Genomic DNA, 111,815 nt, shown 5'->3' on the forward strand with positions numbered 1-111,815 from the left:
TCATGACCGTTCCTCCCGGCTACGGGCGGCACGACAGGCCCGCAGGGCCGGGGGTGCCGCCTCCGATGATCTGCCGCCGGATATTACTCGACGGTAAAGGGGCGGGTGCCCCCTTGCGGAGGATCGGCCGGGGCCACCGGCGCCGGGCAGTGGCGATCAGATCGCATCAGACCGCATCAGACCGCCACGATCAGGCAGTCGCCGTCCGGCCGTCCCCGCCGGGCGGTCGCGATCAGCCCTTCGCCGCGGGGGCATCCGCCCCCTGCTCCCACTCGTCCTCGACCGCGTGCGCGAGGAAGTCGTCGACCATGCGATGGAAGAGCGCGGCCAGCTGACGCAGCTCCTCGGGCTGCCAGTCGGCCAGGGCGAGCCGCATCCCGCGGGTGACGTAGCCCGCCCGCTGCAGCTGCTGCACGGTCCGTGTCGCATGGGAGGCCTCCACGCCCAGGCGCTGGGTCAGCTCCCCCGGCCTGAGCGGCTCACAGTCGGCGACCTGCCGCAGCAGCGCCACCGCAGCCCGGTCCAGCGGCACACCGGCCAGCGCCATCAGCCGGTCGTGCTGCCGGGCGCGGGTGCCGAGGTAGGTGACGCGAGTCAGGGCACGCTCGATCTCGATCCGCGACTTTACGCATATGGTTACGTAACCTAAGTAAATGAACGGACCCTCCCGGTCGAGGTCCGGACGGGCCGAGGCGGAGCGGCGCCGCCCGTCCCCGGGCACGTCCCCGGCGTCCCACGGGACGCCGGGACGGCATTGCGACAGTCCGTCACGGCAATGCTGGCTGGCGTGATCACTGCTCGTGGTCACGAGAACGACAGCCGGAGGTTTCCATGATCCTACGGACTCTCAAGAGCGGCCTGCTGGCCACGGTCGCGGTCCTCGCGTTCCTGCCGACGGCGGCCGGGGCCGCCCCGGCGAGCGCCGCCACGACCTCGCACCCGGCGCCCGTCGCCGCCGCCCAGTACCCGGTGCACCACCCCAAGCACCGCGCCCACCACCGCCGTCATCACGTCCGCCGCGTCCGTCACTTCGTCGCGCCGGGAATGGCGCACGCCATGTCGTACCGGCGGACCCTGCCCGTGTACGGTCGCGTCTCCACGCACGGCGCCCGGCTGAACGTCCGTTCCGGCCCGGGCACCTACTACCGGGTGATCGGGCACCGACACGCGTACCGGCTGCTGACGCTCACCTGCAAGACGTACGGGTCCCGGGTCTACGGCAACCACATCTGGTACCGGCTCCCCCACCACCGGGGCTATGTCTCGGCCCGCTACGTCCGCACCGGACACGCCGTCCCCTGGTGCTGACCACGGCCGGCCGCCGTACCGCCTGACCGCCGAAGACCCGTTCGGGAACTCCCCTTCCCCGAACGGGTCTTCGACTGTGCATGCTTCACCGTCCTCATACCTCACCAGGAGTTGCGGAGGCCGATCTCCAGGGAAGCCATTCCGGCAACAGGGGCGAAAGCGCCCATAGCGGAATGGGAGTCGAGGGACGCACGATGCGGCATCCCCAAGGATCGACCACACCGGACGAGCCGCTGGTGGTGAGACTGCGCGAACTGAGGGAACGTACGGGACTGAGCCTGGCGGCGCTTGCCGCGCGCACCCCGTACAGCAAGTCGGCCTGGCACCGCTATCTGACCGGCACCCAGCGGCCCCCGCGGCCGGCCGTGGTGGCGCTCACCCGGCTGGCGGGTGCCGATCCCGCCCCCGTAGTGGCCCTGTGGGAGGCGGCCGGTGATCCGCCCGCGCCGGCTCCGCCGGAGCAGCGGGGCAGGCCCCGCTCCCGCTGGCTTCCGCTGTCGGCGCTCGCCCTGCTCGGTACGGCCGCGGCGGTGGCCGCCGCCGTCACCGTGGCCGCGCGGCCGGGCACCCCCGTCCCCGCCGTGCAGACCCTGCTGACCGGGCCCCGCTGTCACGCGTACTCCTGCCAGGGCGAGTTGCCCGTAGCCTCGGTCTGCGCCCGGGACGCGCAGACCAAGAGCACCGTCACCGACTCCGGCTACGACGTGCGCCTGCGCTACTCGCCCGCCTGCGGCACGGCGTGGTCGGAGGTGCGTGTGCGCTCCCCGCGAGCCCGCGAGGTGTCGGTACGGGCGGGGCAGGACCGGCTGTCGGCGAGCTACGCGGCGGACGACTCCACCGGGTACTCCAGCCCGATGCTCGCCGTCCGGTCCCCCCGGGGCGTGGAGGCCTGTGCCGAGGTGGGCGGGCAGCTGGCATGCACCGGGCTGGACGTGGAAGAGGTGGACGAGGGATGAGACGGGCGGATGCCGCACCCGGTGTCCGGGTGCGGCGCACGGCCGGTCGGCGGGCGGCGATCAGCTCCTGCTCCGGGCCGCCGCGCATCACAGCATGCAGCGCACCTCCACCAGTCCCCTCACGCCCCGGCTCCGTCCCGGACGCAGGCCGCGTCCCGGACGTGGGCCGCGTCCCGGACGTGGGCCGCGTCCCGGACGTGGGCCGCGTATGACGCATACGTGAGGCCCAGCCGTGCGGGCTTCTCCCGCAACCCATAGCGGTCCAGGCCGAGTTGGCCTTCGAGGAAGGCGGCGCGGGAGGCGGCCTCCTTGGTCTCGCGGGCCTCGGCGGCCTCAGCGGCCTCGTGGGCTCGCTCGCGCGGGACGACCACCACGCCGTCGTCTTCGGCGAGGATCACGTCGCCGGGCCGGATCATCTGACCGCCCAAGGCCACGGGTACGTTGACCGAGCCGCCGGTCGCCTTCACGGTGCCCTGTGCCGAGACGGCCGCCGACCAGGCGGGGAAGCCGAGCCGACGCAGTTCCTCGGCGTCGCGGACGCCGGCGTCGATGACCGGACCGCGCACACCCCGCCGCCGGAGCGCGGTGGCGAACAGCTCGCCGAACATGCCGTCGGCGGAGGGCGAGATGGTGGTGACGACCAGGAGGTCACCCTCGCGCACTGCTCGACGGCCGCGTGGATCATGAGGTTGTCGCCGGGCCAGGACAGGACGGTGACCGCGGTGCCCGCGGCCCGGACGCCCCGCTGGGCCGGACGCGGGCGCACGGGAAGCAGGCCGGTGCGGCCCATGGCCTCGTGCACTGTGGCGACGCCGTACCCGGCGAGCGCCTCGACGTCCTTCGCCCGCGCCTCCGGCGGGCCGGTGACGATGACACCGCTCATGCCAGCTCCTTGGCGATCTGCGGGAACGGCCGCATGAACGCCTCGGCCATGGTGTCGTACGCCAGGCCGAGGTTGGGGCCCGCGTTGCGCTTGAGCTGGACGCCGCGGCGGACGGCGAGATCGGTGTAGTAGGCCCACAGATGCTGCTGGGCGGCGAGGCATTCCATGGCCTTGCGCTTGATGTCCCACACCTCGGTGATGTCGAGGAGGACTTCGGGCCTGAAGCCGCTCATCTCGGGCTGGTGCGGCTCGAAGTAGAAGACGGGCGGGGCGCCGATGATCTCGCCGGGTCCGGGGTAGCCGACGGCCTGGGCGAGGACACGGGCCTCCATGGCCATGCGGTTGGCGGCGGGGTGGTCGCCGTTGTACGGGTCCTCGGCCGGGTGGGTGAGGACGACATCGGGCTGTGTTTCGCGGTAGACGGCGACGAGTTGGTCGGTCAGCTCGGCGGTGGGCAGGAGCGGGTAGTCGCCGGCGTCGTAGAAGCGGACCTCGGCGCCGAGCGCGTCGGCGGCCCGCTCGGCCTCCTCGCGGCGTATCGCCTTGATCTCCTTGAGGGTCTTCCCCGCACGCCACGCCTGGGCGGACTCGCCGCGCTCGCCGAAGGTCAGACAGGCGATGGTGACCTTCTCGCCCCGGCACGCGGCCAGGGCGACGGCTCCGCCCGCGCGCCACACGAAGTCCCCGGCGTGCGCGGTGACGACGAGGGTGGAACGTGGCGGGGACGGTGGTCCGCCCGCGCGAGCGGGGCCGACGGAGGGGGAGGGCGCGTTGGCGTGCGTCATGGCGGGGGTCTCCCTTTCCGGCGTGGTCCACCGCGGGGGACGGCCGCTTCGGCCGCCTGCGGATTCCAGGCCCTGATCGCCTCGATCATCGCCAGGTGCTCGTGCAGGGATTGGTGCGGACGCCCCGGTCTGAGCGCCGGCTGGAAGCGGTGTCCGACCAGTTGGGCGTTCAGACGCTCCAGCAGCTCGACGGCGGTCCGCTGTCCGGAGATCTCCTGCAGGATCGCCTGCCGCAGCAGCGCGAGCGCATGCTGTTCGGCCTGCACTCCGGTGGCCGGACGGGCTTCCGTCGGCATTGTGCCCTCCCCGAGTGAGTGCCTGTCGAACGGAAATCCGGCCAAACAAGACTGTCAACAATTTTGTCGGCGACTTCGGCTTCCCGGGTGCTCAGCCCGCGCGGTACAGCTCCGTGAGGAGTTCCAGCACGGCCTGGTGGGCCGGGTGCGGATCGCCCCGCCACCAGGCGAGTCGGACGGCCACGGGCTCCGCGTCGCGCACCGGCCGGTAGACGATGCCGGGCCGCGGGTACTGGTTCGCGGTGGACTCGGCGGTCACACCGATACCGCGTCCGGCGGCGATGACGGTGAGCCAGTCGTCCACGTCGTGCGTCTCCTCCACGGCCGGCCGGCTGTCGGGCGGCCACAGTTCCGGCGTGGCGGTGCCGGTACGGCGGTCGATGAAGAGGGTGCGGTCCACCAGGTCGGCGAGCCGGACGGAGCGCCGTCTGGCCAGCGGATCATCCGCGGCCAGTGCGCACAGGCGCCGCTCCAGACCGACGATGGCCGTCTCGAAGCGCCGGTCGTCCAGCGGCCTGCGGACGACCGAGAGGTCGCAGGCGCCCTCGGCGAGGCCCGCGGACGGGGAGTTGACCCGCACCAGATGCAGATCGGTGTCGGGATGCGCGGCGGTCCAGCGCCGCTGGAAGGCCACCGTGTGGCGGCCGAGCGCCGACCAGGCGTACCCGATCCGCACCCGCTCGTGCCCCGAGGTGGCCTCCCGGACCAGCTCGGACACGTCCGCGAGCACCCGCCGGGCCTGCGCCACCACGCGCAGCCCGGTCGCGGTCGGGGTCACCTGGCGCGAGGTGCGCCGCAGCAGCCGTACGCCCAGGGCCCGTTCGAGGGAGGCGAGGGTGCGGGAGACGGCGGCCTGGGAGACCCCGAGGGCGATGGCCGCGTCGGTGAAGGTGCCCTCGTCCACGATCGCCACGAGGCAGCGAAGCTGTCGCAGGTCGATGTCGGCGTGATGTCGCATACGCTCAGCGTATAGATCGACGGCTCCATGCATTATGCGCAAGCATCCTGGTGACGCACCATCCCGTCATGCCTCAAGCTCTCGAAGGCCCCGCCGCCACGACCGCGTCCGCAGCGGCGTCCGGTACCCCGCCCCAGGCCCGCCGGTGGGCCGGAGTGGCCACCATGTTCGGCAGCGGCCTGTCCAACCAGACGGGCGCGGCCATCGGGGCGCTGGCCTTCCCCGTACTGGGGCCCCTCGGCGTGGTGGCGGTGCGGCAGTACGTCGCCGCGCTGGTCCTGCTGGCCGTCGGCAGGCCTCGGCTGCGGTCCTTCACCCGGCACCAGTGGTGGCCGGTGCTGCTGCTGGCCGCGGTCTTCGGCACGATGAACCTCAGCCTGTACAGCGCGGTCGACCGGATCGGTCTCGGACTCGCGGTGACACTGGAGTTCCTGGGTCCGCTCGCCATCGCGCTGGTCGCGTCCCGGCGCCGGCTGGACGCCGGGTGCGCGGTGCTGGCGTCTGCCGGGGTCGTCGTCCTGATGCGCCCGCAGCCCTCGACCGACTACGTGGGGATGGGCCTCGGCCTGGTGGCCGCCTGTTGCTGGGCGTCGTACATCCTGCTCAACCGGGTCGTCGGCCGCCGGATCCCGGGAACCCAGGGAGCGGGCGCCGCCGCGGGCGTGTCGGCGCTGGCCTTCCCGCCGGTCGGGATCGTCGTCGCCGTGGGCCATCCGCCCACGGCCTGGGCCGTACTGTGCGCCGTCGCCGCGGGGGTGCTCTCCTCGGCCGTGCCGTACCTCGTCGATCTGCTGACCCTGCGGACGGTGCCCGCGCAGACGTTCGGGCTGTTCATGAGCGTCAACCCGGTGCTCGCGGCCGTGGTCGGATGGATCGTCCTCGGCCAGGGGCTCGGCGGTCCGGAGTGGGCGGGTATCGGAGCGGTCGTCGCCGCGAACGCGCTCAGCATCGCGACCCAGCGCACCTGACGACCGCCCGGGCGCACGCCGGGCGACCAGCGCATCCGAAGACCGCTGCGGCACACCTCGCCCAACGTTCGGCGGCCCCGGCAACTTCGCGTCGGCCACCCCCAGTTGACACCGGAGGTCCCTCAACCGCCGTGCGGCGTCGGTCCGACGTCCGCCGCACCGAGGCCGGCGCCCTGCGGGCTCCTTCGCGATGGCGAGCCCTTCGACGGCGTCCGCTTCAACGGCGGTGGCAGGCGGGCGCGCCTCGCCGCCACGGGTGAGCATCTGGAGATCCCCGGGCGCGACCATCACCATCGCCCGGACGCTCGTCATCACCGAACGCTCGGTCAGCAAGCACATCGGCAACGTCTTCCTGAAGCCGGGACTGCCGCCCGGCGACAGCGGGCACCGCCGGGTGCCGGCCGTGCTCGGCCACCTGCGTCACGCGTGAGCGGCGCACCCGCGGAGCGGCGGACCCAACTCGTCGCGCCGGCCCGTCATTCGGGTCTCGTGGAGCCGCGCCCCCGGACGGCCGCCCGGCGCGACGGACCCGTTCAGGGGAACCGGTGCCGAAAGGAGCGTGAGGGCGCCTGGAGCGGTCGACACCTTCAGCCGTGAACGCTGTGACCCTGCCGCTGATCGCTCCGATGCTCGCCACCCCCGGCTCGCTCCCGCCCGCCGCCCAGGACCCGCGGTGGGCGTACGAGACCAAGCAGGACGGCCAGCGGGTGATGGTCTATCTTCCCGGCGACGGGGGCATGCTGCTGCGCGCACGCTCCGGCGAGGACATCACCGCCGCCTACCCCGAACTCAGGCCCCTCGGCGCCGCCCTGGGCGCCACACCCGCCGTCCTGGACGGCGAGGTGCTCGCCCTGGACGAACGGGGACGCGCCGACTTCCAGTTGCTGCAGAGCCGGATGGGCCTCGCGCACGCCCCCGTCCGCGCGGCACGCCGGGCCGCCCAGGTGCCGGTCCACCTGGTGTTCTTCGACGTTCCCTTCCTGGGGCGCCCGCTGCTGCGGCTTCCCTACGCGGACCGGCGGGCGCGGCTGACGGAGCTGGACCTGGCCGGGCCGTACTGGTCGACGCCGGGGGCCGTGACCGGGCACGGCGCCGAGGCGCTGCGGGCCACCCGGGAGCACGGCCTGGAGGGCCTGGTGTGCAAGCGGCTGGACTCGGTGTACGAGCCGGGGGTGCGCTCCCGCGCCTGGATCAAGATCCGGAACATGCGCAGCGAGGACGTGATCGTCGGGGGGTGGCTGCCCGGCAAGGGGCGGCTGACCGGGCTGCCGGGCGCGGTGCTGGTCGGCCAGCGAGCCGGCGGCCGGCTGCGGTACGTCGGCGGGGTGGGCACCGGCTGGAGCGAGGCGGAGCGCACGGAACTGGCAGGCCTTCTGCGGGCCTGCGCGAGCGACCGATGCCCCTTCGACCCGGCGCCCCGGATCGCGGACGCGCGCTGGGTGCTGCCCCGGCTGGTCGGCGAGGTCGGCTACAGCACGCGGACCCGGGCCGGGATGCTGCGCCAGCCGTCGTGGCTCCGGCTGCGCCCCGACCTCACCCCCGAGGAATCGGCGGCGGACCTGCCGGAGGGCTTCGGGTGAACGTGGCCGCGCGTCCGGCTCGGGGCGTCCCTACGGCCGCGACGTCGAACCCCCTTGCCCGGCACGGCCGTTCGTGAAAGATGCCGCCGGGGGTTCCCGTTCGTCGGGCGCCGCCGTCGCCGGGCGCCCTCGCCGTCACCGTGAGCCCCGGCCGGGGGGCGGATCCGTTCCCGTTCGGTCTGCGGCCGGACAGGCGACGGGGAGGAGGCAGGGCGTCCGAGGGTCTATCGTGTCCCCCATGTCCGTTCCGGAAGTGATCCGTATCGTCTCGCGCGACTCACCCATGGCGCTCGCCCAAGTCGAACGCGTGCGCGCCGAGTTGGGCGTGCTGTATCCGGGAGTGCGCACCGAGATCGTGCCCGTGAAGACCACGGGTGACAAGTGGCTCGGTGACCTCTCCGAGGTCGAGGGCAAGGGGGCGTTCACCAAAGAGGTGGACGCGGCCCTGCTGGCCGGGGAGGCGGACCTCGCGGTGCACTGCGTCAAGGACGTGCCCGCCGACCGGCCGCTGCCCGCCGGCACGGTGTTCGCCGCGTTCCTGAAGCGGGACGACATCCGTGACGCCCTGGTGCACCCGGGCGGGCTCACCCTGGACGAGCTGCCCGCCGGCACCCGGATCGGTACCTCCTCGGTGCGCCGGGTGGCCCAGCTGGCCGCGACCCACCCGCACCTGGAATGTGTGCCGTTCCGCGGCAACGCCAACCGCCGGCTGGAGAAGCTGGCCGCCGGGGAGGCGGACGCACTGCTGCTGGCGGTGTCCGGTCTGGAGCGGATCGGCCGCCGCGATGTGATCAGCGAGGTGCTGTCCCCGGAGACGATGATGCCGCCGATCGGCGCGGGCATCCTCGCTCTGCAGTGCCGGGAGGACGATGCCGAGCTGATCGACGCGGTCAGCGGGCTCGGCGACCCGGCCACGCACCGGGAGGCCACGGCCGAGCGGATGTTCCTGCATGTGCTCCAGGGGCACTGCAACAGCCCCATCTCCGGCTACGCGCGCGTGGACCCCAGCGGTGAACTGTCCCTGCGCGCCTGCGTGTTCACCCCCGACGGCAAGACCCGGCTGAACGCCCACGAATGGGCGGGCCGGCTCGACGCGGCCACGCTCGGCACCTCCGTCGCGGTGGCGCTGCTGCGGCAGGGGGCACGGGAGATCATCGACGGCATCCCGCACTGACCCGCGTCAGGCGCTGCCCGGCTCCGTCTGGTCCTTCAGGAAGGCGCTGACCTGGTGGGCCAGGCTGCCCTGGCCAGTGCCCGCCGGGGTGGCCACGGCGGCCGTCTCCACGACCCCGATGCCGCCCGTCCACAGCCGGCGGTCGGTCCACTCCTCCTCCACCCGCAGCTGGACCTGTACGTCCACGTGCGTCAGGGCGGCCTCCGGGGCGGCCGCGTAGAGCACGGCGGTGGCCCGGCGCAGCGGATAGACGTCGAAGCCCTCGATGAACTGGGAGTTGCGCCAGTCGATGAACGCGCCCTCCCCGTCCGAGCCGACCCTGACGTCGATCTGGCCGTCCTCCAGCTGGATGCCGTAGTGCCGTGCGCCCCGGTTCTCGACCGTGACCCGGACGCTGAAGTACGTCAGCCCGGCGGCGGCGTCATCTCGTCCGCGCGGGGGCTCGGCCGCCTCCAGACGGTGGACGCGGATCCGCAGACCGGCATGCTCGTCGTACTCCTGCCAGTCCCCGACCACGTTCGGCTCGTACACAGCGCCCCTCTCGACCTCAAGAGCTGCTGTCTATCTGTGCGCTCAGTGCACTGTCAAATGAGCAGAATGCGCTATGGCCAGGGGGTTCGCCCGGTTTGATCGGTGATCAAGCGCTGCCCAGCGACAATCGCGCCGAAGGCCTTCCGGCGGGGCACCGGTGCGTGCCGCACATCACGTCCGCGGCAAGATCACCGGGCCAGCCGGCCGAGCAGCGAGGAGGCCGCGGCGATGCCCAGGGCGGCGGCCGTCGCCAGGACGCCGAAGTCGGCGGCCAGGTGGGCGGGCGTGCCGAGCAGGAGGCCACGCAGGGCGTCGACCTCGTAGCTGAGCGGGTTGACCTTGCTGACGGCCTGGAGCCAGCCCGGCATCACCGAGAGGGGGTACAGGGCGTTGGAGCCGAAGAACAGCGGCATGGTGATCGCCTGCCCGAAGCCCATCAGCCGGTCGCGGCTGAGGACGATGCCGGCGATGGTCATCGACAGGCAGGAGAAGAACGCGGAGGCGAGGACCACGACCGCGCCCATGCCGAGCAGCTTCAGCGGGTTCCAGGTGAGGGCGACGCCGAGCAGAGCGGCGATGACGATGACGACGACGGCCTGGATCAGCGACTTCACTCCGGCCGCGAACGCCTTGCCGGTGATCAGGGCCGAACGCGGGGTGGGGGTGACCAGGAGCTTGTTCAGGATGCCCGCGTCCCGCTCCCAGATGATCTGGATGCCGTAGAAGATGGCGATGAACATCGCGGACTGGGCGATGATGCCGGGCGCCAGGTAGTCGATGTAGGGGATGCCGCCGGTGGGTATCGCCCGGATCCGGGTGAAGGTCTGACCGAAGATCAACAGCCACAGGGCCGGCTGGACCGCGCGGGTGTACAGCTCGGTGCGGTCGTGGCGCAGCTTCTGCAGTTCCACGGCACACATCGCGGCGACACGGGCGGGCAGCAGCCGCCAGCCGGTGCGGGGCCTGGGCGGGGTCAGCAGAAGGGCGGTCCCGTCAGCCGACGCGGTGCGCGGTGCGGCGGGTGCTTCGGACATCGCGGAAACCTCCTCCGGAGTCGAGGCCGCTGCCGGCGACGTCCCGGAAGACGTCCTCCAGCGTGGGCAGGGTGTCCGCGCCCCGGCTCTCGGCCAGGCCCCGGCGCAGCTCGGCCGGGGCGCCGAGGGCGCGGATGCGGCCGCGGTGCATCAGGCCGACCCGGTCGCAGTACTGGTCGGCCTCGTCCATGTAGTGGGTGGTGACCAGGACGGTCATGCCGGTGGCGGCTCGGACGACGTTGATGTGGTCCCAGACGCCCGTGCGGGCTATGGGGTCGAGACCGATGGTGGGCTCGTCCAGGATCAGCAGGCGGGGCGCGCTGACCAGGGCCTGGGCGAGTTCCAGGCGCCGGACCATGCCGCCGGAGTAGGTGCCGGCGAGCCGGTCGGCGGCGTCGGTGAGGCCGACGGCGGCCAGGGCCTGGGCGACGCGCTCGGCGCGCTCGCGGCGCGGCACGTCGAAGACGCGGGCGAACAGGGCGACGTTCTCCCGCCCCGTGAGCCCGCTGTCGGCGGACAGCTGCTGTGGGACGTAGCCGAGGAGACGGCGCACCGCCATGCGCTCCCTGGCGACGTCGTGCCCGTAGACCCGGACCATGCCTGCCGGTACGGGCAGGAGCGTGGTGATGCAGCGCAGGGCGGAGGTCTTGCCGGCGCCGTTGGGGCCGAGCAGTCCGAACACCTCGCCCTCGGCGACGGCCAGGTCGAGGCCGTCGACCGCTTTGGTGTCGCCGAAGGCGTAGGTGAGGCGGGCGCAGCCGACGGCTTCGGCGGGCGGGGCGGGGGTGTCGCTCGTCATAGGTCCTCGGCCTCCTCGTGCAGGGCGGCGGCGAGCTTGCGCAGTGCGGGCAGTGCCGCACGCAGCGCCGCGCGGTCGGCTTCGTCGAGCCCGGACAGATGCCGGCCGACCAGTTCGGCCCGGCGGCGCCGCCAGTCCTCCAGCCGCTTCTCGGCGGCCTCGGTGAGCTGCAGCCGGGCGGCCCGGCGGTCGGCGGGGTCGGTCTCCCGGGCCAGTCGGCCGTCCCGGACGAGCCCGTTGACCAGGGTCGACACGGAGTTGCCTGCCAGGTGCAGCGCCCGGGCGGCGTCCGAGATGCCGATACCGGGCCGGGCCTCGACCAGCCGCAGCAGCTCCACCTCGGCACCGCGCAGCCGCGGCTCGGTGAGCCCGCTGCGCAGCCGGCGCCGGATCAGCCGCTGGATCCGCACGAGCGCGTCGGCCAGCTCCTCGGAGAAATCCGCCTCCACGCTTCGGAGATTACCTCTGTTACAGAGGTAACGCCTCTCCACAGGAGGTCAAGAATGAGACCGATGTGCCCCGGTATCGCCTGAATTGTTTTGATGGATCCATCGAGGGGAATGCGAACGACAGTGCTTCGGACAGGAGGCACGTGCGTGGGAGCCGGCTCAGCCGGGTACCGCAGTGTCCCTGTCACGGTCCGAGCCCGCCTCCCACGGTGTCTGTCGATTCGGCACCTGCTGAAAGAGGTGCGCCCGATGCCTGTCACTGGCGGCACGAAGTCCCATCCCCACGACGACGCCCCCGACACGTCGGAGTCCTTCGAGCGGCTCGCGCGGCTGCCCGACGGTCCCGAGCGCCGGGCGCTCAGGGACGAGCTGGTCCGGCTCTGGCTGCCCATGGCCGAGCGGATCGCCGTACGGTTCCGCGGCCGCGGGGAGTCCCTGGAGGACCTGTACCAGGTGGCCGCACTCGGTCTGGTGAAGGCCGTCGACCACTACGAGCCCAGCCGCGGCCGCGCCTTCGAGGCGTACGCGGTCCCCACCGTCACCGGCGAGATCAAGCGCCACTTCCGCGATCACATGTGGACCCTGCACGTGCCGCGCCGGGTGCAAGACCTGCGCAACCGGGTCCGCGGCGCCCTCAAGGAGCTGGCACAGACCACGTCCGGCCGGGCACCCACCGTTGCGGAGATCGCCGCGCACGCCCGTCTCAGCGAGGCCGAGGTGCGCACCGGCATGGAGGCCCTGGAGTGCTTCTCCGCGCTGTCCCTGGACGCGGAGGTGACCGGGACGGAGGGGTACGCGCTCGGGGACTGCATGGGCGAGCCGGACCCCGGCTTCGACCTCGTGGTCGACCGTGCCGCGGTCAAGCCGTGCCTCCAGGCGCTGCCCGAACGTGAGCGCACCATCCTCTACCTGCGCTTCTTCGGCGGGATGACGCAGAGCCGGATCGCCCAGCAGTTGGGCATCTCGCAGATGCACGTCTCCCGGCTGCTCAGCGGCTGCTTCGACCGGCTGCGTGAGGAACTGTTCGCGGAGACCGGCTGAGCGTCACTCCGGTGAGCTGTCGGGGGTCTCCTCGGCGACGGCGGGGACCGGCTCGGCCGCTCCGGGGACCTGAGTGGGACCGTACCGGTCCAAGGTCGCCTCCAGCTCGGCGCGGACCTCGGTCGGGATGTCGCCCCGGCGCCCCCAGATGAGGATCAGATCCGCGATGGTGCGCAGCTTGATGTTGGTGTGCTGGGAGACCTCCTTCAGCACCTCCCACCCCTCGTCGGGGGTCACCCGGCCGAGGGCCACCACCATTCCGATGGCCTGGTCCACGACGGCGTGGGAGGCCACAGCCTCCTTCAACTGGTCCACTTCGGCCTGCAGCTCGGCGATCCGGTCGGCCTCCGTCTCTCCCATCCCTCCATCGTGCTCACCCGCCCGGACGCCCGCCACCGGGGTACTCGACAGGCACCGCGCGCGCTCCGGTTGGAGACTGGTGCCAGACCGGTTGGCCGCCGGACCCCGAGACCAGGACCCGACTGTGATGAACGATGAGAAGCCCGCCGGTGGTGGACCGAGGACGAGGGAGGTCATCTCCACGCACTCCGTCTTCGGCGCGCCGTGCTGGGTGAGCCTGACGAGCCGCGACCTGGAGGCCACTCAGGAGTTCTACTCCGCTCTGCTCGGCTGGCGGTGGCGCGGCGCCAAGCTCGGCGAGCACTTCCGGATCGCGCTGGCCGACGGTGTGCCCGTCGCCGGGATAGCGGCGGTCGCCGCGATGTGGCAGATGGCGGTCGCCTGGACCCCGTACTTCGCCGTGCCCGACGCGAACGAGGCGGCGTCACGGGCGCGGGAGCGCGGCGGTACGGCGGCCGTCGGGCCCCTGTCGTTCCCGCCGGGGCGGGCGGCGCTGCTCGCCGACCGGGACGGGGCCACCTTCGGGATCTGGGAGGGCGAGCTGGTCGGCAACTGGGAGGCCTGGCGGCGGGCGGCCCCGACCTTCATCCGGCTGCACACCCGCAACGCCTTCGACGCCGCGATCTTCTACGGCGAGACGCTCGGCTGGGCCACCGGGACGCCGGGCTGCTGCGAGGTCGAGTACGAGGGCGGCGAGGTGGTGCTGCGCAGCAGGGGTGATGTGGTGGCGCGCATCGACTCGGGCGCGGTGGAGGCGGCCCCGGACCCCGAGGTCCGGCCCCACTGGCAGATCCATTTCGCGGTGTCCGACGTGGTGGGCTGTGCCCGTACCGCGGAGAAGCACGGCGGCAGCGTCCTGCACGAGGAGGAGACGGAGGCGATCCTGCGGGACCCGGACGGGGCCCAGTTCACGGTGACGTCACGCCCCGAACGCTGACCTGCTTCCCGGACGGGGCTCCGCCGCGAGCGGCGTGACCTGTCCGGTCCGGGAACCGGGCTCCGGGGACGCGTCCCAGGTCACCTCGACGCCGACGCCGTGCAGGTCACGCGCGCAGGCCACCAGCATCGCGGCGGCCGCGGCCTGCGCCTCCTCGGCTGCCGCGCCGCTCGGCACCCCGGCGAGACGCCCGCAGACCATCCCGCCGTCAGCGGTGCGGACGGTGTGACGCCGGCCGTCCGGCATCGCCGTCAGCACGATGCCCACGGGCAGGCCGAAGGGCGGCCGTTTCGTCCCCCGCTGTCTCGCCATGCGGCCATCCGACACCACCGGCCGCCCGGTCTATCCGCCGCCGCGCGACGGCCGGGACAGCAGGACCAGGCTGCGGGAGTCCACGCGGAGCCGGGTGCCGGCCTTGCGTTCGCGTTCGTCGGGGACGCCGTCGGAGTCCGCGGTGTCGATCAGGGTCGTCCAGCGCTCGCCGTAGGACTCGTCGGGCAGGCGGAAGTCGACGGGTTCCCAGTAGCCGTTGAACAGCAGCAGGAACGAGTCGTCGACCACGCGGCCGCCGTAGGAGTCGCGTTCGGCGATGGCGTCACCGTTGAGGAACACACCGACCGAGTGCGCGTCACCGCGCTGCCAGTCCCGGCCGGCCATCTCGCGCGCGTCGGGCCGCAGCCACACCAGGTCGGGCAGCGGCTGGCGCGCGTTGGTCGCGGTCTCGCCGCGGAAGAAACGGCGCCTGCGCAGCACGGGATGCCCGGCGCGCAGGCCGATGACGTACCGGGTGAACCCGGCGAGGCCGCGCTGCTCGTCCGTCAGGTCCCAGTCCACCCAGGAGACCTCGTTGTCCTGGCAGTAGGCGTTGTTGTTGCCGCGCTGGGTGCGGCCGAATTCGTCGCCGTGGCCGAGCATCGGGATGCCCTGCGACAGCAGCAGCGTGGCCAGCAGGTTCCGCTGCTGGCGGGCGCGCAGTTCGAGCACGGCCGGATCGTCGCTCTCGCCCTCCGTGCCGCAGTTCCAGGACCGGTTGTGGCTCTCGCCGTCCTGGTTGTCCTCGCCGTTGGCCTCGTTGTGCTTGTCGTTGTAGGACACGAGGTCGCGCAGTGTGAAACCGTCGTGCGCGGTCACGAAGTTGACGCTGGCGCGCGGCCGGCGCCGGCTGTGCTGGTACAGGTCGGAGGATCCGGTCAGCCGCGAGGCAAACTCGCCCAGCGAGCCCGGTTCCGCCCGCCAGAAGTCGCGTACGGCGTCCCGGTAGCGGCCGTTCCACTCCGACCACAGCGGGGGGAAGTTGCCGACCTGGTAGCCGCCCTCCCCCACGTCCCAGGGCTCGGCGATGAGCTTGACGCGGCTGATCACCGGGTCCTGCTGGATCAGGTCGAAGAACGCCGAGAGCCGGTCCACCTCGTGGAACTGCCGGGCGAGCGTGGCCGCGAGGTCGAAGCGGAACCCGTCGACATGCATCTCGGTGACCCAGTACCGCAGCGAGTCCATGATCAGCTGCAGTACGAAAGGGTGGCGCATCAGCAGGCTGTTGCCGGTGCCCGTGGTGTCGTAGTAGTACGCCCAGTCGCCGTCGACCAGGCGGTAGTACGAGGCGTTGTCGATGCCCCGGAAGGACAGCGTGGGGCCCCGCTCGTTGCCCTCGGCGGTGTGGTTGTAGACCACGTCGAGGATCACTTCGAGGCCGGCCGCGTGCAGCGCCTTCACCATGGCCTTGAACTCGTCGACCTGCTGGCCCCGGCTGCCGAAGGCCGCATAGGCGTGGTGCGGGGCGAAGAAGCCGATGGTGTTGTAGCCCCAGTAGTTGGCCAGGCCCCGGTCCTGCAAGATGCCGTCCTGGACGAACTGGTGGACCGGCATCAGCTCCACGGCCGTGACGCCGAGCGTGGTCAGATGCTCGACGACCGCGGGGTGGGCGAGCCCGGCATAGGTGCCGCGCAGCCGCTCGGGGACGTCCGGGTGAGTGCGGGTCAGGCCGCGCACATGAGCCTCGTAGATGACGGATTCCGCGTACGGGCGCCGTGGCGGACGGTCGTCTCCCCAGTCGAAGTACGGGTCGGTGACCACGCCGAGCATCGAGTGCCCGGCGCTGTCGGCCGGGGACGGGCCGTCCGGCGCGCGCTCGTAGAGGGAGGCGTGGTTGTCGGTCTGCCCGTCCACCGCTCGCGCGTACGGGTCGAGCAGCAGCTTCGCCGGGTTGCACCGGTGCCCCAGGGAGGGCTGCCAGGGGCCGTGCACGCGGTAGCCGTAGCGCTGCCCGGGGCCGACGCCGGGCAGGTAGGCGTGCCACACGAACCCGTCGACCTCGTGCAGCGGGACGGGACGTCCGGTGCCGGCGTCGTCCACCAGGATCAGCTCGACGCGCTGGGCGACCTCGCTGAACAGCGCGAAGTTGGTGCCCTGTCCGTCGAAGGAGGCACCCAATGGGTAGGGGTGCCCGCTCCACACGGGCACCCCTTTGCGGGACGTACGAGCCGTCACCGGGCGCCCGCCAGGGCGTCCTCGTCGGCGGCCAGGACGGTCACCGGGAGGGCGCGGGGCACCTGGAGCCCCTGCCGCAGGTTCGGTGCCGGGGCCTTCGGGACCAGCGGGACGCGCTCGCCGGAGCGGGCGCGCTGCGAGAACCAGATGATCTTGCAGCCGGTTTCCGAGGCACAGCAGCCCCAGCCGTCGCTCATGGCGGCGATGTCCGCGAGGCACGCCCTGAGGTCCTGATCGGGACGCAGGTCGCGGTCTTCGCCCCCGACGGCGGTGATGAGGTGCTGACCGTTCCACCACATCTCGATCGAGGTGTGCTTGTCCGTGGCGTGCTGGTCGATCGCCCGCAACAGCAGTTCGACGCCGTGACGGACGGGGTCCACGAGGTTCTCCAGGTCCCAGTGGCGAAGGTGGGCGGCCAGGATGCGGCTGACCTGTCCCACCCGATCCGGGCTGACTTCCACGTCGAGGTGGTAGTAGCAGGGCACTGCGGTCTTCATCGTCGCTTGCTCCTCACCCGCGAGGCTCCCGCTCCCCTGGCCCGCTCCGGGAGGGATCCCGGACTCCTACTCGTCCGGGAGGGATCCCGGACACCTAGCGTGAGCGTTTATCGCATCTGAGTCACCTCCACAGTGAGGGCACTACGCCATTCGTGCAACACGAGCGCCACATACGCCCGTATGGTTGAAGATCCAACAGGACGTTGCGTGGCCGTACGTGCACCATGAGTGAAAGCCTCGATCGCCGTAACGGTGCCGTGCCCTCTTCCGCGCGGCCACCACCCGACCGTCGGGAACGCGCCCAGTCGAGAGCGTGGAAGGTGAAGAGGGTCATGCTGCTACCCGCCAAGGCCGAAGTGGCCCGGCAGTTGCGGCGTTACCGGGCATGGGAGCGCGTGATGCTCGCCTCGCCCCACGACCGCAGGGTCCGGGCCACTTTCGAGGACTCGGGCTACACCTTGTGCGTGCTGATGGGAAAGCGCTGCGCTCGGGAGGCGGCCGAAGCGGCCGAGCGCTATCTGCGCTCCACCCTGGCCGGCTACCTGCGCGAGCAGGACGGGCGCCCGCAGCCGGGCCGCACGGGGCGGCGGGCGCCGCCGCCCCCGGAGCGGCGTTCCACGGCGCCGAGGCGCTGACCTGGCACCGTACAGGGCGTTCCATCGGGGCGGCAGCAGCCGAACCGTTTCTCGGATCGCGAAGCCGGGCCCCGGGCCCGGCTTCGCGCACGGCGGAGGTGAAAGATGCGCAGGACCCCGGCCATCGGCCGCGTACCGGTACGTGACGTCCGGCCGGCCGTGGACTGCGGCAGACGCCCGGCGAAGGCGGTGACCGGGGAGACGTTCCAGATCACGGCCACCGTGTTCCGGGAGGGGCACGACGCGGTGGGCGCCAATGTCGTGCTGCGGGATCCGGCGGGCCGCCGCGGCCCGTGGACGCCGATGCGCGAACTCGCCCCGGGCACCGACCGCTGGGGGGCCGAGGTCACCCCGGACGTGACGGGCCGCTGGACCTTCCGCGTGGAGGCCTGGAGCCATCCGCTGGCCACCTGGCGGCGCACCGCCGGGGTCAAGGTGCCGGCGGGCATCGACACCGGGCTGGTCCTGGAGGAGGGCGCCGGCCTCTACGCGCGTGCGGCCGCCGGAGTGCCGAAGGGGCCGGAGCGGGACCTGGTCCGGGCCGCCGCGCGGGCTCTCGGCGACGACACGTTGTCCGTGCACCACCGTCTGAAGGCCGCGTTGTCCCCGGAGGTGGACGCGGTGCTCTCGCGCCACCCGCTGCGGGAGCTGGTCACCGCCTCCGACCCGCTGCCCCTGCTCGTCGAGCGCGAACGAGCCCTGTACGGCTCCTGGTACGAGTTCTTCCCCCGCTCCGAAGGCACACCCGAACAACCCCACGGCACCTTCCGCACCGCCGCCCGCCGGCTGCCGGCCATCGCCGACATGGGCTTCGACGTCGTCTACCTCCCACCCGTCCACCCCATCGGCACCACCCACCGCAAAGGCCGCAACAACACCCTCACCGCCACCGCCGAGGACGTCGGCGTGCCCTGGGCGATCGGCTCCCCCGAAGGCGGCCACGACGCCGTCCACCCCGACCTCGGCACCCTCGAGGACTTCGACCACTTCGTGACCCACGCCCGGGAACTGGGCCTGGAAGTCGCACTGGACTTCGCGCTGCAGTGCTCACCGGACCACCCCTGGGTCCACAAACACCCGGAGTGGTTCCACCACCGCCCCGACGGCACCATCGCCCACGCCGAGAACCCCCCGAAGAAGTACCAGGACATCCACCCCATCGCCTTCGACGCCGACCTCGACGGCCTGACCGCGGAGACCGTCAGGATCCTGCGGCACTGGATGGACCACGGGGTACGGATCTTCCGCGTCGACAACCCGCACACCAAACCGGTCATGTTCTGGGAACGCGTCATCGCCGAGATCAACCACCAGGACCCGGACGTGATCTTCCTGGCCGAGGCCTTCACCCGCCCCGCCATGATGCGCACCCTGGCCCAGATCGGCTTCCAGCAGTCCTACACCTACTTCACCTGGCGCAACGGCAAGCAGGAACTGACCGAATACCTGACCGAGCTGTCGGGCGAGACATCCTCCTACATGCGGCCGAACTTCTTCGCCAACACCCCCGACATCCTGCACGCCTACCTCCAGCACGGCCACCGGCCCGCCTTCGAGGTCCGCGCCGTCCTCGCCGCCACCCTCTCCCCCACCTGGGGCATCTACAGCGGCTACGAACTGTGCGAGAACACCCCCCTGCGCGAGGGCGGCGAGGAATACCTCGACTCCGAGAAGTACCAGCTCACATCCCGCGACTGGCAGGCCGCGGCCCGCGCGGGCCGCACCATCGCCCCCCTCATCACCACCCTCAACACCATCCGCCGGGAACACCCCGCACTGCGCCAACTGCGGAATCTCCACTTCCACCACGCCGACAACGACCACGTGCTGGCGTACAGCAAGACCACGGGACAGGACACCGTCATCGTGGTCGCCAACCTCGACCCGCACCACACCCAGGAGGCCACGGTCTCGTTGGACATGCCGCAACTCGGCCTGAACTGGCACGAGTCGGTGCCGGTGCGCGATCTGCTCACCGGCGAGACCTATCACTGGGGCAGGACCAACTACGTGCGCCTCACGCCCGGCCGGGCGCCCGCGCACGTGCTCCATGTCCGGCGATCGACGCCACAGATCGGAGGGCCCTCAGCGTCATGACTGTCAACGACCCCGTGCCGGACACGTTCGAGGACACCCCGGTCAAGGACCGGGACCCGGAGTGGTTCAAACGCGCCGTCTTCTACGAGGTACTCGTCCGCTCCTTCCAGGACAGCGACGGCGACGGCATCGGCGACCTGAAGGGTCTGACCGCCAAGCTCGACTACCTGCAATGGCTCGGCGTCGACTGCCTCTGGCTGCCGCCCTTCTTCAAGTCCCCCTTGCGTGACGGCGGTTACGACGTCTCCGACTACACCGCCGTGCTCCCCGAATTCGGTGACCTGGCCGACTTCGTGGAGTTCGTCGACGCCGCCCACCAGCGCGGCATGCGCGTCATCATCGACTTCGTCATGAACCACACCAGCGACCAGCACCCGTGGTTCCAGGAGTCCCGCAAGAACCCCGACGGCCCCTACGGCGACTACTACATGTGGGCCGACGACGACAAGCGCTACGAGGACGCACGTATCATCTTCGTCGACACCGAGGTCTCCAACTGGACCTTCGATCCCGTGCGCGGCCAGTACTACTTCCACCGCTTCTTCTCGCACCAGCCCGACCTCAACTACGAGAACCCGGCGGTGCAGGAGGAGATCCTCGCCGCCCTGAAGTTCTGGCTGGACCTCGGCATCGACGGCTACCGTCTGGACGCGGTTCCCTATCTCTTCGCGGAGGAGGGCACCAACTGCGAGAACCTGCCCGCCACGCACGCGTTCCTCCGGCGGGTCCGGCGCGAGATCGACGCGATGTACCCGGACACCGTGCTGCTGGCGGAGGCGAACCAGTGGCCGGAGGACGTGGTCGACTACTTCGGCGACTACGCCTGCGGCGGCGACGAGTGCCACATGGCGTTCCACTTCCCCGTCATGCCGCGCATCTTCATGGCCGTACGCCGCGAGTCCCGCTACCCCGTCTCCGAGATCCTGGCCAAGACCCCGGCCATCCCCTCGGGCTGCCAGTGGGGCATCTTCCTGCGCAACCACGACGAGCTGACCCTCGAAATGGTCACCGACGAGGAACGCGACTACATGTGGGCCGAATACGCCAAGGACCCGCGGATGCGCGCCAACATCGGCATCCGCCGCCGCCTCGCGCCCCTGCTCGACAACGACCGCAACCAGATCGAGCTGTTCACCGCCCTGCTGCTGTCCCTGCCCGGCTCGCCGATCCTCTACTACGGCGACGAGATCGGCATGGGCGACAACATCTGGCTCGGCGACCGCGACGCCGTCCGCACCCCCATGCAATGGACCCCCGACCGCAACGCGGGCTTCTCGTTCTGCGATCCGGGGCGCCTCTTCCTGCCCACCATCATGGACCCGGTCTACGGCTACCAGGTCACCAACGTCGAGGCCTCCATGTCCTCGCCGTCCAGCCTGCTGCACTGGACCCGCCGCATGATCGAGATCCGCAAGGAGAACCATGCCTTCGGGCTCGGCTCCTTCACGGAACTCCAGTCGTCCAACCCGGCGGTCCTCGCCTTCCTGCGCGAGTACGGCGACGACCTGGTCCTGTGCGTCAACAACTTCTCCCGGTTCGCCCAGCCGACCGAACTCGATCTGCGGGTCTACGACGGACGGCACCCGGTAGAGCTGATCGGCGGGGTGCGCTTCCCGGCCATCGGTGAACTTCCCTACCTGCTGACGCTCGCGGGCCACGGCTTCTACTGGTTCCGGCTCACCCGAGTCGCATCCCGCATCGGCCGCCGCCGCTGAGCACCCGGCGCCGAGGAAAGGACGCGTCACCATGCCGAAGACCATCACGCCCCGGCCGAGAACCGCGGCCGGCGCGGACCGGCCGCCGGCCTCGCTGGGCGGGCTGCTGCGCGACTGGCTGCCGCGGCAGCGCTGGTTCGCGGGCAAGGACCGGCCCGTCACCGATCTGACGGTGCTCTCCGTGACCGAGCTTTTCCCGGGGTGTCTGCACCTGCTCGTCCACGCCTCGCACGCACCGGTACCCGCACCCGGCGGCACCGCCCCGCCCGGCGACTGCTACCAGCTGCTGCTCGGTGTGCGCGAGCACCTCGCCCCGCGTCTGGAGCGGGCGTTCATCGGCCGCGTCGAGGAGGGCCCGCTGGCCGGTCTCGCGGTCTACGACGCGCTGCACGACCCGCGCTGCGCCCATCTGCTCCTGGAGCGGCTGCGGCAGTCCGGCCCTGCCGGTCCGCTCCGCTTCGAGGCGGACCCGGCGCTCCATCTGCCCGGCGGGCTCCCGCCCCGGCTGCTGGACGCCGAGCAGTCCAACTCGTCGATCGTCTACGGTGACGCGTACATCCTGAAGGTCTTCCGCCGCGTCCAGCCGGGCGTCAACCCGGACCTGGAGGTGCCGGGCGCGCTGGCGGCTCAGGGGTGCGACCGGGTGCCGGCGCCGGTCGCCTGGTTCAGTACGAACGCGCCGCGCCCGGCCACCCTGGGCGTCCTGCAGCCGTTCCTGCCCGACGCCACCGACGGCTGGACGCTGGCGCTGCGGGCGCTCGCCGCGGGCGACGACTTCACCGCCGAGGCCCGGGAGCTGGGCCGGGCCATGGCCGAGGTGCACCTGGCGCTGGCCCAGGCCTTCCCGCCGGCCGGGCCGGGCGAGAACGAGCTTATGGCTCAGGCGATGTGCGCGCGGCTGGAGGCCGCCACGCACGCCGTGCCCGCGCTGCGGCCCTTCGTCCCCGGTCTGCGCGCCGCGTTCGGCGCCCTGGCCACGTGCGACACCGGACCTCCCGCCCAGCGCATCCACGGCGACCTGCACCTCGGGCAGGTGCTGCGGGCCGGGCGCGACTGGTTCGTCATCGACTTCGAGGGCGAGCCGTCCCGGCCGCTCACCGAGCGGCGCGCCCCGCAGTCCCCGGTGCGGGACGTGGCCGGGATGCTGCGCTCCTTCGACTACGCGGCCCGGCAGCGCCGCCCCTGGCGGCCGGAGTGGGCCCGCCGGTGCCGGGAGGCGTTCTGCGCGGGCTACGCGGCCCACGCCGGATGGGACCCGCGCAAGAAGCACGCGCTGCTGCGCGCGCACGAGACGGACAGGGCGGTGTACGAGGTGCTGTACGAGGCGAGACACCGTCCGGACTGGCTGCCGGTTCCGATGGCCGCGATCAAGCGGCTCGCCGTGTGGGGAGACTGAGGTCATGGCACTGCGCGACACCGCACGTCCCGAGTCCGCGGGACCCGTTCCGGTCACGGCCGTCCCGCTCGACGCGGGCGACCGCGACCGGCTGCTGGGCGGCGCCCACCACGATCCGCACGCCCTGCTGGGCGCCCACCCGGTGGCGGGCGGCGTCCTGTTCCGGGCGCTGCGCCCGAACGCCCGCGCGGTGAGCGTCGTGGTGGACGGCAGGCGCGAGGCCCTGGCCTCCGAGGGCGGCGGACTCTTCGCCGCCGTGCTGCCGTACCCGCGGATCCCGTCGTACACGCTGCTGGTGGCCTACGACGATGCCGAGCAGGAGGTGGAGGACCCGTACCGCTTCCTGCCCGCCCTCGGCGAGCTGGACCTCCATCTGATCCGCGAGGGCCGGCACGAGCAGCTGTGGCGGGCACTCGGCGCCGAGCCCATGACCCACCAGGGCGTGACCGGCACCCGCTTCACCGTGTGGGCGCCGAACGCCCGGGGGGTGCGCGTCGCCGGTGACTTCACGTACTGGGACGGTACGCAGTACCCGATGCGCTCGCTCGGCGCGTGCGGTGTGTGGGAGCTGTTCCTGCCGGGCGTCGGCGAGGGCGCCCGGTACAAGTTCGAGATCACCTCCCGCTACGGCGGCCGGTTCCTGAAGGCGGACCCGATGGCCCGCCGCACGGAGGTTCCGCCCGCGACGGCCTCCGTCGTCTCGGTCTCCCGGTACGAGTGGGGCGACGCGGAGTGGATGGCCCACCGGGGCGACACCCCCGTGCACGAGGCGCCGTTCTCGGTGTACGAGGTCCATCTGCCCTCCTGGCGTCCGGGCCTGACCTACCGCCGGCTGGCCGACGAACTGCCCGCGTACGTCAAGGAGATGGGCTTCACGCATGTGGAGCTGATGCCGGTCGCCGGGCATCCCTTCAGCGGGTCCTGGGGCTATCAGGTCACCTCCTATTACGCGCCCACGCCTCGCCTCGGCTCGTCGGACGACTTCAAGTACCTGGTCGACGCGCTGCACCGGGCCGGCATCGGTGTGATCATGGACTGGGTGCCGGCCCACTTCCCCAAGGACGACTGGGCGCTGGCCCGGTTCGACGGGGACCCGCTGTACGAGCCCGGGGACGAGCGGCGGGCCGAGCATCCGGACTGGGGCACCTACGAGTTCGACTTCGGACGCATCGAGGTGCGCAACTTCCTCGTCGCCAACGCCGTGTACTGGTGCGAGGAGTTCCATATCGACGGTCTGCGCGTGGACGCCGTCGCCTCCATGCTCTACCTCGACTACTCACGGGACTCCGGGCAGTGGACGCCGAACGTCTTCGGCGGCCGGGAGGACCTGGACGCGGTGGCCTTCCTCCAGGAGATGAACGCCACCGTCTACCGGCGCTGCCCGGGCGTGGTGACCATCGCCGAGGAGTCCACCGCCTGGGACGGGGTGACCCGGCCGACGGACAGCGGCGGGCTCGGCTTCGGGCTGAAGTGGAACATGGGCTGGATGCACGACTCGCTGGAGTACATCCGGCACGAGCCGGTGCACCGCAAGTACCACCACAACGAGATGACCTTCTCGATGGTGTACGCCTACAGCGAGAACTACGTGCTGCCCATCTCCCACGACGAGGTGGTGCACGGCAAGCAGGCCCTGGTGTCGAAGATGCCGGGCGACTGGTGGCAGCGGCGGGCGAACCACCGCGCCTACCTCGGCTTCATGTGGGCCCACCCTGGCAAGCAACTGCTCTTCATGGGGCAGGAGTTCGCGCAGGGAGCGGAGTGGTCCGAGGCGCACGGTCCCGAGTGGTGGCTGCTGGACGCGGACTACTGTTCCGCGGGCGACCACCGGGGTGTACAGGACCTGGTCCGGGATCTGAACACGCTGTACCGGGCGACCCCGGCCCTGTGGCAGCGGGACTGCGATCCGGGCGGTTTCCAGTGGGTACTGTGTGACGCGGCGGACGACAACGTGTTCGCGTTTCTGCGGTTCGACGCCCAGGGCTCCCCGCTGCTGGCCGTGTCGAACTTCTCCCCCGTCGTCCGTCACGGCTATCGCCTGTGGGTGCCCGAGGGGATTCCCGCCTGGCAGGAGGCGCTGAACACGGACGACGCGCGTTACGGCGGCGGCGGTGTGGGCGTCGGCGCCCGGGGGGCGCTGGGGCCCGAGGCCGGGTTCCTGCGCCTGACGCTGCCTCCGCTCGCCACTGTCTGGTTGACGCCCGTGCGCTGAAGGCGCAGGTGTCGGCCGCCCTCTCCGAGGGGCAGTCAGGGTCGTACAGACCTACGACTGCTCCTCGTCACATGAACAGAAGGGCGGCCCACGTGCGCACTGTCGGAGTGGAGGAGGAACTGCTTCTGGTCGACCCGGACAGTGGGGAGCCGCGGGCCCAGCAGTCCGCCGTCCTCGCCCGAGCCGCCCAGGACGATCCCGGACAGGACGTGTTCCAGAAGGAGCTGTTCGGGCAGATGCTGGAGTTCGCCACGCATCCGCAGACGGACATGGCGGACCTCGGCGCCGAGATCGTGCACTGCCGCAAGGAGGCGGCCCGGCTCGCCGGGGAGATCGGCTGCGCGGTCGCCGCGCTCGCCACCTCCCCGCTGCCGGTCACCCCCACGATCGTCGCGCACGAACGCTACCGGTGGATGACCGGGCAGTACGGGATGACCGCCCAGGAGCAGCTCATCTGCGGCTGCCACGCGCATGTTTCGGTGGCGTCCGACGAGGAGGGCGTCGCCGTCCTCGACCGGATCCGGCCGTGGCTTCCGGTGCTGTGCGCGCTCAGCGCCAACTCACCCTTCTGGCACGGCCGGGACACCGGCTACGTCAGCTACCGCAGCCGGGTGCAGCGGCGCTGGCCGCAGACGGGGCCGAACGAGCTGTTCGGCTCGGCCGAGCGCTACCACCGGCTGGTGCGGGACATGTTGGCCAGCGGGGTCGTCCTGGACAGCGGGATGTTGTACTTCGACGCTCGCCTGTCCGCCAGATACCCGACCGTGGAACTCAGGGTGGCGGACGTGTGCCTGCGGGCAGAGACCACCGTCCTCGTCGCCACACTGGCCCGTGCCCTGGTGGAGACGGCCGCACGCGACTGGCGGGCCGGCCGGCCGCCGCTGGACCACAGCGTGAACCTGCTCAAACTGGCCGGCTGGCAGGCCGCCCGCTCCGGCCTGGGCCAGGATCTGCTCGACCCCGTGACCATGCTGCCCCGTCCCGCCGTGGAGGTGCTGGGCTCGCTGCTGGAGCACACGGGGGACGCGCTCGCCGACAGCGGTGACGCGGCCTTCGTCGCGGAGGCCGTCGCCGAACTGCTGCGCCGGGGCAATGGCGCCCATGAGCAGCGGCTGCTCATGGAGCGCACGGGCAGCCTTCGGCACGTCGTCACCGAGTGTGTGCGCCGCACCCAGGACTGAGGGGCCCTCCGGCCGGGTCGGGGGCCGTGTGGCGCGCGCTCCGAGGCTCTCCGGACACACGGAGATCATCAGCCGATCACGACTTGCCTTTTCCCGGCACGCAAGCCGGTTCCCTGGGCTACATTCGAGCACCGCCGGGCACTGAGCCGACCGGCGGAGTCACCTTCCGTACACTCCGGGAGCAGCGCATGCGCGACGTCGCCGTCGCTCCACCAGCCGTACCACCGCTGACCGGCGGGCTCGCCGACAGCGTCTTCGAGACCGCGGACCGGAATCCGGCTCTGCCCCTCCTCGCGCGCCGTACGGACGCGGCGCCCGGCAGCTGGGAGGAGGTGACGGCGGTCGAGGTGCGGGACGAAGTGGTCGATCTGGCCAAGGGGCTGATCGCCGCGGGGATATCGCCGGGCCACCGGGTGGCCGTGATGGCCCGTACCCGCTACGAGTGGACGGTCTTCGCCCACGCGCTGTGGACCGTCGGCGCGGAGGTCGTCCCGGTCCATCCGTCCTCGTCGCGGGACCAGGTGGAGTGGATCCTGCGGGACGCCGGCTGTGTGGCCGTGGTGGTGGAGGACGAGCAGGGCGTCATGACCGTGGGCACGGTGTGCGCGGGGCTGCCCCGGCTGCGGCACGTCTGGCAGCTGGACGCGGGCGCGCTGCCCCTGCTGGCCGAGCAGGGTGCGGTCGTCCCGCTGACCACGGTGGAGTCGCTGCGGCGGATCGTCCTGCCGGACTCGACGGCGGTCATCGCCTACACCTCGGGCACCTCGGACCGTCCGCTGGGCTGTGCGCTGAGCCACCGGAGCCTGGCCTACCCGTGCGACGTCCTGCTCGCCGGCTGGGGACACACCGGGGCGGCCCCGGGCGAACAGCCGTCCGTGCTGGCCTTCCTGCCCTTCTCCCATGTGTACGGGCTCATGATCCAGGTGCTGTGCCTGCGCGGCGGGGTGCTGATGGCCCATGAGCCGGAGATGACCGCGGCGGCCCTCGCCTCGGCGCTGCGCACCTTCCGGCCGACGTACCTGTACGGCGTGCCGTCGGTGTTCGAGAAGTTGTACAAGACGTTCTGGCGGACCGCCCGGGAGGCGGGCCGGGGCGTGTTGTTCGAGCGGGCGGCCGAGACCGCGCGGGACTTCGCCGAGGCCGAGGAGCGCCGGCGGCTGGGCCTCGGGCCCGGTCCCGGGTTCGATCTGCGGCTGCAGCACGCCCTGTACGAGCGGACGGTGTACCGCAGGCTGCGGGCCGCGCTCGGCGGGCGTGTCGTACGGGGCACCTCGGGCGGCTCTTCGCTCAGCCGGGAACTGTCCCTGTTCTACGAGGGCATCGGTCTGTACATCAACGACGGCTACGGCCTGACGGAGACCTCCGGCGGGATCACCATGCAGCCGCTGGGACGGCAGAAGTCCGGGACCGTGGGACTGCCGCTGCCGGGCACCCACGTCCAGGTGGCCGACGACGGGGAGATCCTGGTGCGCGGCCCGTCGGTGTTCCAGGGCTACATCAGCGACGAGGCGCGCACCCGGGCCGTGCTGCGTGGCGGCTGGCTGGCCACCGGGGACATCGGGAGGCTGGACGGCGAGGGCTATCTGACCATCACCGGCCGCAAGAAGGACGTCATCGTCACCAGCAGCGGCAAGAGCGTGGCCCCGGCCCCGCTGGAGCAGCGGCTGCGCATGCATCCGCTGGTGCACCAAGCGGTGGTCGTGGGCGACGACCGGCCCTGCGTGGGGGCGCTGATCACGCTGGACCCGGAGTTCCTCGCGCACTGGCGGGCCGCGCTGGCGTTGCAGGGCGAGTCACCGGGCCGGGAGGCCCGTGAGGAGAACGCGCTCAGGGAGGAGATCGCGCGGGCCGTCGCCTCGGCGAACAGCGCGGTCTCCCGCGCGGAGTCCATCAGGGTCTACCGTCTCCTGCACGAGCCGTTCGCCCCGGACAACGGACTGCTGACGCCGTCCATGAAGCTGCGCCGGGACGCGATCGCGCGGCACTACGCCACCGAGATCGACACGATGTACGAAGCCCGGTCCCTCGCGATGCGGCGGCCCGGCCCCCGGGAGCCGGCCGAATGGGAGGAACCGGACGACGTCTTCCGCCAGGAGATGCGCATACCGCGCCGGGAGTGACCGTACTCCCGGCGCGGGGAGCCGGCACTGCGCCCGGGACGCACGGATACCGGGCCCGGCTCTGGGAACCCGCATCAGTGGACTGATCAGCGACGACGACTGCCCTGGTCACGAGGGGCCGAGCCGGCCCCGGCCGGGCGGGGTCGGGAATGCGAGATGGCGACGGAGCCGCGTTGGGACGACACACCGCCCGCGGAGGAGAGGTACGAGCGTTCGTTCTCCTTCCCGGGTGAGCTGCGCAACGTGACGGGCGCCCGGCTCGCCGCGGAGGGCTTCCTGTGCGCCCTCGCCCGAAAGGCCCCGCCCGGCACACCGGAGTACTGGGACGACATCCTGCTGGTCGTCACGGAACTGGCCGCCAACGCCATCCAGTACGCTCCCGGTCCCTTCGCCCTGCGGCTGCGCCGCACCTTCGACGGGGTGCATGTGACCATGCACGACACCAGCACGACCCGGCCCGAGCCGCGGCCCTTCCGTCCGAGTGCGGGCGGCGGCGGCATCGGCTGGCATCTCGTGCACACGCTGTGCAGTCAGGTCAGCGTCGTCGTCGAAGAGCACGGCAAGGACATCCACGTCTTCCTGCCCTGGTGAGCGACGCCGGACGGATCCGGGCGAGACCGGGTTACTCCGGCCGCGGTGGGGGCATGCTGGTGCCCACGCGTTCGTCTGCCCGCCGCCCCCCGCTGGCGGAACGGCTCGGGGCACGGTGGGATCGGTGTGATGGTGGCAGCGGTCCGGGGCGAGCGAGCGCCGTCGAGTCGGCACCGCCTGGAGCCGCAGAAAGGGATGGACACCGTGATACGACCGAGGATCCTGGTGGTTGGCGCGGGCTTCGCAGGAGTCGAGTGCGTCCGCCGTCTGGAGCGGAAACTCGCCCCCGACGAGGCCGACGTCACCCTGGTGACGCCGTCCGCCTACCAGCTCTACCTCCCGCTGCTGCCCCAGGTCGCCTCCGGTGTGCTCACGCCGCAGTCGATCGCCGTCTCGCTGCGTCGCAGCAAGAAGTACCGCACCCGGATCATCCCGGGCGGCGTGATCGGGGTGGACCTGAAGTCCAAGGTCTGCGTCATCCGCACCATCACCGACAAGATCGTCGAAGAGCGCTACGACTACATCGTGCTGGCGCCGGGCAGCGTGACCCGCACCTTCGACATCCCCGGGCTCACCGAGCACGCCTACGGGTTGAAGACGCTCGCCGAGGCCGCCTACATCCGCGACCACGTCATCTCGCAGCTGGACCTCGCCGACGCCAGCGACGACCCCGCCGAGCGCGCCGCCCGGCTGCAGTTCGTGGTGGTCGGCGGCGGATACGCGGGCACCGAGACCGCGGCCTGTCTGCAACGGCTCACGCACGCGGCCGTCCAGCGCTATCCCCGCCTCGACCCGGGCCTGATCAAGTGGCATCTGATCGACATCGCGCCGAAGCTCATGCCGGAGCTCGGCGACAAGCTCGGCCGCAGCGCGCAGGAGATCCTGCGCCGGCGCGGCATCGAGGTCTCGCTGGGCGTGTCGATCGACAAGGCGGGCCCCGAGGAGGTCACCTTCACCGACGGCCGGGTGGTGCCGACCCACACCCTGATCTGGACGGCCGGCGTGGTCGCGAGCCCGCTGATCGCCACACTCGGCGCGGAGACCGTCCGGGGCCGGCTCGCGGTCACCGCCGAGATGACCCTGCCGGGTCACGACGGGGTGTTCGCGCTCGGCGACTCGGCGGCGGTGCCCGACAAGGCCAAGGGCGAGGAGGGCGCGATCTGCCCGCCCACGGCCCAGCACGCCATGCGCCAGGGCAAGAAGGTCGCGGACAACGTCATCGCGACGCTGCGCAACCAGCCTCTGCAGCCGTACATCCACACGGACCTCGGCCTCGTCGTCGACCTCGGCGGCAAGGACGCCGTCTCCAAGCCGCTGGGCATCGAACTGCGCGGTGTGCCGGCTCAGGCGGTGGCGCGCGGTTATCACTGGTCGGCGCTGCGCACCAATGTCGCCAAGACCCGGGTGATGACCAACTGGCTGCTCAACGCGGTCGCGGGCGACGATTTCGTGCGCACCGGCTTCCAGGCCCGCAAGCCCGCGCGGCTGAAGGACTTCGAGTTCACGGACTCCTATCTGACGCCGGAGCAGGTCCGCGCCCGCGTGGAGGGCGGGGCCGCCGGGCACTCCTGAGCACGGCGGGGGCACCGGCACGCCCACGCGCTCGTCGCGCACACGACGGCTGAGGACAAGTGGTCCCGGCCGTCGTGCCATGCTGGGTCGTAGATCAAGTTCTGGTACGGGAGAAAGCGCGGCGGCGTGAGGACAGCGGTTCGGTCGGGGTGGGCACGGATGTGGGACCGGCTGGCGGCGTCCGATCCCGGGCTGCTCAGGCTCACCGCGGGCCTGCGCACGGTGACCGCCATCGCGCTCACCCTGGCCGTGCTCGGCGTGCTGGGCGTCCCGGTGGCGCAGTTGGTCGCGGGGGCCATGGCGGCGATGGTCTCGACCTTCGCCATCCAGGAGAAGCAGCGCTCCCAGCAGGCCGTGACCCTCGCGCTGGGTCTGCCGGTGGCCCTCGCCTCGGTGTCGCTGGGCACGCTGCTGAGCCAGCGGGTGGTGGTGGGCGACCTGTTCTTCGTCGTCCTCATCTTCTGCGCCGTCTACGGACGCCGGTTCGGCGACCGCGGCACCGCGCTGGGCCTGATCGGCTTCCAGGTCTACTTCCTCTCCCTGTTCGTGCACGCGGTCCCGTCCGCGCTGCCCGCCCTGTACGGCGTGATCACCGCGGCGTTCGTGTGCAGCGCGGCCGCCCGATTCGTTCTGCTGCGGCAGACCCCGGCGGGCACCCTGGACCGGCTGCGCAGGGCCTTCCGGGCCCGGCTCGGGCAGCTCATCGCCGCCCAGATCGAGCTGCTGGACGCGGGGCGCGAGGACCCTGACGCCGCGGCGAAGGTCCTGGAGCATCTGCGCACCGGCACCGCGCGGCTGCACGAGTCGGCGCTGATGATCCAGGGCCGGCTGGAGGACGGCGCCGTGGACGAGGCGACGGCACGGCTGTTGCAGCGCCGCATCGCCGACGCCGAGATCGCCTCCGAGCGGCTCGGTCTGCTGCTGCTCACCGCGCGCAGCGCCGAGCGGACGGACACCCTCACCCTGCACCTGCCCGGCGCCTCTCTCCCGCCGGGCGGTGAACTGCCGATCGGGGACGAGGCGACCGCCGTGCTGCGCCGGGACCTGGAGGCGCTGCGGCTGCTCGTGCTGCGGCCGGTGGGCGAGGCCTCGGGGACCGCGCTGTCGCAGGTGCGCAACCGGCTGCTCGGCTACCGGGAGGAGGAGAACCTGCCGAAGGCCTCCCCCGCGGTGCAGGACGTCTTCCGGGGCCTCGGTGAGGCCGCGCGGGCCGTGCTCGGGCTGCGCATCGCCCTGGACGGGCCGCAGGACGAGTCCGACGACACTCCGGCGACGGCCCGCTCCCGCGAGGAGCTGGACGCCGAGGACGCGGCCATCGAGAGCAGCGAGGAGGACGAGGCCGAGGAGCCGGAGCCGGCCGGGCTCCAGCGGCCCACCACGCGGGCCGCCGTGCAGGTGGCGGTCGGCTCGTCGCTCGCCATCGCCGGTGGCGAGCTGCTGTCCAGCCAGCGCTGGTACTGGGCGGTGCTGACCTGCTGGATCGTGTTCATCAACACCGCCTCGACCGGCGAGATCCTGGTGAAGGGCTACCGGCGGCTGGTCGGCACGGTCCTCGGCGTGGTGGCCGGGATCGTCCTCGCCGGTCTGGTTGGGCAGCACACGTGGACGGCGTTCGCCCTGGTGCTGCTGTTCGTGTTCGCGATGTTCTACACCGCTCCCCTGTCCTACACGCTGATGTCGTTCTTCGTGACGGCGATGCTGGGGCTGCTGTACACGCTGCTGAACACCTACAGCGCGTCGGTGCTGGTGCTGCGTGTGGAGGAGACGGCCCTCGGCGCGGCCTGCGGTGTGATCGCGGCGGCGGTGGTGCTGCCGGTCCGCACCGACCGGCGCACCAACGACCTGCTCGTCGACGTCCTGGACAAACTGGCGGACGTCAGCCGGGGCGCCATGGACCAGCTGAGCGGCGGGCCGTCGGCCGATCTGGTGGACCGGGCGCGCGATCTCGACCAGGCGCTGGCCGATCTGCGCGCGGCCACACAGCCGCTCACCCACCCGATCAGCCCGCTGCGCTCGCGCCGGGACACCGCCCGGTACGTCGTGGCGCTGCTGGAGACCTGCGCCTACCACGCGCGTTCGCTCGCGGCCACGGCCGAACTGCTGGCCACGCACCCCTCGATCGCGGCGGACCCCCGGCTGCGCGGTGCGGGCCGGCGGATCGTGCACAACATCGAGGCGATCGCCGCGCACGTCACGGACCCCCGGTCCACGGAGAGGATCGAGTCCGGTCCGAGCATCGCGTCGATGCTCGAGCCCGGCACCCTGCGCACCCCGCGCTACGGCCGGGTGACCGACCGGGTGCTGCGGCATCTGCAGCGTCTGGACGAGGCGGTGTCGGGCCTGACCAGGCCGCTCGGGATCACGCGGGAGCCGTCGAGGAAGTGATGTCCCGGGTGCCGCGGCGATGGGGTCCGTCGCGGCTGCCCGGCCTTCGGCCCAGCGCCTCCTCGCGTACGCGGGCGCAGCTGCGGGTGATCAGCCGGGAGACGTGCATCTGGGAGATGCCGAGCCGGTCGGCGATGCGGCTTTGCGTCATGTCCTCGAAGAAGCGCATGTAGAGGATGGCCCGCTCCCGTTCGGGCAGCCGGCGCAGGCCGTCCTTGGCGGCCTCGCGGTCGACGACGACGTCGTACGAGGCGTCCGTCGCGCCGAGTGTGTCGGCGAGGCTCCAGCCGTCGTCGCCGGTGGCCGGCTCGGCGTCCAGCGAGAGGGTGCTGAAGCACTCCAGCGCCTCCAGGCCCGCGGTGACCTCCGCCGGGCTGAGGCCGGTGTGGGCGGCGATGTCGGCGGCGTCGGGCTCGGGGGTGCCGGGGTGCTGGGTGAGTTCGCGGCGGGCCACGCGTACGCGGTTGCGCAGTTCCTGGATCCGGCGGGGCACCCGCAGCGCCCACATCCGGTCCCGGAAGTGCCGCTTGACCTCGCCGGTGATGGTCGGTACGGCGTAGCTCTCGAAGGCTCCCCGTGCCGGGTCGAAGCGGTCGATGGCCTTGACCAGCCCGAGCGCGGCCACCTGGCGCAGGTCCTCCGCGGATTCCCCGCGGTCGCGGAAACGGCCGGCGATCCGGTGGGCCATGGGCAGCCAGGCGGTGACCAGCTCGTCGCGTACGGCGTCGCGCTCGGGGCCCTCCGGCAGCCGCGCCAGCCGGGCGAAGAGGATGGTGGTGTCGGGGGCGTCGTCGTGGTTCCTCCGCCAGGACGCGGCGGAGGCGGTGTCGTACCTGCCGGAAGGGCTTGTCGACATGTCGGTCGGCATGCGGAATCGCTCCTGAACGATGGTGTCGGGACACGGCCGGATCAGGGGTTCCCGGTCCTGGCCCGAACGGTGGTGTCAGGGTTCGCCGCGGGTGAGCCGCCGGCCCCGCCAGGAGAGGGCCTGCGGCAGCTGTACTGTTCCCGCTGGACGCGCGCCTGTGGTCCGAAGCACGAGTGTCCGCCTGCCCCTGGGCCCCGGCGGCAAACACCTCTTCCGGAACTTCGGCGCCGGGGGCGGCATGCCATGACCGGGCGCGTGCCGGGTACCCAGGCGGTATGAGAGACGCGGTGGACGCGGACGAGTTGCTGCGGCGCATCCGGCGGGCCAGGGACCGCGCCGCCGAGCAGGAGCGGGCCTGGCGGGAGCGGGCCGGGCGCCTGAGGGTGAGCGATCCGGACGAGGCGCGGGAGGCGTCCGTACGGGGGCTGGCGTACGAGGCGGTGTTGGGGGTGCTGCAGGAGGTCGTCGATCCCGGCGGACCGCCCCCGGCCGAGTGCGGAGTGAAACAGGTCACCTGACCCGGGCCTGAGTACGCGAAATCCCGCCAGATGGTTTACCGTTCACCTATACGTGGTGACGGGGTCGACCGGAGCCGTCCCCCTTCACCATCGCATACGGCCCTGGCCGGCCTCCCCCGTCCGGCCAGGGCTCTTTTCTGTCTCCGGACAGGGCTCGGCGCACCAATCCGCCTCCTTCGAGGTGCTCGGGACGGCGGCAGCGGCTGAAATGGGCTTGGGGAAAAACACCCGACCCGCTGCCGGCGAGGAGTCCCGCGCCATGACCAAAGCGATAAAACTGCTGACCGCTCTCCCGCAGGCACAGCGCGAGCGACTGATGGAACTGGCCGACGAGGTCTCCTTCCCGGAGGACACCCGGATCTTCGAGGCGGGCGGTACGGCCGACCGCTTCTGGGTGATCCGCTCCGGCGCGGTCCACCTGGACACACAGGTCACCAGCCGTCAGCGGGTCACCGTGGCCACGCTCGGCGCGGGCGACATGCTCGGCTGGTCCTGGCTGTTCCCTCCGTACCAGTGGGACTTCGGCGCGGTGGCCTTCAGCAACGTGCGGGCCTACGAGTTCGACGGGCCGTCGGTGCTCGCGCTGTCCGTGGAGGATCCGCTGCTCGGCCTCTCGCTGGTGCGGACGGTCGCCGAGATCCTCGCCAGCCGCCTGGAGACGACCCGCGGCAAGCTGATGGACCAGTACGCGATCCGGCGGCGCAGCGGGCCCCTCTAGACCGCCAGAGTCCCCGCGGGCCGTCAGATCCGGTAGCGGCGCAGCGCAGGCAGGGCCGCGGCCAGGGCCAGCATCGCCGCGACGACCAGTGCGCCCCCGCCCGCGACGGCGGCCCGGGGCCCGAAGGCCGAGCCGGCGGTGCCGTGCAGCACGTCGGCCAGCCGCGGGCCACCCACGACGACCACGGTGAACACGCCCTGCATCCGGCCGCGCATCTCGTCGGTCGCGGCGGAGAGCAGGATGGCCCCGCGGAACACCATGGAGATCATGTCGGCCACACCGGCGGCGGCCAGGAAGGCCAGGGACAGCCAGAGGTTGCCGCTCAGCCCGAACCCGGCGATGGCCACGCCCCAGCCGACCACCGAGCCGATGACCATCCAGCCGTGCCGCCGGGCCCGCGAGAAGACGCCGGAGAACAGGCCTCCGAGCACCGCGCCGACCGGGATCCCGGCGAACAGCACGCCGAGGGCGAGCCCTTCGCCGTAGGAGGCGTAGGTCTGGGCGGCCAGCTGCGGGAACAGGGCGCGGGGCATGCCGAGGACCATGGCGACGATGTCGGCCAGGAAGGACAGCAGCAGCACCTTGTGCCCGGATATGTAGCGGAATCCGGCGGCTATCTCACGCAGCCCGGCCCGGCGGGCCCGCCCCTCGCCCAGCGGTGGCAGCGCGGGCAGCCGGAACACCGCCCACACGGTGACGCACAGGGCCAGCGCGTCGATCAGGTACAGCTCGGGCAGCCCGATCACCGGGATCAGCACACCGGCCAGCAGCGGGCCCGCGACCAGGCCGGTCTGCATCACGGTCGAGCCGAGCGCGTTGGCGGCGGGCAGCTCCTCGGCCGGGACGAGGCGTGCGATGGAGGCGTTGCGGGCCGGGGAGTTGAGGCCGAAGAACGCCTGCTGCAGAGCGAGCAGCACCATCAGGACGACGACCGAGTCGAGGCCGGTGACGGCCTGCGCCCAGAAGAGCAGTGAGGTCACGGCGATACCGCTGTTGGTGACCAGCAGCAGCTTGCGCCGGTCCACCGTGTCGGCGACCGCCCCGCCCCACAGCGCGAACACCACCATGGGCACGAGACCGGCGAGGCTGGCGTAGCCGACCCAGGCCGAGGAGTGGGTGATGTCGTAGATCTGTTTGGGTACGGCGACGGCGGTGAGTTGGCTGCCGACGGCGGTGACGACGGTCGACGACCACAGCCGCCGGTAGGCGGGGATGCGCAGGGGCCGGGTGTCCATCGCCCAGCGGCGCCAGCCGCGCCGTGGCGGGGGCGCCGCGTCGGTCGCGGAGTCGGGTTCGGCGGTGCTGCTCTCGCTCGTGTCCACGGGTGTCCTGGTTGCTCGTTACATCTTTTCGCTTCGCGAGCCTAACCATCTCAGCGATCCGTGTACATGACGAAAGGTTTTCCTCAGGATCCGGCCACGAGCGTGGCCCCCAGCGCCAGCATGGTGACGGCGACCAGGCCGTCCAGGACCCGCCAGGCGGTGGGACTGGCGAGGAAGCGGCCGAGCAGCCGGGCGCCGAAGCCGAGGGCGGCGAACCAGCACAGGCTGGCGAGGACGGCGCCGAGCCCGAAGGTCCAGCGCAGCGGGCCGCGGTCGGCGGCCAGGGAACCGAGCAGGAACACCGTGTCCAGGTAGACGTGCGGGTTGAGCCAGGTCATCGCGAGACACGTCAGCACCGCCCGCCGCCGCGAACCCACCGCCTCGCCCTCCGTACGCAGGCCGGCGCCGGGCCTCAGCACCCGCCTGGCGGCGAGGGCTCCGTAGCAGAGCAGGAACGCGCCGCCGACGAGCCCGACCGCCCGCACCGCGCCCGGCCAGGCCACCACCACGGCACCGACCCCGCCGACGCCCAGCGCGATGAGCACCGCGTCGGACAGGGCGCAGATGCCGACCACGGCGAGGACGGCGTCGCGACGCACCCCCTGACGCAGGACGAAGGCGTTCTGGGCGCCGATGGCGACGATCAGGGACAGGCCGGTGCCGAATCCGGCGGCCGCGGCGGTCAGGGCGTGGTTCATGCCCTCGACGTTAGGCAGCCGATCACCGCAGGTACAGCTAAAGATTCTTACGTATCCTTAGCGCTCGTGATGACGGAGCTTCCCCTGGAACAGGTGCGGACGCTGCTGGCGGTGGTGGACGAGGGCACGTTCGACGCGGCGGCCGCGGCTCTGCACGTGACACCGTCAGCGGTCAGCCAGCGGGTCAAGGCGCTGGAGCAGCGCACGGGCCGAGTGCTGCTCCAGCGCACCAAACCGGTGCGCCCGACGGAGTCCGGCGCGGTGCTGGTGCGGTTCGCCCGGCAGTTGTCCCGGCTGGAGCGGGACGCGCGCGGCGAGCTGGGGCTGAGCGGGGCCGGGGAACCGACGCGGGTCTCGGTCGCGGTGAACGCGGACTCGCTGGCGACCTGGTTCCTCGGGGCGCTCACCCGGGTGCCGGGGCTCTGCTTCGAACTGCACCGGGAGGACGAGGACCACACGGCGGCGCTGCTGCGCGAAGGGCTCGTGATGGCGGCCGTGACCTCTTCCCCCGACCCGGTGCCGGGCTGCTCGGTCCGCGTGCTCGGCCGGATGCGCTATCTGCCGGTGGCCACGCCGGACTTCGCCGAGCTGCACCTGGACGGGCCCCTGCGGGATCTCCTGCCCGAGGCCCCCGTCGTCGTCTTCGACCGCAAGGACGACTTCCAGGACGTCTTCGTACGGCGCCTCGGCGGCACGTCGGCGGGGCTGCTGCGGCACTACGTGCCCACGTCGGAGGGCTTTCTCGACGCGGTCGCCGCGGGGCTCGGCTGGGGCATGGTCCCCGAGGCCCAGGCCCGCCCGCTGCTGCGCGAGGGCCGCCTCGGCCTGCTCGAGCCGGGCACATGGATGGACGTCAGGCTGCACTGGCAGCAGTGGAAACTCGACTCCCCAGCGCTGGAGGCCCTGGCCGAGGCGGTGGCGGCGACGGCGGCTCGGGCACTGCGCCCGTGACGGTCAGCGAGCCTGCGCGTCCAGCCGCCCGGCCGCGCTGTCCAGCAGCATCTCCAGAGCCGTCGGATAGGCGCTGGTGACCATGCGGGCGGCCAGCAGCGGGGCCGCTTCGGCGATGCGGGGATGGCCGGCGCGCGGCAGGCGGGCGTAGGTCGAGTGCCAGGTGGCCTCGTCGGCCCTCTGGGCCGCTATCGGCAGGGCCAGGGAAGCGGAGTCCAGGGCGGCGAAGGCCAGCGTCTGGTCGATGAAGGCGTGGTAGACGCGAACCGTCTCCTCGAGCGGGAATCCGGCCGTGCGCAGGACGTCCAGGACCGCCTCGTCGGCGGCCAGCTCGTGGGAACGGCCGGTGACCCGGTTGGCGGTCAGCAGCGCCGCCTGCGGGTGCGCGACGTACGCGGCGTGGATGCGCAGCCCGATCGCCCGGAGGTCCGCACGCCACTGTCCCGTCGGTTCCCAGCCCGTCAGCGCCCGACCGATGAGCGCGTCCCCGATGGCCAGGGTCAGGTCGTCCATGCCCCGGAAGTACCGGTACAGCGTGCTGGGGTCGCAGTCGAGGGCGAGGCCCAGGCGGCGCGCGCTGAGCCCGGCGCTGCCGTGCTCGCGCAGCAGCCGCAGCGCGGTCTCGACGATCAGCCGCTCGGACAGCACGGTGCCGCTGCGGGTCGGGCGGCGCCGGCGGCGCTTCTCCTCGGGCACCACGGGTTTGGGCACGGCGGCTCCTGTCGTCTCCGTGGCTTATGCCAACACCATTGACCTTATGCCATGCCCCGGCGTTGGATTCCGGCCAAGGCGCGCCTGCCACGTTCTCGTTCCGTTCCCTTCAGGCAGGGAGTAATTCCGTCATGCGTGTACTGCTCGTGGGTGCCGGCGGTGTCGGCACCGCTGTCACCCGGATCGCGGCCCGGCGTCCGTTCTTCGATCTGATGGTGGTCGCCGACTACGACCCCGCGCGGGCCGAGGCGGCCGTCGCGGCGCTCGGCGACGCCGGGGACCGGTTCCGTGCCGAACGCGTCGACGCGGGCGACGAGGCCGGTGTGGCCGGGCTGCTCGCCCGCCACGGCTGCGACGTCCTGCTCAACGCCACCGACCCGCGCTTCGTCATGCCCCTGTTCCGGGCCGCGCGCGCGGCCGGCGCGACCTATGTGGACATGGCGATGTCGCTGTCCCGGCCGCACCCCGAGCGGCCGTACGAGGAGTGCGGCACCAAGCTGGGCGACGAGCAGTTCGCGCTGGCCGGCGAGTGGGCCGAGGCGGGTGCGCTCGCCCTGGTCGGCATGGGTGTGGAGCCGGGGCTGTCGGACGTGTTCGCGCGCTACGCGGCCGACGAACTCTTCGACACCATCGAGGAGATCGGCATCCGCGACGGCGCGAACCTCACCGTCGACGGCCATGACTTCGCGCCGTCCTTCAACATCTGGACCACCATCGAGGAGTGTCTGAACCCGCCGGTCGTGTACGAGGAGGGGCGCGGCTGGTTCACCACACCTCCGTTCAGCGAGCCGGAGGTGTTCGACTTCCCGGAGGGCATCGGCCCGGTGGAGTGCGTGAACGTCGAGCACGAAGAGGTGCTGCTGGTGCCCCGCTGGGTCGGCGCGCGGCGCGTCACCTTCAAGTACGGTCTGGGCGGGGAGTTCATCGAGACGCTGAAGACGCTGCACCGGCTGGGCCTCGACCGCACCGAGCCGGTGACCGTGGCCGGCGCGGAGGGTCCGGTCGTGGTCTCGCCGCGGGACGTGGTCGCCGCGTGCCTGCCGGATCCGGCGACGCTGGGCGATCGGATGCACGGCAAGACGTGCGCGGGCACGTGGGTGCGGGGCACCAAGGACGGGGCGCCGCGCGAGGTGTACCTGTATCACGTGGTCGACAACCAGTGGTCCATGGCGGAGTACGGCTGTCAGGCGGTGGTGTGGCAGACGGCGGTCAATCCGGTCGTCGCCCTGGAACTCCTCGCCACCGGTGCCTGGTCGGGCGCGGGTGTCCTCGGCCCGGAGGCGTTTCCCGCCGGTCCGTTCCTCGAACTCCTGACCGCCTACGGCTCCCCGTGGGGCCTGCGCGAGCAGTGACCGGAAACCGGTGTTTGACGGCCGTCTCGACGGTGACCCGAACTCGCGTTACACAGGTGCAAGGGCGCGGACGACATCGATCGCAGGTGACTTCCATGGGCAACTGGCGAGACCTGGCCTCGTGCCGCCACACGGACCCCGACCTGTTCTTCCCGATCGGCACCACCGGGCCCGCGACGCTGCAGACGCAGCGGGCCAAGGCCGTGTGCGAGTGCTGCCGGGTCCGGGAGCAGTGTCTGAAGTGGGCGCTGGGAACGGGACAGCCGGTCGGCATCTGGGGCGGCACGACGGAGACGGAACGCCGAGCGTTGCGCCGGCGCGGGGGCGTGCGGCGCCCCTGATCCCGCGCGGGGGCCCGTTCCTCACCCTTCGGCAGGCGGTGCCACCGCGGGCAACCGCAGGGTGAACACCGCGCCTTGGCCGGGTTCGCTCGCCGCTTCGGCCGTGCCGCCGTGGGCCGCGACCAGGTGGCGGACGATGGGCAGGCCGAGACCGCTGCCGCCGGTGCGGCGGCTGCGGGACTTCTCGGCTCGCCAGAAGCGGTCGAAGACATGCGGCAGGTCCTCGGGCGCGATGCCCGTTCCGGTGTCCGCGACGGTGAGGACGACCTCCTCGCCGTCCCGGCGGGCGGTCAGCGTGACCATGCCGTCGGCGGGGGTGTGGCGCAGCGCGTTGGAGACCAGGTTCCCCAGCGCCTGCCGCATCCGTACCGGGTCGGCCTCCAGCCAGGCCGTGTCGTCGGCCTCGGCGCGCAGGGCGACTCCGGCGGCGTCGGCGGCCACCCGGTGGGCGGCGGTGACCTGCCCGAGCAGGTCACCGGCCGGGAGCGGTTCGCGGTGCAGGCGCAGGGTGCCCGCGTCGGCGGCCGCGAGGTCCTGCAGGTCGTCGATGATCCGCTGGAGCACCAGCGACTCCTCGTGCAGGGAGGCAAGCAGGGCGGGATCGGGGGCGACGACGCCGTCGCGCACGACCTCCAGCCAGCCGCGGATGTTGGTGAGCGGGCTGCGCAGTTCATGGGCGATGTCGCTGACCATCGCCTTGCGCTGGACCTCCAGGCGCTCGCGGCGCTCGGCGAGGCCGTTGAAGGCCTCGGCGAGGATGCCGGTCTCGTCCCGGGTCGTCACCGGCACCCGTACATGCAGTTCGGGCGGTTGCTGAGCGGCCGCGGTCAGCGCGCGCAGTGGCCGCACCAGCCGGACGGCGACGACGGCGGTCACGGCGAAGGTGACGGCGAGGACCAGCCCGGCCGCGCCGATCACCTTGGCCTTGTTGGCCGCGGACATGTCGAAGCGGGAGGGGTTCTGGTCCCCGATGCCGAGGAACAGCTCCGCCACCGGGGCGACATAGGGCTCCAGCTGAGTGCGGCGGGCGCTCAGCACACAGCGCTGCTCGGCCTGCGTGGCCGTCTTGACGGTGCGGGTCTTCGCATACTTCTTGAACAGATAGCCGGCGCCCAGGGGATCCTTTCCACTGGGATCCAAGGTGAGATACAGCGGACCGAGCTCGATGCCCGCCTTCTTCAGGCAGGGCCGGATCAGCGCCGCGAGATCGGTCATGGCCCGTTTCTCCGTCGGGGTGGTGATGTCCGGCTGCCAGTCCTCGCAACTCTGGTTGGCGTAGGAGATGTCGACGCCGTCCGGGCTGTCGAGCACGGGGCGTCCGCTCGGGGTCCGCACCACGGTGGCCTCGACGCCGAAACGCTCGTAGCACGCCCTGCGTTTGGCGGCGAGCGCGTCCAGCCGGTCCCGCTCCTCGGCGGTGACCCGGTAGGGGCCCACCGCCCGCGGGTCGATGCCGCTGAGCTGGGCCCCGGTCTCGGTGTAGGTGTCGGTGCGCAGCGGGTCGACGGTGGCGGCGGGCCGGGGCGGCAGCGGGGTGCCGCCCGGCGCGGAGTCGGCGACCAGGGAGCGGTCGGCGCTGGTGAGGGCGATCCGTCGGCCGGTCTGGTGGGCGAGGTCGCGGACGGTGCGCCGGACGTCCGACCAGTCGGGGTGGGTGGCCGCGTAACCGCTGAGCCGGGCCAGGATGCTGTTGTCGGCGGCGATGTCCTGGCCCTGTTCCTCCTTGAGGGCACTCGTGGTCGTGGTCACCGCGAGCCAGGCGGTGGCCGCCACCGAGCAGACGGCGATGAGCGCGGAGACGAACAGCAGCCGGACCAGGAGCCGTTTGCGCAGGGGTATCCGGCGCTTCACGGCCGCGCGCCGCTCAGCTTGTAGCCGACGCCGAACACGGTCACCAGACGGACCGGCCGCCGCGGGTCGGCCTCGATCTTCCGGCGCAGGTTCATGATGTGCACGTCGACGGCCCGCTCGGTGGAGGCACGGTCGAAGCCGCGGGTGCACTGCAGCAGTTGCCGCCGGGAGAAGACCCGGTCCGGCTCCGCGGCCATGGCGAGCAGGATCTGGAACTCGGCCGGCGTGCAGTCGACCGGCGTCCCGTCGCAGCGCACCTCGTGCCGGACCGGATCGACGCTGATCCCCGCGGCGCGTACGACGGGGTCGTCGTCCCGCAGGCCCGCACCGCGCCCGCCCCGCCTGAGGACCGTGCGGATGCGGGCCATCAGCTCGCGCGGGCTGTACGGCTTGGTCATGTAGTCGTCGGCACCCAGTTCCAGGCCGAGCAGCACGTCGTCCTCGGCGGCGCGGGCGGTGAGCATGACCACGGGGATGCCGGGGTCCTCGGCGTCCTTGCGCAGCACCCGGCACACGCCGAAGCCGTCGATCACCGGGAGCATCAGGTCGAGCACGAGGAGGTCGGGCCGCAGGCGCCGGGCCGCGTCGATCGCGGCCGCGCCGTCGTGGACCACCGTGGCGGTGTGTCCCTCGGCCAGCAGGGAGCGGCGGATGAGTTCGGCCTGCTTCTCGTCGTCCTCGGCGACCAGTACATGTGCGCACACGAGTTCGGATCCTAGGCTGTTCAGCGGGTGAGCCAGTCGGCGTACCCCATGACGACGACCGGGTGCCGGTGCGGGTCCAGGGTGCGCAGGAGGTCCTTCATGTGGGCCTTGGCGATGCTGACGCAGGCGTGGGTGGGGCCGCCGTGGTCGACGTGCAGCCAGATCCCGCCGCCGCGCTTCGGGCCGAGGGGGCGGCTCCAGTCCAGGGGCGAGGTGCCGGACGCGCGGTTGTAGTCGATGGCGACTACGTAGTCGAAGGATCCGGCGAGGGGTTCACCCTCGAAGCCGGTGCCGGGCGAGACGAATCCCGTCGAGTGGTGGTACGGCAGCCTGGTGCCCGGATCGGACAGCAGGCCGCCGGCGTCGCTGAGGGTGTAGACCCCGAGCGGGGAGCGCAGGTCTCCCGCCATGTGGTGGTCGCTCCAGCCGTGCAGGGCGTTGTGGGCGGGCCAGGCCGCGCCCGCCTCCCAGCCGGTGGCGGTGCGCTCGTGCACGACGACCGTGCAGAGCGGGGAGTCCTTGCCGCGCCCGGTGACCACGACGGCCTGCCGGCAGCGGGCGGGTATCGCGGCGCCCGTCTTCGGGCCGAGGCCGGGTATGCCCTCGGGCACCGCCTTGGCGTGGACTTCCGGTGCGGGGGTGGCCGTCGGCGCCGGGCGGCCGGCGGGGACGCGGCGCGCGGTCGCCTCGGCTCCGCCGCCGCAGCCGGTGAGCAGCGGCGGGGAGACGAGGAGGGCGACCGCGGTTCTGCGATGGATCATGGGTCGACCATGGCCGACAGTTGTTTGGAACTCGTCAGGGTTCAGGCGCTCTTCGGCTTGCCCTCGGCGTAGAGCCAGGTGTGGAAAAGCCCGTCCAGATCCTTCCCGGACTGGCGCTCCGCGATCCGCACGAACTGGGCCGTCGTACCGTGCCCGGCGCGGTGCGCGGCCGCCCAGGCGCGCAGGATCCGGAAGAAGTCCGGGTCGCCGACGGCCTTGCGCAGCTCGTGCAGCGCCATGGCGCCGCGGTCGTAGACGGGCGCGCCGAAGAGGTTCTTGCCGCTGCCCGGGTCGCCGGGCGGGTAGGCCCACAGGTCCGTGTCGGCCGGGCGGGCGTAGAGTCCGTCGAAGGTCTTCTGGGCGCTGTCGCCGCCGTGCTGCTCGCTGTAGAGCCACTCGGCGTAGGTCGCGAAGCCCTCGTTGAGCCAGATGTCCTTCCAGGAGGTCAGCGAGACGGAGTCGCCGAACCACTGGTGGGCGCTCTCGTGGACGAGGGTGCTCACGTCGGGCGCCGAGTCGTAGACGGGCCGGGTCTGGGTCTCCAGGGCGTAGCCGACGTCCGGGGCGTGGTCGACGATCGCGCCGGCGGCGCGGAAGGGGTAGGGCCCGAACAGCTTGCTCTCCCAGCCGAGGACGGAGGGCAGCTTCTTCAGCACCGGTGCGGACGCGTGCGCCTCGCGGGCGTCGACGGCGTTGTACACCGGGATGCCGTCGGGGGTGGTGTACTGCTCCACCTTGAACTTGCCTACGGTGGCGGTGGCCAGATAGGCGGCCATGGGCTCGGCCGCGTGCCAGCGGAAGGTGGTCAGGCCGTGCGCGGTGTGCTGCCCGCGCAGGACGCCGTTGGCGACGGCGGTGCGCCCTTCGGGGACCGTGATGGTGAAGTCGTACGACGCCTTGTCCTTGGGGTGGTTGTTGCCCGGGAACCAGGTCATCGTGCCCTGCGGCTCGCCCGCGACGAACGCCCCGTCGTCGGTGGGTATCCAGCCGTCGCTGGAGCCGTCCGGGTCGGTGACCGGCTTGGGGGTGCCGTGGTAGGTGACCGTGACGCGGAACGTCTGGTCCTTGCGCAGGGCGTGGCGCGGGGTGACGACGAGTTCCTGGCCGCTGCGGCGGAAGCCTGCGGCGCTGCGGTCGACGGTGACGCCGGTGACCTTCAGGCCCTTGAGATCGAGGTCGAAGCGGCTGAGCCGCTGGGTGGCGCGGGCGGTGAGGACCGCCTTGCCGTCGAGGTGCCGGGAGGCGGTGTCGTAACGGAGCGTCAGGTCGTAATGGCTCACGTGGTAGCCGCCGTTGCCGCTGAGCGGGAAGTAGGGGTCGCCGGCCCCGGCCGCGCCGGTCGTGCCGGACGGCGCCGGTCCGGCGGCCCCGAGCAGCGCCGCGACGGCGACGGGAACGGTGGCGAGGACCGCCTCTCGGCGGAGGACTGCGGTGCGTCGTCTTGCGGTCTGCCGGCGGGGGGTCGTCACATGCGCTCCTCGGGATGGCGGGTGATCGAGTGGCCCACAGACTAGGGGCGCGGGCGCGCCGGTTTCCCTCTCATTCTGGTCAAGTCACGCCGCGTCGGCACCTGGCGGGCCGGGCCCGCCGAAGTACGCTCGCGGGACCGTCCGCAACCCGAGAGGGGCCCCGACCGTGAGCGTGCGCGTACGCCGGATCTATGATCCGCCCGAGCCCGACGACGGCCTCAGGGTGCTGGTGGACCGGCTCTGGCCGCGCGGGGTGGCCAAGGACGCGGCGCACGTCGACAAGTGGCCCAAGGGCCTGACGCCGTCGACGGAGCTGCGGCGCTGGTTCCACAGCGACGAGGGCTCCTATGCGGAGTTCCGGGGCCGTTACGAGGCGGAGCTCGGGGCTCCCGAGGCCGCCGAGCTGCTCGACGGCCTCAGGGAGTCGGTCCGCAAGGGCCCGGTCACGCTGCTCACGGCGTCCAAGAAGCCGGAGCAGAGCCATGCCTCGGTGCTGGCGGAGTTGCTCGAAGGCTGAGGTCAGCCCGTCTGCTTCGCCGCCGCCCGGCCCGCCGCCCGGCCCGAGAACAGACAGCCGCCGAGGAAGGTGCCCTCCAGGGCGTTGTAGCCGTGGACGCCGCCGCCTCCGAAGCCGGCGACTTCTCCGGCCGCGTAAAGGCCGTCGACGGGCGTGCCGTCGGCACCGAGGGCGCGGGAGTCCAGGTCGGTCTGGATGCCGCCGAGGGTCTTGCGGGTCAGGACGTGCATCCGGACGCCGATCAGGGGGCCCGCGGCCGGGTCCAGGATGCGGTGCGGCGCGGCGACCCGGCCGAGCCGGTCGCCGATGTAGCGGCGGGCGTTGCGGATGCCCTGGACCTGGGAGTCCTTGCTGTACGGGTTGGCGATCTGCAGGTCGCGGGCCTCGATCTGGCGGCGCACCTCGGCCGCGTCCAGCAGGGGCTTCTCGGTGAGGCCGTTCATCTTCTCGACCAGCTGCTCCAGGGTGTGCGCGGTGACGAAGTCCGCGCCCTTGTCGAGGAAGGCCCGCACGGGAGCGGGAGCCCCCTTGCCGAGCAGCCGGTCGCGCAGAACAGCCTTGCGGTCCTTGGCGGTGATGTCGGGGTTCTGCTCGGAGCCGGAGAGCGCGAACTCCTTCTCGATGATCTTCCGGGTGAGGACGAACCAGGAGTGGTCGTGCCCGGCGATGTCCTCGGTGGTGCGCAGGTACTTGAGGGTGTTGAGGGTGTCGTAGCCGGGCAGACAGGGGTCGGGCAGCCGGCGGCCGAGGGCGTCGAGCCAGATGGAGGACGGGCCGGGCAGGATGCGGATGCCGTGGCCGGGCCACACGGGGTTCCAGTTCTGCAGGCCCTCGGTGTAGTGCCACATCCGGTCCCGGTTGACCAGGCGCACTCCGGCCTCCGCGCTGATGTCGAGCATGCGGCCGTCGACGTAGGCGGGGACTCCGGTGACCATCTCGGCGGGGGGCGTGCCGAGCCGCTCGGGCCAGTACCGGCGGACGATGTCGTGGTTCGCACCGATGCCGCCCGTGGTGACGATCACGGCCTGGGCGGTGAGCTCGAAGTCGCCGATGCGCTCGCGGTTGGAGGCGACGCCGCGCGGGGCGTCGTCGTCGGCGAGGACGGTGCCGCGCACTCCGCGCGCCGCCCCCTCCTCGATGACCAGCTCGTCCACCCGGTGGCGGTGGCAGAAGGTGAGCAGCCCGTCCCGGGCGGCCTGTCGGGCGTACCGGACGAAGGGTTCGACCACGCCCGTGCCGGTGCCCCAGGCGACGTGGAAGCGGGGTACGGAGTTGCCGTGACCGTCGGCGCGCAGGTCGCCGCGCTCGGCCCAGCCGACGGTCGGCAGCAGGGTGATGCCGTGCCCCTCCAGCCAGGAGCGCTTCTCACCGGCGGCGAACTCCACATAGGCACGGGCCCAGCGCACCGCCCAGGAGTCCTCGTCCTCCAGCCGGTCGAACCGGGCACTGCCCCGCCAGTCGTTCCAGGCGAGGGCGAAGGAGTCCTTGATGCCGAGGCGGCGCTGCTCGGGCGAGTCGACGAGGAAGAGCCCGCCGAAGGACCAGAACGCCTGGCCGCCCAGGTTGGCGGCGTTCTCCTGGTCGACCAGGGCGACGCGTCGGCCCCGGCTGGTGAGTTCGTGCGCCGCGACCAGGCCGGCGAGGCCCGCTCCGACGACGATGACGTCCGCGTGCATGGCGGCCATGGCGTCCGTGTCCTTCCCTGCGCGACTCATGCGTCTACGACTCGTTCGAGGTGCCGCTGCCGTCGGTCAGCAGGGCGGTGAGCAGTTGCCCCAGCCAGGCGCGGGCGGCGTCGCCGTCCTTGTCGAGCAGCAGCTGGGTGGTGACGCCGTCGTACGCCGCGACGACCGCGCGGGCGGCGCCGTCGACGTCGACGAGGACGGCGGGCAGTTCGGTGTGCCCCCGGGCCTTCAGGAGCCGGTCGGCGATGGCCTCCCGGAGCCGGGTGCGGTGGTCGAGGAGGGCCTGGGCGACGGCGGGGTCGCGCGCCGCGTGCACCAGGAAGTCGGTCTTCACCAGCAGCCAGTCCACGTCCAGCAGCAGGACCTCGGTGACCCGGTCCACGGAGGCGGGCACGTCGAGGCCGGGCCCGTCCTGGGCGAGCGCGTCGGCCACCTGGGCGGCGATGAGGTCGGCGCGCTCCTGGTACAGGGCGAAGAACAGCTCGTCCAGGGTGGCGAAGTTGGAGTAGAACGCTCCCCGGCTGTAGCCGGCGGCCTCGCAGACCTCCTCGATGGAGACCCGGCCGAATCCTTTGGCGGCGAAGACCGCGAAGGCGGCGTCGAGCAGGTTGGCCCGTGTCCTGGCCCGCCGCCTGGTGACCCTGCGGGCCGCGTCCTGCGCCGTCATCGCCGACACCTCCATTCGATACACGAACGTATCCGATACATCGATGTATCGAAAGAGGGGGCACCCTCGGGGTCCCAGTAGTACGCAACGCGAGTGTTCTCCGACGAGGAGTCGGAGGCCCTGCGATGTCCCGTCGGCTCCGCCGGCTGCGGTGGGGCGGCCGGCCCGGCGGCTCGGACTGCCGATGGAGGTGCTGGGCATTTGCGGGGTGTCTCGGGAGCAGACGCGTACGGACCATCTGCGGCAGGTGGCGAAGTGTCTGGGGTGGCGGCCGGCGAAGTCGTTGGAGCCGAAGGAGTTGGACGAGTTTCTGCCGGCCCGCGCGATGGAGCACGACTCCCCGTCGTTGCTGTTGCCGACGACAACATCACCGCCAACGCACTCATGCCCGGCGCCATCTACACGAACCTGCAACGCCACACCGGCGGCCGGGGCAGCGGCCGTGTCCCCGCCGAACTGATCAAGACCGTCGAGCAGGGCGCCGCGACCTCCGTCCTCCTTGCGACCTCACCGCTCCTGGGAGGTGTCGGGGGCCGCTACTTCGCCGACTGCAATGAGACCGAGGTCGTCGACCGCCGCTCCGGCACCCTGCACGGCGTCGCCCGCTACGCCGTCGACCCGGTGGGCGCACGCCGCTTGTGGGACCTCTCGCACGACCTGCTCGCACAAGCACGCTGACGCTGCTCCCTCACCGCTCCTGTCGTCACACCTTCGTTCGACGACAGGAGGGGGTGTCCGATGAACCCGGACATTCAGGGGCGCCAGGGCGCCGCCGATCCAACGCGAGCCGACCTACGACGAGCTACGGGCCTGGAAGGCCGGTCCATCGCCGTCCTCGCCCGCGAGCACGACGTCAGCCACGGGGCTGTCCGTACCGCTGTCGCCGACCTCCGGAAATGGGAACGTATTTTCGATTAAGGAAGTACGCTGGACCCATGTCCACGCACCTCCAGGGCTCCTTGTTCGACCAGACCGACGAGCTGCGGCTCGGCCCCCTCGACGGGCTGTGCCGGACCGGACTGGGCCTGGGCGCCTGGATCGATGTGCTGCCGGGCTGGCTGAGCGGCGCGGACGCCCTGTTCGAAGACCTGGCGGCCGAGGTCCCGTGGCGGGAGGAGCGCCGCAAGATGTACGACAACGTGGTGGCCGTACCGCGCCTGCTCGCCTCCTACGCGGCCCACGACCCGCTGCCGCACCCCGTCCTGGACGAGGCCCGCACGGCCCTGTCCGCGCACTACGCCGGGGAGCTGGGCGAGCCGTTCACCACCGCCGGACTGTGCTTCTATCGCGACGGCCGGGACAGCGTCGCCTGGCACGGCGACCGGATCGGCCGGGGGGCCCGTGAGGACACGATGGTGGCGATCCTCTCCGTCGGCGAGCCCCGGGACCTGCTGCTGCGGCCCGCGGGAGGCGGCGGTACGACGGTCCGGCGGCCGCTCGGACACGGCGACCTCATCGTGATGGGCGGCTCCTGCCAGCGCACCTGGGAACACTGCGTCCCCAAGACGGCGCGCGCGACGGGACCGCGTATCAGCGTCCAGTTCCGGCCGCACGGTGTGCGCTGACCCCTTCGGGCCGGTGTCCGGCGGGCCTTAGGGTTCGCCCATGGCCTTGCAGATCAGTGCCACGAACCCGGAGCACCCCGCGCTCCTGCTCGCCCTGCCCTGGGACGTGCCCCTGGAGGAGTGGCCCGAGGAGTACCTGGTCCCGCTCCCCCGCGGCATCTCCCGGCACGTCGTGCGCTACGCGCGCGCCGGCGACGAGGTGATCGCCGTCAAGGAGCTGGCCGAGCGGCCCGCGCTGCGCGAGTACGAGCTGCTGCGCGATCTGGACCGGCTCGGCATCCCCGCCGTCGACCCGCTCGCGGTGATCACCGGCCGCGCCGACCGCGAGGGCGCCCCGCTGGAGCCGGCCCTGGTCACCCGGCATCTGCGCGGCTCGCAGCCGTACCGCTCGATGTTCGAGACGACCATGCGCCCGGCGACGATGCACCGTCTGATGGACGCCCTCGCGGTGCTGCTGGTGCGGCTGCACCTGGCCGGCTTCGCCTGGGGCGACTGCTCGCTGTCCAACACGCTGTTCCGTCGGGACGCGGGCGCGTACGCCGCGTACCTGGTGGACGCCGAGACGGGCGACCTGCACCCCCGCCTCAGCCCCGGGCAGCGGGAGTACGACCTCGACCTGGCCCGGGTGAACATCAGCGGCGAGCTGCTGGACCTGGAGGCGTCGGGCGCGCTGCACCCGTCCGTCGACCCCGTCGAGTTCGGGCACGAGATCTGCACCCGCTACGGCGGTCTGTGGCGGGAGCTGACCCGCACCTCGGTGTACCCGGCGGGCGCGTACCACTACATAGAGCGCCGGATACGCCGCCTGAACGACCTCGGTTTCGACGTGGCCGAGATGCAGATCGAGCACTCCTCGGGCGGCGACACGGTCACCTTCGTGCCCAAGGTCGTCGATGCCGGCCACCACCAGCGCCAGCTGCTGCGGCTGACCGGCCTCGACACCGAGGAGAACCAGGCCCGGCGGCTGCTGAGCGACCTGGAGAGCTGGATGGCCACCCAGGACGACCACGCCCCGGGCGACCCCCTCGCCGCGCGCCCGGAGGTGCTCGCCCACCGCTGGGTGCGCGACGTCTTCCGGCCGACCGTGCGCGCGGTCCCGCCGGTCCTGCGCGGCTCGACGGACCCGGCCGAGATCTACCACGAACTGCTCGAACACCGCTGGTACCTGTCCGAACGGGCCGAGCACGACATCGGCCTGGACGTCGCCGTCGAGGACTACATCAGGAATGTGCTGCCGAAGACCCGCGCGAGCCTGGATCCCACGACACCCGGGTAGTCACGCGTGCGGGACGACCGCCACCGGGCACTCGGCGTGGTGCAGCATCCCGTGGGCGACCGAGCCGATCCAGGCCCCGACGGCGCTGCGGTGCGCCCGCCGGCCGACGACCGCCAGCTGGGCCCGTGCGGCCGCGGACAGCAGCACCTGCCCCGCGCTGCCCATCTCGACGTGCTCGGCCACGGGCACGTGCGGGAAGCGCTCCCGCCACGGCCGCAGCGCCTCGGTAAGGGCCTTCCTCTCGAACGGTTCGAGACCGCCCGCGTCGTCCAGGAGCTTGAGCGAGCCGGGGCTGTAGGCGAAGACCGGCGGCAGCGTCCAAGCCCGTACGGCCCGGACGGCGGCGCCGCGGGCGGCCGCCGTCTCGAACGCGAAGCGCAGGACCTCGGCGCTGTCCTCGGGGCCGCCGTGCTGGCCGACGACGACGTCCCGGCCGGCCGCCTCCGCCGCCGGCCGATCGCCGGCGCGCACCAGGACCACGGGCCGGGTCGTCTCGGCGATCACCTGCTGTGCGAGCGAGCCCAGCAGGAACCCGACCACCGCGCCGTGCCCGCGCGAGCCGAGCACCAGCATCTCGGACTCCGCCGCCGCGTCGGCCAGGATCACGGCGGGCCCGCCCTCCACCACGTCCATGCTCACGGCCAGCTCGGGGTGGCGCTCGGAGACGGTGCGCACGGCCTCCGTCACCCCGTCCGACACCCAGCCGTGCTGCGTGTCCCGGTCGGCGGTGGCGAGCGACGCGGTGTAGCGCCACGCGTGCAGCACGCGCAGCGGCAGTCCCCGGCGTACGGCCTCCCGGCTCGCCCAGTCCAGCGCGGCCAGGCTCTCCTCGCTGCCGTCCACCCCTGCCGTGATCGGGCGTGCCATCCGCCGGCCTCCTCGTCGTGCCGTATGTCCGTGGTCCTCGTGGTGCTGGTCCCCACTATCGGGCACCCTCGCGCACGGGCACGATGATCTCGTCGAGGAGCCACCGGGCGGCCCGCGGCGGATAGGGGCCGCGCAGGCTCAGCACGATGTGCGTGAAGCCCGCCTCGACGAGTTCCGCGACGGTCCTGCGGTCCGCGGCCGGGTCTTCGTAGGACACGATGTACTGCACCGAGCGGGTGATCGTCCTCGGGTCCCGGCCCACGGACACGCAGTGGGCGTCCAGCACGCGGGCGCGTTCGGCGACGCGTTCGAGGGCGTTGTGCGGTGGCCCGGGGATGTTCCAGATGTCGGCGTGCTCGGCGACCAGCCGCAGGGTCCTGTCGCCCCAGCCGCCGATCAGCAGGGGCGGGCCGGGGCGCTGCACCGGCTTGGGCTCGCTGCGGGTGCCGGTGAGCGTGTGGAAGCGCCCCTGGAAGTCGAAGACATCCTGCGTCCACATGCCTTTGAGGATGGCGATGGTCTCCGCCAGGCGGGCGATGCCCTCGGCGGGCGGCACCAGGGTGAGGCCGTGGGCGGCGTACTCGGCGACGGCGGGGTTCTCACCCGCGACGCCTCCCGCGCCGGGCGGCTGGTGGGTGCCGCCCACCCCCAGCCCCATGATCAGGCGGCCGCCCGAGATCACGTCCACCGTGGTGGCGATCTTGCCGAGGACTGCGGGCGGGCGGAACCGGTTGCTCGTGACCAGAAGTCCGAGCCTCAGCCGCCGCGTCCGTGCGGCCAGGGCGGCGAGCAGCGTCCAGCCCTCCAGGATCTGACCGTCCTTGGGACCCGCGATCGGCGCCAGGTGGTCCCACAGCCAGGCATCCGCGATGTCGGGCAGGTCGTCGGCCTCTTGCCACACACGCAGGATTTCGTCGTAGGTGACCCGCATCGGGGTCGTCTTGATGCCGAAGGTCACCGGGTGTCCTGTCCGACCGGTCATGTCGCCCATCCCCTCACCGTCTGTCTGCCGAGAACGTCAGCCAAGTAAATCATCAGCAGTCCTGACTATCAGTCCGGGGATACGATGCCGCCATGACGGGCGACGCATCCACCGCGGCTCTGACCTCGCGTCTCGGCTATCTGCTCAAGCACGTGCACCTGCGGTTCACCGAGGCCTCCGCGCAGGCACTGGCACCCTTCGGCGTCGACGGCCGCGAACTCGCCGTGCTCGCCGTGCTCGCGGCGGACCGGCCGCTGTCGCAGATGGAGGCGGCGGGCCGGATCGGCGTCGACCGGACCACGATGGTCGCCCTCGTCGATGCCCTGGAGGGCAAGGGGCTCGTGGCGCGCCGCCGCAGCACCGAGGACCGGCGCCGGAACACGGTGCAGCCCACCGCGAAGGGCCAGGAACTGCTCCGTGAGGCCGAACAAGCCCGCGCGGAGGCGGAGCGCCGGTTCCTCACCCCCCTCCCCGACGCGGACCGCGACGGCTTCCTGCGCGCGCTGCGGACCCTCGCCGTCGTCCCGGAGGACGAGCGCCCCGAGTCCGGTTGAGCACGGGCCACCGCGCCCCGAGTGCCGGGATCCCGGTCCCTTCCGTATCCCGGGGCGAACCCCGGCGATCGAACATACGATGGGCGGAAGCCGGTGCGGTGAGCCCAGCGGCGCCGTGCCGTTGATCCGACCGTTCGGGGTGGGAGAGGTGCAGGGTGGGAGGCGGGAGTGGCATGGCACAGGCCGCCGACGCAGCGCGGACCGTCATTCTGACCGTGGACGACGACCCGGGGGTCTCCCGCGCCGTCGCCCGTGACCTCAGGCGGCGCTACGGCGAGTCGTACCGGATCGTGCGCGCGGAGTCCGGCGAGTCCGCGCTGGAGGCCTTGCGCGAGCTGAAGCTGCGCGGCGATCTGGTGGCCGTGATCCTGGCCGACTACCGGATGCCGCAGATGAACGGCATCGAGTTCCTGGAGCAGGCCCTGGACGTGTATCCGGGGGCGCGGCGCGTGCTGCTCACGGCGTACGCGGACACCAACGCGGCGATCGACGCGATCAACGTCGTGGATCTGGACCACTATCTGCTCAAGCCGTGGGACCCGCCGGAGGAGAAGCTCTATCCGGTGCTGGACGACCTCCTGGAGGCGTGGCGCCACAGCGACTTCAAGTGCGTGCCCAGCACCAAGGTCGTCGGGCACCGGTGGTCGGCGCGTTCGTCGGACGTACGCGAGTTCCTGGCCCGCAATCAGGTGCCGTACCGCTGGTACTCGGTGGAGGAGCCGGAGGGACGGCGGCTGCTGGCCGCGGCCGGGCAGGACGGGCAGCGGCTGCCGCTGGTGATCACCCCGGACGGGTCGGTGCTGGTCGAGCCGGAGGCGCCGGAGCTGGCCGCGCGGGTGGGCCTTGCGACGACGCCGACGGCCGACTTCTACGACCTCGTCGTGATCGGCGGCGGGCCCGCCGGGCTCGGCGCGGCCGTGTACGGCGCCTCGGAGGGCCTGAGGACCGTCCTCGTGGAGCGGTCGGCGACCGGCGGGCAGGCCGGGCAGAGCTCCCGGATAGAGAATTACCTCGGCTTCCCCGACGGCGTCTCCGGTGCCCAGCTCACCGACCGGGCGCGGCGGCAGGCGGCCAAGTTCGGCGCCGAGATCCTGACCGCGCGCGAGGTGACGGGACTGGAGGTCAACGGGGCGGCGCGCGTCATCCGGTTCGCGGACGGCTCGGCGATCGCGGCGCACAGCGTCATCCTGGCGACGGGCGTGCAGTACCGGCAGCTGGAGGCCCAGGGCTGCACCGATCTGACCGGCTGCGGGGTGTTCTACGGCTCCGCGCTGACCGAGGCGACCGGCTGCCAGGGGCACGACGTGTACATCGTCGGCGGCGCCAACTCGGCGGGCCAGGCGGCGATGTACCTGTCCAGGTTCGCCAAGTCGGTGACGCTGCTGGTGCGCGGGGCCGATCTGTCGGCGTCGATGTCGTACTACCTGATCCAGCAGATCAACGAGGCCCCGAACATCTCGGTGCGCAGTCACACCGTCGTCGACGCGGCGCACGGCTCCGACCGCCTGGAGCGACTGACCCTGCGTCATGTGGTGAGCGGTGAGGACGAACAGGTCGACGCCCAGTGGATGTTCGTGTTCATCGGCGCGGCCCCGCTCACCGACTGGCTGGGTGACACGGTGCTGCGTGACGAGCGCGGCTTCATCCTGGCCGGGCCGGACCTGACCGCCGACGGGCGGCCGCCGGCCGGCTGGGAGCTGGACCGGCCGCCGTACCATCTGGAGACCAGCGTTCCCGGCGTGTTCGTGGCGGGCGACGCCCGCGCCGAGTCCGCCAAGCGTGTCGCGTCCGCCGTCGGAGAGGGAGCCATGGCCGTGATGCTCGTCCACCGGTATCTGGAGCAGTCATGAGCGGGCGGCCGATGCCGTGCAGCCCCCGGGAGATCGGCTCCCTGTTCCTCTTCGAGAAGCTGGCGCCCGAACAGCTGGGGCGGCTGTGCAGCGAGGGCCGGGTGGAGCTGTTCCAGCCCGGCCCGGTGTACACCGAGGGCGACCCCGCCACCTGCTTCTTCGTGATGATCGAGGGCACGGTCGTGCTCTCGCGGCGCGTCGCCGGGGACGACGTGGAGGTCATCCGCAGCTCGCAGCGCGGGGTGTACGCGGGTGCCATGCAGGCGTACATCGGGGACCGGGTGCGGCAGGTGTACAACAACTCGATGCGGGTGACGGAGCCGACGCGGTTCTTCGTGCTGCCGGCGGACACCTTCGCGGCCGTGATGAGCGAGTGGTTCCCGATGGCCGTGCATCTGCTGGAGGGCCTCTTCTTCGGCTCGAAGAGCATCCAGGCCGCCGTCGGGCAGCGGGAGCGGCTGCTGGCGCTCGGCTCGCTGTCCGCCGGGCTCACGCACGAGCTGAACAACCCGGCCGCGGCCGCGGTGCGGGCCACGTCGACGCTGCGCGAGCGGATCGCGAAGATGCGGCACAAGCTCGCGGTGATCGCCGAAGGCCCGTTCTCACGGGACCAGTTGGCGAGTCTGATCGACATCCAGGAGCGCACCGCCGAGCGGGTCGCCAAGGCGCCGGTGCTGAGCCCACTGGAGGCCACCGACCGGGAGGACATGCTCACGGACTGGCTGGAGGACCACGGCATCGACTACGGCTGGCAGCTCGCGCCCACCTTCGTGCAGGCGGGACTCGACGTCGACTGGCTGGAGCAGGTCGCGGCGGCCGTGGACGAGGAGATCCTGCCCGGGGCGATCGGCTGGCTCAACTACACCATCGAGACCGAGCTGCTGATGACCGAGATCGAGGACTCCACCAACCGCATCTCGCACCTCGTCGACGCCGCCAAGCAGTACTCGCAGCTGGACCGGGCGCCCTACCGGGTGGTGGACGTGCACGAACTCCTCGACAGCACGCTGCTGATGCTCTCGGCCAAGATCGGCCCGCGCATCAAGGTGGTCAAGGAGTACGACCGCACGCTCCCCCAGATCCCCGGCTATCCGGCGGAGCTGAACCAGGTGTGGACCAACCTCGTCGACAACGCGGTGTCCGCCATCGACAGCGCCGGCGGGGAAGGCACCTTGACCGTGCGGACCGCGCTGGACCACGAGCGGATGCTGGTCGAGTTCCGGGACACCGGGCCCGGGGTGCCGCCGGAGATCAGGGGCCGTATCTTCGACCCGTTCTTCACCACCAAGCCGGTCGGCGAGGGCACCGGTCTGGGCCTGGACATCTCGTGGCGGATCGTCGTCAACAAACACCACGGCACCCTGCAGGTCGAGTCGGTGCCCGGCGACACCCGCTTCCAGGTCCTGCTGCCGCTGACCGCCGAGACGCCGGAGGAGGCGTCCGCCCTGACGACCCCCGAGGAGGCAGTATGAGCGGCGAGTCCGCGATCGACCCGAGCATTGCGCCGAGCGGCACCGGGTGCGTGGAGTGCGACGAGGCCGGCGGCTGGTGGTTCCATCTGCGCCGCTGCGCCACCTGCGGGCACATCGGCTGTTGCGACGACTCCCCGGCCCAGCACGCCACCGCCCACTACCGGTCCACCGGGCACCCGGTGATCCGCAGCTTCGAGCCGGGCGAGGGCTGGTTCTGGAACTACGACACCGACGAACTGTCCGGCTCCGGTCCCGAGCTCGCGCCTCCGGTCAGCCATCCCGACGACCAGCCGGTGCCGGGTCCTGCGGGGCGGGTGCCGGCGAACTGGGCGGAGACGTTGCGCGGTTGAGCGCCTGGCGGACCGGGTGGTTCCGCATTGCGGGGTTGAGCGCCTGTCGGGTCGGGTGATGTTGCGACGGCGGCGGCCGCGGATGGTTCGTGGTCGATCGCGCCGGCACGGCGCGGCCGCACATCGACACGGCTCCGCGCCCCTTGAGGCAGGCCCGGTCCCCTTCGTCACCGAGGAGCTGTCGGTCCTGCGTGTCAGGATGGGGGCGTGTCGCAGAGCGCCTTCATCACATCGCCGTTGATCGGCCGGACCGGCGAACTGGCCCGGCTCACCGGCGTACTGGAGCGTGCCCGGGGCGGTGAGGCACGGGCCGTGCTGGTCGCCGGGGACGCGGGAGTCGGCAAGACACGGCTGCTGGACGAGGTCGCCGGGCAGGCGGCCCGGGCCGGGACGACCGTGGTCACCGGGCGCTGTGTGGACCTCGGTGAGGTGGGTCTGCCGTATCTGCCGTTCACCGAGATCCTCGGGGTGCTCGCCGCCGACGAGCGGTTCTCGGCCGTGCTGGCCGCGCACCCGGCGGCGGAGCGGCTGCTGGGCGCGGGAGCGGACCCGGCGCGCGACCCGGACGGGCGGCTCAGGCTCTTCGAGGGCGTCGCCGGGCTGTTCGCCGAACTGGCTGCCGTCGCGCCGCTGCTGCTGGTCCTGGAGGACCTGCACTGGGCCGACCAGTCCTCCCGCGACCTGCTGCGCTTCCTGCTCAGCCGAGGTGTGCCGCACCGGCCGGACCCCGGTGCCCCCGAGCGGCGGCTCGCCTTGCTCGCCTCCTACCGCGCCGACGATCTGCACCGCCGCCACCCCTTGCGCCCGCTGCTCGCCGAGCTGGTACGGCTGCCGGCCGTGGAGCGTCTGGAGCTGCGCCCGCTGCCCGACGCGGAGGTCGCCCGGCTGGTGCGGGCGCTGCGGGAGCGCCCGCTGCCCGAGGCCACCGTGCGCGGCATCGTCGCCCGGGCCGAGGGCAACGCCTTCTACGCGGAGGAGCTGGTCGCGGCGGCCGGCGCCGCTGCCGACGGGATGCCCAGCGGGCTGGCCGACCTGCTGCTGATCCGGGTCGAGCAACTGTCCGAGACGGCCCAGCAGGTGCTGCGGACGGCGGCGGTGGCAGGCCGCAGCGTCGGACACGAGCTGCTGCGCGAGGCCGCCGGGCTGCCCGAGGAGGAGCTGGAGTCGGCGCTGCGCGAGGCCGTCGGACGCCAGTTGCTCGTCCTCGGGGACGGCGGCACCTACGCCTTCCGGCACGCCCTCCTGCGCGAGGCGGTCTACACCGACCTGCTGCCCGGCGAGCGTTCCCGGCTGCACGGCTCCTACGCCCGGCTGCTCGCCGCCCGGGGACGCGGTGCGCAGACCGCGGCCGAGCGCGCCCACCACTACCGCGAGAGCCACGACCTGCCCGAGGCGCTGACCGCCTCCCTGGACGCCGCCGACCACGCCCAGCGGCTCGGCGCCCCCGCCGAGGAACTGCGGCATCTGGAAACCGTCCTGGACCTGTGGCCGTCGGTACCGCCGGACGCCCGGCCCGCCCTCGCCGGGGTCGGCCAGGACGCCGACTCCGCGCTCGCCGCCCGGATCCGCTACACCCTCGCAGGCAACCTGCTCTCCGTGGACCAGCTGGAGGCCGCCTTCCGCTACAGCAGCGAGGCGCTCGCGCTGATCCCGGCCGAACCACCGTCGCGGACCTGGGTGTGGGCCGCGGCCACGCACGTCATGGCGAGCAGTCACCTCGGCGAGGACGAAACGGCTCTGAGCATCGCCCACCGCGCCCTGGGCGTGGCCGAGCGGCTGGGCGCCGCCGACGCCCAGGCCGATCTGCTGATCTCCCTGGCCAATCTCCAGGACGGCGGCCGCACTTCCCCGGCGGGCCAGGAGCGGCTCGGGCGGGCCCGGGAGCTGGCCCGGTCGGCCGGGCACGGTCCGGTGGAGATGCGGGCGCTGTTCAACCAGGCCGTCAGCGCCTTCGAGGCCGGAGATCCCGAGGCCTGCCTGCCGTTGCTGGCCGAGGCGCTGGAGCGGGCCCGCCGGACCGGGCTGCTGTCCTCGATCTATCCGCTGGGGATGCGGTATCTCCAGCTGCTGGTGATGTACACGCTGGGCCGCTGGGACGCGTGCCTGAGCACGGCGGCCGAAGCCGAGACCGCGCTTCCCGCGACGGGCGCGTTCGCGACGGGGCCCGCGCTGTACGTGGCGGTGGCACGGGGCGACGGCACGGCCGCCGAGCGGGCCCAGGCGCTGATGGACGGCGCGTCCGACTGGATGGGCAGGCTTGTCGGGGGGATCGTCCTCACCGACGCCGCCGCGCTGCTCGGCGACCCGGAGGCGGCCGTCGAGCGGATGCGGGAGGCGCTCACGGCGCTCGGCGACGACTCGGGGCGGCGGCCCGACGTGACGGTGCGGCTCGCCGCGCTCTGTCTCGCGCCGGTCGCCGACCGGGCCGCCGAGCTGCGTGGCGGTGGTGACGAGCGGGAGCTGCGCCGCTGGACGGACACGGCGACCTGGCTGGTGGAGCAGGCGCGCGGCTCGGCCGAGGGTGACGAGGCGGGCCGTCCCCAGGGTCCGGAGGGGCAGGCGTGGCTGGCCCGCGCCGAGGCGGAGTGGACGACGGCCGTGTCGGGGCCGGACCCGGCGGCCTGGGAGAAGGCGGTCGCCGCGTTCGACTACGGCGACGCGTACGAACAGGCGCGGTGCCGACTGCGGTGTGCGCGGGCCCTGGCCGCGGCCGGCCGTCACGGGGAGGCGGTGGAGTGTGCCCGGCAGGCTCGGGAGACGGCGGCCGCGCTGGGCGCCGTACCGCTGCTGGAGCGCCTCGACGAGCTGATACGCGCGACGCCTTCACCCGGCGGGTGTCCTGTCTCCCCGCTGACCGCGCGGGAGCGGGACGTGCTGCGGCTGCTCGCGCGCGGGCGCAGCAACCGGCAGATCGGCGAGGAGCTGTTCATCACCGGCAAGACGGCCAGCGTGCACGTGTCCAACATCCTCGCCAAGCTGGGCGCCGCGAGCCGCACGGAGGCGGTGGCGATCGCCTACCGCCGGGGACTCATCGCGCCGGAGCCGGCCGGGTCCGGGTGACCCGGCCGGGACGGAGCGTCAGCGCGAGCAGTCGAGGCTGCCGAGGTCGACGGCGTCGGCCATGGCCTGCATCCCCTTGTCGTTGGGGTGCAGATGGTCGCCGTTGTCGAAGAAGGGCAGGATCCGCTCGGGGTCGTAGGGACTGCGCAGGACGCGGTCGAAGTCGGTGACCGCGTCGAACTCCCCGCTGTCGCGGATGAACCGGTTGACCTCCTGCCGTACGGCTTCGGCGGCCGGGTCGAATTCGGGCCAGCCCTTGAACGGGCCGACGGTCGCGCCGACCACACACGTGCCGGCCGCGTGCGCCCGCCGGACGATCTGCCGGTATCCGGCGATCAGATCGGCCGCGGTGACGCCGGTGTGGGCCTTGAGGTCGTTGACCCCCTCGAAGAGGAAGACGGTGCGCACGCCGGGCTGGGACAGCACGTCCCGGTCCAGCCGGTGCAGGGCGCTCTGCCCGGCGCCGTCCGTGAGGACCTTGTTGCCCGAGATGCCCTCGTCGGCCACGCCCTCGATGCCCGTACCGGCGGTGTTCAGGCGCCGGGCGAGGTAGTCGGGCCAGCGCCGGTCGAGGTCGGCGGTGGACTGCCAGCCGTCGGTGATGGAGTCGCCGAGCGCCACCACGGCGCCGGTACCGGGCCGCTGCGGGCGTACGGAGACGGCGTCGAGGTACCACCAGGAACCGGTCGTCGCCGTCCAGTCCGCGGCCGAGTCCTCGCCGGTGTGGTCGCCCTGGGCGAGGTACGACGTCTGCATCGCCATCCCGTGGCCGGTGGCCGGGCCCGCCGCGGTGGGGGTGTGGAGGCTGACGACCAGATCGACGCCGGCGGGGACCTTGCCGGGCAGCGGGTCGCTCCACACGACGGCGCCCGCCGGGACGGTGACGGTACGGGCCCCGCCGAAGGTCAGCCGCCGGTTGGTGCCCGGCTTCAGTGCGGCACCCCGGCTCCGCAGGCCCGCGTAGACGCTGTCCAGGGTCAGCGGGCGGTCGCCGAAGGCGTTGGACAGACGGACGCGCAGGTCGCTGCCGGCGACGCTGGTGTGCACGACGAGCCGGTAGCCGCGGTCGGCGGCGCCCTCGCCCAGGCGGTCGGCGCTCGCCGCCCAGGTGACGACGCCGGAGCCCCGGGCGGTGGGCCCGGCGGGAGGGGCGACGGCCCGGGCGGGTGCGGACTGACAGGCGACGGCCGCGAGCAGGACGGCGGCGATCCGGCAGACCCGCGCGGTGCGGCCGCGGCGCGTGCGGCGCGACGGGCCGGTCATCGTGCGAGGTCCTTGAGCGTGACGGACTCGCCGGGCTTGAGGCGTACCGTCCTGGACGTGCCTGCGTACCCCACGGAGGTCATGGTCCCGCCGACGCTGTGGATCCGCACCTCGGTGGGTTTCCCGTCCCGCCAGCGCAGGTCGACGACGAAGCCGCCGCGGGCCCCGGCACCGGTGAGCGAGCCGGAGGCGGCCCAGGCGTCCGGCAGGGCCGGCAGGAGTTCCAGACGGCCGGGGCGGGAGTACAGCAGCATCTCGGCCACGGCGGCCGGGGTGCCGAAGTTGGCGTCGATCTGGAAGATGCCCCGGCCCTGTTCGGCCTGGTAGATGTCGAAGAGGTTGGGTGCGGTGCCGTTGCTGCCGTCGCTCGACGGCCGGAGGTTGCCGACGATCAGCCGGTAGGCCTTGTCGGCGTCCTTGAGCCGGGCCCAGCACAGGGCGCGCCAGGCGTTGGCCCAGCCGAAACTCTCCGTGCCACGGGCGGTGAGCAGGGCGGTGGCACCTGCGACGACGTCGGCGGGGGTGGAGCCGTCGGGGCGGATGCGGTCACCGGGGAAGAGTCCGATGAGCGGGGACAGATGGCGGTGCGTGGTCTCGCCGAGGTTGTCGGGGGACATCCACTCCTCCAGCCAGCCCGTCTTCGGGCTCACCACGGGCAGACAGAGGCGCTCGCGCAGGGCGCCGACGGTACGGGCGTAGTCGGCGTCCCTGCCCAGTTCGGCGGCCGCGGTGCGGTAGTTGCCGAAGAGTGCCCGGACGAGTTCCTGTGCGTAGGTGATGCCCTTGGCGTCGAGCGGGCCCTGTTCCGGTGACCAGTCGCTGTCGGCTATGAGGACCTCCCGGCCGGTGTCCGGCAGAGTGTGGGTGAGCAGCCGTGCCTCCCAGAACTCGCAGGCGCCCTTGAGCAGCGGGTAGATCTTCTTCAGATGGGCGCGCGACGCCGTGAACTCGTAGTGCTCCCACAGCGAGTTGCACAGCCAGGCGTTGCCCGCCGGGTGCCACCACCAGCCCCCTCCACCATAGGGGTTGGTGGAGATGGCGACCGTCCAGCCGGCGTTCTTGCCGCTGGAGTTGCGGTAGCGGTTGCGGGAGTCGTTGAAGAGTCTCCTGGTGAGGTCGGTCCAGGAGGGGAGCTGGGCCACGCAGTAGTCGGTGAACGCGTCGAAACAGGGCGACAGCCCCACCCGGTCGGCCATCCAGTAGTTCATCTGGAGGTTGATGTCGGTGTGGTAGTCGCCCATCCAGTCCGGGTCGTTCCCGTCGAGCCACAGTCCCTGCAGGCCGAGCGGCAGGCTGCCCCGGGAGCCGGAGATCATCAGATAGCGGCCGAACTGCAGGTAGGCGGCCTCCAGTTCGGGGTCCGGCGTGCCGTCCTGGGCGCGGGCCTTGATCCGTTCCCAGGTGTCCAGGGCGCGCTGCCGGGCGGAGGAGGTGCCGAGCCGGATGTCGAAGCGTCCGTAGAGCGCCTGGTGGTCGGCGACGTGTGTGCGCAGCAGGGTGTCCGCCGGGTGGCGGGCGGCCGCACGGACCTTGGTACGGGCGAGCGCCTCGGGGTCCAGGGAGGGGTCGCGGTAGTGCGCCGAGGCGTCGGGGGCGTAGTCGGTGCCGCCGCTGACCACGACGGTCAGGTCCTGGCATCCGGCGAAGCTGACGCGAGTGCCGTCGACGCGGACGGTGCCGCCGCTGCCGTACGCGGTGACGGCGGCGCCGTAGCGCAGCCCGTTGGGAAGGGAACCCGCGAAGGAGGCGGCGTCCGGCGTCGTCTCGCCGTGCGTGCCCTCGAGGGTCACGGTGCCGGTGTAGTGGCCGCCGCCCCGCTGGGTGAGGTGCAGTACGACCACGTCGTCGGGGCGGCTGGCGAACAGCTGCCTCTGGTACGTCGCTCCGGAGCGGATGTACGACGTCGTCACCACGCCCTGGGCGAGGTCGAGGGTGCGACGGTAGCCGCTGACCGCGCCCAGATCGTGGTCGGGGAGGTCCACGGTGAGCCGGGCGAGCAGGGTGAAGGAGCCGAAGTCGGTGCGGCCGTAGGGAAACTGGCCATCGGCGTCGAGGGTGTCGTTGAGGCCGCCGGTCCACATCGTGGCATCGGTGATCAGCAGCGTTTCACGGCCCGGGTCGTTGCCGGCGAGGGCGCCGAGCCGGCCGTTGCCGACGGGCAGGCCCTGCTCGATCATCGAGTGCTCGTCGGCCGGGGCCTGCCACCACAACTGGTGTCGGGGGTCGGAGACGGGAGTGGCGGTGGGCCGCCGCGGGGCGGCGGTGGCGGTGAATGCGGGCAGCGAGGCGAGGGCTCCGGTGACGGCGGCGAGAGCAAGGAATCCGCGCCTGCTGGAGGGTGTGAGGTCCATGACAAACTCCGGGAATACCTGTGAAGAATCGGCACGAACAGCGCCCTTTCAGGGGCGCGGGGAACTGCGCGGTCGGCCAAAACGAACCCGCGGCTCCCCACGGCGCTCCCGGCGGACCGTCACCGCGGTGAGACGGGAACGTCGATCCGGTCGATGTCCGGCGCATAGTCCGAACCACTGTCGAAGGTGACGGTGTTGGTGCCTGCCTTCAGGGCCACGGGAACGCTCACCGTCTCCACGCTTCCCCAGTCACCGGTGGAGGGGAACTTGTGGCGCACGGCGTTCCCGGAGTTGGCCGAAACGTTCACCGCGCGGGCGTCACCGCTGACGTAGGAGACCTTCACGAGGTAGGTGCCCGGCTCGGAGACGACCACGTCGTTGAAGCGGAGCCTGCCGCCGAGGTAGAGGTTGCCCACCTTCTTGCCGCCGGAGCAGGCGGAACAGTCGGCGACGGAGGCGTTGCCGCCGAGGGTGTTGCCGGCGGACTCGGCCTCGTGGCCGGTGGTGCGCAGGGCGCCGCCGTGCGGGGTGACGGTGAACAGGCGGGAGCCGTGGGCGGGCAGCGCCTCGGTGATCTCGTTCTTGTGGGAGCCGAGATTCTCGTGGTTCCACAGGTCACGGACGCCGGCCTCGCCGGTGAAGCCGAGGGACGACCAGTCGGAGGTGACTGCGGCGGGGGCGTCGGCGAGGTTGAACAGGGCGACGGTGTAGCCGCCGTCGGGGTTCTTCGCGGCCCACACCTGCTGCGGGTCGGAGGGGGTGACCGGCCGGGCGGGCGGGGCGGCGCCCTGGTCGACGGCGATGACCTCGCGGTTGGTGAGGAGTCGGATGCCGTAGTCGTCGAGCCTGGTCAGGTCGTCGCCGGTGTAGAGCGGGGACTTGGCGATGGCCCACAGGGTGGCGTAGGTCTGCCGTTCGGCCTTGGTCAGGCCGTCCATGGCGCCGTTGCCGACGTCGAGGGAGTCGAGGTCGTTCCAGCCGCCGGGGCCCGCGTGTCTCGTCCAGCCGGGGGTGTCGTCGAAGCGGTCGTCGACGGAGTTCTCCCAGCTGACGAGGGTGTTGCAGTAGCACTCGACGTCGGTGTCGAGGCGCCAGCCGTCGGAGTACTTCTTCCAGTCGGCGGCGTGCCCGATGTCCAGGGACCAGGAGATCTCCAGGTGGACGGGCCGGCCGGTGGCGGCGAGGGCCTTCTGCCAGGCGGCCACGTCGGCAACGTTGTCGTGGTTGTCGCCGCTCTTGAAGGAACCGGGGCCCACGCCGTCGAGCTTGAGGAAGTCGTAGCCCCAGTCGGCGAGGGACCGGGCCTGCGAGTCGACGTACTTCTGGGCGCAGGGCTGGGAGAAGTCCAGTTTGTAGGCGCTGTCCCAGCCGTTGGTGGTGCGCAGGTCGCCGTAGACGATGTCGGCGGTGGTGCAGCCGTCGGCGTCGCGGATCGGCACCTTGCCGTCGCCGTAGGCCTCCTTCTCCAGGCCGACGGGCAGGTAGATGCCGGCCTTGAGTCCCTTGGCGTGGATGTGGTCGGCGACCGCCTTCATGCCGTGCGGAAAGCGGACCGGGTCGGCCTGCTGGCGTGCGTAGGCGTCGAACCCGGGCTTCCAGTTCTTGTCCCGCCACCAGCCGGAGTCGATGTTGACGTACTCGTAGCCGTACCGCTCCAGGCGGGCGGCGAGGGCGTCGGTCTGCTTCAGGACGTTCGCCTCGGTGAGGTAGCTGTAGTCGCCGTCCGGGTTGAGGCCCGGGTACTTGGACGACTGCATGCTCCAACTGGACCAGCCCATGTAGGGCTTGGCGGCCACCGGAGCCGTCGCGGCGCGTGCGTGCGGGGCGGTCGCGGCGAGACTCGCGGTGAGGGCGAGGACGACGGCGCATCTGAGCCCGCGTGCGGGCAGGACGGAAGACGAGGGTGACCGCATGGGCCGTACCTCCTGGGTGGGTTCGGGTCGGGGCGGCTCAGCCCTTTCCGCTGCTGGGGGCCGAGGTGATGAAGGACTGGATCGCGGCGGCCGCGGCACCGCGCGCCCACTCCTCGAAGGGGAGCGGGCGGGTCTGTACGTCGCATCGGGCGGCCGAGCCGAAGGCGGCCGCGGTGAACGCCCCGCGGATCTGCTCGGCGAAGAGGTCGTAGGCGGCCAGGCCCTCGCCGGAGATGATCACGCGTTCGGGTCCGAGCAGGTTGGCCACGGTGGCGATGCCCCGGCCGATGGCCTCTCCCGCCCGTGCGTAGACCTCGCGGGCTCCCGGGACACCCTGGTGGGCGAGGGCCACCGCTCCAGCGGTGTCGGTGACATGACGGCCTGTCACCTCACGGATGCGGGCGACGATCGCGGCGTCCCCGGCGATCGCCTCCACACAGCCGCGGTTGCCGCAGTGGCACGGCGGGCCCGCCGGATCGACGACCACGTGGCCGATCTCGCCCGCCACTCCGTGCGCGCCGGCGACCACCTGTCCGTGGACCACGAGTCCGCAGCCGATGCCCGCGCCGACGGTCACCACGGCGAAGTCGCTCAGGCCCGCTTCGGCGCCGAACCACTGCTCGGCGACGGTCAGCGCGCGCACGTCGTTGTCGACGGTGACCGGCAACCCGCTGGTCGTCGCGGCGAGTTCGGCCAGCGGTACGTCCCGCCAGTCCAGGAAGGGCGAGTAGCGCACCACGCCCTCGGCGCGGTCGACGTCGCCGGAGACGGCGATGCCGAGCCCGAGGACCGGGGCGCCCGACTCGGCGGCGTGGGCGAGGAGTTCGTGGACGAGGCCGGCGACCGCGGCCAGCACCGTGCGGGCCGATCGGCCCGGCAGCGGGGTGCGCCGGGCGAGTCGGATGCGGCAGCACAGGTCGGTCAGTACGGCGATCAGCTCGTCGCCCGTCATCTTGACGCCGATGAACAGCGCCCGTCCGCCGTTGACACGGACCAGGCCGGCGGGCCGGCCGGGCGCGGGGCGGGCCTCGTCGTCGGCGCCCTCCGCCAGATAGCCGGCCTCCAGCAGGGGGCGGACGGCCTTGGTGACGGCGGCCGGGGACAGCCCGGCCCGGCGGCCCGCCTCCAGGCGGGTGAGGGGTCCGTGGGCGAGGACCGTCGTGAAGACCTGCGAGGCGGCCGGCGTGTGGGCCGGGAACGTCTCTGCGGCGGGGGTCGAGCGCATGGCCGGGAACCTAGGGGCGTTATTTTCCGCTGTCAATTAAAGAAACAACGGTTGTTCCGGGGGCAGTTGCCGACCTGCGGTTCCTCCCGGGACCGGCGTTCGCCGGACATGCGGATGCCCCGCGCGGGGCGGGGCATCCGGTGGTGCTGGTGTGCTGCCGTCCGTCAGTGACGGGGGGCAGGCGTGTTGGCGGCGGTGACGTTGACCGCGGCCCACGCCTGGTCCACCGTCTTGTACTCGGTGCTGTTCGCGCCGTACAGGTCCTTGGCCGCCTTCAGCGTCGCGACGCGCGCGTCGTGGAAGTCGGTCGTGGAGACCATGTAGCGGGTGAGCGCACGGTAGAAGATGGCGGTGGCCTTGGTGCGGCCGATGCCCTTGACCGTGGCGTGGTTGTAGGTCGGCGAGTTGTAGGTGACGCCGTTGATCGTCTTCCTGCCGCTGCCCTCCGCGAGGAGGTAGTACGCGTGCGAGGAGACGCCGGAACCGGCGTGCACCTCGGTGTCGTACGTGCTCGGCGCCCAGTAGTCGATCGTGCCCTCGAGCTTGTCGAGCGACGGGTGGTCGAGGCGGCGCAGGAACTTCTGGGCCAGGCCCAGCTTCTCGCCGATCAGGTAGTCCGGCGTGTCCTTCGTGTTCTTGGCGTAGAACTCGACGTTGGAGCCGAAGATGTCCGCGAGCGACTCGTTCAGCGCGCCGGGCTCGCCGTACTGGTTGCCGTCGGAGTCGACGTAGGTCGGCTCCAGCTTCGCGGTCGCGTCCACCACACCGTGGGTCAGCTCGTGACCGGTGACGTCGAGGACGACGAGCGGCTTCTTGAACATCTGGCCGTCGCCGTCGCCGTACAGCATGCAGTTGCAGGTCGGGTCCCAGAAGGCGTTGGCGACCTTCTTGCCCCAGTGGACCATGCCCTGGGCGGCCTTGCTGTTGTTGGCTATGCCCTTGCGCCCGAAGGTGCTCTTGTAGAAGTCCAGGGTCTTGGTGATGCCGTACTGGGCATCCGCGGCCGCGCTGGCACGGTTGCTGGTCGTGCCGTTGCCCCACACGTTGGTCGTGTTGGTGAACTTCGTGCCCGCACTGAACTTCTCGGTGTACGAGCCCTTGGCGTCCCGCGTCTCGGTGCCGTACCGGCTCGGGTCCTTGAGCTGGTAGTGGCCGCGCGAGGTCGCCGTGGTGGTCAGGCCGACGCTGCCCACGAAGAGGGTCTTGCCGGTGCCGTGCGCGGTGGCCGGGTAGCCGGTCGCGCCGGAGACACCCGAGCCGAGCAGGCCGGCGGCGGCGGAGGCGGTGCCGGTGGCCGGGTCGGCGGTCTCGCCCTGCTTGCGCATCTCGTCGAGCAGCTTCGGCGACAGGAACTCGTCCGCGTCGGGCGTGTTGCTGCGCACCTTGCCGGTGAGGGCGTCGATGACGACGGTGCTGGAGCTGCCGTCGTCGGTCACCGTCACCTGGTAGGCGAGGGCGGCGGCGCCACCGCGGGCGTCCACCACCAGCTCGGCGCTGCCCGCGTCGCCCTTGGCGACCTTGGCGGCCTTCGTGGCGGCCTGCTCAGCGGTCAGCTTGGCCTCGGTGGTGGCCGGCTTGACGGCGTGGGCGGCCGCGCTGGTGACACCCGCATAGGCCAGCTGCCGGTCCAGGTGGACGACGAGGTCGCCGCCCAGAACCGGCATTCCGTTGTGAGTACGGACGAAGCGGACGTGACGCGCACCCTCGGGGTCGATCATCACGTCCTGGGCCTGGAGTTCGTCGCCCTTCGAGATCCCCGTCGCCGAGGTGTGGGCGAAGGCCGCGGTGCGCGCCGCCTCCACCACCACCGTGGCGTTCGTGGCGGCGGACGCGGCGGACCGCTCCACCCCCTTGGTGGGGCCGGCGAAGGCCGTACCGGCCAGGCCCGTGGCGGCGGTCGTCACCGCGACGGCAACGGCGACGCTGCGTATGTGCGGTCTACGCACTGATCTCCTTCGTTGGAAGGCAGCCGGGATCACCAACCGCCTTGAGGCATGGCGCCGTTGAGCGCCATGGGGGCTGGTCGGGCCCCAGGGCGCTAACCCTTACGGACGAGTCATGCGCACGTAAAGACGGAATGATCCATTTCGCGACCTTCTATGGCAATCCTTTACAAATGGGCGCCACAGGGTGATCGCAAGATGACCAACTGTGTGTCGGCTGTGGAGACGTTGCCTCAATCGCCTAGGTTCCCAGGCCGGAATGTGACCGAAGTCGCATCGAGAACCCTGTCGAGGGGAGTGGGAACCGGATGGTCTCAGCAACAGTGGGCAGGACCGCGGTCCTCGGAGCGGTCGCCCTGTCGCTGCTCGCGGTCCCGGCGCAGGCCGCGACCGCGCAGACGCACGCCCCCGCGCCGGCGGCGCCCGACATCACCGGCCTGGACGCGGTGCTGGGCACCGTGGTGGCGCAGGGCGCGCCCGGCGCGCTGGCCCGGATCGACGACGACGGCGCGACCTACCGGGTGACCCGGGGAGTCGCCGACCGCGACACGCTGCGGGGCATCGACACGGAGGACCGCTTCCGCATCGGCAGCGTCACCAAGTCCTTCTCGGCCGTCGTCCTGCTGCAGCTGGCCGACGAGCACCGGCTGGATCTGGACGCCCCCGTCAACCGGTATCTGCCCGGGCTGCTGCCGGACGACCGCATCACGGTCCGGCACGTGCTGAGCCACCGCAGCGGTCTGCACGACTACAGCGAGGACATGTTCGCCGACAGCGTGTCCGGTTTCGAGGCGGTGCGGAACAAGGTCTTCACCTACCAGCAGCTGATCGCGCTCTCCCTGAAGAAACCCCGCACCAACGCGCCCGGCGCCGCGTACTCCTACTCGAACACCAACTTCGTCGTCGCCGGCCTGCTCATCGAGAAGCTCACGGGACATTCCGTGCGCACCGAGTACGAGAACCGCATCTTCAAGCCGCTCGCGCTGCGCGACACCTTCTACGTCCACCCCGGCACCGGGATCCCGGGCCGGTACGCGCACGGCTACCTCACCCCGGACGCGCCCGGCGCGGAACTGGTCGACGCGACCGTCCAGACGGTGTCCTGGGCACAGAGCGCGGGCGCCATCATCTCCAGCGCCGAGGACCTGAACACCTTCTACTCCGCGCTGCTCGGCGGGAAGCTGCTGTCCGCGGCACGGCTCGCGGAGATGGAGCGGTTCACCCAGGTCACCAGCACGACGTCGTACGGGCTCGGGCTGCGGCGCCGCGATCTGTCCTGCGGGATCTCGGTGTACGGGCACACGGGTGCGGTGCAGGGGTACTACACGTACGCGTTCGCCACGAAGGACGGGAAGCGGGCCGTCACCGCTGTCGCGAACACCTCCAACAACGAGAGGGTGCTGAACGCGATGGCGGGGGTGCTGGAGTCGGCGTTCTGCGGCAAGGGGGGCGAGGCGGAGTAGGGGCTTCGTGGCCGGGTGCGGCTGGGTGACGGCCGGTCGCGCCCGCGCGGCGGAGCCGCACTCCGGCACGGCCCCGCGCCCCTGGGCGGTCTCCCGACCGCTCGGCCCCACGGTCCCGGAACTCGCCGGGCCCCTTCGCGCGTTCCTCGCAGTGTGATGAACGAGCTGGTTCCCGGGGGGAATCTGCCCCTGCCGGGCGGGGTGCTGCGACTGCGGGTGGCCGGGGACTTCGATGTGTCCGCCCTCGTCACCGATGGGGGTGGCAGGGTCGGTGGCGATGGCGACTTCGTGTTCTACAACCAGCCGCGCGCACCTGGTGTCCACCTGCGCGGGGACACGCTCAGCATCGATCCCGCGCGGCTGCGCCCCGGAGCCGCCCGGGTCACGGTGGCGGTCAGCGCGGCCGAGCCGGGCACACCGATCGGCCGGCTGCCGGCGCCCCGGCTCGACGTCACCGACAGCGACGGTCGCACAGTGGCCCGGTTCGCCCCGCCGCGCGTCGAGCGGGAGACCGTCCTGCTCCTCGCGGAGCTGTATGCGCGCGGTACCGGCTGGAAGCTGCGGGCGATCGGGCAGGGGTATGCCGACGGGCTGGCGGGGCTGGCCCGGGACTTCGGGGTGGACGTCGTCGACGACGGACCGCGGCCCGCAGCGGCCCCGGATGCCGACGGCTTCCTCGCACGGGTCAACTCCGCCCGTGCGCAGGCCGGTCACCCGCCCGTCTCCCCCGACGCACGGCTCGCCTCCGCCGCGCGGGAGCACGCCTCGGCGATGGCGGCCATGGGCCGGCTCGCGGCGGAGGGGCACGACGGTGTGTCGGTCCACCAGCGGATCAGCGCCGCCGGATACACATACATCACCGTCGGCGAGCACCTCGTCTCAGGCCCGCGCACCCCGGCCGGGTTCGTCGACTACTGCCTGCGCACCGACCAGGCCCGGCGCACCCTTCTCGACCCGGGTTTCACCCATGCCGCCCTGGCCCACGCCGACGCGGGCGACCGGTACTGGACCGCGCTGTGGGCCAGTCCCCTCACCCGGGGCGCGTTGTCCCGGACGGCGGCCGAGGTCCTCGCCCTGACCAACGCCGAGCGGGCGCGAGCCGGACTGCCCGCCCTGTCCGCCGACGCGCCGCTCGCCACGGCCGCACAGACGCACTGCGCCGACATGGTGGCCCGTGACTTCTACGCGCACACCTCACCGGACGGCAGCCGGCCCTGGGACCGCGCCGCCGCGGCGGGCTCGCGCCGGTCCACGATCGGCGAGAACATCGCCTGCGGACAGCGCTCCCCCGCCGAGGTGGTGGACGGCTGGATGAACAGCCCGGGCCACCGCGCCAACATCCTCAAAGCGGAGTTCACCCACATCGGCGTCGGGTTCGCCGGCGGGGGTCGTGCGGGCACCTACTGGGCCCAGCTGTTCGGTGGCTGAACCGATACGTTCCGTGATCTTGGCGGAAGGGTGCACTCCGGGACACCATGCCCGGCATGAAGGGTGATCTTTTCTCCAGCGAGCACATGGTGGGGCCGGCCGCCGAGCCGGGCATGTCCATCGAGAACGCCAAGTGCATCAAGTACACGGTGAACGGCGAGATGTACGCCCGCCAGGGCGCCATGATCGCCTACCGCGGGAACCTCCAGTTCGAGCGCAAGGGCCAGGGCGTCGGCGGCATGCTCAAGCGCGCCGTCACCGGCGAAGGGCTGCCCCTGATGGCGGTGCGCGGGCAGGGTGAGGTCTGGTTCGCGCACGAGGCGCAGAACTGCTTCGTGCTCGAGGTGGAGCCCGGTGACCGGTTCACCGTCAACGGCCGCAACGTGCTGTGCTTCGACCCGTCGTTGTCGTACGAGATCAAGACCGTGAAGGGTTCGGGCATCGCCGGCGGCGGCCTGTTCAACAGCGTGTTCAGCGGACATGGCCGGCTCGGCCTGGTCTGCGAGGGCAACCCGCTGGTCATCCCGGTCTCGCCGCAGTACCCGGTGTACGTCGACACCGACGCGGTGGTCGGCTGGAGCGCGCATCTGGAGACCTCGCTGCACCGCTCGCAGTCCATCGGCTCGATGCTGCGCGGCGGCTCCGGGGAAGCCGTGCAGCTGATGCTCCAGGGCGAGGGGCATGTCGTGGTGCGGCCGAGCGAGGCGACCCCGCAGAAGGCCCAGCAGCACTGACCGCACCGTGAGGTGATCTACGCCTCACAGGCAACCCTCTGCGCCGTGCCGGCGTCTTGACCGACAACAGACCAAGAGAGACCAAGAGCCCTGGCTCCCCCGCCAGGGCACCTCTTCAGCGCACTATACACACCATGTATACACATCGTTTATAGAAGGGCATGCATGTACGGCAAGGCTTTCGCCCCGGAGTACCAGGGCGCCCTGACCACCCTCTCCGTGAACTCCTCGCTGGTCGACGTGCTGGCCGAGGGCACCGAGCGGCTGCGCGAGGCCGAGCGGTCCGGACTGCCCGAGGAGGCGGCCCGCTGCGGGCTCGCCGTCGCCGAGGCCCACCGGCGGCTCGGCCAGATACGGGAGGCCGACCTGGCCTGGAAGGCGAGCTACCGGTCGGCCCGGGCGGCCGAGGACACCGGCGCGATGGCATGGGCGCTGTGGAGCGGAGGCACCCTCGCCCGGCAGCGCGGGGCGTTCCCGCTGGCCTGGCGGCTGCTCGGGCTCGCGGCCGAACTCGGCGAGCGGGGCGGGGACATCGTTGTCCGCGGCTACTCGCTGGCGGGCCTCGCGGAGACGGGCCGTATCCAGGGCGACTACGAGGCGGTCGGCCGCCTGCACGAGCAGCTGCTGGCCGAGGCCCGCCGGCGCGGGGAGGCCCGGCACACGGTGTGGGCCCTGGAGGGCATCGCGCAGATGCACCGCAACACCGGCGACTACGACAAGGCCTACGCCCTGTTCGAGGAGGCGGCGGAGATAGCCGGGCGGGCCGACGACCGGCGCGGCCACGCCTGGGCACTGCGCGGACTCGCCGACGTGCTCTCCGTCCGCGACAAGGACACCGAGCGCGCGCTGGAGCTGCTGGCGCGGGCCGAGGCCACCTGCCGGGCGATGAACCTGTCCAGTGCGCTCGCCTACAACCACAAGATGCGCGGAAACGTCTTCTACCGGGCCGGGCGCTACGCCGAGGCCCGGGAGCTGTACGAGCTGGCCCTCGACGAGTTCCGGGCGATGAGCGAACCCCGCGGCGAGGCGCTCTCCCGCCTCGGCCTCGCCAAGGCGCTGGCCCACCTCGGCCGCGACCGCGCCGAGACGGCGGCCGAACTCGCCGATCTGGCACAGGTGCTGGAGCGCAGCGGGCTGCGCCACGCGCGGGAGATGGTGACGCGGGCGCAGGCGGAGTTCGGCCTGGACGCGGAGGTGGCACGGTGAGCACGCTCCCCTCGGCGCTGCAGGCGCCGCCGTCGGCTCCCGATGTCCTGGGCCGCTGCCGGGAGCTGGTGCGTCCCGCGCTGGCGGAGGCCGTCGGGCGGCTGCATCCATGGGTGGCCGAGATGGCCGCGTACTCCTTCGGCTGGTGCGAGGTCGGCGGCGCGCCCGCCGCCGCGCCGGGCGGCAAGGGCGTACGGCAGGCGCTGGCGGTGCTCGGCGCCGAGGCGGCGGGTGCCGACGGGCGGGCCGGGGTCCCGGCGGCGGTCGCGGTGGAGCTGGTGCACGCCTTCTCGCTGCTCCACGACGACATCATGGACGGCGACGCGACCCGGCGCCGCCGCCCCGCGGTGTGGAAGGCGTACGGCACGGGTCCGGCGGTCCTCGCCGGGGACGCGCTGTTCGCGCTTGCCGTGGAGACCCTCGCCGCCACTCCGGGCGGCCCCCGCGCCGTACGGCTCCTGTCCACGGCCCTGGCCGATCTGGTGCGCGGACAGGCCGACGACCTTCTGTTCGCCGCACGGCCCTTCGCCGGACCGGAGCGGGTGACGCCCGAGGAGTACCGGGTGATGGCCGAGCACAAGACCGGCGCGCTGCTGGGCTGTGCCGCGGCGCTCGGGGCCACGCTCGGCGGGGCTCCCGAACCGGCCGTCGCCGCGCTGGACCGGGCCGGGCGCCATCTGGGCGTCGCCTTCCAGCTGGTGGACGATGTGCTGGGCATCTGGGGCGATCCGGCCGTCACCGGCAAGCCCGTCGGCGGGGATCTGCGGGAGCGCAAGAAGACCTTCCCGGTTCTGGCCGCGCTCGGATCCCCCGCGGCCCGCCACCTGCCCGAGCTCCTGGCCTGCGACGCGCGTACCGAGGAGGCCGCCGCGCTGATCGAGGAGGCCGGCGGGCGGGCGGCCGCACTGGCCGAGGCCCGGGCACGGACGGCCGCCGCACGAGCCCTGCTCACGGAACTCCCCCTGGCCGCCGGTGCCGCCGGCGAGCTGTGCGCCCTGCTGGACTTCCTGGTGGGCCGCGATCTGTGAGCGGGTGAACCACCGCCGCACGAAGCGGTGTTGACCCGGGGCGGCCGCGCGGGTCACGGTGCCTTCGGCGCGGTCCGCAGCCCCGCGCCGGGAGGGTGAACCACCTTGATCGGCATCACGGACATCGAAGCCGCCGCTCGGCGCATCGCGGACCACGTCGTACGCACGCCCACCGCGCCGAGCCCCGGCCTCACGGCGCTGCTCGGCGTCCCGGTCGCCGCGAAGCTCGAACTGCTCCAGCGCACCGGTTCGTTCAAGGCACGCGGCGCGACGGCCAAGCTCCTGTCGCTCAGCGAGGCCGAGCGTGCCGCCGGTGTGGTGGCGGTCAGCGGCGGCAACCACGGGATCGCCCTCGCGGTGATGGCGGCGGCCCTCGAGGTGAAGGCGACCGTGGTGATGCCGCGTACCGCCCCGGCCCGCTCCGTCGAGCTGGCCGAGCGGGCCGGGGCGTCGGTGCGGCTGACCGAGGGCATGGACAGTGCCTTCGAGCTGATGCTCCGGTTGCGGGACGAGGGACTGACACTGGTCCACCCCTTCGACGATCCGGTCGTGATCGCCGGACAGGGCACCGTGGGGCTGGAGTTCGCCGAGGACGCGGAGGAACTGACGGATGTGCTCGTCAGCATCGGCGGCGGGGGTCTGATCGCCGGGGTGGCGGCCGCGCTGCGCGCCCGGCGCCCCCGGGTGCGGGTGTGGGGAGTGGAGACGGAGGGTGCCGAGGCCATGTCGGCCGCGCTCAGGGCGGGCGGTCCGCTGCCCGTCGCGGTGTCCTCGCTCGTCACCACGCTGAGCGCGCCGTCCGTGTCGCGGCTGACGTACGACCATGTCTCGGCGCTGGTCGAGGAGGTCCTGGTGGTGCCGGACCGGGAGGCCGTGCGGGGCTGCCTGGACCTGGCCGGCCACGCCAAGGTCTGGGCGGAGCCGGCCGCGGGCTGTCTGCTGCCCGCGGCCCGGCAGGTGGCAGCGCGGGTCGGTGCGGGCGCCCGGCTCGGGCTCGTGGTGTGCGGGGGCAATGCGGCACCGGGGGATCTCTTCGGATGGGCGCGGCGATTCGGGCTGCTCTGAACGCACCGGCAGCCGGGCATTTACCGTCGGTTACCCTCAGGTCAAACCATGGTCGCGAGCCATCATCCCAAACTCGCAAGCCCTTTCGAAGAATTGAACGAAAGGCAGGAACGGGCCAGAGTCGAGGATTCATTGAACACACCCCCGCGCGCCCCGCGTACCCCTGGGAAATGACGATTCAGGGGTTTCAGCGAGGGATGACCATGGTCAAGGCGCACGTCTCCGCACACGAGCTGGTCTCCGACCGCTACCGGCTCCTGGAGGTGTTCGCCCGCGAGACCAACCGCCTGTGGTGGTACGCCGAGGACGTGACGGCGAACCAGCCCCGTCTGGTCGCCCAGATCGCCCTCCCGGAGACCTGCGACGAGGACACCCTGCGCCGGGCCGAAGCCCGTGTCGTGCGGACCTCCGAGATCATGCGCCTCCTGCGCCCGGGCCGGGTCGCCACGGTCGTCGACGCCGTCGTGCAGGCGGGAACCCTGTGGACCGTCACGGAGTGGATCGACGGCACGCCCCTGTGCGAGTTCCTCGACCGCGAAGGCCCGTCCCACCCGGTGCGCGCCGCTCGGACCGGCCTCGAACTCCTCGATGTCCTCCAGGCCGCGCACGACGAGGGCATCACCCACGGCGAGCTGAGCCCCGGGCAGGTCTTCGTCCGGGACGGGGGCTCGGTCGTGGTGGCCGGGTTCGGGCTGGCGGGCGCGACCCTGGTCCCGCGGCTCACGGCACCGTCGTACGCCTCACCGGAACAGGCCCGTGACGAGCGCATCGGACCGGCCGCCGATCTGTGGGCGCTGGGCGCCATCCTCTACACGATGGTCGAGGGACGCCCGCCGTTCCGTGACCGCGGCCGCCCCGACGCCACCCTGAAGGCCGTGGACCGGCTGCCCCTGCGCACCCCGCTGCGCACCGGCCCGCTCACCCGGACCGTGCAGGGCCTGCTGCGCAAGAACTCCCGGGAGCGGCTGACCCGTCCGGTGGTCCGCGAGGCACTGACCCGGGTCCTCGGCCAGGAAGCCGACCAGGACTGGACACCGGCCCCCGCGCCCCGTCTGCGCGCCGCGTACACGGCCGTGCGGCACGACGGCCCGGTGCGGAGCAGACAGGTCATGACCGCCGGAACCGCGCTCGCCGTCCTCACCGTCGCGGCCGCCGTCCTGGCGGCCACCCACCACCTGCCGGGCGGCTCCCCCGCCGCCGCGCCGTCCCGGCCGAGCGCCACCGCCGCCACCTCCCCGCCGGCCGACCCCGCCGAGCACCACACCCCCGGCCCCAGCCCGAGCGGGAGCCCGAGCGGCAGCCCGCGCCCCGGCCCCGGCGCGTCCTCCGCCCTGCCCGCCGGGTACCACCGCTACAGCGCCCCGGAGGGCTTCTCCGTCGCCCTGCCGGACGACTGGAAACGGCTGACCACATCACGCGCGGCCGACCACGCCTACCGCGTCACCTTCGGCACGAGCGGCGGCTCCCCCACCCTCGCCGTCACCTACAGCGAGCGCGTCGGCCCGGACCCGGTCGCCGTCTGGCGCGACGACGTGGAACCGGCACTGCGGCGCCTCCCCGGCTACCAACGCATCGGCACCATCACGGCCACCACCTATCAGGGCCACAAGGCCGCCGACCTGGAGTGGCTGTCCGGGACCGGCGGGGAACGGGTGCACACCCTCGGGCGCGGGTTCCTCCTGGGTGGCCGTCGCGGCTGCTCGCTGCGCTTCACCACCCCGGCCGGGTCCTGGGACGACGCCGTCGACCGGCTCGCCCTGAAGACCTTCCTGGCCACCTTCCGCCCGCCGGCGGCCTGACCCCGCCGACCCGACCGTTCTCCGCCGGTCGGGCCGGGGCCGTCAAAGCGACGCCAATGCGCCCATATAGGCTTCCTGTCTGCACTCGCGCACCGAGCGCGGTCCCGTAGAGCCCTGCCTTCAGGAGAGTCATCCGTGACCCTTGCGATCGATCCGTCCGAGACGTCCGCCCCGGCCGCGGCGCCCCTGTCCGACCTCGTGGCGCGCGACGCGCGCGAGTTCGGCGTCTACGCGCGCACCGGGGGCTGGGCCTTCGCGCTGATGGTGGCGCGCAGCGTGCGGCCGGGCGGGCAGGCCGCCGGTGAGACGCCGAAGGTGTCGGCGAAGGAGTTCGCGGAGCTGGCCGGCTGCTCGCCCGAGCGGGTCATGCGCTACTACAAGGCCTGGGACCGCGCGGCCGACGACGGTCTCGTCCCGCAGTTCGAGGCGCTGCGGCCGGGCCAGGAGGCCGAACTGCCGGACGCCGACGTGTGGCTGAGCTACTACGTCTCCCGCAACAGCGCCACCTCCGAGCGCGGCACCGCCATCGCCGAGGCCGCCGAGGCCGAGGGCATCCGCCCCACCAAGGCGCTGGAGGTCGCCGAGAACCCGACCGCGCTGCGCGCCGCGATCCTCGCCGACCCCTCCACCGCCCGGGCGGCCCGCTCCGCCCTGCTGGACCGGCTCAAGGAGGATCCGGACCTGCAGGCCGAGCTGGCCCGGGACGTCGTACGCACCGACGACCTGAAGAAGGCCGTCGCCACCGAGAGCCGGGCCGCCGACCGGATCGGCTATGTGCGGCAGATCGCCGATTCCGGGCAGATCAAGACCCCCGCCGGGCAGACCGTGGACGCACCCGCCACGCTGCGCGAGGAGGCCGAACGGCATCTGTCGCTGATCGACGAGCTGGAGGACGGCGAGGACGCCGGCGAGTGGGCCACCGAGGCCTACGACACCATGAAGTCCCTCGTCGCCGAGACGGTCGAGGCCGATCCCGAACTGCGCGTCCAGGAGCGGCGGACGAAGTTCTACAGCAGCCTGCAGAAGGCGACCAGGGCATTCGAGGAGCTGACCTTCGACGACGCCCAGGACTTCTACGAGGACGACATGGTCCAGCGCCTGGAGGAACTCCAGCACGCCATCGGCAGCTGCCTGTCCGCGCTGCGCGGAGCCCGGGAAAACCCGCCGCGGGGCTGAGCATCCCGGGCGTGGGAGGGGTACTGGAGGGAACCGAACCGATCGTTCTCGGATGCCCTCGCGTGAACCCCCTCGTGCACAGGACCCTGGTGGTGCAGCTCCGGACGGACGGCACCGGCCGGTGTCCGGTGCTCGCCCGTCTGAGCCACGACGCGGGCGATCCGTTCGCCGTCACCGCCGTGTTCGGCCACGACGGACGTGTGCCGGCGCGCCGGCGGCTGGACCGGGGCATGCCCGCCGACGGCCTGAACGGGCCGGTCGGGGTCGGGGACGTGCGGCCGCGTCCGGTCGCCACCGGGACGTGGCGAGAGCTGCGCATGGACTTCCGCGGAGATCCTCAGCGCGCGGGCTGAGTAGCGGTACTCATGCCCGCGTCCGGCGGCCGGCGCCACGATGGGGCTCCTTCGAGTTCACCGGCAAGGAGCCCCGCCATGACCGCAGTGCGCCCCGCCCCGCGTCCCGTGCCGCGCCGCGTGCCGCCCGCCCTGTTCGCGGGCGTGGCGGCCGTGGGCCTCGCCGTGTCGGCGTGGGACGTGCACGACCGCACGACCTGGTTCCTGGAGACGTTCTGGGCGCTGGCCGGACTGCCCCTGGTGGCGCTGATGTGGCGCCGTTTCCCGCTGACCGGCCTGCTGTGCGGCCTGCTGGCCGTGCACGCCCTGGTCCTCGCGGTCGGCGGCCACTACACGTACGCACAGGTGCCGGCGGGTGACTGGGTACGGGACACCTTCGGCCTGGCCCGCAATCCGTACGACAGGTTCGGGCATCTGATGCAGGGATTCGTTCCGGCCGTCCTCGTACGCGAACTGCTCAGCCGTACCTCGCCGCTGCGCGGCAGTCGCTGGCTGGCCCCGCTGACCGTGTGCGCCTGCCTCGCGTTCAGCGCCTGCTTCGAACTGCTGGAGTGGGCGGCCGCCGAGATCGGCGGGCACGGTGCGGACGCGTTCCTCGCCACCCAGGGCGATGTGTGGGACACCCAGTGGGACATGTTCTGCGCCCTGATCGGGGCGGTGGTGTCGCTGCTGCTGCTCAGCAGGGTGCACGACCGTCAGCTGGCGGCTCTGCGGGCTCGTACGGCCGGCTAGCGGCCCGGCCGGTTCGAGCGCCTGCGGCGTGCCCACAGGGGCAGGCCGTACCAGCAGACCAGGTACCAGGCGACGACGGCCGCGACCAGCCAGGGCACAAGGCCGCCCTGGGTGGCCACACGCAGGATCAGCAGCAGGGACGAGGCCATGGTGGCCAGCAGCAGAGCCAGCCCGACGAAGGTCATCCGGCCGGCCAGCCGCACCGCCTCGGGCTTGACCTGCCGGCCGGCGACCAGCCGGTGCAGGGAGACCGGCCCGATCAGGGCACCGGTCGCGCAGGCGCCGAGGACGACGGTCACGATGTAGATGGTCCGCTCGGCCTCGGGCAGCGTGGAGTACTTCTGCTGGAAGACCACGGTCAGCAGGAAGCCGAACAGGATCTGGACGCCTGTCTGGGCGACGCGGACCTCCTGGATGAGCTCGGTCCACATCCGGTCGGCCCGCTCCTCCTCGCTCTCGTCGCGCCCCGTGCGGCGTCCCTCCCGCGTCATGCAGTGCGGGTAACCGGATGGGCGTTCGTTCAAACGGACGGTCCCCCTGTCGCTACCAGCGGTGCTCCACCTGGCTCTTGATCCGGCGTTCGTACAGGTCGCGGATCGCGGTCGACGTCTCCTCGGGCACCGGCGGGAGCTTGGCGGCCGCAGTGTTGGCCCGGGCCTGCTCCGGAGTGCGGGCGCCGGGGATGACCGTGGTCACCCCCGGCTGGTCGATGATCCAGCGCAGGGCCAGCTGGGACGGGGTCCAGCCCTCGGGGGCGAGCGCGGCGAACTCGGCGGCCGCCTCCACGCCGGTCGCGTAGTCCACGCCGGAGAAGGTCTCCCCCTGGTCGAAGGCCTCGCCGTGCCGGTTGTAGGTGCGGTGGTCGTCGGGTGCGAAGACGGTGTCCTTGGTGTACTTGCCCGACAGCAGACCGGAGGCGAGCGGCACGCGCGCGATGATGCCGACGCCGGCCTCCCGCGCCGCCGGGAGCACCTCGTACAGGGGCTTCATGCGGAACGGGTTGAGGATGATCTGCACGCTCGCCACGTTCGGCCGGGCGATCGCGGTCAGCGCCTCGGCGCAGGTCTCCACGCTCACGCCGTACGCGGCGATCCGCTCCTCGGCCACCAGGGTGTCCAGGGCGTCGAACACCTCGTCCGAGGAGTAGACGGGGGTGGGCGGGCAGTGCAGCTGCACCAGGTCGAGGCGGTCGACGCCGAGGTTGCGGCGCGAGCGGTCGTTCCAGGCGCGGAAGTTGTCCAGGACGTAGTTCTCGGGGATCTGCTCGACCCGGCGGCCCATCTTGGTGGCCACCAGCACATGCAGATCGGGCCGGCCGCCCAGGAAGGCGGCGATGGCCGACTCGCTGCGCCCGTCGCCGTACACGTCGGCCGTGTCGAAGAAGGTGACTCCCGACTCGGCGGCCGCCTCCAGGACGGACAGCGCCTCCTTGTCGTCCACGTCGCCCCAGTCGGCGCCCAGCTGCCAGGTGCCGAGTCCGACGACCGATGCCCGCTGACCCGATCTGCCGATTACGCGTTCGTCCATGGCGTCAGTGTGTCATCCGGCCACGCACCCTCGCGGAACGCGTCGCTCCGGCGGGCCGCCCGTGCGTGCTTCACCCTCACGGGTGGCAGGTGCGGCCGGGAGGCCGGGAAGCGTCGGGCGGCGCCTAGCGTGACCCCGTGATCGATCGTTCGGCGGACAATCTGCCTTCGTCCCCAGGCGGTTCGGCGCCCATCGGCCGTCGCCGCTTGCTGCGCACCGCCGCCGCGCTGGCGATGGTACCGGTGACGGTGGCGGCCGATCCGGCCCGTGCCGCGGCCGAACTCCCGGGGTTTCCGGCTCGGGTGACGCTCTATCGGTCGACGTACCGCAACTGGGCCGGCGAGATCACCGCCGACGGGCTCTGGGCCTGCGCGCCGGCCTCCCCGGAACAGGTGCTCGCCGTCGTCGACTGGGCGTGGCACAACGGGTGGCGGGTCCGTGCGCGGGGCCGCTCGCACGGCTGGTCACCCCTGACGATCACCGAGGGCACGACGGCGGACACCCACGTCCTGCTGGTCGACACCGCGCCCCGTCTGACCCGCCTGGCGCTGGAGTCCGCGTCCACGGTGCGCGCCGGCGCGGGTGTCACCCTGGAGGCTCTGCTCACCTTCCTGGAGGAGCACGGTCTCGGCCTCACCGCCACACCCGCCCCCGGCGATCTGACCCTCGGCGGCGTCCTGGCGATCGACGCGCACGGTACCGCCGTACCGGCCGAGGGCGAGCGCCCACCGGCCGGAACGACGTACGGCTCGCTGAGCAACCGGGTGCTGGAGCTGACGGCCGTGGTGTGGGACGAGGGCAGCGGGGCCTACGCCCTGAGGACCTTCCGCCGTACGGACGCGGACTGCGCGGCGCTCCTCTCCCACCTCGGCCGGTCCTTCGTCACCGAGGTGGTCCTGCGGGTGGGCCCGGACAGCGCCCTGCGCTGCGTCAGCCGCACCGACGTCCCGGCCGCCGAACTGTTCGCGGCCCCCGGCTCCGGCGGGCGAACGCTGGAGACGTTTCTGACGCGCTCGGGCCGCGTCGAGGCGATCTGGTTCGCCTTCACCGAGCACCCGTGGCTGAAGGAGTGGAGCGTCGCCCCCATCAGGCCGCTCACCTCACGGCACGTCACCTCGCCGTACAACTACCCCTTCTCCGACAGCGTGCCGACCGTCGTGGCCGACCTGGTGGGGCGGATCTTCGCGGGCGCGGCCTGGTATCTGGCACCGGTGCTCGGCGCCGCGCAGCTCGACGTGGCCCGCCTGGGGCTCGCGGCCACGCTCTGCGCCGATGTGTGGGGGCCGTCGAAGAACACCCTGCTGTACGTACGGCCGACCACGCTGCGGGTGACCGCGAGCGGGTACGCGATCCTGACGACGCGCGCCGGGGTTCAGCGTGTGGTGCACGAGTTCACCAGCCACTACCGCGAGCGGCTCGCCGCGTACGCGGCGCGGGGCCGCTTCCCGGTCAACGGCTCGATGGAGATCCGGGTGACCGGCCTCGACGACCCGGCGGACTGCGGCGCCGAGGGCGCCCGCGCCCCGCTGCTGTCCGTACTGCGGCCGAGCGCGGCCCGCCCCGAGTGGGACACCGCCGTCTGGCTGGACGTGCTGACACTGCCGGGGACGCCGTACGCGGAGGCGTTCCTGCGCGAGCTGGAGCGGTTCCTGTTCGCCACCTACGACGGCGGGTACGCCCTCGCGCGCGTGGAGTGGTCCAAGGGCTGGGCGTACACCGACGACGCCGCCTGGAGCGACGCGCGGGTGCTGGGCACGGCCGTGCCCGGTTCGTTCGGGTCGGATGTGTGGGGGCAGGCGGTCGAGATCCTCGACCGCCTGGACCCGCACCGGGTGTTCGGCAACGGCTTCCTCGACCGTCTGCTGCGCTGACTAGGCGTCGAAGTAGTGCCCCTCGTCGAGATCCGCGAGGAGGCCGGGCTCGCGCGGCTCCCAGCGAAGGAGCGTGCGGGTCCGTGCGCTCGACGTCGCGTTGTCGATCCCGGCGAACCGCCCGAGCCAGCCGAAGTGCTCCTCGGCCTGTTCCCGGGGCACGCTCACGACGGGCACGTCCAGGTGCCGGCCGATGACGGCGGCGATGTCCCGGAAGGGCACCCCCTCCTCGTCGGTCGCGTGCAGCCGGGTGCCGGCCGGGGCGGACTCCAGGGCCAGCCGGTACAGCCGGGCCGCGTCCAGCCGGTGGACGCCCGGCCAGCGGTTGGCGCCGTCGCCGAGGCAGGCCGACACGCCCTTCTCCCGGGCGATCTCGATCAGGCGCGGCACAAAACCGTGGTCGCCCCGGCCGTGCACGGAGGGGGCGAGGCGGACCAGGACCGCGCGCACCCCGCGCTCGGCCAGGGCGACCGTGGCCTCCTCCGACGCGGTCCGGTGCAGACCCGCGGCGGGGCCGTCCTCCTCGGTGAGCACATGGTCCGCGACGGCGATCCCCGTGCCGGAGGTGACCAGGAAGGGCTTGCCGGAGCCGGCCAGGGCGGCGCCGATCGCCTCGATGGCGCCCAGGTCGGTGGCGCCCGCGGCGTAGATGTCGCTGAAGTCGTGGATGAAGGCCAGGTGGATCACGCCGTCGGCCGCGGCCGCCGCGCGGGCCAGGCCGTCGGGGTCGTCCAGGCCGCCGCGGTGCGCCTCGGCTCCCGCGGACTTCAGCGCGGCCTCCGCCTCGTCCGAGCGGGCGAGACCGACGACCTCGTGGCCGGCGGCGATGAGTTCGGGAACCACGGCGGAACCGACGAACCCCGTGGCACCGGTGACGAAAACACGCATGTTCGATGTGCTCCTCGAATGCTGGGTGGGAGTGACCTCATCGTCGGTCCGCGGCCGGGCACGCGTCCAAAGCCTGTTTCGCATGACGCAATACGAATCAGGCATCACCCCATGCCGAACCGGGTCTGAGACCTCGGGTGAGGCACGGGCCGCAGTACGGTTGAGGCATGTCCGACTCTGCCGCCGTCGCGGACCTCGACCTGAGGCTGGTGCGGTACTTCACCGTCGTCGCCGAACACCGGCACTTCGGGCGCGCCGCCACGGCCCTGCACATCACCCAGCCCTCGCTGAGCCGTCAAGTGCGGCGCCTGGAGCAGGAGGTGGGTGCCCGGCTGCTCGACCGCACCCCGCGCGGAACGCGGCTCACGGACGCCGGCGAGGCCTTCCTGCCGCGGGCCAGGGCGCTGCTGCGGGCGGCGGCCCAGGCCACCGCGGCCGCCCGGGCCGCCGCCGAGCCCAGCCGCATCACCATCGGATACACGACCGGCGTCTTCGTGACCCCGGCCGTGCGCGACCTGCGCCGCAGGTTCCCGGACGCCGAGGTGCGGACCACGCATCTGCGCTGGCACGAGGCACGGGAGGCGCTGCTCGACCACCGCGTGGACGCGCTCGTGGCCCGGCTGCCGTTCGCCACCGAGGGGCTGCGGGTGACGATCCTCTACGACGAGCCGCGCGTCCTGGTCGTCCCGCTCGACCACCGGCTGGCGGGCAAGGAGTCGGTCACCGTGGACGACATCGCCGACGAGCCCCTTCCCCGGGTCCCGGACCGGCTGTGGGACGCGTTCTGGCGGATCGACCCCCGGCCCGACGGCAGCCCGGCGCCCGACGGCCCGTACATCGACGACATCGAGGACAAGTTCGAGCTCGTCGCCTCGGGGCAGGCGGTGGCGATCGCGGCGGGCGTTCCCGGCATCCTCATCCGCCCCGACCTCACCGCGATCCCCCTGCACGGCGTCGAACCGAGCCATGTCGCCCTCGCGACCCGTGCCGGGGACAACGGCCGTCTGCCGGCTGCGTTCCGCAAGTGCGCCGAGGCGCTGCTGACCGGCCCCGGGGCCGGGGGGTGACTCAGGTACCGGGCGTCAGCTGTTCCTGTACGGCGGGCCCGTAACGGTCGGCGACGGCCTCGGTGTCGCTCTCGCGCAGGTGCGGCCCTCGCGCCACGCCGTACATGATGCCGAGGCCGACGAGTGCCGCGACCGCGAGTTCGGCGCGCAGGCCGGCGTCGGGGCCGGTGAGCCGGGCGGCGAGGCGTTCGGTGACCTGGGCGCGGAAGTTGGCGCGCAGGATGTCCCCGTGGTCGCCGTGCAGGGGCGCGAAGGCGATGCGCAGCAGCGGGTCGGTGCCGCGCTCGCGCTGACTGGCCAGCACGTGGCGGACCATGTGGCGGCCCAGCTCCGCCAGGGGCGCGTCGAGCAGGTCGTCCGCGTCGGTCTCGAAGGACATGACGCGGGCGAAGAGGGCGTCCTTGTTGCCGAAGTACTTCAGGATCAGCGGCGGGCTGACGCCGGCCCGTTCGGCGACCGCCTTGAGGGTGATGTCGGCGCGCGCGTGCCGGGCGAGGAGGTAGCGGGCGGCCTTGAGGATGGCCGCCTTGGTGGCCTCGGCGTCACGGCGTGCGGAGGCCGCGGGGACGGAAGGGGTGCTCACGCTCCTCATGCTCCCTCCATCGCCTCGTCGCGGGCGCCCCGGGTGGTCCCCCGGGCCCGGCGGGTGTCGCCGCGGGGCCCGTCGCCCGGGATGGACAGGGCCGCGGCGCAGGCGGCCAGGGCGATGGCGCCCGCCATCGCGAACGCCAGCAGATAGCCGTGCAGCGTGGGCACCGGGACGCCGCCGAGGGGGTTGCTGTGGTGCACGAGGACGGCGGCGACGGCGGCGCTGGAGGTGGCCTGGCCGATGGTGCGCATCAGGACGTTGACACCGTTGGCGGAGGCCGTCTGGCCGGCCGGCACGGCGTGCAGGATCAGGGTCGGCAGCGCGGAGTAGGCGAGGGTGGTGCCGGTCGCCACCACCGTGGCACCCAGGATGATCATCCACAGGTCGCGGCTGTCGGCGATGCGGACCGCGTACCCGCAGGCGATGACGGCGGCGCCGAGGGCGAGGGTGACGCGCGGGCCGCGCGCGGCCGAGATTCGGGCGGACAGGGGGGAGAAGAGCAGCATGGTGACGCCGCCGGGCAGCAGACACAGACCGGTGGCGACGATCGAAAGTCCGAGGCCGTACCCGGTGGCCTTCGGTGCCTGCACCAGCTGGGCGGTCACGAGCGAGTTGGCGTAGAAGGCGAACCCGGTGAGCAGGGCGGCCACATGGGACAGGCCGGCCCTCGGCCGGGCGACCAGGCGCAGGTCGACCAGCGGCCGCTCGGCGCGCAGTTGCTGCCACCACCACAGGGCGAGGACGACGGCGGCCGCGAGGAACAGCCCGAGGATCCGGGGGCTGCCCCAGCCCCACTGGCCGCCCTGGGAGACGCCGAGCAGCAGGCACACCAGTCCGGCGGCCAGACCGAGCGCGCCGAGGACGTCGAAGCGGCCCGGCTCGCGCACGGGCGACTCCTTGACGGCCCACCAGGTGGCCGCGACGCCCAGCGCACCCAGGGCACTGGTCAGCCAGAACATGGTGTGCCAGTCGGCGTACTGGACGACGACGGCGGCGAGCGGCAGGCCGAGGGCGGCGCCGATGCCGACCGTGGAACTCATCATGGCCACCGCCGCGCCCCGGCGCTCGGGCGGGAGTTCGTCGCGCAGGATGCTGATCGACAGCGGGACGACGGCGGCTGCGGCACCCTGGAGCGCGCGGGCGGTGATGAGCACGCCGATGTCCGAGGACAGGGCGCACATCACCGAGCCCGCGGTCATGAGGGCGAGGGCGGCGATGAGCACCCGGCGCTTGCCGTACATGTCACCGGCCCGGCCGAGCACGGGGGTGAGCACGGCTCCGGAGAGCAGGGTCGCGGTGACCGTCCAGGAGACCAGGGACGCCGACGCACCGGTCAGCCTGGGCAGGTCCGGCAGGAGCGGGACGACCACGGTCTGCATGACCGCCATGAGGATGCCGCCCGACGCGAGCACGGGGATGGTGAGGCGGTCCCGCAGCCGGGGCGTGCCGGTGACGGGCGGCTGGGGTATGGGGCCGGGCTGGTCCATCGACGCTCCTGCGGGCAGCACTGGGAGAAGGTGAATGACAATTCACCCTAGCAAGTGAATATGTATTCACCAACGTTTTTCGGCCGGATACCGGCCGACGTCGCAGGCTGGGCCCTTCTCCTGGATGGCCGGACATTTATGTATGAAGTGGTCGCGGATACCGCCGGAGTCCGGGGCGGAAGGGGGCGGCGGTCAACCCGCCGGACAGAGGCCGGCGCCGGCCGGAGCGCCGGCCCTTCAACCGGGCGGGTTCGGTATCACGGAATCCGTGACGCCCACCGGGCTTCCGATCACGTCAGTCTGGCGCGGTGACCGGCGCCACTCGGGCGAGCCCCGACCGCGAAGGATCACCGGAATTCCGGAGGGCACGGCAAGGAATTCCCTGTTCCGCTACGAGCGAGCCCCGCGCCACAGCAAGATCACCTTTGTTCAACCTTGCACGACATTTGGTTAATTGTCCGGATCACAGCCAACCGGTTACGGGCGATTTCTTCCGCTCCGGTACGGCCCGGTAGGCATGCGGAGTCACCACTCGAACACCTCTCACAGGAGGACACGTATGCCCGAACTCACCCGGCGCCGCGCACTGACCGCGGCGGCCGCCCTCGCCGCCACGGCATCGGCCGCCACGCTCGTCTCGCCCGGCGCTTCGGCGGCCGAGCACCGACACGGCTCGCCGGAGTCCTTCGACGAGGTCTACAAGGGCCGCCGGATACAGGGCCGTCCGTCGGGCATGGGTGGTCACCACCACGAACACGGCGGCGGATACGCCGTGTTCGTCGACGGGGTGGAGCTGCACGTCATGCAGAACGCCGACGGCAGCTGGATCAGCGTCGTCAGCCACTACGACCCGGTGCCCACACCGCGCGCCGCCGCCCGTGCCGCGGTGGACGAGCTGCAGGGTGCGCCGCTTCTGCCGTTCCCCGCCAACTGACCGCCCCCGCAAGGACATTCGGAGTACCGCGCACATGACCGTACGCAAGAACCAGGCCACCCTGACCGCCGACGAGAAGCGGCGGTTCACCGGCGCCGTCCTCGAACTCAAGCGCAACGGACGCTACGACGAGTTCGTCCGCACGCACAACGCCTTCATCATGTCCGACACCGACAGCGGGGAACGCACCGGCCACCGCTCACCGTCCTTCCTGCCCTGGCACCGCAGATTCCTGCTCGACTTCGAGCAGGCGCTGCAATCGGTCGACTCCACCGTCGCCCTGCCCTACTGGGACTGGAGCACCGACCGCACGGTGCGCGCCTCGCTGTGGGCTCCGGACTTCCTCGGCGGTACCGGGCGCAGCTCCGACGGCCGGGTGATGGACGGCCCGTTCGCCGCGGCCGCCGGCAACTGGCCGATGAACATACGGGTGGACGGCCGTTCGTTCCTGCGCCGCTCCCTCGGCGCGGGCGTGCGCGAGCTGCCGACGGCCGCGGAGGTGGAGTCGGTGCTCTCGATGTCCACGTACGACATGGCGCCGTACAACAGCGCGTCCGACGGTTTCCGCAACCACCTGGAGGGGTGGCGCGGGGTCAATCTGCACAACCGGGTCCATGTGTGGGTCGGCGGGCAGATGGCCACCGGGGTCTCCCCCAACGACCCGGTCTTCTGGCTGCACCACGCCTACATCGACAAGCTGTGGGCCGAGTGGCAGCGCCGCCACCCGGGCGCCGGCTATGTGCCGACCGGCGGGACGCCGGACGTGGTGGACCTGGACGAGACGATGAAGCCCTGGAACGACGTGCGCCCGGCGGACCTGCTGGACCACACGAAGTTCTACACGTTCGACGTCTGATCAGGCCTCGGCGGTACGGCACTCCGGGTGGCCCCACCCCTGGGCGTTCTTGGCGATGGGCTCGCCGGCGGCGTAGGAGCGGCCGCACGGACAGCGGCCGGGGAACTTCGCCTTGACGGTGCGCGAGGACGCTCCGCCGCCGGTCCGGCGGGGCGCCTTGCGGCGCGGGGCGGCCGCCTTGGGCGTGTCGGGCGACGGGGGCGGCTCCGGGGAGCCCTGGGCGCTGCCGGCCGCCTCCTGCACCGAGGCCGCCTGGCTGGCGGCGCGGTCGGCGAAGTCGTTCAGCGGGTCGCCGTCGACCTGGTGGGCGGGGACGTAGCGGAAGTCGACGGACCGGCCGTCGAGCAGCTCGTCGATGCGCACCACCAGGTCCTGGTTGGCGACCGGCTTGCCGGCGGCCGTCTTCCAGCCGTTGCGCTTCCAGCCGGGCAGCCAGGTGGTGACGGCCTTCATCGCGTACTGGGAGTCCATCCGGATCTCCAGCGGCACGTTCGGGTCGACGGCCGCGAGCAGCCGTTCCAGCGCCGTCAGTTCGGCGACGTTGTTGGTGGCCCGGCCGAGCGGGCCCGACTCCCAGCGGGCCGGGGTCCGCTCGTCGTCCGAGACCACCCATGCCCATCCGGCCGGTCCGGGGTTTCCCTTCGAAGCCCCGTCGCACGCGGCCACCACTCGTTCACGCATGCGGTCGATCATGCCATGGTCGCGCGCTCCGCCGGTCCGGGGCCGGTCAGACGTCCTTGATCGTCGGCATCTCTCCCTCGGTGGTCGTGATGTCGATCACCGAGAAGTTCGCGCCCTGCGGGTCGGTGAGCGCCGCGAACCGGCCGAAGGGACTGCTCATCGGGCCGAAGCGGAGGACGGCGCCGTGCTTGGTGGCCCGGGCCACGGCCTCGTCGCAGTCGTCGACGGTGAAGTAGACGTTGACGTACGACGGCACCTCCGGCGGGAAGTCGTCGGTCATCCTCATCCGGCCCAGGACGGTGTCCTCACCGATGTCGAACAGCCGGAAGTCGACCGCGTCGTCCTCGATCTGCTTCGCCCGGTACCCGAAGACGGCGGTCAGGAAGGGGTCCGCCCGCTCGGGCTCGCGGGTGAAGACCTCGGCCCAGCAGTAGGCGCCCGGCGTCGCCGTTGCCTCGAAGCCCTCGTGGGTGCCCGCCTGCCACACCCCGAACACGGCCCCGCTGGGCTCCCTGGCCAGGCACATGGTGCCGAACTCGCCGACCTGCATCGGCTCCATGAGCACCTCACCGCCGTTGTCCCGGATCTTCGCCACGGTGGCGGCCGCGTCCGGCGAGGCGAAGTACAGGCACCACTGCGACTGTCCCTCCTGGCCCGGCATGGGCGGGACGACGGCTGCCACCGCCTTGCCGTTCGCATAGGCCTGCGTGTAATTGCCGTACTCCGACGACGACTCGCCGAACGTCCAGCCGAGGACATCGCCGTAGAAGCTCTTGGCGCCCTCCAGGTCGCTGAACATCGCATCGGCCCAGCAGGGCGTTCCCTCAGGTTGCACGGCCATGGTCCGCACCCTCCCGGTCAGACGGATTGTCCCCGGACATCACGCTAGTCACCTTGCGCCCGGCCCGCGCGCCGAACGGTGTCCGGGTGATCAAACCTGGGCACGGGCGCAGCAGACCGGCGCGCGATCACCGTTGCAGGCGCGTGATGGCGTCATCGACGCCGCCGCACCTCTCGATGATCAAAAGCGCCCCTTTCACGCTGTACCCGCGGATCACGCGTCCTGTTTGGCTGGTCCGAGCGCACCGGCACCCCGCGCACCACCGACCGATCCGCATCACCCGTGTTCACCTCTCCGCAGGAGGGAATGTGTCCACACCGGACATCGCCACCGGTTCCGCAGTCGACGAGCCCGACCCCATGACCCCGGCCGACGGGCAGCTCACCAGTCTGAGCACCCGGGCGGCCCGCCAGCTCGCCACCACCACCAAGTCCGAACCGCAGATGCAGGCCATCACCTCGCGATGGCTGCTCAAGTCCCTGCCATGGGTGGACGTGAAGGGCGGCGCGTACCGGGTCAACCGGCGCCTGCAGCTGCGCACCGGTCGCGGCCGTGTGCACTTCGAGCAGAACGGCGCCGACGACATCCGGGTCATCCCCGAGACGCTGACCGAGCTGCCGATCCTGCGCGGCTACCCCGACACGGACGTACTGCGCGAGATCGCCACCCGCTTCCAGTCCCGGGAAGTACGCGCGGGCCAGGTGCTGTTCGAGGCCGGGCAGCCGGTCACCGAGGCCTACCTCGTGGTGCACGGACGCTTCACCCGCTACGCGGTCGGAAAGTACGGCGAGGAGGAGGTCATCGGGGTCGTCACCGACGGCGACCAGATGGGCGACGAGGCGGTCGGCCAGTCCGATCCGCTGTGGCTGACCTCGGTCCGGGCGGAGACCGCCGGCGTGGTGCTGGCGCTGCCCTGGGCCGTCGTGGAGGATTTCACCGAGCGGGCGCCGTCCCTCGCGGCTCACCTCCAGGCGTACGTGGAGCGGCAGCGCAAGCCGATGAACCGCAAGGGCGAGGCGGAGGTCCCCGTCCAGGCCGGCCACGTCGGCGAGCCGACGCTGCAGGGGGGCTTCGTCGACTACGAACTCGCCCCGCGCGAATACGAGTTGTCCCTCACCCAGACCGTGCTGCGGGTGCACACCCGGGTCGCCGATCTCTACAACCACCCCATGGACCAGACCGCGCAGCAGTTGCGGCTGACCGTGGAGGAGATCCGCGAGCGGCAGGAATGGGAGCTGGTCAACAACCGGGAGTTCGGGCTGCTGCACAACGTCGACTACGGCCAGCGCATCAGCACCTACACCGGGCCACCGACGCCGGACGACATGGACGAGCTGTTGTCGATGCGGCGCAAGACGAAGGTGTTCCTCGCCCATCCGAAAGCGATCGCGGCCTTCTTCAGGCAGTGCAACAAACGGGGCCTGGTGCCCGGCACCGTGAGCGTCGACGGTCATGAGGTGCCCGCATGGCGCGGGGTGCCGATCTTCCCGTGCGGCAAGATCCCGATCAGCGGGGACCACACCAGCAGCATCATCGCGCTGCGCACCGGCGAGGCCGACCAGGGCGTCGTCGGCCTCTACCAGACCGGCATCCCGGAGGAGTACCAGCCGGGTCTGAACGTCCGTTTCATGGGCATCGACAGTGCCGCGATCATCAACTACCTCGTCACGGCCTACTACTCACTCGCCATCCTGGTTCCCGACGCGGCGGGAATCCTGGAGAACGTCCAGATCGGCCGGACGGCCGAGTGACGGCCTGGAGCACGTCATGAGCACATCCACCCCTTCCTACCAACTGCCCGGCCCTCCGAACATCGCCCGGAGCATGCGCAAGGACCGGCGCACCGGGGCGATCCCCGGGCTGCACTACCGGCCGGCCGTTCCCGCGGACCCGGAGAAGGCGGCGGAGATCGACTGCCGCCTCGAGTCCTGGGCCCGTGAGCTGGACCTGTTTCCCCGGGCCTGGCACGGGGACTTCTCCGGCTTCCAGTTCGGCCGTGCCGTCGTACTGCAGCATCCGGGCGGCCTCGACCTGGAGCGCCTCACCGCCGCCGGCAAGCTGCTGCTCGCCGAGAACGTCGTCGACTCCTGCTACTGCGAGGAGGACGAGGGCCGGGGCGGAGAGCGGCGCGGCCTCGGCGGCCGGCTCATCATGGGCCAGTCGGCGCTCGACCCCTACCACGGCATCCCCGAGCTGGAGGAGGAGTGGCGCGAAGGCATGCGGGCCGACGGTCCCCTGCGCTCGTACCACTTCGCCCTCACCGACTACGCCGCCTTCGCCACACCCAGCCAGACCGACCGCTTCGTGCACGACATGGCCCGGCTGCACATGGGCTATCTGGCCGAGGCCGCCTGGATGGAGACCCGCTACGTGCCACGGGTCTGGGAGTACCTGGTGATGCGGCAGTTCAACAACTTCCGGCCGTGTCTGTCGCTCGTCGACGCGGTGGACGGCTACGAACTGCCCGAGCAGGTATACGCCCGCCCCGAGATCCAGCGGATCACCGCCCTGGCGTGCAACGCCACCACGATCGTCAACGACCTGTACTCCTTCACCAAGGAGCTGGCGAGCGATCCGACCCACCTCAATCTGCCGCAGGTCGTCGCCGCCAACGACCGCCGCGGGCTGAAGACCGCCTATCTGAAGTCCGTCGAGATCCACAACCGGATCATGGAGGCCTTCGAGGAGGAGTCGGCCGTGCTGTCCGCCACCTCGCCGCTCGTGGAGCGCTACGCCCTGGGGCTCGCCGCCTGGGTGTCCGGCAACCACGAGTGGCACGCCACCAACACCCACCGATACCACCTGCCCGACTACTGGTGACCGCTCCGCTCCGCGGAGCAGCGCCAGGGGTCAAGACCGTCAGTCGCGTCACGAGGAGTCACCTTTGACGACCGTCCCCGTCGACCGGACCGCACCCGCTCCGGTACCGGCTCAGTCCATCTACCAGAGCCGCGTCGCGGACTACTGGAACGCCGAGGAGAACCCGGTCAACCTGGAACTCGGGAAGATCGACAATCTGTACCACCACCACTACGGCATCGGCGCCGCCGATCTGTCGGTGCTCGAGGAGCCCGACCCGGACCTGCGCCGGGAAGCCATCACCACCGAACTGCACCGGCTGGAGCACGCCCAGGCGGAGCTGCTCTCCGCCCACCTCGGGCCGCTCTCCCCCGCCGACCGGGTCTTCGACGCAGGCTGCGGGCGCGGCGGAGGCAGTGTCGTGGCGCATCTGCGCTACGGCTGCCACGCCGACGGCGTCACGATCTCCGCGAAGCAGGCCGACTTCGCCAACGAGCAGGCCCGCGGGCGCGGCATCGACGGCAAGGTGCGCTACCACCACCGCAACATGCTCGACACCGGCTTCACGTCGGGCGCGTACGCGGCGTCGTGGAACAACGAGTCCACCATGTACGTCGAACTGGACCTGCTGTTCGCGGAGCACGCCCGGCTGCTGCGGCGCGGGGGCCGGTACGTGGTGATCACCGGCTGCTACAACGACACCTACGGGCAGGCGTCCCGTGAGGTCTCGCTGATCAACGCGCACTACATCTGCGACATCCATCCGCGGTCGGCGTACTTCGCCGCGATGGCCCGCAACCGGCTGGTGCCGGTGCACGTCCAGGACCTCACGGAGGCGACCGTCCCGTACTGGGAACTGCGCCGGGAGGCGGACCACCTGGTCACGGGCATCGAGGACACCTTCCTGTCCGCCTACCGCAACGGCAGCTTCCAGTACCTGCTCATCGTGGCCGACCGGGTCTGACCACCCGCGGGCGGCAGGCGGGGGCGGTGTCCACGGCACCGCCCCCGCTCGTTCGTTCCCTTTCGTTCGACAGCGGGGGCGGCAGGCCGTTGGATGGGCGCCGATGAGTGCTGTGTGGCCGCGCTGCTCCGGATCGACCCACACGAGGGGCCGCCCGCGAGCCGGGGCGTTTCCCTCACGACCAGGGACGCGCCGACCCGCGCGTCCCTGGAGCGGCTCGTCGGCCGGATCCACACCGACGCGGTGACCTCCCTGTGGGAGCGGGCACTGCGCGCCCCGGAGCACGACGGGCCGCCGGCCTGGCTGCACGGCGACCTGTCCCCCGGGAACGTGGGCACGTGGGCGGGGCTGGGCGCTGTCGATCTCACTGATCCAGCTGCCGTACCACTGGCACACCAACCCGGCGCCGGCCGAGAACTCCCGGCATGTGATCGCCGAGATCCTCGCCGAGGCCGGGTGATGGCGGCTCCCCGGGCGTGCTACTCGCCCGCGTGCGCCTTCTCCAGTTCGGCGATGTCGAGCTTGCCCATGCTCAGCATGGACCGGGTGGCGCGAGAGGCCCTCTCCGGGTCCGGGTCGCCGATCAGGTCAGGCAGGCGGTCGGGTACGACCTGCCAGGAGACGCCGTACTTGTCCTTGAGCCAGCCGCAGGGGCCGGGCTCGCCGCCGTTCTCGGTGAGCCTCGTCCAGTAGTAGTCGATCTCCTCCTGGTCTGCGCAGAAGATCTGGAAGGAGATCGCCTCGTTGAACGTGAACTCGGGGCCGCCGTTGAGTGCGACGAACTTGTGGCCGTTGGCCGTGAACTCGACGGTCAGCACGGTGCCGGCGGGGCGGGGGGCGCCCTCCGGATAGCGGGCGACGTGGCCGATGCTGGAGTTCTTGAAGATCGACACGTAGTAGTCGGCGGCCTCTTCGGCCTGGCTGTCGAACCAGAGACACGTGGTGAAACCGTCCGTGGTCATGAGCACCTCCGGGAGCGTGGAACGCGGTCACTCCTGCAGACCGGTCCGCGCGGCGAAACTCATCGGCCGCCCGCCGATGTGATCCGCCGGTCCGATCGGCCGGGTCGACGATGATCTCGCACTAGCATCCGGTCCATGACCTCTTCTCCCGACGAGAGCATCCGGCCCTTCCGGCTGGCGGTCCCCCAGAGCGACCTGGACGACCTGTACGACCGCCTCGACCGCACCCGCTGGCCGGCGGGACTGCCCGGGGTGGGCTGGGCGTACGGGGTGGCGCCGGGGTACCTGCGGGAGCTCGTGCGGTACTGGCGGCACGAGTTCGACTGGCGTGCGGCCGAGGCACGGCTGAACGAGTGGCCGCAGTTCACGACCACCGTCGACGGTGCGAACGTGCACTTCGCGCACGTCCGCTCGCCGGAGCCGGACGCCACCCCGCTGATCGTCACGCACGGCTGGCCCGGCTCGATCGTGGAGTTCCTGGACGCCGTCGGGCCGCTCACCGACCCGGCGGCCCATGGCGGGGATCCGTCCGACGCGTTCCACGTCGTGGTGCCGAGCATCCCCGGGTTCGGGCTGTCCGGGCCCACCACCGACACCGGCTGGGAGGCGGGCCGGGTCGCCGACGCGTGGGCCGAGCTGATGGGACGCCTCGGCTACGAGCGCTTCGGCGCGCAGGGCGGCGACTGGGGCGCGGCGATCTCCCGTGAGCTGGGCCGCGCCCGTCCCGACCGGGTGATCGGCGTCCATCTCAACCTGCTGCCCGGTGCCCAGGCGACCAGTGAGCCCACCGAGGAGGAGCTGGCCGCGCTCGGCCCCGAGGAGCGGGAGCGCACGCTCACCTCGTGGCGCCGCTGGTCAGCCTGGACGGGCGACGCTTCGGCGTACGCCTTGCTGCACTCCACCCGGCCGCAGACCCTGGCGTACGCGCTCACGGACTCCCCCGTCGGCCAGCTCGCCTGGATCGTCGAGAAGTTCCGGGAGTGGACGGACTCAGAGGACCTGCCGGAGGAGGCGGTCGACCGGGACCTGCTGCTCACCAATGTGATGCTGTACTGGCTGACCGGGACGGCCGGTTCGTCCGCCCGGATCTACTACGAGCGCGCGCACGCCACGGGCCGCGCGGCCGCTCCCGCCGAGCCGTCCACGGCACCGACCGCGCTGGCGCTGTTCCCCGCCGAACTGCAGATCCCGCTGCGGCACAAGGCGGACCGCACCGAGAACATCGTCCGCTGGACGGAGTTCGACCGGGGCGGGCACTTCGCGGCCATGGAGGAGCCGGACCTGCTGGTGAGCGACGTCCGGGCCTTCTTCCGGCAGTTGCGCGAGAAGGGCGTCGGCTGACGGCGCATCAGGCTGCCAGGCACAGCCCCTGGTACGACTCGTGCGGCCGCGGAGCCGCGGCCGCACGGCGGGCCTGCGCACCGGTCCGCCGGGTCAACTCGCCCTGCGTGAGCGACAGCAGGTCGCCGAGGCCGAGGCCCAGGGCGCGGGCGGCGGCCGCGAGGACCTCCGAGGAGGCCTCCTTGCGGCCGCGCTCGATCTCGGACAGGTACGGCAGCGAGATCCGCGCCGCGTCGGCCACGTCCCTGAGCGTACGCTCCTGCGCCAGCCTCTCCCCGCGCAGCACCTGACCGACGAGATCCCGCCACAGAGGCTCCCTCGGCGCGGGCTCGGCGGCGTCCGGACGGGCCGGCCCGGGGCGCAGCGGGATCACACGGGCTTCGTCGCTCACCTGGTCGCTCACCCCGTCACCCTAGACGCGGTCATCGCCGTCGTGCCGGACAACGCCGATTTCCCGCCGACCGGGGCCACGGCCGCATGCGTCGCGTCACCCGGGGTACGCGCCCCGTGAGCGGAACATCGGGCAGGCATGGATGCCCGGACGCCGGGTACTCGGTGCGACGCTTCCCGGGCAGGGACCGCAGACACCGAGGCCGCGGCGGCAACCGTCGCCGCACGACGTTCAAGGGAGAGGTAATGAGCACCGCCGGGATCCGGTCGCAAGCAGACGTCGTCGACGGAACCGAGCAGAGCAGGACGGGCGGGGGTGCGCTGCCCGGCATCGTGGAGCCGGCGTCCGTCGCGCCGCGGGACGCGCGGGAGTTGTCCCGCCAGTTCTTCCGGCGGCTCTCCGAGCTGGAGGAGGGCACGCACGCGTACCAGTACACGCGCAACACCCTCATCGAGATGAACATGTCGCTGGTGCGGTTCGCGGCCGGAAGGTACCGGGGCCGCGGCGACGACATGGAGGACATCGTCCAGACCGGCATGATCGGTCTGATCAAGGCGATCGACCGGTTCGAGCTGTCGCGCGAGGTGGAGTTCACGTCCTTCGCGCTGCCGTACATCGTGGGCGAGATCAAGCGGTTCTTCCGGGACACCACCTGGGCGGTGCACGTGCCGCGGCGGTTGCAGGAGCTGCGCGTGGAGCTGGCCAAGGCGCGCGACGAGCTGGCCAGCCGGCTGGACCGGGACCCGACGGTCGCCGAGCTGGCCACGCTCATGGACCTTTCCGCGGACGAGGTGGTCGAGGCCCAGCTCGCCTCCAACGGGTACAACTCCGCCTCCCTGGACGCCGCGCTCAGCGGGGACGGCCCCGAGGACGGCGAGGCGGTGCTCGCCGATTTCATCGGCGTGCAGGAGCAGGGTCTGCAGCTCGTCGAGGACTTCCAGGCACTCGCTCCGCTCATGGCCCAGCTCAGTGACCGCGACCGGCAGATCATCCACCTCAGGTTCGTCGAGGAGGCCACCCAGGCGGAGATCGGGGAACGGCTCGGCTGCTCCCAGATGCACGTCTCCCGGCTGATCAAGCGGATCATCGCGCGGCTGCGCCGGGGCATGCTGGGCGAACTCGGCTGCGCCTGAGGACCGGGCTCACGGTCTCAGCGGGATCCGTGCGCGCACGCGCTTGCCGACCGGTACCCGCTCCACGGTCACCTCGGTGGCCAGGGCGTGCACTATCTCCAGGCCGTGCCGGCCGACCCGATCGGGGTTCCTCGGGAACAGGCGGGGCAGCGCAACGCTGCCGTCGGTGACGGCCACCGTCACCGCGCTGTCCGTGCCCTCCAGTTCCAGGACGTACGGACCGCTGCTGTGCCGGTCGGCGTTGGTGACCAGCTCGCTCACGAGGAGCAGCACCTCACCGTCGGTCCGGCCGTCGACGACCGCACACCACTCGGTCCTCAGCCGCTGCAGGAACCGGGCCGCGAAGGCCCGTGCCTCGGCGATGCATCCGGGCTCGCCGGTGTAGTGCGCCGCGCCGCGCAGCGGCTCCACGGGTACGTCGAAACCAGTCGGCATCACTGCCCCGCCAAGGTGTTCGGTCATGCGTGTCTCTCTCGGAAGCCGGGTCCGTTCGATGGCTGTCGCACCAGTCCTCGTACCCCGAGCGGCGCCGGGCAGTCCCCCGACGTGTTCGCCGACCGCGCACAGCCGCGGCTCACGTCTGCGAAGAGGTCGTGCCCGGCGGCACCTCGGCGCCGGAGGTCACCGCAGGCTCCCCGCCGTCCGTGGACGCGGCGGATCCGGGCGGCGACTGTGTCAGGGAGGACTCGGAGGAGGACTCCGAGGCGGGCGACGTCGAGGTGGAGGTCTCCGTCGACGGCGACTGCGAGGACGGGGACTGCGAGGACGACGACTCGGACGACGGCGACTGCGAAGTCGAGGACGACGAAGAGGAGGAAGAGGACGAAGAGGATGAAGACGAAGATGAAGAGGATGAAGCGGAGGAAGCGGAGGAAGGGGACGACTTGGAGGGACCGCTCGACGTCGATGCCGATGCCGAAGTCGACGTCGATGCCGACGGGCACGGCATCAGCGAGGAGCCCGGTGTCCCGGTGGTGCCCGGCGTGGACGCGCAGGGGATCGGCCGGTTCCAGGGGTGCTGGTCCTTCGGCGGCATCGTCTGTCGGTCGCGACGGCCGCTGTCGTCGCCGCGGTGGCGGTGGAACCAGTCACGGCGGTCGAAGTCGTAGATCACGAAGACGTTGACGGTCACCGGCGCGGGTGTCACCAGGACGGTGGTCGAGGGCCGGTACGAGGCCCAGTGGTCGCCCACCGGCCGCGGCGCGGCACCCTGGGCGACCGGCGGGGTCAGCGGGTTGCCGCAGGCGCAGCGCGCGCGGGGTACGCCGTGCCCGTCGATCAGTACGGCGGTGCCCGCCTGGAGGACGGACTGGAAGCTCGTGGCGGCACCGTCGCGGTAGCCGTGGTTGGTGACGCGGGTGTCGACGCGCAGGGTCACGGGGGTCAGCGAGCGCAGATAGGCGGGGACGGCGGCGGGCTGGACACCGACCTGGGAGGCGTACGCCCGGTTCTTGGCCGGGTCGGCCTGGAGGGCCTTGATCTGCTTCTCCACATCGCAGCTGGAGCGGTTCTGTGTGCCGCCGTAGAGGCCGGGCGCACCGCCCTGGACCCGGCGCACCTCGTCGGCGGGCGCGGCGGAGACCGTCGGGGAGGAGGTCGCCGCCGGGGCGGAGACGTTCCGTACGGTCGACTTCGTGAACGGGTCGGGACCGGCTTTGCCCGCGGCTTGCAGGAAGACCTCGCCGCCCTTGGCGGACGAGCCGCCCCCGGGACGGGTGAGCACCACCGCCACGACGGCCGCGGCCACCACGACGGCGGTGAGGGCGGCCACCCGGGGAACGGACCTCCACCACGGCCGGTGCGGTTCCCCTGAACCGGCACCGAAGCCGGAGCCGCCGCCCGGCGGGGGCGAGGGAGGTACGGCGGGGGGCTGGGAGGATCCCGACAATGGGCCGGAGGGCGGCCCGGTCGGGCGGCCGGAGGACGGAGGTTCGACGCTCACGAGCCCTTCTTCCCGTCGCAGTTCGCGCCTTGAATCCGACAACGTTCCCTTTTCGGGGATTCAGCGCATAACGAGCCCATTGTGTGCCTCGCTCCCGTGGGGCTCGCAAGCCGACGCGGACGGCCCACCCGGGCGGGCGGGGCGCCCGGGTGCTGCTTAGCGTGGCAAGGGTGAGCCCTCCGACCGTCTCCGCGCGGCCCGTCGCCCGTCACGGCTGGGCGCGGGCCGTGGCGGCGGTGCTGACCGGGCTGGCCGTCATGGTGCTGATCGCGGCACTGGGGCTGTGGGCGGCCGGAGCGGCGGATCTGCCGGACGGGGCGTTCGCCCGGGTGGTGGTGGCGACCGTGGTGACGGCGGTCGGCGGCACGCTCGAACTCTCCGGCAACGCGGGTGCGCTGGCGCGGACCCGGGCCGGTCTGACCGTGCTGCCCCTGTCGGTGACCCTCGCCGGAGCACTGGTGATCGGTGCGGGTTTTCTGCGGCCGCTGCGGCATCGGGCGGTCGCCTCGGCGAGGGAGCTGGCCGGCTGGGCCGCACGGATCGCGGTGCTGTGGCTGTGCGCGCTGATCGGCCTCGCGCTGGCCGCCCGGCAGACCTTCGCGGTCGACGTGGGCAACGGCACGCTCAGCGATCTCACCGGTCTGTTCGACCTGGAGCCGAAGATCGGCTTCACCACGGACGTGCCCCTGACCGTGCTGTTCGGTCTGCTGTGGCTGGCCGGCGTGCTGGTGCTGGCCCTGCTGGTCGCGCCCGGGGCTCCGCTGCCGGGGCGGCTGCTGCGGTGCCAGGAGTCGGTGCGCCCGGCGGCGCACGCCATGGTCGTCCTGCTGCTCGGTTACGTCGCCCTGGGCCTCGTCGTCGCGCTGGTGTCCGCGGCGACGCGCGGGCAGCCCGCCGAGACCCTGGCGCTCATCCTGCTCGGCCTGCCCAATCTGGTCTGGCTCGCCCTCACCCTCGGCCAGGGGGCCACCTGGCACGGGCGTGTGGACGGCCCGTTCGGCCTGCCGATGCCCCATGTGCTGGACGAGATCCTGCGCACTCCCGATGTCGCCACGCTGAACCTGCGCACGCTCACCGCCCACGACGGCAGGATGTGGTGGCTGGTGGTCACGGACGTGGTGCTGCTGCTGGCCGTCGCCTTCGGGATGGCGGCGCGTTCCCCGGCGCGTGTCCCGGCCTGGCAGCACGCGGTGCGGCTGGGCGTCGCCCTGGCGCTGACGGTGTTCATGGTCTGTCTGCTGTGCCGGATCTCGGCGCACTACGGTCTGTCCCTGCTCGGCATCGGCGATCTGGGCGGCGGCCTGTCCGGGGAGGTGTTCCTCAGACCCCGGCTGTGGCAGGCGGTGAGCCTCGGCGCGCTGTGGGGGCTGGCCACGGGCTTCCTGGGCGCGCTGCTGGCGCGGCCGGTGCGGCGGCCCGGCGAGGTCGGTACGCCCTAGTGGAGGACGGGGCCGGCCCATCCCGGCGGCAACGGGGGTGCGGCCGCGGGCCTGGTGTCCGCCACCGGGGGCGGGGGACCGGCCGCGGGGTTCCCGGCGGAGGCGGCACGCAGGGCGGCGACGAAGCCCAGGCAGGTGTCGTAGCGGTCGTCCGGGTTCTTGGCGAGGGCCTTGGCGAAGACGGCGTCGACGGCCGGTGGCAGGCCGGGGCGGGATCCGCTCGGCGGGGGCGGCTCGTCGTACTGGTGGGCCCAGAGCAGGGCCACGTCGTCCTCGCGCTGGAAGGGCGGGCGTCCGGTCAGGGTCTCGTAGACGACGCAGGCGAGGCCGTAGACGTCGCAGCGGCCGTCGACGGGCCGGCCGGAGATCTGCTCCGGGGCCACGTAGTCGAGGGTGCCGACGAACTGGCCGACGCTGGTGAATCCGGTCAGGGACAGCGACTTCTTGGTCAGGCCGAAGTCGGTGAGGTAGACGTGTTCGGGGTGCTCGCTGTCGGTGCCGTGGGCGACCAGGACGTTGCCGGGCTTGACGTCCCGGTGGACCAGGCCGTGCTCGTGGGCGGCGTCGAGCGCGGAGGCCACCTGTGCGGCGATGCGCACGGCGGCCTCGAAGGGCAACGCCCCGCCCTCGTCGAGGAGACGGCGCAGATCGCTTCCGGGGACGTAGCGCATGGCGATGTAGAGCACGCCGTCCGTCTCGCCGGCCTCGAAGACGGGCACGATGTGCGGATGGTCGATCGAGGCGGCCACCCGGGACTCCTGGGTGAAACGCTGCCGGAAGGTGTCGTTGCGGGCGAGTTCCGGGGCGAGCAGCTTGAGGGCGACGGGGCGGTCCAGGCGCAGATCGCGGGCGCGGTAGACGACGGCCATGCCGCCGCGGCCGATCTCGCTCTCGACCAGGTAGTTCGCCACCTGGCACCCGATCGGTCCGGAGGGCCTGCCGGAGGACAGACCGGCCCGGCCCGCCATCAGGACTCACCCTCGGGGGCGGTGAACCGGGCGGGGGCGCGCCCTGCCTCCTCGCCTGCCGCCGCCCGGTCCGTGGCGTACGTGGCCAGGAGCCGCCCGTCGCCGTACAGCCAGCGACCCTCCTCCGGGTCGTAGACCCACATGGACTCGCCGTCGACCACGAGGCCGATCCGCAGCTCACGGGTACGGTCCCGGAAGGACTCCCCGTCCAGGCCGCCACCGGCGAGTTCCTCCACCGCCGAGCGGTAGTCGGCCACGGCCTCTTCGACACCGGCCAGCAGCGGGCGCGGGTCGGCGGTCGTGGCGGGCGCGGCGTCGGCGGTGGGCGGATCCTGGGGCAGGGCGACCAGGTGCCGGCCGTCGACCCAGGCGGCCCAGCCGTTGGCGCAGCGGATGTGTCCCCAGTCGCCGTGCCGTTCCACCAGCTGTACGGGCAGCAGCGGGTCGAGGGAGGCGGTGGGCGTGGCGAGGTCGGGGGCCTCCCAGGCGGGCATGCCGTGGGGCGGGACGACATGCGTGGGCCGGAATTCGGGGGTGCGCGGGTTCGCTCGGTCCGGCTGGATCGGCTGGTTCGGCATGGCGTCGCCTACTTCCGCATCACGGCCGGTTCCCGCCGGCGCAGCAGCCGGGCGACCAGCAGGCCGTAGCCGACGCACATCACCGACAGGACGGCCAGGTCGAGCAGCCAGGCGCCGACCGAGTGCCGGAACAGGGGGTCGGAGGCCAGGTCGCCGGGCACGATCCGGGCGAGCCCGATGGTGCCCGCCATGGCGCCGAGCGCCCAGCGGGAGGGCACCAGCCAGGAGACCTGCGCGAGGACGGGCACGCCGTGCAGCCGGAGCAGCGCGCCGCAGAACACGACCTGGACGACCGCGAGCAGCACCAGCAGCGGCATCGTCACCTCCTCCTTGCGCACGAGCGCCGAGACCAGCAGGCCGAGCATCATGGCCGTGAACGCCAGCAGGGCGACGGCGAGGGTGACTTCGGCCAGGGCGGGCAGCACGACGCCGCGGCCGCCGGGCGCGTTCAGGTCGACACCGGCCAGGGCGACCAGGGTGAGGACGACGGCCTGGAGGACCGTGACGGTGCCGAGCACCACGACCTTGGACATCAGATACGCCGGTCTGGACAGGCCGACGGCCCGTTCGCGCCGGTAGACCGCGCGTTCCTTGACGAGTTCGCGCACCGCGTTGGCGGCGCCGGTGAGCACGCCGCCGACGCACAGGACGAGCAGCGTGCTCATCGCGGTGTCCCGGGTCAGCTTCCCGCCCGCGAGGGCCCGGGCCATGGCACCCATGACGAAGGGCAGGGCGACCATGACGGCGAGGAAGGTGCGGTCGGCGGCGAGGACGGCCGTGTACCGGCGGACCAGGGTGCGCAGTTGAGCGCCCGGGCTGCGGGGGCGGGGCGGGGGCGCGGGGGCGGCCGGTGCGGAGTCCGGGCGGCGGGGCTGGGTGGTGGCCTCCGTGACGTAGTGCCGGTGGAACGGCGATGCGCGGTACTCCCCCGCCCAGTCCCGGTCCTGGTCGCGGTCGAAGGCCTCGAAGGCCTCCGGCCACTCGTCGAAGCCGAAGAAGGCGAGGGCGTCGTCGGGCAGGCCGTAGAAGGCGATACGGCCACCGGGGGCGAGGACCAGGAGGCGGTCGCAGACGTCGAGGCTGAGGACGCTGTGGGTGACCACGATGACGGTGCGGCCGTCGTCGGCGAGGCGGCGCAGCATGTGCATCACGGAGCGGTCCATACCGGGGTCGAGGCCCGAGGTCGGCTCGTCCAGGAACAGCAGCGACGGCTTGGTGAGCAGTTCCAGCGCGACGCTGACCCGTTTGCGCTGTCCTCCGGAGAGGCTGTGCACGGGCTGCCCGGCGCGCTGTTCGAGGCCCAGTTCCCGGATCACCTCGTCCACCCGGGCTTGCCGCTCGGTCTTGTCGGTGTCCTCGGGGAAGCGCAGCTCGGCGGCGTAGGAGAGGGCGGCGCGCACGGTGAGCTGGGGGTGCAGGATGTCGTCCTGCGGGACCAGGCCGATGCGCCGGCGCAGTTCGGCGTAGTCGCGGTACAGGTCGCGGCCGTCGTACAGGACGGTGCCGTGGTCGGCGGGCCGCTGTCCGGTCAGGGCGTTCAGCAGCGTGGACTTGCCGGCGCCGCTCGGTCCGACGACGGCGAGCAGGCACTTCTCCCCCACCGGGAAGGAGACGTGGTCGAGCAGGACCTTGCCGTCGCGGTCGACGGCGACCGTGAGGTCCTGTACGTCGAGGGAGACCTCGCCGGTGTCGACGTACTCCCGGAGTTCGTCGCCGACCAGACAGTACGTGACATGGCCGATGCCGACGAGGTCACCGGGGCCCGCCGGGGCGCGGGTGACGGGACGGCCGTTGAGGTAGGTGCCGTTGTGGCTGCCGAGGTCGACGATCTCGTAGCCGCCGTCCGCGTGGGCGCGCAGTTCGGCGTGGTGGCGGGAGACGCTCAGGTCGTCGACGACGAGGTCGTTGCCGGCCGCCCGGCCGATGCGGATCGTGCGCGTGGGCCGCGGCCGTACGCTGCTCGGATGGCGGTAGGTGCCGGTCAGCTCGGGATGCGAGACCGTCTGGGGGAGACCGGGCTCGGGCGGGGGTGCCCCGGTGAGGACGGCGCGGGGGCCGTCGGCGGGGTTGCCGAAGCGGATGACGCTGCCGGGGCGCACGTCCCAGGCGTGGATGCGGGAGCCGTCGGCATAGGTTCCGTTGGTGCTCTGCGCGTCCTCCAGGGTCCAGCGGTCGTGGTCGCAGCGCAGCACCGCGTGGTGCCACGAGACCCGCGCATCGTCGAAGACGATGTCGCTCAACGGGTCACGCCCGACGTGGTAGTCGCGGCCCGGGCTCATCACCGTGGAGCCCGTGTCGGTCTCCAGGACTAGCTCGGGCGCCGTCGGGGCGACGGGTCGCTCCGCCATGGCCAGAATTGTACCGATTTGACCATATGTGCGCCTGCGGCCGAAGCGGTGGAGGGCACACACCCCGACACCGTGGCACGTGTCAGGCGACGGGGACGACGAGCGCCGGGAGGGTGCGCTGCATGCGCAGCGCGTCGACGGACTCGGCGAGCAGTTCGTACTCGGTGGTGTCGTCGCAGGCGGCGATCCGCACCAGCCGGCCGCCAGCCAGTTCCTCCGCGACCAGTTCCTGCTCGCCGGCGTCGGCACACCAGGCACGCAGCAGCGCGGGGACGTCGGCCACCGTGTCCGCGACCGGGACGAGCGCGCCCGACGGGAAGGCGGCGTCCTGCGGGCTCGGGTCGAGCCGCTCGGCGATCCAGGACGCCCGGTCCCGCAGCCACCACAGGGCCAGCGCCAGGGTCGGCGCGCGATAGGTGCCGAGCGGTACGCCGATACGCCGGCCGCCGCAGGTGCCGTACGCGGTGACATGGCACAGGAATTCGTCGTGCACGATCACTCCCCCGAACGCATCGCTGACGTGCCGACCGGCCCCTCGCTCTCCGTACGGCTCCTGTGCGGTGAAGTGCCCCTGACGTTCGAGTATCGCCACTCCCGAAACACTGTCACCATGCCTTTCCGGCCAGTCTGTTGGCATATTCCGCGCCCGTTCTGGCCAAAAATGCGCGGGGTGCAAGGCCGCCCATGGCATTACCCGGGAGGTAATCGACCCGGCCCGGCTTTGACCGGCATGGTGGTCACACCGGATCGGCGATCCCCGGATCCGGCTCCTGACCAGTGGATACGACCTCGATGGAGGCTGATTCGCCATGCCCGTGAACACCGAAGGTTACGAGAGCGCCGTCGCCCGTTACTTCGAGGCCTGGAACGCCACCGAGCCCGAGGCCCTGACGAAGGCGGTCGCCGCGGCCTGGACCGCGGACGGCAGCTACACGGACCCCCTCGCCGACGTCCGCGGGCACGAGCAGATCGCGGCCGTGATCGCCGCGGCCCACGAGCAGTTCCCGGGGTTCGTGTTCCGTCCGGCCGGCGCGGTGGACGGGCACCACGACATCGCGCGCTTCTCCTGGGAGCTGGTGAACGAGGCTGGGGGTACCCCCTCCGGGGGAGGCTCGGCGCCGGTGGCCGGGTTCGACGTGATCACCCTGGACGGCGAGGGCCGCATCCGGCAGGTGCTGGGCTTCCTGGACCGAATTCCGGCGGCCTGAGCCCGAGACCGCGATGAGTTTTCCCGCTCGCGGCGGTCAGGCGAGGGAAAGGACCGGGACCCGGATCCATGCGACCCGGAATAGATCACCGCGAGCGGAGACCATGATGAACATCACCGGCGGGACGACGAGCACCGCGGGGAAAGTGGACGAGGAATTCACCGCGGTCCTGTGCAAAAGCCCGGAGAAAAGCGGCTGGACCTATGTGATCTGGCCGCGGTCCGTGGAATTCTTCGGCACCCGCGGACTGGTCAAGATCCGCGGCACCGTCGACGGCCATCCGTTCCGGAGCTCGTTCATGGCGCTGGGCGACGGCACGCACAAACTGCCCGTGAAGACCGAGGTACGCAAGGCGATCGGCAAGGGCGAGGGCGACACGGTGACGGTCCGGCTTCTGGAGCGGCTCAGCTCCTGACCGTCTCCCGGTAGCGCCGGGGCGCTACTCCGACCGTGCGTTTGAAGGCGTTGCTGAAGGCGCTCTCGGAGGTGTAGCCGACCGAGCGGGCCAGTGCGGCGACCGGGGTGGAGTCCTGCCTGAGCGCGCGGGCGGCCAGGCTCATGCGCCAGTTCTGCAGGTAGGTGAGGGGCGGTACCCCCGCGGCCTCCTTGAAACGCACGGCGAAGGTGGTCCTGGACATCGCGGCGGCCCGCGCCAGCTCCTCCAGTCGCCAGGGATGCGCCGGGTCGGCGTGCATCAGGCGCAGGGCGGGGGCCAGCCGCTCGTCCGCCAGCGCCCGCAGCCAGCCGGCCGGCAGCGCGGCGGCCTCGCTGAGGCAGGCCCGCAACACCTGGAGGAACATCAACTGGGCCAGGTGGTCCGAGGAGAAGGCGGAACCGGCCCGGCCGTCGGCCATCTCCCGCATCAGCTGTGCGGTGAGCCAGCGCAGCACCGGCGCCTCGGCAGCGCCGGAGCGCACATGGATCAGCTCGGGCAGGGCCCGGCGCAGCAGATCGCCGCTGTCCCGGCTGAGGTCGATGTGCCCGGAGACGCACACCACCTCCTCTCCCCCGCCGAGCGCCCCCATACGGGTGCGCGGATCCACGGCGACCTCCGCCGGGTCGACCGGCTCCAGTCCCGGCTCGCTGCACAGGACGTACGGCCGCCGCCCGTCGGAGACCACGATGTCGCCCTCGGACAGTGCCACGGGTTCGGCCCCGCCCTCGGCGACGAGCAGGCAGCCGCCCCGCGCCAGGACGTTCACCTTCAGCTTGTCGCGCCCCCGCAGCCGGACGGCCCAGCGCCCGCCGGCGGTGAAACCGCCGGAGAACACCCCGCGCGCGTCCGCGACGGCCAGAGCGTCGGAAAGGGGATCGGTGAACATGCTCGAACTATCGCGCAAGTAGTACGCACTCTCAAGCATTCATCGTTCGGAGCGGCGGATCTACGGTGGCTCCATGGCTCACATCGAGGAGACCCCCACCATGACCACCGCGCAGCAGCCCCTGCACTCAGGCTTCGGCGCCGCGTCCACCGCCGAGGACGTGATCAAGGGCATCGACCTGACCGGCAAGGTCGCGATCGTCACCGGCGGCTACTCGGGCATCGGCCTGGAGACGAGCCGAATCCTGCGGGCGGCGGGCGCCGAGGTCGTCGTACCGGCCAGGGACCCGGAGCGGGCCCGTGCCGCGCTGAAGGAGACGGACGGCGTCGCGGTCGAGCCGATGGACCTGATCGACCCGGCGTCCGTCGACGCCCTCGCCGAGAGGTTCCTGGCCTCCGGGCGTCCGCTGCACATCCTGGTGAACAGTGCCGGGATCATGGCGACGCCGCCGACCCGGGACGCCCGCGGGTACGAGGCACAGTTCGCCACGAACCACCTCGGCCACTTCCGGCTGGTGGCCCGGCTGTGGCCCGCTCTGGTGGCGGCCCACGGGGCGCGGGTGGTCTCGGTGTCCTCGCGGGGCATCCGCTTCTCGCCCGTCGTCTTCGAGGACCTGCACTTCGAGCACCGGGCCTACGATCCGTTCCTCGCCTACGGCCAGTCGAAGACCGCCAACGCGCTCTTCGCCGTCGAACTGGACCGGCGGGGCCGGGCGGAGGGCGTACGGGCCTTCGCCGTGCACCCCGGCCAGATCATCGACACCGGTCTCGCCAAGCACCTCTCCGAGGAGGCCCTGCGGGCGGCCGGCGTCCTCGACGAGGAGGGCCGCCCGGTGCGCGACCCCGCCCGGCAGCAGAAGACCGTCCCGCAGGGAGCGGCGACCGGCGTGTGGTGCGCCACCAACCCCCGGCTCGACGGACTCGGCGGTGTCTACTGCGAGAACTGCGACATCAGCCCCGTGGTGACCGCCGGGAACGAGGCCGAGTGGAGGGCGCGACCGGGACTGCCCGGCGTACTGCCCTACGCCGTCGACCCAGAGGCGGCGGCCCGCCTCTGGGAGGTCAGCGAGCGGCTCACGGCCTAGCGGTCGGCCTCCGGCCTGACGATCGCGTCGATCCGTGCCAGTTCCTCGGCGTCGAAGTCCAGGTTGCGGATCGCGCCGACGCTGTCGTCGATCTGCCGCGGGCTGCTCGCGCCCACCAGGGCGGAGGTGACCCGGCCACCGCGCAGCACCCAGGCCAGGGCCAGCTGGGCCAGCGTCTGGCCCCGGGACGTGGCGATGTCGTCCAGGGCGCGCAGCCGGCCGACGAGGTCCTCGGTGACCGCGTCCGAGTTCAGGAAGGGGCTGTCGCTCGCGGCCCGGGAGTCCTCCGGGATGCCGTCGAGGTAGCGGCCGGAGAGCAGGCCCTGCTCCAGCGGGGAGTACACGATGGAGCCGACCCGCAGCTCGTCCAGGGCGTCCAGCAGGCCCTCGTCCTCGGGGCGCCGGTCGAGCATCGAGTAGCGCGGCTGGTGGATGAGGAGCGGGGTGCCCAGCTCGCCGAGGATGCGGGCGGCCTCACGGGTCTGCTCCGCCGAGTAGTTGGAGACTCCGACGTAGAGCGCCTTGCCCTGCTGCACCGCGGTGTGCAGGGCACCCATCGTCTCCTCCAGCGGAGTGTCCGGGTCGGGGCGGTGCGAGTAGAAGATGTCGACATGGTCCAGGCCCATGCGCTGCAGGCTCTGGTCGAGCGAGGACAGCAGGTACTTGCGCGAGCCCCATTCGCCGTACGGGCCGGGCCACATCAGATAGCCGGCCTTGGTGGAGATGACCAGCTCGTCGCGGTACGGCGCGAAGTCGGCCTTCAGGGCCTCGCCGAGCGCGGACTCGGCGGCGCCGGGCGGCGGGCCGTAGTTGTTGGCCAGGTCGAAGTGGGTGACGCCGAGGTCGAAGGCGCGGCGCAGGATGGCGCGCTGGGTCTCGACGGGCCGGTCGGGCCCGAAGTTGTGCCACAGGCCGAGCGACAGCGCGGGAAGCTTCAGGCCGCTGCGTCCGGTGCGCCGGTAGGGCATGTCGGCGTAACGGTCGGGGTGTGCGGTGTACAACGCGACTCCAGAGGGGTTGGCACACGAACTACCGACCTCACTCTTCCCCGAGCCGCACGCAGCGGTCCAACAGGAGAATCCGATGGAATTGTGCGGCTAGGCTTCTCAATCATGGAACTGCGTCATCTCCAGCACTTCGTCGCGGTCGCCGAGGACCAGCACTTCACCCGGGCCGCCGAACGCCTGATGGTGTCCCAGTCCGGCCTGTCCGCCTCCATCCGGGCTCTGGAACGGGAGCTGCGGGCGCCGCTGTTCGTGCGCACCACCCGGCGGGTGACGCTCACCGAGGCGGGGCGCGCGCTGCTGGCGGAGGCCGAGCGGATCCTCGCGCAGGTGCGGTCGGCGCACGAGGCGGTGGCCGCCGTACAGGGGGTACTGCGCGGCACACTGGCGCTCGGCACCGAGCAGTGCATCGCCGGGGTGCATGTGGCACGGCTGCTGGCCGCCTTCCGGCGGCGCCACCCGGACGTGGAGATCCGGCTGCGGCAGGCCGGCTCGGGCGCCCTGGCCGAGGAGGTCACGGCCGGGCGGCTGGACCTGGCCTTCGCCTACCGCACCCAGGCCGACAGCGACCAGCTGCGCTCGGTCTCGCTGACCAGCGAGCCGATGACCGTCCTGTGCCACCCCAGCCACCGGCTCGCCTCCGCGGGCGCGGCGCGCACGGCCGAGGACCTGGCCGGTGAGGTGTTCGTGGACTTCCACCCGGACTGGGGTCCGCGCCGCACCACCGACGCCGCGTTCGCCGCGGCCGGCGTCCGGCGCACGGTCCCGCTGGAGGTCAACGACGTGCACAGCCTGCTCGATCTGGTCGACGAGAACCTCGGCATCGCCGTCGTACCGCGGCACTTCCGGCACAAGCGGCCCTCGCTCACGGCGCTCCCGCTGAAGGGCACGGGCGAGGCGGAGTACGAGACCGTGGCCCTGCTGCCGCCGGAGCGGGCCACCAGCCCCGCCGCCCGCGCGCTGGTCACACTCCTGGAAACAGGGGGGCTGGCACCACCCCAGGACGGTCCCCAGGCCTCCTGATTCCGGCCGCCCGCCGCCGCAGACTCGTGACCGTCAACCACGTCAACGGCGGTCAGGAGTACGGCAGATGGCAGAGCACACACGGCGGACGGTGCTGCGGGGCGCGGCCGGCGTCGCGGCGGCGGGCGCACTCGCCGGGGCCTCGGGGCATCCGGCGTCGGCCCGGCCGCGACGAGCCGGGGCGCAGCGTCGCTTTCCCTTTCTCGAGGGGGCGTTCGAGCCGGTCACCGAGGAACTGACGGCCTTCGACCTCCCGGTCACCGGCCGCGTCCCCCGCGAGCTGAACGGCCGCTTCCTGCGCAACGGCCCCAACGTCCTCGGCCTGGAGGACCCCCGCACGCACCACTGGATGCTCGGCGAGGGCATGGTGCACGGGGTGCGGCTGCGCGACGGGAAGGCGGAGTGGTACCGCAACCGGTGGGTGCGCTCCTCCCGGGTGGCCGAGAAGCTGGGCGAGCCCCACCCGGGGCCGGTGCCGCCGGAGGACTTCGCCTGCAACACGCATGTGATCCCTTACCAGGGGCGGATCCTCGCGCTGCAGGAGAGCGGTCCGCTGCCCTACGAGCTGGACGACGAGCTGAACACGGTGGGCACCTACGACTTCCGGGGCACCCTTCAGGGGGCGTTCACCGCGCACACCAAGTACGACGCACGCGCCGGGGAACTCCACGCGGTCGCCTACTATCCGGCCTGGGACCACGTCCGGCACCTGGTCGTGGACCCCGCCGGGCGCGTCGCCCGCACGACGCGGATCCCGGTGGCGGACGCGCCGATGATGCACGACTTCGCGCTCACCGAGAAGCACGTCGTCGTCTTCGACCTGCCGGTCACCT

Annotated in this window: 102 protein-coding genes and 5 pseudogenes (2 of these 107 only partly in view); 59 read left to right on the forward strand and 48 right to left on the reverse strand. The window is 72.2% G+C overall.

The genetic code is table 11. From position 1 onward, the window contains the following. Nucleotides 1-4 carry the 5' portion of a peroxiredoxin gene (locus tag AVL59_RS26990; RefSeq protein WP_067309222.1) on the reverse strand. Its footprint begins 464 nt before the window's first position, so 4 of the gene's 468 nt are visible here — the first part of the coding sequence; it begins with the start codon at nucleotides 2-4; its stop codon lies off the left edge, out of view. A gap of 228 nt (nucleotides 5-232) precedes the next feature. After that, nucleotides 233-655: a MarR family transcriptional regulator gene (locus tag AVL59_RS26995; RefSeq protein ID WP_067317826.1), complete on the reverse strand. Its 423-nt coding sequence runs from the start codon at nucleotides 653-655 to the stop codon at nucleotides 233-235. Nucleotides 656-831: 176 nt separating this feature from the next. On the opposite strand from AVL59_RS26995, the gene AVL59_RS27000 reads away from it, so the two are divergent. Both AVL59_RS27000 and AVL59_RS52610 read left to right on the forward strand, forming a co-directional pair. Then, on the forward strand, nucleotides 832-1,308 hold the full coding sequence (locus AVL59_RS27000) for an SH3 domain-containing protein (protein ID WP_067309225.1): 477 nt from the start codon (nucleotides 832-834) through the stop codon (nucleotides 1,306-1,308). A 194-nt stretch (nucleotides 1,309-1,502) separates the two neighbouring features. Continuing rightward, on the forward strand, nucleotides 1,503-2,264 hold the full coding sequence (locus AVL59_RS52610; RefSeq protein WP_237281684.1) for an XRE family transcriptional regulator: 762 nt from the start codon (nucleotides 1,503-1,505) through the stop codon (nucleotides 2,262-2,264). Between the two features lie 119 nt (nucleotides 2,265-2,383). Here AVL59_RS52610 and AVL59_RS27010 read toward each other — a convergent pair. From AVL59_RS27010 to AVL59_RS27025, 4 genes and pseudogenes are all read right to left on the reverse strand, one after another. Beyond that, a pseudogene (locus AVL59_RS27010) lies at nucleotides 2,384-3,147 on the reverse strand (4-carboxy-4-hydroxy-2-oxoadipate aldolase/oxaloacetate decarboxylase). Continuing rightward, nucleotides 3,144-3,932 (reverse strand): PIG-L deacetylase family protein, encoded by a 789-nt coding sequence (locus AVL59_RS27015; protein ID WP_067309230.1) that lies wholly within the window; start codon nucleotides 3,930-3,932, stop codon nucleotides 3,144-3,146. Before AVL59_RS27015 ends, AVL59_RS27010 begins: the two are co-directional and overlap by 4 nt. Further along, nucleotides 3,929-4,153 (reverse strand): annotated as a pseudogene (locus AVL59_RS27020) (FCD domain-containing protein); the annotation flags it as partial. The pseudogene AVL59_RS27020 and the gene AVL59_RS27015, both read right to left, overlap by 4 nt. Before the next feature lie 166 nt (nucleotides 4,154-4,319). Further along, on the reverse strand, nucleotides 4,320-5,186 hold the full coding sequence (locus AVL59_RS27025; RefSeq protein ID WP_067309236.1) for a LysR family transcriptional regulator: 867 nt from the start codon (nucleotides 5,184-5,186) through the stop codon (nucleotides 4,320-4,322). Between the two features lie 68 nt (nucleotides 5,187-5,254). Between AVL59_RS27025 and AVL59_RS27030 the strand changes: the two genes are divergently transcribed. From AVL59_RS27030 to hemC, 4 genes are all read left to right on the forward strand, one after another. After that, nucleotides 5,255-6,154, forward strand: coding sequence for an EamA family transporter (locus tag AVL59_RS27030; protein ID WP_208870457.1), 900 nt, complete (start codon nucleotides 5,255-5,257; stop codon nucleotides 6,152-6,154). A gap of 256 nt (nucleotides 6,155-6,410) precedes the next feature. Beyond that, on the forward strand, nucleotides 6,411-6,584 hold the full coding sequence (locus tag AVL59_RS49455; RefSeq protein ID WP_372450297.1) for a helix-turn-helix domain-containing protein: 174 nt from the start codon (nucleotides 6,411-6,413) through the stop codon (nucleotides 6,582-6,584). A gap of 172 nt (nucleotides 6,585-6,756) precedes the next feature. Continuing rightward, a complete protein-coding gene (locus AVL59_RS27035; protein ID WP_067309242.1) occupies nucleotides 6,757-7,734 on the forward strand; it encodes an ATP-dependent DNA ligase in 978 nt (325 codons plus the stop codon). Between the two features lie 238 nt (nucleotides 7,735-7,972). Further along, the gene (gene hemC, locus AVL59_RS27040) at nucleotides 7,973-8,908 is read left to right on the forward strand and encodes a hydroxymethylbilane synthase (protein ID WP_067309245.1); all 936 of its coding nucleotides are present in this window, start codon (nucleotides 7,973-7,975) and stop codon (nucleotides 8,906-8,908) included. Nucleotides 8,909-8,914: 6 nt separating this feature from the next. Here hemC and AVL59_RS27045 read toward each other — a convergent pair whose 3' ends face one another. The 4 genes from AVL59_RS27045 to AVL59_RS27060 all read right to left on the reverse strand — a co-directional run bounded on the left by AVL59_RS27045 (nucleotide 8,915) and on the right by AVL59_RS27060 (nucleotide 11,721). Further along, a complete protein-coding gene (locus tag AVL59_RS27045; protein WP_067309252.1) occupies nucleotides 8,915-9,439 on the reverse strand; it encodes a hypothetical protein in 525 nt (174 codons plus the stop codon). A gap of 188 nt (nucleotides 9,440-9,627) precedes the next feature. Beyond that, nucleotides 9,628-10,473: an ABC transporter permease gene (locus AVL59_RS27050; RefSeq protein ID WP_067309255.1), complete on the reverse strand. Its 846-nt coding sequence runs from the start codon at nucleotides 10,471-10,473 to the stop codon at nucleotides 9,628-9,630. Continuing rightward, nucleotides 10,433-11,272: an ABC transporter ATP-binding protein gene (locus AVL59_RS27055; protein ID WP_067309258.1), complete on the reverse strand. Its 840-nt coding sequence runs from the start codon at nucleotides 11,270-11,272 to the stop codon at nucleotides 10,433-10,435. Before AVL59_RS27055 ends, AVL59_RS27050 begins: the two co-directional genes overlap by 41 nt. After that, nucleotides 11,269-11,721, reverse strand: a complete 453-nt coding sequence (locus tag AVL59_RS27060; protein WP_067309260.1) for a MarR family winged helix-turn-helix transcriptional regulator — start codon at nucleotides 11,719-11,721, stop codon at nucleotides 11,269-11,271. Before AVL59_RS27060 ends, AVL59_RS27055 begins: the two co-directional genes overlap by 4 nt. Before the next feature lie 249 nt (nucleotides 11,722-11,970). Between AVL59_RS27060 and AVL59_RS27065 the strand changes: the two genes are divergently transcribed. Then, nucleotides 11,971-12,762, forward strand: a complete 792-nt coding sequence (locus tag AVL59_RS27065) for an RNA polymerase sigma factor SigF (RefSeq protein ID WP_067309262.1) — start codon at nucleotides 11,971-11,973, stop codon at nucleotides 12,760-12,762. Nucleotides 12,763-12,765: 3 nt separating this feature from the next. Here the strand turns inward: AVL59_RS27065 and AVL59_RS27070 are convergent, their stop codons facing one another. Beyond that, the gene (locus AVL59_RS27070) at nucleotides 12,766-13,122 is read right to left on the reverse strand and encodes an ANTAR domain-containing protein (protein WP_067309265.1); all 357 of its coding nucleotides are present in this window, start codon (nucleotides 13,120-13,122) and stop codon (nucleotides 12,766-12,768) included. Between the two features lie 127 nt (nucleotides 13,123-13,249). Between AVL59_RS27070 and AVL59_RS27075 the strand changes: the two genes are divergently transcribed. After that, on the forward strand, nucleotides 13,250-14,059 hold the full coding sequence (locus tag AVL59_RS27075; protein WP_067309267.1) for a VOC family protein: 810 nt from the start codon (nucleotides 13,250-13,252) through the stop codon (nucleotides 14,057-14,059). Here the strand turns inward: AVL59_RS27075 and AVL59_RS27080 are convergent. The 3 genes from AVL59_RS27080 to AVL59_RS27090 are packed head-to-tail and all read right to left on the reverse strand — an operon-like array spanning nucleotide 14,042 to nucleotide 17,043. After that, complete coding sequence (locus AVL59_RS27080) at nucleotides 14,042-14,371, reverse strand: hypothetical protein (RefSeq protein ID WP_159400097.1); 330 nt, start codon at nucleotides 14,369-14,371, stop codon at nucleotides 14,042-14,044. The genes AVL59_RS27075 and AVL59_RS27080 overlap by 18 nt on opposite strands. A 30-nt stretch (nucleotides 14,372-14,401) precedes the next feature. Beyond that, nucleotides 14,402-16,519, reverse strand: coding sequence for a glycogen debranching protein GlgX (gene glgX / locus AVL59_RS27085; protein ID WP_067309271.1), 2,118 nt, complete (start codon nucleotides 16,517-16,519; stop codon nucleotides 14,402-14,404). A gap of 23 nt (nucleotides 16,520-16,542) precedes the next feature. After that, on the reverse strand, nucleotides 16,543-17,043 hold the full coding sequence (locus AVL59_RS27090; protein WP_067309273.1) for a pep a2: 501 nt from the start codon (nucleotides 17,041-17,043) through the stop codon (nucleotides 16,543-16,545). 332 nt (nucleotides 17,044-17,375) lie between these two features. Here AVL59_RS27090 and AVL59_RS27095 point away from each other — a divergent pair, with 332 nt between their 5' ends. The 10 genes from AVL59_RS27095 to AVL59_RS27140 all read left to right on the forward strand — a co-directional run bounded on the left by AVL59_RS27095 (nucleotide 17,376) and on the right by AVL59_RS27140 (nucleotide 32,947). Then, complete coding sequence (locus AVL59_RS27095; RefSeq protein WP_067309276.1) at nucleotides 17,376-17,678, forward strand: DUF5133 domain-containing protein; 303 nt, start codon at nucleotides 17,376-17,378, stop codon at nucleotides 17,676-17,678. Nucleotides 17,679-17,783: 105 nt separating this feature from the next. Further along, nucleotides 17,784-19,775, forward strand: coding sequence for an alpha-1,4-glucan--maltose-1-phosphate maltosyltransferase (locus tag AVL59_RS27100; protein ID WP_067309279.1), 1,992 nt, complete (start codon nucleotides 17,784-17,786; stop codon nucleotides 19,773-19,775). Beyond that, nucleotides 19,772-21,490 carry a maltose alpha-D-glucosyltransferase gene (treS, locus tag AVL59_RS27105; protein ID WP_067309282.1) on the forward strand — a complete coding sequence of 573 codons (1,719 nt, stop codon included), beginning with the start codon at nucleotides 19,772-19,774 and terminating at the stop codon, nucleotides 21,488-21,490. Before AVL59_RS27100 ends, treS begins: the two co-directional genes overlap by 4 nt. 31 nt (nucleotides 21,491-21,521) lie before the next feature. Then, nucleotides 21,522-22,886, forward strand: coding sequence for a maltokinase N-terminal cap-like domain-containing protein (locus AVL59_RS27110; protein WP_067309285.1), 1,365 nt, complete (start codon nucleotides 21,522-21,524; stop codon nucleotides 22,884-22,886). A 4-nt stretch (nucleotides 22,887-22,890) separates the two neighbouring features. After that, nucleotides 22,891-25,098 (forward strand): 1,4-alpha-glucan branching enzyme, encoded by a 2,208-nt coding sequence (gene glgB, locus AVL59_RS27115; protein ID WP_067309287.1) that lies wholly within the window; start codon nucleotides 22,891-22,893, stop codon nucleotides 25,096-25,098. A gap of 92 nt (nucleotides 25,099-25,190) precedes the next feature. Further along, nucleotides 25,191-26,279 (forward strand): glutamate--cysteine ligase 2, encoded by a 1,089-nt coding sequence (locus AVL59_RS27120; RefSeq protein WP_067309290.1) that lies wholly within the window; start codon nucleotides 25,191-25,193, stop codon nucleotides 26,277-26,279. Nucleotides 26,280-26,467: 188 nt separating this feature from the next. Next, nucleotides 26,468-28,399 carry an AMP-dependent synthetase/ligase gene (locus AVL59_RS27125; RefSeq protein ID WP_067309292.1) on the forward strand — a complete coding sequence of 644 codons (1,932 nt, stop codon included), beginning with the start codon at nucleotides 26,468-26,470 and terminating at the stop codon, nucleotides 28,397-28,399. Nucleotides 28,400-28,555: 156 nt separating this feature from the next. Then, a complete protein-coding gene (locus tag AVL59_RS27130; RefSeq protein ID WP_067309295.1) occupies nucleotides 28,556-28,990 on the forward strand; it encodes an ATP-binding protein in 435 nt (144 codons plus the stop codon). A 195-nt stretch (nucleotides 28,991-29,185) separates the two neighbouring features. Next, complete coding sequence (locus AVL59_RS27135; protein WP_067309298.1) at nucleotides 29,186-30,562, forward strand: NAD(P)/FAD-dependent oxidoreductase; 1,377 nt, start codon at nucleotides 29,186-29,188, stop codon at nucleotides 30,560-30,562. Nucleotides 30,563-30,721: 159 nt separating this feature from the next. After that, complete coding sequence (locus AVL59_RS27140; protein ID WP_067309300.1) at nucleotides 30,722-32,947, forward strand: FUSC family protein; 2,226 nt, start codon at nucleotides 30,722-30,724, stop codon at nucleotides 32,945-32,947. On the opposite strand, the gene AVL59_RS27145 is transcribed toward AVL59_RS27140, so the two are convergent. Continuing rightward, nucleotides 32,922-33,815 (reverse strand): SigB/SigF/SigG family RNA polymerase sigma factor, encoded by an 894-nt coding sequence (locus tag AVL59_RS27145; RefSeq protein ID WP_067309302.1) that lies wholly within the window; start codon nucleotides 33,813-33,815, stop codon nucleotides 32,922-32,924. The two genes, AVL59_RS27140 and AVL59_RS27145, sit on opposite strands and share 26 nt — an antisense overlap. Before the next feature lie 275 nt (nucleotides 33,816-34,090). Between AVL59_RS27145 and AVL59_RS27150 the strand changes: the two genes are divergently transcribed. Beyond that, nucleotides 34,091-34,333, forward strand: coding sequence for a hypothetical protein (locus tag AVL59_RS27150; protein ID WP_067309305.1), 243 nt, complete (start codon nucleotides 34,091-34,093; stop codon nucleotides 34,331-34,333). Nucleotides 34,334-34,592: 259 nt separating this feature from the next. Continuing rightward, the gene (locus AVL59_RS27155; protein ID WP_067309308.1) at nucleotides 34,593-35,051 is read left to right on the forward strand and encodes a cyclic nucleotide-binding domain-containing protein; all 459 of its coding nucleotides are present in this window, start codon (nucleotides 34,593-34,595) and stop codon (nucleotides 35,049-35,051) included. Nucleotides 35,052-35,074: 23 nt separating this feature from the next. Here AVL59_RS27155 and AVL59_RS27160 read toward each other — a convergent pair whose 3' ends face one another. Together AVL59_RS27160 and AVL59_RS27165 are read right to left on the reverse strand one after the other, a co-directional pair. Next, complete coding sequence (locus tag AVL59_RS27160) at nucleotides 35,075-36,373, reverse strand: MFS transporter (protein ID WP_067309311.1); 1,299 nt, start codon at nucleotides 36,371-36,373, stop codon at nucleotides 35,075-35,077. Between the two features lie 83 nt (nucleotides 36,374-36,456). Then, a complete protein-coding gene (locus tag AVL59_RS27165; protein WP_067309314.1) occupies nucleotides 36,457-37,071 on the reverse strand; it encodes a LysE/ArgO family amino acid transporter in 615 nt (204 codons plus the stop codon). Between the two features lie 66 nt (nucleotides 37,072-37,137). On the opposite strand from AVL59_RS27165, the gene AVL59_RS27170 reads away from it, so the two are divergent. Continuing rightward, nucleotides 37,138-38,022, forward strand: a complete 885-nt coding sequence (locus AVL59_RS27170; RefSeq protein WP_067309317.1) for a LysR family transcriptional regulator ArgP — start codon at nucleotides 37,138-37,140, stop codon at nucleotides 38,020-38,022. Between the two features lie 3 nt (nucleotides 38,023-38,025). On the opposite strand, the gene AVL59_RS27175 is transcribed toward AVL59_RS27170, so the two are convergent. Beyond that, nucleotides 38,026-38,733, reverse strand: coding sequence for a TetR/AcrR family transcriptional regulator (locus AVL59_RS27175; protein WP_067309320.1), 708 nt, complete (start codon nucleotides 38,731-38,733; stop codon nucleotides 38,026-38,028). A 131-nt stretch (nucleotides 38,734-38,864) separates the two neighbouring features. On the opposite strand from AVL59_RS27175, the gene AVL59_RS27180 reads away from it, so the two are divergent. Both AVL59_RS27180 and AVL59_RS27185 read left to right on the forward strand, forming a co-directional pair. Continuing rightward, nucleotides 38,865-40,085, forward strand: a complete 1,221-nt coding sequence (locus AVL59_RS27180; protein ID WP_067309323.1) for a saccharopine dehydrogenase family protein — start codon at nucleotides 38,865-38,867, stop codon at nucleotides 40,083-40,085. Nucleotides 40,086-40,180: 95 nt separating this feature from the next. Then, entirely contained in the window at nucleotides 40,181-40,426 is a 246-nt protein-coding gene (locus AVL59_RS27185) for a WhiB family transcriptional regulator (protein WP_067309326.1), read from the forward strand. 21 nt (nucleotides 40,427-40,447) lie between these two features. Here the strand turns inward: AVL59_RS27185 and AVL59_RS27190 are convergent, their stop codons facing one another. Genes AVL59_RS27190 through AVL59_RS27205 form a run of 4 tightly spaced genes read right to left on the reverse strand, consistent with a single transcriptional unit; the run spans nucleotide 40,448 to nucleotide 45,211 of the window. Beyond that, nucleotides 40,448-42,277 (reverse strand): sensor histidine kinase, encoded by a 1,830-nt coding sequence (locus AVL59_RS27190; RefSeq protein ID WP_067309329.1) that lies wholly within the window; start codon nucleotides 42,275-42,277, stop codon nucleotides 40,448-40,450. Then, nucleotides 42,274-42,981, reverse strand: coding sequence for a response regulator transcription factor (locus tag AVL59_RS27195; RefSeq protein WP_067309332.1), 708 nt, complete (start codon nucleotides 42,979-42,981; stop codon nucleotides 42,274-42,276). The genes AVL59_RS27190 and AVL59_RS27195 overlap by 4 nt, the downstream gene beginning before the upstream one ends. Before the next feature lie 20 nt (nucleotides 42,982-43,001). Beyond that, nucleotides 43,002-43,742: a hypothetical protein gene (locus tag AVL59_RS27200; RefSeq protein ID WP_067309335.1), complete on the reverse strand. Its 741-nt coding sequence runs from the start codon at nucleotides 43,740-43,742 to the stop codon at nucleotides 43,002-43,004. 41 nt (nucleotides 43,743-43,783) lie between these two features. After that, nucleotides 43,784-45,211: a M1 family metallopeptidase gene (locus AVL59_RS27205; protein ID WP_067309338.1), complete on the reverse strand. Its 1,428-nt coding sequence runs from the start codon at nucleotides 45,209-45,211 to the stop codon at nucleotides 43,784-43,786. A gap of 166 nt (nucleotides 45,212-45,377) precedes the next feature. On the opposite strand from AVL59_RS27205, the gene AVL59_RS27210 reads away from it, so the two are divergent. Beyond that, a complete protein-coding gene (locus tag AVL59_RS27210) occupies nucleotides 45,378-45,728 on the forward strand; it encodes a DUF488 domain-containing protein (RefSeq protein ID WP_067309341.1) in 351 nt (116 codons plus the stop codon). Between the two features lie 2 nt (nucleotides 45,729-45,730). On the opposite strand, the gene AVL59_RS27215 is transcribed toward AVL59_RS27210, so the two are convergent. Then, on the reverse strand, nucleotides 45,731-47,404 hold the full coding sequence (locus AVL59_RS27215) for an FAD-binding dehydrogenase (protein WP_067317828.1): 1,674 nt from the start codon (nucleotides 47,402-47,404) through the stop codon (nucleotides 45,731-45,733). 43 nt (nucleotides 47,405-47,447) lie between these two features. Further along, the gene (locus AVL59_RS27220) at nucleotides 47,448-48,080 is read right to left on the reverse strand and encodes a TetR/AcrR family transcriptional regulator (protein WP_067309344.1); all 633 of its coding nucleotides are present in this window, start codon (nucleotides 48,078-48,080) and stop codon (nucleotides 47,448-47,450) included. A 184-nt stretch (nucleotides 48,081-48,264) separates the two neighbouring features. Here AVL59_RS27220 and AVL59_RS56660 point away from each other — a divergent pair, with 184 nt between their 5' ends. The 4 genes and pseudogenes from AVL59_RS56660 (at nucleotide 48,265) to AVL59_RS27235 (ending at nucleotide 50,921) form a co-directional block, all read left to right on the forward strand. Next, nucleotides 48,265-48,540 carry a DUF4158 domain-containing protein gene (locus AVL59_RS56660; protein ID WP_372450298.1) on the forward strand — a complete coding sequence of 92 codons (276 nt, stop codon included), beginning with the start codon at nucleotides 48,265-48,267 and terminating at the stop codon, nucleotides 48,538-48,540. Continuing rightward, a pseudogene (locus AVL59_RS27225) lies at nucleotides 48,435-48,758 on the forward strand (SDR family NAD(P)-dependent oxidoreductase); the annotation flags it as partial. The gene AVL59_RS56660 and the pseudogene AVL59_RS27225, both read left to right, overlap by 106 nt. Nucleotides 48,759-49,015: 257 nt before the next feature. Next, nucleotides 49,016-49,645, forward strand: a complete 630-nt coding sequence (locus AVL59_RS27230; RefSeq protein ID WP_067309349.1) for an alpha-ketoglutarate-dependent dioxygenase AlkB — start codon at nucleotides 49,016-49,018, stop codon at nucleotides 49,643-49,645. A gap of 40 nt (nucleotides 49,646-49,685) precedes the next feature. Beyond that, nucleotides 49,686-50,921, forward strand: a complete 1,236-nt coding sequence (locus AVL59_RS27235; RefSeq protein ID WP_067309353.1) for a DUF4032 domain-containing protein — start codon at nucleotides 49,686-49,688, stop codon at nucleotides 50,919-50,921. On the opposite strand, the gene AVL59_RS27240 is transcribed toward AVL59_RS27235, so the two are convergent. Then, nucleotides 50,922-51,788: a universal stress protein gene (locus AVL59_RS27240; protein ID WP_067309356.1), complete on the reverse strand. Its 867-nt coding sequence runs from the start codon at nucleotides 51,786-51,788 to the stop codon at nucleotides 50,922-50,924. A gap of 55 nt (nucleotides 51,789-51,843) precedes the next feature. Beyond that, complete coding sequence (locus AVL59_RS27245) at nucleotides 51,844-52,770, reverse strand: LLM class flavin-dependent oxidoreductase (RefSeq protein WP_067317830.1); 927 nt, start codon at nucleotides 52,768-52,770, stop codon at nucleotides 51,844-51,846. Between the two features lie 92 nt (nucleotides 52,771-52,862). Between AVL59_RS27245 and AVL59_RS27250 the strand changes: the two genes are divergently transcribed. The 5 genes from AVL59_RS27250 (at nucleotide 52,863) to AVL59_RS27270 (ending at nucleotide 60,056) form a co-directional block, all read left to right on the forward strand. Continuing rightward, nucleotides 52,863-53,324: a MarR family winged helix-turn-helix transcriptional regulator gene (locus AVL59_RS27250; RefSeq protein WP_067309359.1), complete on the forward strand. Its 462-nt coding sequence runs from the start codon at nucleotides 52,863-52,865 to the stop codon at nucleotides 53,322-53,324. A 173-nt stretch (nucleotides 53,325-53,497) separates the two neighbouring features. Next, nucleotides 53,498-55,174 carry an NAD(P)/FAD-dependent oxidoreductase gene (locus tag AVL59_RS27255; RefSeq protein WP_067309362.1) on the forward strand — a complete coding sequence of 559 codons (1,677 nt, stop codon included), beginning with the start codon at nucleotides 53,498-53,500 and terminating at the stop codon, nucleotides 55,172-55,174. Beyond that, nucleotides 55,171-56,646, forward strand: a complete 1,476-nt coding sequence (locus AVL59_RS27260) for an ATP-binding protein (RefSeq protein ID WP_067309365.1) — start codon at nucleotides 55,171-55,173, stop codon at nucleotides 56,644-56,646. The genes AVL59_RS27255 and AVL59_RS27260 overlap by 4 nt, the downstream gene beginning before the upstream one ends. After that, the gene (locus tag AVL59_RS27265) at nucleotides 56,643-56,996 is read left to right on the forward strand and encodes a UBP-type zinc finger domain-containing protein (RefSeq protein WP_067309367.1); all 354 of its coding nucleotides are present in this window, start codon (nucleotides 56,643-56,645) and stop codon (nucleotides 56,994-56,996) included. Before AVL59_RS27260 ends, AVL59_RS27265 begins: the two co-directional genes overlap by 4 nt. A gap of 207 nt (nucleotides 56,997-57,203) precedes the next feature. Continuing rightward, nucleotides 57,204-60,056 (forward strand): ATP-binding protein, encoded by a 2,853-nt coding sequence (locus AVL59_RS27270; protein ID WP_067309370.1) that lies wholly within the window; start codon nucleotides 57,204-57,206, stop codon nucleotides 60,054-60,056. Nucleotides 60,057-60,074: 18 nt separating this feature from the next. On the opposite strand, the gene AVL59_RS27275 is transcribed toward AVL59_RS27270, so the two are convergent. From AVL59_RS27275 to AVL59_RS27295, 5 genes are all read right to left on the reverse strand, one after another. After that, nucleotides 60,075-61,319, reverse strand: coding sequence for an SGNH/GDSL hydrolase family protein (locus AVL59_RS27275; protein WP_067309372.1), 1,245 nt, complete (start codon nucleotides 61,317-61,319; stop codon nucleotides 60,075-60,077). After that, nucleotides 61,316-63,670 carry a glycosyl hydrolase family 95 catalytic domain-containing protein gene (locus tag AVL59_RS27280; RefSeq protein WP_067309375.1) on the reverse strand — a complete coding sequence of 785 codons (2,355 nt, stop codon included), beginning with the start codon at nucleotides 63,668-63,670 and terminating at the stop codon, nucleotides 61,316-61,318. The genes AVL59_RS27275 and AVL59_RS27280 overlap by 4 nt, the downstream gene beginning before the upstream one ends. Before the next feature lie 119 nt (nucleotides 63,671-63,789). After that, nucleotides 63,790-65,583 carry an alpha-galactosidase D gene (locus AVL59_RS27285; RefSeq protein ID WP_067309378.1) on the reverse strand — a complete coding sequence of 598 codons (1,794 nt, stop codon included), beginning with the start codon at nucleotides 65,581-65,583 and terminating at the stop codon, nucleotides 63,790-63,792. A gap of 37 nt (nucleotides 65,584-65,620) precedes the next feature. Next, entirely contained in the window at nucleotides 65,621-66,808 is a 1,188-nt protein-coding gene (locus AVL59_RS27290; protein ID WP_067309381.1) for an ROK family transcriptional regulator, read from the reverse strand. A 164-nt stretch (nucleotides 66,809-66,972) separates the two neighbouring features. Continuing rightward, nucleotides 66,973-68,754 carry a M4 family metallopeptidase gene (locus AVL59_RS27295; protein ID WP_067309384.1) on the reverse strand — a complete coding sequence of 594 codons (1,782 nt, stop codon included), beginning with the start codon at nucleotides 68,752-68,754 and terminating at the stop codon, nucleotides 66,973-66,975. A gap of 305 nt (nucleotides 68,755-69,059) precedes the next feature. Here AVL59_RS27295 and AVL59_RS27300 point away from each other — a divergent pair, with 305 nt between their 5' ends. From AVL59_RS27300 to AVL59_RS27345, 10 genes and pseudogenes are all read left to right on the forward strand, one after another. Continuing rightward, nucleotides 69,060-70,214, forward strand: coding sequence for a serine hydrolase domain-containing protein (locus tag AVL59_RS27300; RefSeq protein ID WP_067309387.1), 1,155 nt, complete (start codon nucleotides 69,060-69,062; stop codon nucleotides 70,212-70,214). Nucleotides 70,215-70,370: 156 nt separating this feature from the next. Further along, a complete protein-coding gene (locus tag AVL59_RS27305; RefSeq protein WP_067317833.1) occupies nucleotides 70,371-71,642 on the forward strand; it encodes a CAP domain-containing protein in 1,272 nt (423 codons plus the stop codon). Nucleotides 71,643-71,698: 56 nt separating this feature from the next. Beyond that, a complete protein-coding gene (locus tag AVL59_RS27310) occupies nucleotides 71,699-72,376 on the forward strand; it encodes an AIM24 family protein (RefSeq protein ID WP_067309390.1) in 678 nt (225 codons plus the stop codon). 165 nt (nucleotides 72,377-72,541) lie between these two features. Then, nucleotides 72,542-73,582, forward strand: a complete 1,041-nt coding sequence (locus AVL59_RS27315) for a tetratricopeptide repeat protein (protein ID WP_067309393.1) — start codon at nucleotides 72,542-72,544, stop codon at nucleotides 73,580-73,582. Then, the gene (locus AVL59_RS27320; RefSeq protein ID WP_067309396.1) at nucleotides 73,579-74,610 is read left to right on the forward strand and encodes a polyprenyl synthetase family protein; all 1,032 of its coding nucleotides are present in this window, start codon (nucleotides 73,579-73,581) and stop codon (nucleotides 74,608-74,610) included. The genes AVL59_RS27315 and AVL59_RS27320 overlap by 4 nt, the downstream gene beginning before the upstream one ends. A gap of 105 nt (nucleotides 74,611-74,715) precedes the next feature. Continuing rightward, on the forward strand, nucleotides 74,716-75,675 hold the full coding sequence (locus tag AVL59_RS27325) for a threonine/serine dehydratase (RefSeq protein ID WP_067309399.1): 960 nt from the start codon (nucleotides 74,716-74,718) through the stop codon (nucleotides 75,673-75,675). A gap of 197 nt (nucleotides 75,676-75,872) precedes the next feature. Then, nucleotides 75,873-77,474 (forward strand): serine/threonine protein kinase, encoded by a 1,602-nt coding sequence (locus AVL59_RS27330; RefSeq protein WP_067309402.1) that lies wholly within the window; start codon nucleotides 75,873-75,875, stop codon nucleotides 77,472-77,474. A 135-nt stretch (nucleotides 77,475-77,609) separates the two neighbouring features. Continuing rightward, the gene (locus tag AVL59_RS27335) at nucleotides 77,610-78,650 is read left to right on the forward strand and encodes a hypothetical protein (RefSeq protein WP_067309405.1); all 1,041 of its coding nucleotides are present in this window, start codon (nucleotides 77,610-77,612) and stop codon (nucleotides 78,648-78,650) included. 62 nt (nucleotides 78,651-78,712) lie between these two features. Next, nucleotides 78,713-79,000, forward strand: a pseudogene (locus AVL59_RS27340) (SsgA family sporulation/cell division regulator); the annotation flags it as partial. A gap of 81 nt (nucleotides 79,001-79,081) precedes the next feature. Beyond that, nucleotides 79,082-79,735: a DUF2238 domain-containing protein gene (locus AVL59_RS27345; RefSeq protein ID WP_208870458.1), complete on the forward strand. Its 654-nt coding sequence runs from the start codon at nucleotides 79,082-79,084 to the stop codon at nucleotides 79,733-79,735. Here AVL59_RS27345 and AVL59_RS27350 read toward each other — a convergent pair. Beyond that, the gene (locus AVL59_RS27350; protein ID WP_067309407.1) at nucleotides 79,732-80,226 is read right to left on the reverse strand and encodes a DUF6328 family protein; all 495 of its coding nucleotides are present in this window, start codon (nucleotides 80,224-80,226) and stop codon (nucleotides 79,732-79,734) included. The genes AVL59_RS27345 and AVL59_RS27350 overlap by 4 nt on opposite strands. A gap of 52 nt (nucleotides 80,227-80,278) precedes the next feature. Further along, nucleotides 80,279-81,262, reverse strand: a complete 984-nt coding sequence (locus tag AVL59_RS27355; protein ID WP_067309410.1) for an aldo/keto reductase — start codon at nucleotides 81,260-81,262, stop codon at nucleotides 80,279-80,281. 233 nt (nucleotides 81,263-81,495) lie between these two features. Between AVL59_RS27355 and AVL59_RS27360 the strand changes: the two genes are divergently transcribed. Beyond that, on the forward strand, nucleotides 81,496-83,133 hold the full coding sequence (locus AVL59_RS27360; RefSeq protein ID WP_099053320.1) for a cholesterol oxidase substrate-binding domain-containing protein: 1,638 nt from the start codon (nucleotides 81,496-81,498) through the stop codon (nucleotides 83,131-83,133). Here AVL59_RS27360 and AVL59_RS27365 read toward each other — a convergent pair whose 3' ends face one another. Beyond that, a complete protein-coding gene (locus AVL59_RS27365; protein WP_067309413.1) occupies nucleotides 83,134-84,021 on the reverse strand; it encodes an SDR family oxidoreductase in 888 nt (295 codons plus the stop codon). A 167-nt stretch (nucleotides 84,022-84,188) separates the two neighbouring features. Here AVL59_RS27365 and AVL59_RS27370 point away from each other — a divergent pair, with 167 nt between their 5' ends. After that, nucleotides 84,189-85,088 carry a LysR family transcriptional regulator gene (locus tag AVL59_RS27370; RefSeq protein WP_067309416.1) on the forward strand — a complete coding sequence of 300 codons (900 nt, stop codon included), beginning with the start codon at nucleotides 84,189-84,191 and terminating at the stop codon, nucleotides 85,086-85,088. A 1-nt stretch (nucleotide 85,089) separates the two neighbouring features. Here AVL59_RS27370 and AVL59_RS27375 read toward each other — a convergent pair whose 3' ends face one another. Next, on the reverse strand, nucleotides 85,090-85,680 hold the full coding sequence (locus AVL59_RS27375) for a TetR/AcrR family transcriptional regulator (RefSeq protein WP_067309418.1): 591 nt from the start codon (nucleotides 85,678-85,680) through the stop codon (nucleotides 85,090-85,092). Then, on the reverse strand, nucleotides 85,677-87,164 hold the full coding sequence (locus tag AVL59_RS27380; protein WP_067309421.1) for an MFS transporter: 1,488 nt from the start codon (nucleotides 87,162-87,164) through the stop codon (nucleotides 85,677-85,679). Before AVL59_RS27380 ends, AVL59_RS27375 begins: the two co-directional genes overlap by 4 nt. Nucleotides 87,165-87,723: 559 nt before the next feature. Here AVL59_RS27380 and melC1 point away from each other — a divergent pair. Continuing rightward, nucleotides 87,724-88,098, forward strand: a complete 375-nt coding sequence (gene melC1 / locus AVL59_RS27385) for an apotyrosinase chaperone MelC1 (RefSeq protein WP_067309424.1) — start codon at nucleotides 87,724-87,726, stop codon at nucleotides 88,096-88,098. Nucleotides 88,099-88,132: 34 nt separating this feature from the next. Continuing rightward, on the forward strand, nucleotides 88,133-88,954 hold the full coding sequence (gene melC2 / locus AVL59_RS27390) for a tyrosinase MelC2 (RefSeq protein WP_067309426.1): 822 nt from the start codon (nucleotides 88,133-88,135) through the stop codon (nucleotides 88,952-88,954). Here melC2 and AVL59_RS27395 read toward each other — a convergent pair whose 3' ends face one another. Together AVL59_RS27395 and AVL59_RS27400 are read right to left on the reverse strand one after the other, a co-directional pair. Further along, on the reverse strand, nucleotides 88,955-89,647 hold the full coding sequence (locus AVL59_RS27395) for a ribonuclease H family protein (RefSeq protein ID WP_067309429.1): 693 nt from the start codon (nucleotides 89,645-89,647) through the stop codon (nucleotides 88,955-88,957). Between the two features lie 34 nt (nucleotides 89,648-89,681). Further along, on the reverse strand, nucleotides 89,682-90,476 hold the full coding sequence (locus AVL59_RS27400; protein ID WP_067309431.1) for a VOC family protein: 795 nt from the start codon (nucleotides 90,474-90,476) through the stop codon (nucleotides 89,682-89,684). A 308-nt stretch (nucleotides 90,477-90,784) separates the two neighbouring features. On the opposite strand from AVL59_RS27400, the gene AVL59_RS27405 reads away from it, so the two are divergent. The 4 genes and pseudogenes from AVL59_RS27405 to AVL59_RS55020 form a co-directional block, all read left to right on the forward strand. Then, nucleotides 90,785-92,227 (forward strand): family 2B encapsulin nanocompartment shell protein, encoded by a 1,443-nt coding sequence (locus tag AVL59_RS27405; RefSeq protein ID WP_067309434.1) that lies wholly within the window; start codon nucleotides 90,785-90,787, stop codon nucleotides 92,225-92,227. A 16-nt stretch (nucleotides 92,228-92,243) separates the two neighbouring features. Next, on the forward strand, nucleotides 92,244-93,296 hold the full coding sequence (locus tag AVL59_RS27410; RefSeq protein ID WP_067309437.1) for a family 2 encapsulin nanocompartment cargo protein terpene cyclase: 1,053 nt from the start codon (nucleotides 92,244-92,246) through the stop codon (nucleotides 93,294-93,296). A 64-nt stretch (nucleotides 93,297-93,360) separates the two neighbouring features. After that, on the forward strand, nucleotides 93,361-94,239 hold the full coding sequence (locus tag AVL59_RS27415; protein ID WP_067309440.1) for a geranyl diphosphate 2-C-methyltransferase: 879 nt from the start codon (nucleotides 93,361-93,363) through the stop codon (nucleotides 94,237-94,239). 114 nt (nucleotides 94,240-94,353) lie between these two features. Then, a pseudogene (locus AVL59_RS55020) lies at nucleotides 94,354-94,699 on the forward strand (phosphotransferase); the annotation flags it as partial. Nucleotides 94,700-94,718: 19 nt separating this feature from the next. Here AVL59_RS55020 and AVL59_RS27420 read toward each other — a convergent pair. Next, nucleotides 94,719-95,201, reverse strand: coding sequence for a VOC family protein (locus AVL59_RS27420; protein ID WP_067309443.1), 483 nt, complete (start codon nucleotides 95,199-95,201; stop codon nucleotides 94,719-94,721). A 135-nt stretch (nucleotides 95,202-95,336) separates the two neighbouring features. Between AVL59_RS27420 and AVL59_RS27425 the strand changes: the two genes are divergently transcribed. Continuing rightward, nucleotides 95,337-96,542, forward strand: coding sequence for an epoxide hydrolase family protein (locus AVL59_RS27425; RefSeq protein WP_067309446.1), 1,206 nt, complete (start codon nucleotides 95,337-95,339; stop codon nucleotides 96,540-96,542). Nucleotides 96,543-96,549: 7 nt separating this feature from the next. Here AVL59_RS27425 and AVL59_RS27430 read toward each other — a convergent pair whose 3' ends face one another. After that, a complete protein-coding gene (locus tag AVL59_RS27430; RefSeq protein ID WP_067309449.1) occupies nucleotides 96,550-96,945 on the reverse strand; it encodes a helix-turn-helix domain-containing protein in 396 nt (131 codons plus the stop codon). A gap of 233 nt (nucleotides 96,946-97,178) precedes the next feature. Between AVL59_RS27430 and AVL59_RS27435 the strand changes: the two genes are divergently transcribed. Next, nucleotides 97,179-98,066 (forward strand): RNA polymerase sigma factor SigF, encoded by an 888-nt coding sequence (locus AVL59_RS27435; RefSeq protein ID WP_067309452.1) that lies wholly within the window; start codon nucleotides 97,179-97,181, stop codon nucleotides 98,064-98,066. Between the two features lie 9 nt (nucleotides 98,067-98,075). Here AVL59_RS27435 and AVL59_RS27440 read toward each other — a convergent pair whose 3' ends face one another. Continuing rightward, complete coding sequence (locus AVL59_RS27440) at nucleotides 98,076-98,528, reverse strand: ATP-binding protein (RefSeq protein ID WP_067309455.1); 453 nt, start codon at nucleotides 98,526-98,528, stop codon at nucleotides 98,076-98,078. Between the two features lie 112 nt (nucleotides 98,529-98,640). Further along, nucleotides 98,641-100,008, reverse strand: coding sequence for a DUF6777 domain-containing protein (locus AVL59_RS27445; RefSeq protein WP_237281685.1), 1,368 nt, complete (start codon nucleotides 100,006-100,008; stop codon nucleotides 98,641-98,643). 170 nt (nucleotides 100,009-100,178) lie between these two features. On the opposite strand from AVL59_RS27445, the gene AVL59_RS27450 reads away from it, so the two are divergent. Further along, nucleotides 100,179-101,447, forward strand: coding sequence for a streptophobe family protein (locus tag AVL59_RS27450; RefSeq protein ID WP_067309460.1), 1,269 nt, complete (start codon nucleotides 100,179-100,181; stop codon nucleotides 101,445-101,447). Here AVL59_RS27450 and AVL59_RS27455 read toward each other — a convergent pair. The 4 genes from AVL59_RS27455 to AVL59_RS27470 all read right to left on the reverse strand — a co-directional run bounded on the left by AVL59_RS27455 (nucleotide 101,444) and on the right by AVL59_RS27470 (nucleotide 105,834). Further along, nucleotides 101,444-102,415 carry a serine/threonine-protein kinase gene (locus tag AVL59_RS27455; protein ID WP_067309463.1) on the reverse strand — a complete coding sequence of 324 codons (972 nt, stop codon included), beginning with the start codon at nucleotides 102,413-102,415 and terminating at the stop codon, nucleotides 101,444-101,446. The two genes, AVL59_RS27450 and AVL59_RS27455, sit on opposite strands and share 4 nt — an antisense overlap. Then, nucleotides 102,415-102,993, reverse strand: a complete 579-nt coding sequence (locus AVL59_RS27460; protein ID WP_067309466.1) for a hypothetical protein — start codon at nucleotides 102,991-102,993, stop codon at nucleotides 102,415-102,417. The genes AVL59_RS27455 and AVL59_RS27460 overlap by 1 nt, the downstream gene beginning before the upstream one ends. Nucleotides 102,994-103,001: 8 nt before the next feature. Then, a complete protein-coding gene (locus AVL59_RS27465; protein WP_067309469.1) occupies nucleotides 103,002-105,341 on the reverse strand; it encodes an FHA domain-containing protein in 2,340 nt (779 codons plus the stop codon). An 82-nt stretch (nucleotides 105,342-105,423) separates the two neighbouring features. Further along, nucleotides 105,424-105,834 (reverse strand): hypothetical protein, encoded by a 411-nt coding sequence (locus AVL59_RS27470; protein ID WP_067317845.1) that lies wholly within the window; start codon nucleotides 105,832-105,834, stop codon nucleotides 105,424-105,426. Between the two features lie 316 nt (nucleotides 105,835-106,150). Between AVL59_RS27470 and AVL59_RS27475 the strand changes: the two genes are divergently transcribed. Then, nucleotides 106,151-106,549, forward strand: coding sequence for a nuclear transport factor 2 family protein (locus tag AVL59_RS27475; protein WP_067309472.1), 399 nt, complete (start codon nucleotides 106,151-106,153; stop codon nucleotides 106,547-106,549). 103 nt (nucleotides 106,550-106,652) lie between these two features. Continuing rightward, the gene (locus AVL59_RS27480) at nucleotides 106,653-106,964 is read left to right on the forward strand and encodes a DUF1905 domain-containing protein (RefSeq protein WP_237281686.1); all 312 of its coding nucleotides are present in this window, start codon (nucleotides 106,653-106,655) and stop codon (nucleotides 106,962-106,964) included. Here the strand turns inward: AVL59_RS27480 and AVL59_RS27485 are convergent. After that, complete coding sequence (locus AVL59_RS27485; RefSeq protein WP_067309478.1) at nucleotides 106,954-107,871, reverse strand: AraC family transcriptional regulator; 918 nt, start codon at nucleotides 107,869-107,871, stop codon at nucleotides 106,954-106,956. The two genes, AVL59_RS27480 and AVL59_RS27485, sit on opposite strands and share 11 nt — an antisense overlap. A gap of 73 nt (nucleotides 107,872-107,944) precedes the next feature. Between AVL59_RS27485 and AVL59_RS27490 the strand changes: the two genes are divergently transcribed. Continuing rightward, nucleotides 107,945-108,955 carry an oxidoreductase gene (locus AVL59_RS27490; protein ID WP_372450301.1) on the forward strand — a complete coding sequence of 337 codons (1,011 nt, stop codon included), beginning with the start codon at nucleotides 107,945-107,947 and terminating at the stop codon, nucleotides 108,953-108,955. On the opposite strand, the gene mgrA is transcribed toward AVL59_RS27490, so the two are convergent. Further along, nucleotides 108,952-109,956, reverse strand: coding sequence for an L-glyceraldehyde 3-phosphate reductase (gene mgrA, locus AVL59_RS27495; RefSeq protein ID WP_067309481.1), 1,005 nt, complete (start codon nucleotides 109,954-109,956; stop codon nucleotides 108,952-108,954). The genes AVL59_RS27490 and mgrA overlap by 4 nt on opposite strands. A gap of 111 nt (nucleotides 109,957-110,067) precedes the next feature. On the opposite strand from mgrA, the gene AVL59_RS27500 reads away from it, so the two are divergent. Both AVL59_RS27500 and AVL59_RS27505 read left to right on the forward strand, forming a co-directional pair. After that, nucleotides 110,068-110,982, forward strand: coding sequence for a LysR family transcriptional regulator (locus AVL59_RS27500; protein WP_067309484.1), 915 nt, complete (start codon nucleotides 110,068-110,070; stop codon nucleotides 110,980-110,982). Nucleotides 110,983-111,049: 67 nt separating this feature from the next. Then, nucleotides 111,050-111,815, forward strand: the 5' portion of a protein-coding gene (locus AVL59_RS27505; RefSeq protein WP_067309487.1) for a carotenoid oxygenase family protein. The gene runs 737 nt beyond the window's last position; only the first 766 of its 1,503 coding nucleotides appear in the window; the start codon lies at nucleotides 111,050-111,052; the stop codon falls past the right edge of the window.

Origin of the sequence: Streptomyces griseochromogenes (genome assembly GCF_001542625.1) — a bacterium.
Taxonomy (GTDB): domain Bacteria; phylum Actinomycetota; class Actinomycetes; order Streptomycetales; family Streptomycetaceae; genus Streptomyces; species Streptomyces griseochromogenes.

Excerpts from the sequence above, each read along its gene's own strand:
- AVL59_RS27350 (WP_067309407.1), bottom strand. The coding sequence starts at position 80,226 with ATGACGCGGGAGGGACGCCGCACGGGGCGCGACGAGAGCGAGGAGGAG.
- AVL59_RS27215 (WP_067317828.1), bottom strand. The coding sequence starts at position 47,404 with ATGCACGCGGACGTCATCGTCGTCGGAGCGGGCCTCGCCGGCCTGGTC.
- AVL59_RS27460 (WP_067309466.1), bottom strand. The coding sequence starts at position 102,993 with ATGCCGAACCAGCCGATCCAGCCGGACCGAGCGAACCCGCGCACCCCC.
- AVL59_RS27360 (WP_099053320.1), top strand. The coding sequence starts at position 81,496 with ATGGTACCGGTGACGGTGGCGGCCGATCCGGCCCGTGCCGCGGCCGAA.
- AVL59_RS27455 (WP_067309463.1), bottom strand. The coding sequence starts at position 102,415 with ATGGCGGGCCGGGCCGGTCTGTCCTCCGGCAGGCCCTCCGGACCGATC.
- AVL59_RS27310 (WP_067309390.1), top strand. The coding sequence starts at position 71,699 with ATGAAGGGTGATCTTTTCTCCAGCGAGCACATGGTGGGGCCGGCCGCC.
- AVL59_RS27285 (WP_067309378.1), bottom strand. The coding sequence starts at position 65,583 with ATGCGGTCACCCTCGTCTTCCGTCCTGCCCGCACGCGGGCTCAGATGC.
- AVL59_RS27070 (WP_067309265.1), bottom strand. The coding sequence starts at position 13,122 with ATGGGAGAGACGGAGGCCGACCGGATCGCCGAGCTGCAGGCCGAAGTG.
- AVL59_RS27155 (WP_067309308.1), top strand. The coding sequence starts at position 34,593 with ATGACCAAAGCGATAAAACTGCTGACCGCTCTCCCGCAGGCACAGCGC.
- AVL59_RS27500 (WP_067309484.1), top strand. The coding sequence starts at position 110,068 with ATGGAACTGCGTCATCTCCAGCACTTCGTCGCGGTCGCCGAGGACCAG.
- AVL59_RS27245 (WP_067317830.1), bottom strand. The coding sequence starts at position 52,770 with ATGACCGGTCGGACAGGACACCCGGTGACCTTCGGCATCAAGACGACC.
- AVL59_RS27030 (WP_208870457.1), top strand. The coding sequence starts at position 5,255 with ATGCCTCAAGCTCTCGAAGGCCCCGCCGCCACGACCGCGTCCGCAGCG.
- AVL59_RS27465 (WP_067309469.1), bottom strand. The coding sequence starts at position 105,341 with ATGGCGGAGCGACCCGTCGCCCCGACGGCGCCCGAGCTAGTCCTGGAG.
- AVL59_RS27365 (WP_067309413.1), bottom strand. The coding sequence starts at position 84,021 with ATGCGTGTTTTCGTCACCGGTGCCACGGGGTTCGTCGGTTCCGCCGTG.
- AVL59_RS27425 (WP_067309446.1), top strand. The coding sequence starts at position 95,337 with ATGACCTCTTCTCCCGACGAGAGCATCCGGCCCTTCCGGCTGGCGGTC.
- AVL59_RS27475 (WP_067309472.1), top strand. The coding sequence starts at position 106,151 with ATGCCCGTGAACACCGAAGGTTACGAGAGCGCCGTCGCCCGTTACTTC.
- AVL59_RS52610 (WP_237281684.1), top strand. The coding sequence starts at position 1,503 with ATGCGGCATCCCCAAGGATCGACCACACCGGACGAGCCGCTGGTGGTG.
- treS (WP_067309282.1), top strand. The coding sequence starts at position 19,772 with ATGACTGTCAACGACCCCGTGCCGGACACGTTCGAGGACACCCCGGTC.
- AVL59_RS27315 (WP_067309393.1), top strand. The coding sequence starts at position 72,542 with ATGTACGGCAAGGCTTTCGCCCCGGAGTACCAGGGCGCCCTGACCACC.
- AVL59_RS27080 (WP_159400097.1), bottom strand. The coding sequence starts at position 14,371 with ATGGCGAGACAGCGGGGGACGAAACGGCCGCCCTTCGGCCTGCCCGTG.
- AVL59_RS27380 (WP_067309421.1), bottom strand. The coding sequence starts at position 87,164 with ATGGACCAGCCCGGCCCCATACCCCAGCCGCCCGTCACCGGCACGCCC.
- AVL59_RS27440 (WP_067309455.1), bottom strand. The coding sequence starts at position 98,528 with ATGACCGAACACCTTGGCGGGGCAGTGATGCCGACTGGTTTCGACGTA.
- AVL59_RS27140 (WP_067309300.1), top strand. The coding sequence starts at position 30,722 with ATGTGGGACCGGCTGGCGGCGTCCGATCCCGGGCTGCTCAGGCTCACC.
- AVL59_RS27200 (WP_067309335.1), bottom strand. The coding sequence starts at position 43,742 with ATGATCCATCGCAGAACCGCGGTCGCCCTCCTCGTCTCCCCGCCGCTG.
- AVL59_RS27090 (WP_067309273.1), bottom strand. The coding sequence starts at position 17,043 with ATGAAGACCGCAGTGCCCTGCTACTACCACCTCGACGTGGAAGTCAGC.
- AVL59_RS27400 (WP_067309431.1), bottom strand. The coding sequence starts at position 90,476 with ATGGCCGTGCAACCTGAGGGAACGCCCTGCTGGGCCGATGCGATGTTC.
- AVL59_RS27375 (WP_067309418.1), bottom strand. The coding sequence starts at position 85,680 with ATGAGGAGCGTGAGCACCCCTTCCGTCCCCGCGGCCTCCGCACGCCGT.
- AVL59_RS27230 (WP_067309349.1), top strand. The coding sequence starts at position 49,016 with ATGTCCACGCACCTCCAGGGCTCCTTGTTCGACCAGACCGACGAGCTG.
- melC2 (WP_067309426.1), top strand. The coding sequence starts at position 88,133 with ATGACCGTACGCAAGAACCAGGCCACCCTGACCGCCGACGAGAAGCGG.
- AVL59_RS27410 (WP_067309437.1), top strand. The coding sequence starts at position 92,244 with ATGAGCACATCCACCCCTTCCTACCAACTGCCCGGCCCTCCGAACATC.
- AVL59_RS27130 (WP_067309295.1), top strand. The coding sequence starts at position 28,556 with ATGGCGACGGAGCCGCGTTGGGACGACACACCGCCCGCGGAGGAGAGG.
- AVL59_RS27100 (WP_067309279.1), top strand. The coding sequence starts at position 17,784 with ATGCGCAGGACCCCGGCCATCGGCCGCGTACCGGTACGTGACGTCCGG.
- AVL59_RS27110 (WP_067309285.1), top strand. The coding sequence starts at position 21,522 with ATGCCGAAGACCATCACGCCCCGGCCGAGAACCGCGGCCGGCGCGGAC.
- AVL59_RS27305 (WP_067317833.1), top strand. The coding sequence starts at position 70,371 with ATGAACGAGCTGGTTCCCGGGGGGAATCTGCCCCTGCCGGGCGGGGTG.
- AVL59_RS27275 (WP_067309372.1), bottom strand. The coding sequence starts at position 61,319 with ATGACCGGCCCGTCGCGCCGCACGCGCCGCGGCCGCACCGCGCGGGTC.
- glgB (WP_067309287.1), top strand. The coding sequence starts at position 22,891 with ATGGCACTGCGCGACACCGCACGTCCCGAGTCCGCGGGACCCGTTCCG.
- AVL59_RS27250 (WP_067309359.1), top strand. The coding sequence starts at position 52,863 with ATGACGGGCGACGCATCCACCGCGGCTCTGACCTCGCGTCTCGGCTAT.
- AVL59_RS27395 (WP_067309429.1), bottom strand. The coding sequence starts at position 89,647 with ATGATCGACCGCATGCGTGAACGAGTGGTGGCCGCGTGCGACGGGGCT.
- AVL59_RS27050 (WP_067309255.1), bottom strand. The coding sequence starts at position 10,473 with ATGTCCGAAGCACCCGCCGCACCGCGCACCGCGTCGGCTGACGGGACC.
- AVL59_RS27290 (WP_067309381.1), bottom strand. The coding sequence starts at position 66,808 with ATGCGCTCGACCCCCGCCGCAGAGACGTTCCCGGCCCACACGCCGGCC.
- AVL59_RS27135 (WP_067309298.1), top strand. The coding sequence starts at position 29,186 with ATGGACACCGTGATACGACCGAGGATCCTGGTGGTTGGCGCGGGCTTC.
- AVL59_RS27435 (WP_067309452.1), top strand. The coding sequence starts at position 97,179 with ATGAGCACCGCCGGGATCCGGTCGCAAGCAGACGTCGTCGACGGAACC.
- AVL59_RS27370 (WP_067309416.1), top strand. The coding sequence starts at position 84,189 with ATGTCCGACTCTGCCGCCGTCGCGGACCTCGACCTGAGGCTGGTGCGG.
- AVL59_RS27185 (WP_067309326.1), top strand. The coding sequence starts at position 40,181 with ATGGGCAACTGGCGAGACCTGGCCTCGTGCCGCCACACGGACCCCGAC.
- AVL59_RS27165 (WP_067309314.1), bottom strand. The coding sequence starts at position 37,071 with ATGAACCACGCCCTGACCGCCGCGGCCGCCGGATTCGGCACCGGCCTG.
- AVL59_RS27485 (WP_067309478.1), bottom strand. The coding sequence starts at position 107,871 with ATGTTCACCGATCCCCTTTCCGACGCTCTGGCCGTCGCGGACGCGCGC.
- AVL59_RS27300 (WP_067309387.1), top strand. The coding sequence starts at position 69,060 with ATGGTCTCAGCAACAGTGGGCAGGACCGCGGTCCTCGGAGCGGTCGCC.
- AVL59_RS27235 (WP_067309353.1), top strand. The coding sequence starts at position 49,686 with ATGGCCTTGCAGATCAGTGCCACGAACCCGGAGCACCCCGCGCTCCTG.
- AVL59_RS27180 (WP_067309323.1), top strand. The coding sequence starts at position 38,865 with ATGCGTGTACTGCTCGTGGGTGCCGGCGGTGTCGGCACCGCTGTCACC.
- AVL59_RS27055 (WP_067309258.1), bottom strand. The coding sequence starts at position 11,272 with ATGACGAGCGACACCCCCGCCCCGCCCGCCGAAGCCGTCGGCTGCGCC.
- AVL59_RS27355 (WP_067309410.1), bottom strand. The coding sequence starts at position 81,262 with ATGGACGAACGCGTAATCGGCAGATCGGGTCAGCGGGCATCGGTCGTC.
- AVL59_RS27260 (WP_067309365.1), top strand. The coding sequence starts at position 55,171 with ATGAGCGGGCGGCCGATGCCGTGCAGCCCCCGGGAGATCGGCTCCCTG.
- AVL59_RS27345 (WP_208870458.1), top strand. The coding sequence starts at position 79,082 with ATGACCGCAGTGCGCCCCGCCCCGCGTCCCGTGCCGCGCCGCGTGCCG.
- melC1 (WP_067309424.1), top strand. The coding sequence starts at position 87,724 with ATGCCCGAACTCACCCGGCGCCGCGCACTGACCGCGGCGGCCGCCCTC.
- AVL59_RS27280 (WP_067309375.1), bottom strand. The coding sequence starts at position 63,670 with ATGGACCTCACACCCTCCAGCAGGCGCGGATTCCTTGCTCTCGCCGCC.
- AVL59_RS27480 (WP_237281686.1), top strand. The coding sequence starts at position 106,653 with ATGATGAACATCACCGGCGGGACGACGAGCACCGCGGGGAAAGTGGAC.
- AVL59_RS27025 (WP_067309236.1), bottom strand. The coding sequence starts at position 5,186 with ATGCGACATCACGCCGACATCGACCTGCGACAGCTTCGCTGCCTCGTG.
- AVL59_RS27220 (WP_067309344.1), bottom strand. The coding sequence starts at position 48,080 with ATGACGGCGCAGGACGCGGCCCGCAGGGTCACCAGGCGGCGGGCCAGG.
- AVL59_RS27145 (WP_067309302.1), bottom strand. The coding sequence starts at position 33,815 with ATGCCGACCGACATGTCGACAAGCCCTTCCGGCAGGTACGACACCGCC.
- hemC (WP_067309245.1), top strand. The coding sequence starts at position 7,973 with ATGTCCGTTCCGGAAGTGATCCGTATCGTCTCGCGCGACTCACCCATG.
- AVL59_RS27075 (WP_067309267.1), top strand. The coding sequence starts at position 13,250 with ATGAACGATGAGAAGCCCGCCGGTGGTGGACCGAGGACGAGGGAGGTC.
- AVL59_RS27065 (WP_067309262.1), top strand. The coding sequence starts at position 11,971 with ATGCCTGTCACTGGCGGCACGAAGTCCCATCCCCACGACGACGCCCCC.
- AVL59_RS27125 (WP_067309292.1), top strand. The coding sequence starts at position 26,468 with ATGCGCGACGTCGCCGTCGCTCCACCAGCCGTACCACCGCTGACCGGC.
- AVL59_RS27240 (WP_067309356.1), bottom strand. The coding sequence starts at position 51,788 with ATGGCACGCCCGATCACGGCAGGGGTGGACGGCAGCGAGGAGAGCCTG.
- AVL59_RS27000 (WP_067309225.1), top strand. The coding sequence starts at position 832 with ATGATCCTACGGACTCTCAAGAGCGGCCTGCTGGCCACGGTCGCGGTC.
- AVL59_RS27330 (WP_067309402.1), top strand. The coding sequence starts at position 75,873 with ATGACCATGGTCAAGGCGCACGTCTCCGCACACGAGCTGGTCTCCGAC.
- AVL59_RS27265 (WP_067309367.1), top strand. The coding sequence starts at position 56,643 with ATGAGCGGCGAGTCCGCGATCGACCCGAGCATTGCGCCGAGCGGCACC.
- AVL59_RS56660 (WP_372450298.1), top strand. The coding sequence starts at position 48,265 with ATGGAGGTGCTGGGCATTTGCGGGGTGTCTCGGGAGCAGACGCGTACG.
- AVL59_RS27150 (WP_067309305.1), top strand. The coding sequence starts at position 34,091 with ATGAGAGACGCGGTGGACGCGGACGAGTTGCTGCGGCGCATCCGGCGG.
- AVL59_RS27420 (WP_067309443.1), bottom strand. The coding sequence starts at position 95,201 with ATGACCACGGACGGTTTCACCACGTGTCTCTGGTTCGACAGCCAGGCC.
- AVL59_RS27490 (WP_372450301.1), top strand. The coding sequence starts at position 107,945 with ATGGCTCACATCGAGGAGACCCCCACCATGACCACCGCGCAGCAGCCC.
- AVL59_RS27015 (WP_067309230.1), bottom strand. The coding sequence starts at position 3,932 with ATGACGCACGCCAACGCGCCCTCCCCCTCCGTCGGCCCCGCTCGCGCG.
- AVL59_RS27255 (WP_067309362.1), top strand. The coding sequence starts at position 53,498 with ATGGCACAGGCCGCCGACGCAGCGCGGACCGTCATTCTGACCGTGGAC.
- AVL59_RS27095 (WP_067309276.1), top strand. The coding sequence starts at position 17,376 with ATGCTGCTACCCGCCAAGGCCGAAGTGGCCCGGCAGTTGCGGCGTTAC.